Genomic DNA, 115343 nt, shown 5'->3' with positions numbered 1-115343 from the left:
AACGCGGCGCTCATGGAGCTGTACAAGACCGAGAAGGTCAATCCATTCGGCGGCTGTATCCCGATCGTGATTCAGATTCCGGTGTTCATTGCGCTGTATTGGGTGCTGCTCTCGTCGGTGGAAATGCGCGGCGCGCCGTGGCTGGGCTGGATTCATGACCTCTCGACGCAGGATCCGTATTACATCCTGCCGGTGCTGATGGCCGTGTCGATGTTCATCCAGACGAAGCTGAACCCGACGCCGCCGGATCCGATGCAGGCCAAGATGATGATGTTCATGCCGCTGATTTTCTCGGTCATGTTCCTCTTCCTGCCGTCGGGTCTGGTGCTGTACTACGTGGTCAACAACACGTTGTCGATTGCGCAGCAATGGTCCATCAACCGGATGCTCGGTACCAAAAAGAAGGAAAAGGCGGCCTGACGATTCAGGTCCGACCGTCTGACTGACATAGCCGCCCGCGAGTCTCTCGCGGGCGGTTTTGTTTGGTGCATGTCAAAATAAGCCACTGTTTTTCAACGAATCGTTCCATGAGCGCTACCGTCCCCACCGTTCCGATTGCCGCCATTGCCACCGCCCCCGGACGCGGCGGTATCGGCGTGGTGCGCGTCTCCTTCGGCAAGCATCGCGGCGAAGCTGTGCAGCGTGTCATCGCACGTCTGGTCGGTCAGTCGCTCAAGCCGCGTCACGCATCGTATCTGCCGTTTCTGGACGGTGCGGGCGACGCGCTCGATCGCGGTATCGCGCTGTACTTCCCAGGTCCGAATTCGTACACCGGCGAGGACGTCCTGGAGCTGCAGGGCCACGGCGGTCCCATCGTGCTGCAATTGCTGTTGCAGCGTTGTATCGACGAAGGGGCTGAGCTTGGCGTGCGTCTTGCGGAACCGGGGGAATTCACCCATCGCGCGTTCCTGAACGACAAGCTCGATCTGGCGCAAGCCGAGGCGGTGGCCGACCTGATCGAGGCGAGCACCGAGGCGGCGGCACGCTCGGCGAGCCGGTCGCTGGACGGTGCGTTCTCGCGCGAAATTCATTCGCTGGTGGATCTGGTGATTCATCTGCGCATGCTGGTGGAAGCGACGCTCGACTTCCCGGAAGAAGAGATCGATTTTCTGGAGGCTGCCGACGCCTTCGGGCAACTCGAACGCATCCGCGCGCAGTTGGCGCAAGTGCTGTCGCAGGCGAAGCAGGGCGCGTTGCTGCGCGAGGGGATCAACGTCGTGCTGGCAGGTCAGCCGAACGTGGGCAAGTCGTCGTTGCTCAATGCACTGGCCGGCGCTGAGTTGGCCATCGTCACGCCGATTGCCGGGACCACGCGCGACAAAGTGCAGCAGACGATTCAGATCGACGGCATTCCGTTGCACATCATCGACACAGCGGGATTGCGGGAGACGGAGGACGAGGTCGAGCGCATCGGCATCGAGCGCAGCTGGAGCGAAATCGCAAAGGCGGATGCCGTGCTGCACCTGCTCGACACGCGCACCGGCATGACCCCGGAAGACGAAGTCATCGCGACGCAATTGCCGAAGCACGTGCCTATCGTGCGTGTGTACAACAAGACGGATCTGGCAGGCGAACCGGCGACGGTACTGCCGAAGGAAGGCGCCGCGCCGCTGGGTGTTCGCTTGTCGGCGAAGGGCGGGCAGGGGATCGATTTCCTGCGTGCCGAATTACTGAAGATCGCGGGATGGCAGGCGGGCAACGAAGGTGTGTTCTTGGCGCGGGAGCGTCACCTGTCAGCGCTACGCGCGGCACGGGATCACGTCGAGATGGCGGACGCTCATGCGCGTCAGAACGCCGGTGCCCTCGACCTCTTCGCCGAGGAATTGCGTCTCGCCCAGGAACAACTCAGCACGATCACCGGCGAGTTCACCTCGGACGATTTGCTGGGGGTGATTTTCAGTCGGTTTTGTATTGGAAAATAACTGGCGCGCAAGTCGAAGATCGTCACCTCACGCTCGCCTGTCGTCAAAGTCCATTTCGCCCTGCGGGGGCTCCACCACGTTACGCACTGCCGACGCGCCTGCCAGCGAAGCAGAAATAAAGCCATGCTGTGCCAGCGCACGCATGACACCGCGAAGCAGGAAACTGTTGGCAAAGCATGCAACGTAACTCCGTGCCCCAGATGCGACCGGCTCCAGCATATTCCGGTCAACCAGCTTTTTGATTTGGTACGTGCGTTGATTTCCGCTCATGCCTTGGAACAGGTCAGAGAAATCCCCCGCCTTAACCGGCGCGGGACCAAGCGCTCTCGAAAGGATTGCTGCTTCCATCGCCGTGATTTGGTGCCGCTCCTCGGCATATCGAAGTGCTGGTAGCAGGATGCTTTCTCTTAAGAACCTGAAATTAGTGAGCTGATCGACTTTTTTCAGTTCTGCCAGAATCCCTTGAAGCACATAAATGCACCAAGCTTCCAGGCTACCCTCGGTCCCACTGTCTGCTAACGACAGCATCTGATAGTACTTTTCCCGATCGTTACAGAAAACCGCTGCGGGATTCAAGACGCGCCCTCCGTCACGAACATTGAACCCGTACTTGATCAGTAGCGCGTATGTGAGTAGTCGAACAACCCGGCCATTCCCATTGCCAAATGGGTGTATCCAACCAAAGCGATGATGGGCCAGCGCAACTTTCATCAAGCCGTACTTTGGCTGGTCGGGGCGGTTGATGAACTCGACTAATGCCGCCATATACTCCGGCACCCGGATCGCATCAGGTGGCAAGTGAGCGGCACCGTTAATGAGCACTCCCCCAGTTCGATATGCGCCAGGCGTCTTGTCGCCCTCACGCTCCAGGTCTTTCACGGCTAAGGCATGCAACTCTCGAATGAAAATATCCGAGAGCGCATCTCCCGGATTCATCGACTCGTCGATGTAATTCATCGCATGCTCGATGTTCGAGATTTCGCGCAACTGGTCGTTTGCGTCCTGAGCCCCCTCCATCTTGCTTTCGATGTAATCGGCAAGCGTGGTGTGATTTCCCTCGATGCGAGCTGATCCTAGACTCTCCAACGTATGGAAAATGCTCTTGAGCTGAAAGAATATCTGGGGCGGGGTGTCGCCTGCCAACTCCAGACGCCGAAGATGCTCAAGCTCCGTCAGCACATCGACTAGCGGGGAGTCGAACGAAGGATTCAGCAGGCGGAGGTCATGATGGGCAAATTGTGGCTGCATCTTCTTGACTCGCCCGGGCGAGTATATTGAATTTACCTAGCAAAGTTCTTAGATTACAAACACATACAACCGACATCAATAAGTATTATCTTGATATAGCCTTGCACAACATCTTGATGTTGCGATGGCTCGAGCCTGACGGGTCATGTCGGCACGGCTTGCTCGACTGTACACACATACAGGGTGGGTCTCGTCCCCCGTCATTCACATGCGGGCGGCTGGTTCGTGACGCCACGCCGAGGCACGGGGCCGGGATATCGGCCTCCCCCTTGCTCGGCGAGGTCTCCCGAATGATGTGTTGCGTGAAAATGCAAACGACACGTGAGCCGCACTGCCCTGATTAAATCCGAAGTTTCCCGCCCAAATCTCCCTGCCATTGCACGCCACTACCCCGTGATAGCATGGCTTGGCTAATCGTTTGTTATCCAAAGCGATTGGCTCAATCAACAAGAAAATCAAATCGAAAAGGGGATTTATGAGGACGCTTCTAATCGTTGCGCTTGCGCTGGTGTTCGCTGGGGCACCACTCCTTTCGGAGGCTCGCGGCGGTCGTAGCAGCGGAGGCAGCCATGCCAGCCGAGGTGGGCACTACGCGGGCGGCAAGGGATCGTCTCACAAGGGCGGTACTTATAAAAACGCCGGGACGGGCGACCACTATCAGAAGCGCTAGCTCGCCAACATTTACGCTGAGGCAGCGAGCGCTCCAACCGCGCCCGCCGCCTCACGCATCAAATGAAATTCGAATCGTCGTCGTAGTCGCCGGTGTCCGTCAGGCCGTCGTCGATGTTCGAAAAATCCGAGTTCGACGTGTCCATGAAGTTGTCGCTTCCATTGCCATTCACGCCGCCGTTGCCACTACCGTTTCCGTCTTCGTAGATCGTGTTGTTGATGATCGTCTCTGACGGCATCATGCCGCTGCCCAATCCACCCATCGCCGGTTGACCGAAGAAGCCGCCGCCACCGTTGCGGTGGAACAGGCTCTCAATGCCCTGGAAGAGGAAAGCGCCGCCCGCTACGCCAGCGGCGGTCGTCGCAATGCTGCCGAGCGTGCCACGTGCGCCATCGCTCAGCCATCCGGAACGCTGAGCCGGTGCAGCCGGTTGGGGCGACGCCTGAGCCGGTGCCTGCATCTGCGCCGGATACGAAGCCTGCACAGCCGCCGGGCCACCGCTATAGCCACCTACGCCAGCAGAACCCACCGCGCCCGTTGCGCCCGCAGCATTCCCACCGCTCCCCCACGCATTACCCCCGCCAAGGAACGAATCGTGAGCACCGCCCTGAGCGCCCTGAGCAGCCTGCGCTGCTTGCAATTGCGATTGCAACGTTGCAATCTGCGCGCGCGCCGAGACCAGCGCATGGTCGAGCAGCAACGCACGCTGCACGAGGAGGTAAGCGGCATCCGGCTGACGGCGCACGGCGTCGGCGATCAACGCCTCGGCTTGCTCGTCCTTGACGCCTGCCTGCGCTTGCGTGAGTTGGGTCAGAAAGCTCTGAAGGGTCTGCATTTCTTGCGAGTTCATGATGGGCCTCTGTGAGCGGCACTTGCGATGCGAGTGATGTGCGAGTGACGAACCCAGTATGCGAAGCCAAGCTTAAGCGGATCTTAAGACGCTTACCCCCAATCACCGCACGTGTAACCACATGTAGCTGACCGCTTGCGGTACACGCTTCGATACACAGTCAACGCCATCTTCCGCACCCCCGCCAGCCCCCGAAAGGTAATGCTTTGAAACACTTCTAACAGGCATCGTAATTGCTCCGCGGGGGCGTCGGGCCTAGACTCGGAGACGTCAGCTCCAGGGTTCTTCGAGGTCCGTGTCGTGAAACGTCTTCCTGTTGTCCTCGGCTTCGTCGCCGTGGCCGCTGCTATGGCCAGCAGCAGCGCCTTCGCCTGGCATGGCCGCGTAGGCGTCTGGGTCGGTCCCGGCTATTACCCATACCCCTACGCCTATCCGTACGCCGCGCCGTCGCCGTATTACGCACCGCCCCTCGTCGTCGTGCCCAGCCAACCGCAGCAGTACATCGAGCAACCGCAAACCGGTGCGCAATACGATCAGCCCGGCGCGAACAGCGACACCTGGTACTACTGCGACAAGGCGGGTGCCTACTATCCCTACGTGAAAACGTGTCCGGCCGGATGGCGCGAAGTGCCCGCGCAACCGGCATCGAACTGATCGGGAAACACGTGATGTCATTCGACTCGCAACCTCGCCTGAAACGTCTTGCGGCCCCCGTCGCCGCTGTTATCGCAGCAGCAACGCTTGCGGGTTGCGTCGTGGTCCCTAACGGGCCGAGCATGATGGCGCTGCCCGGCACCGGGAAGTCGTTCGATCAGTTCCGGCAAGACGACTTCAACTGCCGCCAATACGCGTCCGGACAAAACGGTGGCGTGGACACCACCACGGCCGCCAACACCAGTGCCATCGGTAGCGCCGTGCTCGGCACCGCGCTGGGCGCGGCAGCGGGTGCAGCCATCGGCGGCGGATCGGGTGCTGCCATCGGGGCCGGGGCCGGCCTGCTCGCGGGCGGCGCCGTCGGCGCGGGCAGTGCGCAGTCGTCTGCATACCTGACGCAAAGCCGTTATGATCAGGCCTACGTTCAGTGCATGTACGCCTCAGGTAATCGCGTTCCCGTGCGCGGCGACATGGTATCGTCGCAACCGATTCAGCGCTATGCACCGCCGCCGCCTCCGCCCCCGGGCTGGAAGCCGCCGCCCGGCAGCTACTGACCCCTATCGACAATAGCGAGGAGACAGCCGTCAGCCGACGTTAGCCCACCTGGGCACAGACGTCGGCCGTCGTACGTGTTCTCGCACGAGACATCCGATGGCCCACGACTCGACGTCCCGCTTTAACTCCCGCACACCGAGCGCATCTGTGCTGCATAAGTCGCTCCGTAAGTCGCTTCATAAAGCGCTATGGCTGACGCTGCCCGCGGCCATCGCCGCAGCCTTGTTCGTCACCCCGCACGCACACGCGCAAAACACGACTGCGCCCGCCAATAGCGCGGCCCCCGCAGGCGGTTCGTCCGTGTTCAATCCGAGCGCCGATATCTCGCGCGCTGTCTCCCGCGACACCACCGACACCGCTATCCAGAACAACTGGAACAGCATCACGCGTCCGCCAGCGCCCAAGGCCGAGGAGAAGCCGCCCGAGACGCCGCGCCGCAATCGCCGGGGCATCACGCCGGGCATCTCCACGAACTGATATCGAACGAATCGCCCGAATCGAACGAAAGGGCCACGTCTCGGGGTGCCGAAACGGGCAGGGCATGCACCTGGCATTCGCCTGAGCGCCCGCCTACTATGAGAATCATCAGTCGGATTCATTCCCTGGTGTTCCCATGCGACTTTTCCTTGCGCTTTGGCCGGGGCCGGGTGTGCGCGCGCAGCTTCACGAGTGGGCCTTGTCGGCGCATTCGGAATGCGGCGGACGCGTGCTCCGCGCCCAGACGTTGCATCTGACGCTTGCCTTCCTCGACGAGGTCGATCCTGCGCGTCTGCCCGTGTTGCTCGCACTCATGCAGCGCACGCCGCTCGAACCGTTCACACTGACCTTCGATCATCTGGGCTATTGGTCTGACAGGAAGATCGTCTGGGCGGGTGCGCCAAGCGTGCCTGACAATCTCGTCGCCACCCGCGACACGCTGCTCTCTCAGTGGCGCGCCACCGGTGCGCGGGTCGTGACGCAGTCCTTTCGTCCCCACGTGTCGCTGCTGCGTCATGCGCGGCGCGCGCCGTCGGACCTCTATCCGCCTCCATTGACCTGGCATTGCGACGGCTACGTCCTCGTGCATTCGGTGCGCACACCGCGCGGGCCGCATTATCGCCTGCTGGCCGAGCACCATAGCGGACAGCCCGGCGGGCAACCCGACGGCTTTTTCGAGACGTCCGCCGAGAAATCGGCAATGCCCGCAACGCAATACGGTATAGTCGGATGACGATGTGCCGGCCGTCCGGTCGGCGTGTCGGTTTCTCGTCATTCGTAGGAGGCTCAAGTGAAAGTCGGAACGATCGTCCAATCCAATCACATCGCAGTGCCGCGTGGTGCCATTGGCATCGTGATCCGTGTGCTGGGTCATATGGCGATGGTTGAGTGGTATGCCGGGCAGCCCGGTTCATCGCGCAAGCTCAACACTGAACCGTTCGATATCGTCGACCTGATCCCTACAGGCGATGTCATGCCTATCGGAGGAAGCCCGATCCTGCACTGAATATCGTGCTGCGCCGCGAGGCGCTTGATAGGCAACACATGAAAAACGCCGACCTGTCTCTCGACGGGTCGGCGTTTTTCATTGATTCAATGGATGTGGCGGGACGTCCGGAAGGCGCGCCTCAGACATGCCCCGCACGCTGACGCATGAGCGCATCGAGCCGCGCGGCCATGCGCTCACGCCGTCTGCGCGACGTGCGATACAGCAGCACCGCCATGCCCAGCAGCACCACGCACGCAATGGCGAACACGCCGTACGGCAGCGTATCGCCCCCGAGTCGCAGGCTGACCTGCGCGCGCGTCTCGGCGGTGCAGATGATCGTCCCGGCGCGCATGCCCGTGTAGTGCATGCCGCACACGGCGACCGCCATCACCAGCGCCGCCAGTGCGCGTTGCAGACTCGTTTCCAGATGGAACGCCAGCCACAGCGCCACGCTCGCCGCCACAATGGCGATCAGCACGGACAGCGCAATGATCGTGGTGTCCCATTCGAAATACGCTTGCGTGCGCATCGCGCTCATGCCGAGATAGTGCATACCGGCCACGCCGAGTCCCGCGCCAACACCCGCAATCGTGCATTGGAGGACGTTGCGATACGATGCACGAGCCACGAACCAGAGCGCAGCCCCGGAGACGACGACGGCAAGCACCAGACTGCCAACGGTCGGCCAGAGGGAATAGGAGACAGGGAACGGCATGCGCTGCGCCGCCATCCCGATGAAATGCATGCCCCAGATGCCGATGCCGCCAAGCGCCAGTGCAGACACCGAGAGATAGCCAAGGCTGATGCGTCCGTCTTCGTCACGAATGCGCGACGCCGCGACCAGCGCGACATAGGCCCCCAGCGCCGATATCACGAAGGAAAGCAGGACAAGGAATTCGCTGTAATAAAGAGGAACGACGCTACCTGGCTGCATGGGCTTATCCTGTGATTTTGCTGTCGCCGGGACGCCGGTAGGCGGTGGACGAGCGTTTCTTATTTGAGCCTGCACGACATCGATAAAGCGACGACAGCGCCCCGGGGACTGCGACGTTGCATCGCTAACGTCGGGCGCTACCGGCGATTCAATCCCGCCGCCCGAACGCCGTCAAGGGGCAAAAACGTCCGACGTTCGGCCGCCACCGGTGAATCGCCGCGCCAGCCCCGAACGCCCCGATCCGCGCCGGTCGCAAACCCTTGCAGGGCGCGTGATTCACGCAAGATGAGCTAAATTGCGAGAGAGTTACGAGCGCAAGCTGACAATTTAGAGACTCACTTCCAAACCTGCGTCGCACAGCGCGCGGGATGTGCGGCACCATCCGGGGAACACTTTCGCCGCGATGTAACGGACGCCGGACGCTACCGGGGCCAACATCGTCCGGCCACCGATACAGGGAGACGTTTTACATGGCAGACGCCGCCACGGCATCCTCCGCCGCCCCGCCGCAAGGCGCACCGCTTACCGGCGCACGACTTGCGATCCTTACCGTGGGCCTCGCATTGGGCACGTTCATGGAGGTGCTCGACACGTCCATCGCCAACGTTGCCGTGCCGACCATCGCCGGGAGCGTCGGTGTGTCGAACAGCCAGGGCACGTGGGTGATCAGTTCGTACGCGGTGGCCGCCGCCATCGCCGTGCCGCTCACAGGATGGCTCGCGCGGCGCGTGGGCGAAGCGAAGCTCTTCGTCATGTCGGTGGCAGCCTTCACCATCGCATCGATGCTGTGCGGCCTCGCCCCGAACATGGAGTCGCTGGTCTTCTTCCGTCTGCTGCAAGGCCTTGTCTCCGGCCCGATGGTGCCGCTCTCGCAAACGATTCTGCTGCGCAGCTTCCCGGAGAAAAAACGCGGTCTTGCGCTGGGCCTGTGGGCCATGACCGTCATCGTCGCCCCGATCTTCGGTCCCGTCGTCGGCGGCTGGATCACCGACAACTACACCTGGCCGTGGATCTTCTACATCAACGTGCCGGTCGGCATTTTCTCCGCCGTAGCGTGTTGGATCCTGCTGCGCGGGCATGAAACGAAGACGCAGAAACTGCCCATCGATCTGATCGGTCTCGCGCTGCTGGCCATCGGCGTCGGCTCGTTGCAGATGATGCTCGACCTCGGCAAGGATCGCGACTGGTTCAACAACAGCCTGATCGTCACCCTCGCGCTCACCGCCGCGATCTGTCTGTCGTTCCTGATCCTGTGGGAGCTGACATCCGACAAACCGATCGTCGACCTCACCCTGTTCAAGGACCGAAACTTTGCACTGGGTGTGGTGGTGATTTCGTTCGGCTTCATGACGTTCTTCGCGTCGGTCGTCATCTTCCCACTGTGGTTGCAAACGGTGATGGACTACACCGCGGGCAAGGCAGGGCTTGCGACAGCGCCGGTGGGCCTGCTAGCGCTCGTTCTCTCGCCCATCATCGGGCAGAACATGAACCGGCTGAATCTGCGCGCCGTGGCGTCGTTTGCGTTCTTCGTGTTCGCGGGGGTGTCGTTCTGGAACTCGCATTTCGCGCTGAATCTGTCGTTCGCGAAGGTCATCGAGCCGCGACTCGTGCAGGGCATCGGCATCGCGTGCTTCTTCGTGCCGGTCACGACGATTACGCTTTCCAGTATTTCCGATGATCGTCTGGCCGCAGCTTCCGGCTTGTCGAACTTCTTCCGCACGCTCTCAGGCGCCATCGGCACGGCGGTCAGTACGACGATGTGGGAGGATCGTGCGATCTACCATCACGCGCGCCTCGTCGAGCACGTCACGCCATACTCCGACGCCACGACGAGCTACCTCGACCAGCTCCGTCAGGGGCTCGGACTCACGAACGGCGCGGACCTTGGGGTGCTGAACGACCTTGTCACGCGGCAATCCTTCATGCTGGCGACGAACGACATCTTCCATCTGTCGGGATATGTCTTTTTAGCGATGGCGGCGCTGGTTTGGCTGACCAAACCGAAAAAAGGGACATCGGCAGCGATGGGTCACTGACGCCCGGTCGGCCAATCGCACCGGGCACTATTGGCGCGATAGGGCCGTGTGTTCCCTGGACATCACGGCCATCGTTCCAGATCCGCAACAATACTTTTCGACTTCACGGCTTCTGAGCGTCACGACACAGCGTTAACATGCGGTATCGCGCCCGATTGGGCGTATTTGCGTTTTGGTTCCCCCCGCAACGTTTCTCTGCCAACAGGTACCCGGCATGTTGTTCGATCTCATCGCCCGCTTCGGGCTCTGGCTCGTCTTTCTGAATATCTTCGGACAGGCGCTGGGGCTGCCGTTGCCCGCCTATCCCACGCTCATCGTGACGGCCTCGACGTCCCTGTTCCCGCCGGTAACGATTGTCGCGCTGGCGGTCTTTGCCGCACTGCTGGGCGACGCGCTCTGGTTCCTCGCCGGACGTCGCTACGGCCACCACATTCTGCGCCTCATGTGCCGACTGTCGATCTCGCCCGACACGTGCGTGAGCCGCACCGAAGGGGCCATCGGACGTCACGGGGTGCGGGTGCTGATGTTCGCGCGCTTTGTGCCGGGCCTCTCGGCATTGTCGGTGCCGATGGCCGGCGCGCTCGGTGTCTCGTGGCGCACGTTTCTGATGTACGACGCCATCGGTGCCGTGCTCTGGTCAGGGCTGGCGGTGGCGCTCGGCGTCGGCTTCGCCTCGCACATCGTCGCGGTGCTCGACGCCTTCGACACGCTTGGTCGCGGTGTGCTCTGGCTGGTAGTGCTGATCTTCGCGCTGTACCTGCTCAACCGCTGGCTGAACCGTTACCGGCTGCTGCGCTCGCTGCGCATGGCCCGCATCGGCGTGCAAACGCTCGAATCGTGGATGAAGGACGACATCACGCCGGTCGTGATCGACGTACGCTCGGCCGCGCGCCGCGCCGTGGACCCATTCACGATTCCGGGCGCACTGGCCATCGAACCGGACGAGATCGCAGCCAAGCTAAAAGACATCCCGCGCGATCGCCGGATCGTGGTGTTCTGCGCATGTCCCAACGAAGTGACGGCGGCGAAGCTGGCGCAAGAACTGCGTCGACAGGGATTTTCGGAGGTGCGTCCGCTGCTCGGTGGGCTCGATGCATGGCGTGACGCGGGCTACACGGTCGAGAAAATCGACGGCATGGAAATGCTCGTGCCTGCGCACTGATATCCGACAGCGGCGCATTCGATTGCGCACAACTGAATGACGCGCGCTTTTCCGCAAGGAGGCGCGCGTTTTGCTTTGATTACGCGTCGTTGAGGGCGTCGCGCAATTGCAGAAGCAGGTTGCGCAATGTCTTTTGCGCGCTGTCGGATTGCCCTGTTGCTGCCTGCACCTGCGCGGGCACCTGACGCGCCTCGCGACGCAGATTCACGCCGCGCGGCGTGAGATCGATGAACACCTGACGCTCATCGAGTTCACCGCGACGACGCGTCAAAAGTCCCATGGTTTCCAGTCTTTTCAGCAAAGGTGTCAGCGTGCCGGAGTCGAGTCCCAGACGTGCACCCAACTGATTGACGGCGATATCGTCCTGCTCCCAGAGCACCACCATCGCGAGATATTGCGAGTACGTCAGACCGAGTCTGTCGAGCATCGGTTTGTGTGCTTTGGTCATCGCCAGCGATGCGGAGTACAACGCGAAGCCCAATTGATCTTCCAGACGCACGGGCGTTTTTTGTGCGGCTTTTTTGCTCACTGCCATTCGGGTATTACGCTTCGGTTCCAATTCAATTGCGCGCCATTCTATTTCACCGCGTGGAATGTGACCAGCACCAAGACCGGTCGGGAGATAAGCACGATGGCATGTTTGGCGCGGCCGGAAACGTTGACGCTGGCGCATCGCATCCGCTGCGCCCGTTGGCAGGGAGGGGCGACGACGGCCTGGTCTTGCTCCCGGTCGACAGGGCCGAGAAGGCATCAGGACCGAAGCCATTGCGGCATCCGTCTGCCCAGGGCCTGGCCGCAAACCAACGCCGGAAAACGTCCGGAAATCGCTCTCCGAATCGCGTTCGAGCCCTGAAAATTACCTTTATCTGAATACGGTTCAGAAATGCCCTGCCTGAGCGGTAGCCATCGGAATGCATCGAGGCAAATACGCTTGGGAGGGGGAAATCGCCGGTCGCGGCGCTGCGCCGCGAAATCACTCGATTCGGCGCAAACGAGGCACGGAAAAATGCCTTATCTGAGCAACCCTCAGTTTTTCATTTAACCGGTGAAATGTCCGCCGGGAAATCGACGTCTCCGGAATCCGTGGGCACCAAATCCATGCGGACGGCGGGGGAGGCAAATCACTCGCCCCGAAATCGCGCCGAACAAAACGAAGCGTCGGAATTCGATTCGAAAAAATCCACTTAGGATTCATTCCATCCAAATCTCGCCCGGTTCGCCCCAGCGAGCCTCGCTGTATCGCGTCCCCGACAAAATTCCGTCCAAAAACTACGTTACCTGAGCAATCCTCAGTTTTTGCGGCAAAAATCACCCGTCGGGCCGTGCGCTTTCAAAAAAAGGCGTCGATCGATACCATGAGGCCCAACTACGACCACAACTGTCTTCTATCCGTGTCAGCAGTGTCCGCCTGGGCCAAATCGCCCGTCGTTGTGTGGGTGCGGCGTCAGTTCGCACCGAACACCCTGCAAATTACGTTGCTGCTCGCTGGCATCGTGGGGCTGCTGGGGGCGTTGGCGACCGTGGCGTTTCGTGAAGCACTCTCCGGTCTGCAATTTCTCCTCGCCGGTCATCACAGCGGCATGGTCGAGCTGGCGCTGAACTTCAACTGGTGGCAGCGCCTGCTGCTGCCCACCGCAGGCGGTCTGATCGCCGGGCTCATCCTTCAGTACGCCACGCTCTGGGTGCCCAAGAAGGGCTCCGACGACTATATGGAAGCCATTGCCATCGGCACGGGCGTCCTGAGTCTGCGTCAGACGCTCGTCAAAAGCCTGTCGTCGCTGTGTTCGGTGGCGTCGGGGGCGTCGATTGGCCGGGAAGGGCCGATGGTGCAGCTCGCCGCGATGTTCGCGTCGCTCGTGGGTCGCATTCTCGCGTTCCCGCCCGAGCGGCTGCGCCTGCTGGTCGCGTGCGGTGCGACGGCCGGTATCACGTCCGCTTACAACGCCCCCATCGCGGGCGCGCTGTTCATCTCGGAAATCGTCTACGGCTCGATTTCGACGGCCACACTCGGGCCGCTGGTCGTGGCGTCGGTCATCGCCAACATCGTGATCCGCCAGTTCCTCGGTTACGACGCGGTCTATCAGATGCCGCGCTTCGACTTCGTCTCCGGCTGGGAAGTCTTTTTCTACGTCGGTCTCGGCGTGCTGGCCGGTGTGCTTGCGCCGCTGTTCCTGCGCCTGCTCGACACCGCGAAACAACGCTTCGGCGCCTTGCCCGTCCCGCTGTTCCTGCGTCTCGCGATTGGCGGCCTGATCGTGGGCGTGCTGTCGTTGCAGGTGCCGCAGGTCTGGGGGAACGGATACAGCGTCGTGAACTCGATTCTGCACACGCACTGGGCGTGGCAGGCGCTCGCGATGGTGCTGGTCTTCAAGGTGCTGGCGACGGCTTCGTCCGCCGGTTCGGGCGCAGTGGGCGGGGTCTTCACGCCGACGCTCTTCGTGGGTGCCGCGCTCGGCAGCCTCTACGGGCTGGCGATGAACGCGCTGGCCCCGTCGACGGCATCGGTCGCGAGCAGCTACGCCGTGGTCGGCATGGGGGCCTTTCTGGCGGCCACGACGTACGCGCCGCTGATGTCGATTCTGATGATCTTCGAGATGACGCTGAGCTATCAGGTCGTCTTGCCGCTCATGCTCGCGTGCGTCACGGCCTATCTGACGGCGCACACGCTGCGCGCCGACTCGGTGTATGCCAAGTCGCTGCGGCGCAATCTGGTCGCGGGCCGCTGGCTCTCGATGACGGGAGAGGGCAGCGAGATGCGGCTGTCGTCGCTGGCGGTGGATAACGACGCCGTGGTGAGCGCCGCCGACAGCTCGGACGCCATCGGCGAGCGCTTCGTCGAGACGGGCTACCGCAACCTCGTCGTACGCGCGGAAGACGGCCGCCTGATCGGCACGCTCGATGCCGCAAGCTGGTGGCGTCGACAGGCCACCGGCAAACCGGAACTGTGGACGGAAACCGTCACGCCGTGCAAGGCGCTCGACGGCGATATGGCGCTGGTCAGCGCGCTTCGCTCCGTCGGCAAGATGCACGCCGACTGGGTGCCGGTGACGGACGTCGAAGGGAAATGGCTGGGCGTGGTCTCGTTGCCCGGGCTGATTGAAATCGTGACCGAAGAGCGGGGCGGGGAATGAGCCACCGTCCGGGCACTGGCCCGCTCGTTCCCGCCCAGGCGTCGACGACCGAAGACGGCACGCCTTACTCGGAAGTGTTCGGGGACGTCTATCACAGCGCCGACGACGCGTTGGGTCAGACCCGCCATGTCTTCCTGGAAGGCAACGGCCTGCCCGGGCGCTGGCGCGAGCGCGATCAGTTCGTCATCGTCGAGACGGGCTTCGGTCTGGGCCTTAACTTTCTGGCGACGTGGGCCGCCTGGCGCGAAGATCCGCAACGTCCCGCGCGGCTGCACTTCGTCTCGATCGAAAAGTTTCCGTTCCGGCCGGTGGATCTGCGACGCATGCTCGAACCCATGCTCGTGCAGCCGGGTATGACCGAACTCGCGCCGCTCGTGCAGCGACTATGCGACGTGTGGCCCGCCCCCGTGGCGGGTTGGCATCGCTTGGAACTGGCCCCGGGAGTCGTGCTGAGCGTGGGCTTCGGCGATGTCGCCGATCTGCTGCCTACGGCGCGCGTCGGGGCGGACGCGTTTTATCTCGACGGGTTCTCCCCGGCGAAGAACCCCGATATCTGGACACTTGAGGTCTTCAAGGCGCTCGGACGTCTTGCGCGCGACGACGCAACGCTGGCGACGTACACCACAGAGGAACAGGTCAGACGCGACCTCGTGGCCGCCGGGTTTCAGGTCGGGCAGCATGACGGCGACGGGCCGAGGCGCTCGATGCCCGCCGGGCCGCTCACCGGACTGTATATGCCGCCGTATCGCATGCGACGCTACGATCCGCCGCCCGCACCCGCGCCACGTGCGCGGGAAGCCATCGTCGTCGGCGCAGGCATGGCGGGCGCTGCGATGGCACGTCGGCTCGTCGCGCGCGGCTGGCGCGTGCGTCTCTTCGAACGAGCGCAGGCCCCAGGTACCGCCGCCTCGGGCAACCCGGCAGGCGTCTTCCATCCGCAATTATCGGCCGACGACAATGTGCTCTCGCGACTGACGCGCGCCGGCTTTCTCTACGCGCTCTCCCAGTGGCGGACGCTGCCCGGTGGTCTGCCCGGACACGCCGACGGTTTGCTTCAGGTCGCCACGTCCGACACGGAAGCGCAATCCTTGCAGCAACTCATGGATGCGCACGCGTATCCGGAGTCGTATGCGAAGTGGGTGGACGTCGAGCAGGCCTCGGCGCTCGCCGGGGAGACGCTCGCGTATGGCGGCGTCTGGTATCCGGAGGGCGGGTGGTTGGCACCGTCGATGCTCTGCCGCGCCGAGCTGGTCGCTGCCGGGCCGTCGCTCGATGCGCGTTACGGTGTGAGCGTCGAGCGGCTGGAACGCCGTGACGATGGCCGCTGGACGGCGCTTGACGACGCGGGTCGTGTGCTGGCCGAAGCGGATGTCGTCATCGTGACGGCGGCCGACGTCTCCCAAACGCTGCTCTCGCCTTTTCTCGCACCCGGGTTCCTCCCCGTACGGCGGGTGCGCGGGCAACTCACCTTTCTGCCGCCCGATGTCTTGCCCGGCCTGCGCGTGCCGGTCTGTGGCGACGGCTATGTCGCGCCGTCTCCTCTGGGCGGTGCTGGCCCCATCACAGGTGCGACCTACGGTTTCGACGATCCGGCTGAGGAAGTGCGTCTGGCTGACCATCAGGCGAACCTGCGACGTCTCGCTGCGATGCTTCCCGCCCATGCCGAGCTTTTTGGCGATACGGGCCTAGCCAATGAAAGCGCCGCCGCCGAACTGGGCGGGCGCACGGCGTTTCGCGCGATGGTCCCCGACCGTCTGCCGATGGCGGGGCAGTTGCCGGACCTGAGCGCCATCGAGCCGATGCGGCGGCGTCTGACCGGCGGGCATCTGCGGGATCTGCCACGTCTCGACGGCCTGTACGCGAGCTTCGCTTTCGGGTCGCGGGGGCTAGTATTCGCGTCGTTGTGTGCGGAGCTGGTCGCCAGCCAGATCGAGGGCGAGCCGTGGCCCATCGGCAGCGATCTGGCAGACGCCATCGATCCGGCGCGATATCTGATGCACGCGCTGCGCAAAGCGTGATGGGAGCGACGGGACGCCCGAATCGTCAGGCAAAACCCAACGCTAGCCGTTATTCGCGCCCTTAGACGCTCACGAATTCGCTGCGTCATGGGCCGGTTCTCTGAAATTGCCGACACCCTCAATAAATCGAATCTGACCCTATAGGGGTTCAACGTCCGCCCCATGCGGGGGCGGCGCGCCGTCGGCGCTTGCCCCCGTACTTTCCTGTCTCAGCGACGATCTCAGGCGTCCGAAGGTCGGTCGGTCTGCCTGAACGCTTGGCAGAAATCCGGTCGTCGTCGATGAAGTGCCCGGACACGCCCGTGCGGCGGGGCAGTGGCCATCGAGACGACCGTTTGAAAGCCTCGGAAACCGTCTGTGGCAAAATGACCCCAACCCTTCGGGTCCGTCGCGCATTTGTCCTTTCATCTGCAACCCCGCGCGCGACTTTCTTTCCTTTTCACCACTTGATGCGCCGTCAAGCGGCGCAAAGCGAGCATTAATGACGTCGGAACTGTCCCTTTTTCCGGGCTGGCCGCCGGCGCCCGATCCCGTTTTCTTCGCAGGGCTGGCATTGGTATTTGCCGGTCTCGCGGGGGAAATCTGTTTCCGGAGATTGCGCCTGCCGCGCATCACCGGTTACGCCGTGGTCGGGCTGGTCGGTGGCACCCTGGGTCTTTCCTCGATGCTGGACGCGCAGCAAAGCGCGGCCATCCGGCTGCTGATCGACCTGGCGCTGGGCCTGCTGCTGTTCGAATTGGGTAGCCGCCTTAACCTGAAATGGATGCGGGCCAATCCCTGGATCATCGTCACCAGCGCGCTCGAAGCTTTGCTCACCTTCATCGCGGTCTACGTGGTGTTGCGCGTGTTCAGCGTTTCGCCACTCACGGCAGTCCTGATCGCATCCATCAGCATGGCGACCTCGCCAGCGGTGGTCATCCAGCTCAAGAACGAGTTGCGGGCCGAGGGGCAGGTGACGGAGCGTCTGCTGGCGCTGGCCGCCCTGAACAGCGTCTACGCGGTCGTGGCGGTCAAGCTCGTCTACGGCTGGATGCACCAGGCCTACCACTCCAGCTTCTGGGTGGTGCTGTTCCATCCGCTGTATCTGCTGATCGGCTCGATCGTGCTGGCGTTCGTGCTTGCGAAGGCCTGCAATCTGGTCTTCCGCAAGTTCGGCAGCCAGGACCATCACGCTTTCGTGATGCTGATCGGTCTGATCATGCTGATGGTCGCGCTGGTGCACATGCTCAAGCTGCCGAACTCGCTCACGTTGCTGCTTGCCGGGATCATTTTCCGGAATCTGGATGAGCGTCCCCAGCTTTGGCCAGCGTACTTCGGCACGGCCGGCTGGTTGCTTGCCGTCGTGCTGTTCGTGCTGACGTCGCTGGCGTTCCAGTGGGAATACGTCGTGCTGGGTGGGGTGGCGGCGCTGGCGATCATCGTCGTGCGCGGTGTCGCCAAGGTCGTAGGCACCGTGGCGGTCGCCCATCAGGCCGGTATCAGTTACAAGCAGGCCGTCGCGCTCGGGATGTCGTTGTGCCCGATGGCCAGTCTAGCGTTCGTACTCGTTGCCGACACGTACGACATCTACCCGCAGTTCGATCCGATGCTCAAGGCCGTGGTGATGTGCACCATTGCGTTGCTGCAACTGGCCGGGCCGCTGGTGGTCTATTGGGCATTGGCCCTTGTCGGTGAACGGAAGGATTAAGCCATGTCATTAGAAGAATTCATTCCCTCGAAGCCTTGCACCTTCGGAGTGGAGCTGGAGATGCAGATCGTCAATCGTCACGATTACGATCTGACCAAGGCCGCGTCCGACGTGATGCGGCTCGTCGCCAAGGAGACGCATCCGGGCGAGATCAAGCCTGAGATGACGGAAAGCATGATCGAGCTGTCGACGGACATATGCCATCACCACAGCGATGCCGTCACCCAGTTGCGTCGTGTGCGCGACGTGCTGGTAGCCGCCAGCGACCAGCTCAACGTCGGCCTGTGCGGCGGCGGCACGCATGCCTTCCAGCGCTGGAGCGAGCGCACGATCTACGACTCGCCGCGCTTTCACTTTCTGTCCGAACTCTATGGTTATCTGGCCAAGCAGTTCACGGTGTTCGGTCAGCACGTCCACATCGGTTGCCCGGATCCGGACAGCGCGTTGTACCTCCTGCACGCCATGTCGCGTTACATCCCCCATTTCATCGCGCTGTCGGCCTCGTCGCCCTATGTGCAGGGGGTGGACACCGGTTTCCATTCGGCCCGTCTGAACTCGGTTTTCGCGTTCCCGCTGTCGGGTCGTGCGCCGTTTGTCCTGAAGTGGTCCGACTTTGAAACCTACTTCGACAAGATGGTGAAGACGGGCGTGGTCGAGAGCATGAAGGACTTCTATTGGGATATTCGTCCTAAACCGGGTTTTGGGACGATTGAGGTCCGGGTGATGGATACCCCCTTGTCGGTGGACCGGGCAGCCGCTATCGCCTGTTATATCCAGTCTCTGGCCCATTATTTGTTAAACGAGCGTCCGTTCGATCTCAGCGAGGACGATTATCTGGTCTACACGTTCAATCGCTTCGAGGCCTGCCGTTTCGGTCTGGAAGGCGCTTACGTGGATCCGCAGACGGGTGAGCGCTCGATGCTGGGCGACCACATCGCGAAGACCCTGGAGCTTATCAAACCGCATGCAGCGGTTCTGGAAGCTGAAGCGGCCTGCGAGGATATCCGTCAGCTCGTGTCGTCAGGAAAGAACGACGCTGTCTGGCTGCGCGAGATCCATGCGGACGCCAAGTCGCTCAACGAGATGGTTCGTCAGCAGTGTCTTCGCTGGGCCGCATGACCTGAAACACTTGTTGCAAGCCCTGTCGGTTGTCTGACGACCGGTTTGACGAAACCCCGCCCTGGCGGGGTTTTTTCTTGCCCGACGGTTTTGCAGGGGGCTTAGCCGCGGCTTTATGTCGTGCTCAGAGGCGAGTCTCTGCGCCTTGCCGCTTTGCAGGACCGAAATCCGTCGAATCACGCATCGCAAGCGCTGCGCTCTCCACTTTTTCCACTGTTTGGGCCAACAGGTTTTTTGCCGTTTTCGCGTGGCTCACAGCAAGGTTTTAAGGTTTTAATAGGTTTACTGTATGTATACATAGTAGTAGTTAACAAAGGCAGCCAACTTCTGTGGATAACCACAGTAAACCTTGAGTAAACAGCAAGTTGCCGGAATGAGAACTGGATGGACAAACAGCGGGTATCCAGAGAACAACTCTGAACAGTTTTCGACCCCTGTGGAAAGATTCGCGACTTATCCCGAACCCATGCACAACTAGTCCGATAACTTATCCATAAAGTTATCCACAGGCGCTTAAATATTGTGCAAAGCACCCCCGAAAACACGGTTTTGTGGATAATTTTGACGTTCTCGCATGGGCTGGTCGGTTCGCGGCTACAATCTCGCCACGCCGAATCCCGGACCTGCCGTACGTGGTGTAAGAAGTGAATGATGTTGGTTTTGCTGGCCGTAACGAGCGACAGCCTACTTTTCGCCAAATTTCTCAATTCGCGTGTTCCGCAGCGTTCGCTTGCCGACACGCCGATCAGTTCTTTCCCTTTTTTTTCGCGCAGCACGACTCTCGGCCACTGACGATCGACGGTTGTGTTTCAAACCATTTGCGTTCTGTCCTAAACGCAGGGGAGTCTGTGCGCGCGCGCCATGACACGAGCAAGACGGCGTTGTCTCGAATATCTAGTGATTTTGGAAGGGGACGTAACAGGGACGCTGCGCACGTGCTGCGCGTCGTTACGGTCTACGAGCCACGTCTGGAGAGGCTTTGCGAGCGGGGGGAGAATTGGTCTGGGGTACGACGTGCTTCGACACGCTGCCGCGCGTTACATCAATTCAGCAAGCGATGTAATTCGCATGGGATGCGAAACGTTTTTTTCGATGCGACGCTTCGCTGCACAAGTGCGCAGGACACCAATATTTTGTAAACATCATGAGTAGGATTTGGGAGATCAGTACAAGAACTGATACGCCAAAATTAAACTCAGAACACACAATGGAATCGTGGTGGGGCGGCAGGTTCAACAGCGACTCGCCGTCGAGTATCGACACGGAAGTGGCTTAGGGTTTCCCCCGGGCGGGGCGCCGAGATATACGAAGCAATAGGCAGAGACGTGTGATGCACCGCCTGTGAGTTCATTTGACAAGCTGTTTTATCGACGTATAGTTTTTAGAAATCCTAACGAAAATCATGGCTACCCCGACCCCACTTGATGAACCGCTTTCCAAGCGCGTCACGGCAAGCTTGCTGCGCATGGGAACTGCGTTACGGAGCCACGCCTGGGAAGGCGCGGCACTGTCTGGATTGACGCCGACGCAGGGTGAGATTCTCACGCTCCTGCTCATGCGTGGCGTGCCGATGCGACTGGGCGAAATTGCGGAGGATGCCGCGCTCACATCGGCCACGGTCAGCGAGGCCGTGAGTACGCTTGAGAGCAAAGGCCTGGTCGAGAAACGTCGCGATGCCAACGACGGTCGCGCGCTGGCTTTGCGCCTGACGACCAAGGGCCGCACGTCCGCCAAACGGGCTTCGCAATGGGCGAGCTTCGTGACGACGGCTGCCGACGTGCTGAGCGAGAAAGACCGGGCACAGCTGTACCGCATGCTCGTCAAGCTCATGTCCACGATGGAGAGCCGCGGGGACATGCCGCAGCAACGCATGTGCCTGACGTGCGAGCACTTCGAAGCTGCGCCGCGCGGCAAGGGCATGTACCACTGCAACTATTTCAATACGACGTACGACGATTCGCGTCTTGCGATCGACTGCAATGCGCACCAGGAAGCCGACCTGGCGACGCGCAACAAGGTCTGGAAGATTTACAGCAAGAGTTGAACGCCGGGCCGGTATTCGCTGCGCTCGGGTGGGATCCCGGCGCTGGGCGAATCAAGGGGGAGAACGTCATCCGCGACCGGGTGACGTTTTTTTTTCGTCGGACGTTGTCACGCACATGACCGTCGCGTGCCTGTACACTGCGCTTTTTTGCATCCACGAAACCTCATCGCATAGAGATGGCAGCCAAGCGCAGAATCGAAGTCAGGAAGTCGGGCGTCCACGGTAAAGGTGTGTATGCGGTCAAGCGCCTCAAGAAGGGGGATCGCGTGATCGAGTACAAGGGCGAGATCATTTCGTGGCGCGAGGCGTTGCGTCGCCATCCGCACGATCCGGATCATCCGACTCATACGTTCTACTTCAGCCTGGAAGACGGTCGCTGCATCGACGGCAAGGTCGATGGGAACAATGCTCGCTGGATCAACCACGCCTGCTCGCCGAACTGCGAAGCGCGCGAGGAAGGCGAGCACGTCTATATTTATGCGATGCGCGATATCGATGCGGGCGAAGAGCTTTTCTACGATTACGGTCTTGTGATCGACGCCCGCTATACCAAGAAACTCAAACGCGAATACGCTTGCCATTGCGGCAGCAAGGCCTGTCGCGGCACGCTGCTCGCGCCGAAGCGCTGAGCGCGTGAAGGAAGGGGACGGTCAGTGCGACGTGCGGTCGCCGGCGAACTGGTCGATGGCCAGCGCCAGGTCGACGTCGCGTTGCGTCAGACCATCGGCGTCGTGCGTCGAGAGCGTGATGTCCACACGGTTGTAGACGTTGAACCACTCCGGGTGATGGTCCATCTTTTCCGCCTTGAGCGCGACTTGCGTCATGAAGCCGAAGGCTTCGTTGAAGTCGTGAAACGTGAAGCTACGCTGGATGGCGTCGCGTCCGACCACCTGGTGCCACTCGGGCAGCACTTCGGCCAGGCTGGCGCGTGCCTCGGATGAGAGTCGTGTTGTCATGGCATTCCTTTCAAAACGTTGCTTGCAACCATGAACGGCTGGTTCGCCGGTTCATTTGGCCTATTGTTTCACAGGCGGGCGGCGCACGTGTGTAAGCGCTGTCTGATAGCGCTCCAAGGGGTTTGGGAGGAAAGCGCCCGGGTCGCCCCGGGCCGTGCCATCATGCCGGCAGCAGAATCTGCGTGTCTTCCGGGCGGCGTGCGTTGGCTTCGAACGACGGCTGTTCGGAGAACGCCTTGAACAACGCCGGGAGGTCCGCGCGCATGGCGTCGAACAGCTGGGCGAAGTCGTCGATGACGAAGTACGTCTGTTGAAACGTATCGATGCGGTATTGCGTGCGCAGTACGCGCTCAAGCGAAAAGCCGATGCGATTCGGCTCACGCGAGGTCAGCGAGAATTCCGTTTCACCACGGCTCGACACGATGCCCGCGCCGTAGATGCGCAGTCCGTCGCCGTCACGCATCAAACCGAATTCAACCGTGTACCAGTACAGACGTGCCAGCAGCGGCAGCGCGCCGAGCGATTGTGCAACCGTGCCTGCCTTCCCGTAGGCCTGCATGAAGTCGGCGAACACGGGATTGGCGAGCAGCGGCACGTGACCGAACACATCGTGAAAGCAATCGGGTTCCTGAAGGTAGTCGAGCTGGTCCGGACGGCGCATCCACCAGGTCGCCGGGAAACGGCGATTGGCGAGGTGGTCGAAGAAGACTTCGTCCGGCACGAGACCGGGCACCGCCACGACCTGCCAGCCGGTGGCTGCCATCAGCTTTTCGTTCAGACGTTCGAACTCCGGCACGCGACGCGCGTCCATGTCGAGAGCACGAATGCCTTCCATGAAGGCATCGCAGACACGACCGGGCAACATCGCCGTCTGACGTTCGTACAGCTGCTGCCACACCGCGTGATCGACCGCGCCGTATTGCTCGACGGGTTGATCGATGGTGAAGTCGGAGCGGGTCGTGAGACCTGCGTCGAATTGCTCCTGGAGCATGGCAGTAAGGGACATGATGCGAACGACTCAATTAAGCAGTGACAATGATTGAAAGTGTATTGCGCATGGCATGCGAAATGGGCGCATAATGCGCCTGTGGTGAAAGTCGTTTGCATAAATTTCGCATAAAAATGTGATTTATTGCGGAGAATCGTCATGCTTGATCTGGATAGCTTCGATTTGGCCCTTTTGGACGCCTTGCAGAAGGAAGGCCGGGCCACCCATCACCAGTTGGCAGAGCATGTGGCGTTGTCAGCGTCGCAGATCGGTCGACGCCTGCAACGGCTCGAAGCCGCGGGCGTGATCGAGGGGTATCGCGTGGTGTTGCGCCCCGAGGCGTTAGGCCTGGCGGTGACGGCGTTCACGACCCTGCGCCTGCAACATCACGGCGATCAGGTCATCGAACGGTTTCAGGCGGAGATCGATTTGCTGCCCGAAGTGCTGGAGTGCCACGCCGTGGTGGGCGAGGCCGATTACCTGCTGAGGATCGTGGTGCCTGATCTGAACGCCTTGTCGGCGTTCGTGATGAAGCGGCTGATGCAGGTGCCGGGCGTGGAGAATGTGCGCTCGAATATCGTGCTGAGCGCTTTCAAGCGCAGCAACGCGTTGCCACTGAGCTATCTGTCGAACAACCGTCCGGCGTCACGCTGATCGCTGGCGATGTCTGCACGATGGTGACGCTGCGCGGCATCGGCCGCCGCGGTGCCTGCGCACGGGGCTCAATCCTCCGGCATTAGCCACGGCTTCACGTAGCGTCCGTAGATCAATGACTGGATAAGCGCAACGGTGGAGCCGATCAACACTTCGATCACGCGCAGCATGGCGAGGCTGAGCTCTTCGTGCAGTCCTTGCCCCTGTCCGCTGAGCGCCGCCGACATCAGAATCACCACCGTGGCCGGTCCAAGTCGCCAGTTCGCCGGATAGTTCTGCACCAGCATGGCCGCAAGCGTCGCGATCGTAATGCCCACTAGCATCGCCGCCAGACCCGGCCCCATCACCAACAGCACGATACACGCCACGACCGCCCCGGTGATCGTGTTGATCGAGCGCGCCTTGAAGTTGCTGCGGGCCTGCAACGGATCGGGCTCGGTCACGATGATGAGCGAGATCATCGCCCAGTACGGTTCGGGAAAGCCTGCGGCGCGCAGGCCGAACCAGACGATCAGCGACCCGCTAAGAATCTTCACGAGATAGACCAGCGCGTTCTTCTTCGGGTGCAGAAAGGCAACGGACATGGGCAGCGCGGGTGACGAATGCGGGAAGCGTCAGTGTGACATAGCCCGCCTTCCTGTTTGCCTATTCGCAAGACTTTCGAAGCGAATTCCGAACGACCGTCCGGACGATTCCGACCCGGTCGGGGATCCCATCCCAAATATCGTTTTCCGTCCAAGTTCTGTTGGGAAACGGTTCGATATGCCAATGACTGCGGGTTAGAATCGCCTCACCAGAACCCGGGAGGAGTCCGGCATGCATAGCCGAACGCAACGCGTCTGGCCGACCGCGCCGTTGGCGTGGGCGGCGCTGAGTCTTGGAATGATCGTGGCGTCGCCGGCACAGGCCGCTCGCGTCGTAAGCGTCAGCCCGCAGGGCGAGGTCGCGAGTGTGAATCAGGTCGTCGTCAAGTTCGACGAAGCGATGGTGCCCGCAGGCGATCCCCGGGCGAGCGCGCCCGCTGCCGTGCGGTGTACGGATACGTCGCTGACCGGTGATGGTCACTGGCTCGAACCCAAGATCTGGGTCTTCGACTTCAAGAGCGATTTGCCGCCGGGCGCGAAGTGTTCCGTCGAGATGCGCAGCGGTCTGTCCGCCGTCTCGGGCACGGCACTCTCCGGCACCACGAAATACGCATTCAACACGGGCGGTCCGGCCGTCTCGTCCATCCGTCCGTCGTACGGTGTTATCGACGAAAACCAGATTTTCATCCTTACGCTCAACGGGGCGGCTGCGCCTGCCAGCGTGCGCCAAAACGCCTGGTGTGAAACCGAGGGCGTTGGCGAGCGTATCGGCGTCAAGTGGATCGAGGGCGACACGCGCACCGCGTTGCTCAAGCGATTCAATCTCGACAAGCAGTCGGCGCGCGTCGTCATGTTGCAATGCAATCGCATGCTTGCGGCCGGTGCGAAGATGCATCTGGTCTGGGGGGCGGGGATTGCCACGCCGTCCGGGGTGCCGACCAAACAGGCACGCCGTTTCGAATACGAAGTACGTGAGCCATTCACTGCGAGCTTCAGTTGCGAGCGCGAGAATGCCAATGCGCCGTGCACACCGTTGCGTCCGCTGCGTCTGTCGTTCAGTTCACATGTAGCGCGAGACATGGCCGCGAAGATTCGCCTGCAGGGGGCAGGGGCCGAACGGTCGCCGAAGGCTAGCGATTCGGACCGCTCGTCGAGCGTGAGCGAGGTTACCTTCGATGCGCCGTTCCCAGAGAAGGCCGAGCTGACGATCACCCTGCCGAAAGGCTTTACGGATGACAGTGGCCGTGCGCTCGAGAACGCCAGCGAATTTCCGTTGAAGACGAAGACGGCAACGATGCCGCCGTTGGCCAAGTTTGCTGCGGCACCTTTCGGCATCGTGGAGCGGTTCGCGGAGCCGGGCATGCCGCCGATGTTGCCGGTGACGTTGCGCAAGGTTGAGCCTGCGCTGCAAATCAACGGTCTCGGCGTGGCTGGCGAAGCGGCGAAAGTGGGTGACGCGGGGCGGACGTTGCAATTGCGTGTCGACGATGATGCCGAAGTGCTTACGTGGATGTCGCGCGTGCGTCGCTTCGACGAGACGACGATGACGCGCAAGCAGATCGCGCAGGAAATGCCATCGATCCTGACGGCACCAGCGGCGAAGGAAGCGTTCGGACCCAACGCAGCGGCCATCGTCGAAGAGAAGGTCACGCGATACGACACTCGCAGTCTGTCCCTGCTCTCGGGGCTGCAAGGCGTTCAGGCGCTGACCCTGCCCGTGCCGAAGGAGAAGGATCCCCGGCCGTTCGAAGTGGTCGGTATTCCGTTCCAGAAGCCCGGTTTCTACGTCGTGGAACTGGCGTCCCCCTCGCTCGGGGCGGCGCTGTTGGGCAAGTCGTTGCCGATGTACGTGCGCACCACGGTGCTGGTGACGAATCTCGGCGTGCACTTCAAGATGGGCCGCGAGAACGCGGTCGCATGGGTGACGACGCTCGACAAGGGGCAGCCGGTCGCCAACGCGAAGGTACGCGTGCTCGACTGTGACGGCAGCGAAGTTGCGACGGCCGTCACCGACAAGACGGGCGTGGCGAAGATCGACAAGGCGCTCGAACGTTACAAGTACTGTCAGAAGACGAGCCGCTCGGGGTACTTCGTGGTGGCCCGCACGCAGGGCAACGATCCCGATATGGCGTTCGTGTCGTCCGATTGGGATCGCGGCATCGAGCCGTGGCGCTTCCATGTGCCGACCGACGGCGGTAACAGCCCGACCGTGCGTGCGCAGACGGTGTTCGATCGCATGCTGTTCCGTGTGGGCGAGACGGTGTCGATGAAGCACTTCATCCGTCAGGAGACGATGCAGGGGCTGGCATTGCCTGCGAGCCTGCCGTCGCAAATGACAATCACGCACGAGGGTTCCGGACAGACGTACACGCAGCCCGTCACGTGGCGCAACGGACGGCTGGCCGAGAACACCTTCCAGATTCCTCAGGGCGCGAAGCTGGGTGAATACGCGGTGACGCTGGACTACACGGACAACGATTCGCGGCCGAAGACCTACCCGCAGTCGCTCGACGCCGGGCACTTCCGCGTGGAGGCCTTCCGCCTGCCGGTGCTGGCCGGATCGATTGGCGTACGCGATGCAGTGAAGTCGCCGCTGATCAACAAGACCGAAGCGCCGGTGAATGTGCAGGTGAACTACGTCGCCGGAGGACCGGCGGGCAACCTGCCGGTGCGCGTGTCGGCCTTGATGCGTGTGCGCGATCTCACGTTCGACGGGTACGACGACTACAGCTTCACGCCTTATCGCCCGCCGTCTGCCCAATCGGGCGGCGACGATGACGATCAGGGTAACGACGAAAGTTCGGGATCGAGCGACCAGAAGCTGGTGGCCGACAAGCAACGTCTCGTGCTCGACCGCAACGGGGCGGGCACGCTGACGCTTAAGGATCTGCCGAAGGTCGACCGTCCGAGCGATCTGGTGCTCGAAGCGAGCTTTGCCGATCCGAACGGCGAGATTCAGACGCTTCGCGGTAATGCCACCTTGTGGCCCGCCAATCTGATTACCGGCGTGCGCAGCGAAAGCTGGGTGTCGGTGACCAACAAGCTGCCGGTCAAGGCACTGGCCCTGGATTTGCAGGGCAAGCCGAAGTCCGGCGTGGCGATGGAGGTGCGCGCGGAGGCGCGTATCACCACGAGCAGCCGCAAGCGGATGGTGGGCGGCTTCTATGCCTACGACAACCGCACTGAAGTCAAGGATCTCGGCAAGGTGTGCAGCGGCAAGACGGATGAGCGTGGCGAGTTGTCGTGCGACGTATCGCTCTCCCAGCCGGGCGAGATCACGCTGGTCGCGCAGGCGAAGGACGACAAGGGCAACCTGAGCACGTCGACGACCGGTGTGTGGGTCACGGGCCGGGGCGAAGTCTGGTTTGGCGGCGACAACACCGACCGGATGGACGTGCTGCCGGAGCGTCGCGCTTACGAGCCGGGCGAGACGGCCAAGTTGCAGGTGCGCATGCCGTTCCGTTCGGCAATGGCGCTGGTGGCCATCGAACGCGAAGGCGTGATAGAGACGCGCACGGTGGAGATTTCGGGCAAGGATCCGAACATCTCCCTGAAGGTCGATCCGACATGGGGACCGAACGTCTATGTCTCGGTGCTCGCGGTACGTGGTCGTATCCACGAAGTGCCGTGGTACTCCTTCTTCCAGTGGGGATGGAAACAGCCCCTGGAGTGGTTCCGTGCGTTCTGGTACGAGGGGCGCGAATATCAGGCCCCGACCGGTCTGGTCGACCTGGGCAAGCCCGCATACCGCTTCGGTCTGACCGAGTTGCGCGTGGGGACGGCGGGTCAGCGCCTCGCTGTGGAAGTGAAGCCTGACGCGGCGACGTATCCCGTGCGCGGCCACGCGAAGGTCCGCATCAAGGTCACACAGCCGGACGGGAAGCCGGTCGCAGCAGGGTCCGAGGTCGCCGTCGCCGCAGTGGACGAGGCCTTGCTTGAACTTGCACCCAACACAAGCTGGAATCTGCTCGATGCCATGTGGCAACGTCGCAGCTACACGGTGACGACGGCGACGGCGCAAATGGAGATCATTGGTCGTCGTCACTACGGGCGCAAGGCGGTGCCTGCCGGTGGCGGCGGGGGCAAGAGTCCGACTCGGGAGCTCTTCGACACGCTATTGCTGTGGCAGCCGCGCGTGGTGCTCGACGACAAGGGCGAAGCGACGGTCGACGTGCCGCTCAACGACTCGCTGTCGAGTTTCCGGATCGTGGCAGTGGCGGATGAGGGCAAGCCCGGTACGCAGGCGCTTGGCTGGTTCGGTACCGGCTCGGCGACGATCCGCTCGACGCAGGACCTGCAACTGATCTCGGGATTGCCGCCGCTGGTTCGCGAAGGTGATAACTACCGTGCGCAGTTCACCGTCCGTAATACAACGCAGCACACCATGCAGGTGCAACTAACCGCGCGTGCGACGCAACTCACGCTCGCACCGCAACGCATTGACGTACCGGCCGGGGAGTCGCGTGAGGTGATGTGGGAAGTCACCGCGCCGACGGGGCTGGCCGACACGCGTGCGCAGCGGGTGCTTTGGGAGGTCAGTGCGCAGGCACCGGCAGCGGGCGGTGCGCCGGCTGCGAGCGCCGCCATCAAGGTCGGGCAGGACATTCAGCCGTCCCTGCCAGCGACGGTGCAGCAGTCGGTGCTCACGCAGGTAGAAGGCAGCCTCACGCTGCCGATGGCGCCGCCCGCAGGGGCGGTGGCGGATAGCACGGGCAAGCTGCGGGGCGGCGTGCGCGTCAACCTGCAGCCCCGTCTGTCGCAGGGGCTGCCGGGGGTGAAGCGCTGGTTTGAGCTGTATCCGTATGCGTGTCTGGAGCAGCAGGCGTCAAAGGCGCTCGGCTTGCGCGACGTTGCGCAGTGGAAGCGCGTGATGGGCACGCTGCCGTCGTATCTCGACGAAGATGGCCTCGCGAGCTACTTCCCGCCGCAGGAGGGCTTCGCCAATCAGGGCAGCGATACGCTGACGGCCTATCTGCTCGCCATGAGCAACGAGGCGAAAGCGTTGGATCCCGCTTACGGTCTGCCGGACGACGCGCTCGCGCGCATGGAGGACGGACTGACGGCGTTCGTGGAAGGCCGTCTCACGCGACGCTTCTGGGCACCGCGCGATGACCTGACGCTGCGCAAGCTCAGTGCGATCGAAGCGCTCTCGCGCTACGGTCGCGCCAACGCCCGCATGCTCGGTTCGTTGACGATTGCGCCGAACGACTGGCCGACGTCCGCCGTGATCGACTGGTACGCGATCTTGCAACGTCTGCCCGATGCGCCGCAACGGGCCGAACGCATGGCGCAGGCCGAGCAGATTCTGCGGGCGCGCCTGTCGTATCAGGGCACGCGGGTGGGGTTCTCGACGCAGGGCACCGACGGACTTTGGTGGCTCATGGTCGGTCCGGAGACCAACGCGGCGCGGCTGGCGTTGCTGATGAACGCGAACCCGGCATGGAAGGACGACATGCCGCGTCTCGTGATCGGCTTGCTGGGCCTTCAGTCGCGCGGTGCATGGTCGACGACGACGGCCAACGTCTGGGGTGGACTGGCGGTAGACCGCTTCTCGGCGCGCTTCGAGCGTGATACGCCGACCGGGCAGACCACGGTCCAGTGGCAGCGCGACAACCAGACGAGTGGCGGGGTGCAGAGCGTCGACTGGGACAAGCTCAAGGCAGGCACCGTGCCGCCGACCGTGTCGCTGCCGTGGCTGAGCAACGCGGCCGCCGGTACCGACAACGCGCGCGATGTGTTGCGCCTTGAGCAGGCCGGTGCGGGCAAACCGTGGGCGACGATTCAAAGTGTCGCGGCGGTGCCGCTAAAAGCGCCGTTTGCGGCGGGCTATCGCGTCACGCGCAGCGTTCAGGTGCAGGATGCGGCGGACAAGTCCGGCGACAGCTTCGTGCGAGGTGCCGTGTTGCGCGTGCGACTCGATATCGATGCACAGGCCGACATGCGCTGGGTCGTGGTGAGCGATCCGCTACCGGGCGGGGCGTCGGTACTGGGTGGAGGACTTGGACGCGACTCGGTCATTGCGACGCAAGGCGAGAAGAGCGAAGGCGCGATGCCCGCGTTTGAAGAGCGCGCGCAGGACGCCTACCGCGCGTACTACGACTATCTGCCGAAGGGGCAGCATCGCATCGAGTACACCGTGCGTCTGAACAACGTCGGCAAGTTCGCCACGCCGCCGACGCGCGTAGAAGCGATGTACGAACCGGCGATGTATGGCGAGACGCCGAACGCGCCGGTGCAGGTTGTGCCAGCCAAGCAATAACGCACGGGAGACCGATTGCAATGACGTCGAACTTCTTTGCGCCAGCGGCGGCGCTGCCGCGCGAGGCTCGCCGCTTCTGGTGGCTCGCCGCAGTGGCGGGGGCCGCCTATGCTGTCTCGTTGCGCGGCACGCCGTATGCGGATCAGGCCATCGCGAAAGTGTTCCTATGCGCGCTGCTGCTGTTTGCGGCGCTGTATCACCGGGTGCCACGCGAGCGGGTCTGGCTCTGTGCGGCGCTCGTCTTCTCGGGGGCGGGCGATGTGCTGCTCGCGCTCCCGGCGCTTGCGCAGGGCTTCGTGTTCGGACTGGGCGCGTTTCTGGTGGCGCACCTCGCGTACTTCATGCTGTTCTGGCGCGTGCGTCGGCCGTGGGCGCAGGTGCCGCGCTGGCATCGCGTCGCCATCGTCCTGGTGTGGATTGCAGCGGCGCTTCTGTACGCGCTGTATTGGCCTGGCATGGGGGAGCTGAAGGCACCGGTCGCGTGCTATGTCGTCGTGCTCGCCATGATGGCCTCGGCGGCGCTACTGGCTGACGTCCGAGGCGAATGGGCGCCTGTCGGTGTGCTGTTGTTCACCGTATCGGATGCGCTCATCGGTACCACCCGCTTCGTTGGCTCGGTGCCCGCGCAGGAGTACGCGATCTGGATTCTGTATGCGCTAGCGCAGTTGCTGCTCGTGGCGGGCATCATGGCCATCCGCACGCCCGGACAGGCGCCGTCGTCGAATGAGAAAGGATGAAGTCAATGTGCGCAGTGCCTGATGGGCGTCGTGGAGGTGTTGCGCGTCGAGTCGTACTGAGCGTCGCGATGGCGCTCGGGTTGCTTCAGGCACCGGTCGTCGCACACGCGGTGCCGTCGTTCGAAGAGGTGCGTCAGGATTGGCGTGCATCCGACTGGATTCTGCTGGACCGTCGTGGCGAGCCGTTGCAGCGCTTGCGCGCCGATATGCAGGCGCAACGCGGCGATTGGGTGACGCTGGCCGATGTGTCGCCCGCGTTCCGTGAGGCGCTGATCGTCTCGGAAGACAAGCGCTTCTACGAGCACAGCGGGGTCGACTGGCGGGGTGTTGCCGCTGCCGCGTGGGGCAATCTCTGGCATTCACGCACGCGTGGCGCGTCCACCCTGACGATGCAGCTGGCGGGCCTGATTGACGACGACCTGCGCCCCAGTGCGCGCAACCGGTCGGTAACGCAGAAGATCGGGCAGGCCGCAACGGCGCTCTGGCTGGAGCAGCGCTGGCGCAAGGACCAGATTCTCGAAGCCTATCTGAATCTCGTGCCGTTTCGCGGCGAACTCGTCGGCATCTCGGCCGTCTCGCAAACGCTGTTCGGCAAGCTGCCCATCGGTCTCGACGCGCGTGAGGCAGCGATTGCCGTCGCGTTGCTGCGCGCCCCCAATGCGCCTGCCGGGCGCGTCTCCCAGCGCGCCTGCGGCATTCTGAAGGACATGGGGCAAGGGGCGGATTGCAGCGGGTTGGAAGGTTATACGCAGTTGGTATTTTCGCGTCCCGCGAGCGTGATGACGACGCGCGACGCCGTGAGTCTCGCACCGCATTTCGCACGACGCGTTTTCAGCGAAAGCCGTCCGCCAGCGGGCACACGCATCACCAGTACGCTGGACGCGAATCTTCAGCGCATGGCGGTGAACACGCTGGGGCAGACGCTGCGCGAGCTGAGCACGCCGGGACGTGCGCGCAACGTCCAGGACGGGGCGATTGTCGTGATCGACAACGCGAGCGGCGACATCCTCGCGTGGGTCGGCTCGTCCGGTGCGCTGTCGTCTGCGGCACAGGTGGATGGCGCGACATCGTTGCGTCAGGCGGGCTCTACGCTCAAGCCATTTCTCTACGCGCAGGCGATTGCCGAGCAGCGTCTGACGGCGGCGTCGCTGCTGGACGATTCGCCCATCGATCTGCCTACGGGCGGTGGTCTGTACATCCCTCAGAACTACGATCGTCACTTCAAGGGATGGGTCAGTGCGCGCACCGCGCTCGGCTCGTCGCTCAACGTGCCCGCCGTGCGCACGCTCGTGATGGTCACACCGCGCCGGTTTGCGCAGACGCTCGTCTCGCTCGGTTTGCCGCTCACGCAAAGCGGTGATTACTACGGCTTCAGCCTGGCGCTCGGCAGTGCCGACGTGACGTTGCTCTCACTCACGAACGCATATCGAGCGCTGGCGAACGGCGGCACGGCGAGCGGCATTCGCGAACGCATGCCTGAGCGTGTCGCATCGACGTCGCGCGCGCGAACGGACGATAAACCGGCGGGTAAGAAGGCTAAGGACGACAACCGCACGCACCCGGCGGCAGGCACGCCGGTCTTCTCGCCGCAGGTGAGCTTCATTGTGTCCGACATGATCGCAGACCGGCAGGCGAGAACGCGCACGTTCGGCCTCGACAGTCCGCTCTCGACACGCTACTGGACCGCCGTGAAGACAGGCACCAGCAAGGATATGCGCGACAACTGGGCCGTCGGGTATTCGCGTCGCTATACCGTGGGTGTCTGGGTCGGCAACGCAGACGGCGCGCCGATGTGGGACGTCTCCGGTGTCTCCGGTGCCGCCCCGATCTGGCATCGCGTGATGGACTATCTGCATCGTAGAACCGCCAGCCTGCCGCCCGTGCCTCCACCCGGTGTAGAGCATGTCGCAGTGCAGTACGCCGAGCACGTCGAACCCGCGCGCGAGGAGTGGTTTTTGCCAGGGACGTCGCAGAGCACGATTGCGTTGTCCGCACTCGCCACGAAGGCCCCGAGCGGCCCGCTCTGGCGCATTGCCGGGCCGACGGACGGGACCATCGTCGCACTCGATCCCGATATCCCGCCCGCCAACCAGCGACTGTGGTTTCAGGTGGCCGCCGCGTGGCCCAAAGGCGCGGCGTGGCGACTCGACGGAAAGCCGTTATCCGGTACGTCGCGTGTGGGGTGGTTGCCGTGGCCGGGACGTCACACGCTTGAGCTGATCGACGCGTCTGGTGCGGTGCGCGACAGTGTTCGCTTCGAGGTACGCGGTGCGACCGTCAACGACGGCAAACGCATGCGCAATGCGAGCCGCTGAGCGCATGTGCGCGATGATGCATTGACATCGCGCACGGTCTGACGCGTCGCGACGACACGAAATGTCACGATTAAATTTTGATGTGGCAGACGCGTTCACGCGATGCGCGCTACACTGAAATCAGACTTGGCAAAGCGTGACGCAATGTGACGACGACGAGTGCGAACTCCGCCGCCCGAAGGCGTACGCCCCGAAGCGGAGACAATCGATGATCACGCTGGATGCGCATCAAACCGCGCAGTTGTTGCCCTATCCTCAATTGGCCGACGGCATCGAGGCCATGCTCATGGAGATGCGCTCGGGCACCGCGCGCGCCCCGGAGCGTCTGCACTTTCCCTTGACCGAACCCGAACGCGGCCGCCGCACCGGCGTGCTGCTGGTGATGCCTGCCGTCAATCGGGATGTCGCGATGACCAAGCACATCACCGTGCATCCCGAGAATTGTCGTGCGGGCAAACCGTCGATCATCGGCGAGGTGATGGTGTTCGACCCGCACACGGGCGAGCGCCAGATGCTGCTCGACGGACCGACCGTCACCGGGCGTCGTACTGCCGCCGTCACGCTCTTTGCTGCGAGAAAGTTTGCGCCACGCCCGAAGGGGCCGGTGCTGATCGTCGGTGCGGGCGTGCAGGCGAGGGCGCATCTGGAGGCCTTCGCGGCAGGCATGGGCACGCGTCATTTCATGATCTTCTCGCGCAGTCCGGAGCGTGCGCATGCGCTGGCCGATCACGCCGCGACGCTCGGTGTGGAAGCGACCGTGGTCGACGCCATCGAACCTGTACTCAATACCGTCAGCATCGTGATCACGGCGACGACCAGCAGCGAACCGGTGCTGCCGGACAGCGACGTGACGCGCTGGCGCGACGACATTTTCGTCGCGGGCGTGGGCGCGTTTCGCCCGGACATGCGCGAGTTGCCGCCGCAGTTATGCCGCGACGCCGCCGTGCGCGGCACGCTGGTGGTCGATACGTGGGAAGTGAAGCACGAGGCGGGCGATCTGCTGCACGCCGCCATCGACTGGGGACGCGCCGCGCCCTTGATGGATGCCATCATCACACCCGACCGTTTTCGATCGAGCGGGCCGGTGCTCTTCAAGAGTGTGGGCTATGCGCTGTGGGATCTCGCGGCGGTGCTGTGCGCGCGCGCGAATCTTGCGAAGGATGGTGTGCCTGCCGCTTGATTGCCTAAGCCATTAAGCGGGCAACGCGAACGGCACACCGGCGGATGTCCCCGTCGGCACCGGGTATCCCGCTGCCGTCTCCGGTGTAATCACATGCACCGGCAGGCCCAGCGTCGTTTCGATCAGATCGGCACGCATCACTCCGCGCGGCGTGCCGGTGGCGAGAATGCGTCCGTCGGCCAGCAACGCCATACGGTCGGCGTGACGCGCCGCGAGATTCACGTCGTGCACGATGGCCATCGCACCGAATCCCCACGACTTTGCCAACGTTCGCGTAAGCGACAGCAGATGATGCTGATGGGCGAGGTCGAGCGCCGCCGTCGGTTCGTCGAGCAGCAGGTAGCGCGGCACCGACGGGGCCGACGCGCTCTCGTTCGGACCGTCGGGCCATAACTGCGCGAGCACCCGCGCGAACTGCACGCGTGCCCATTCCCCGCCTGAGAGCGTCATCACGTCGCGATGCATCAGCGACAGCGCACCGGCCTGTTCGAGGGCGAGTGCGGCAATCTCCGTGTCGCTGCGGCTCGCCTTCGGAAACGGCAGACGCCCCATCGTTACGATCTCCAGCGCACTGAAGGGAAACGACAACTGCGCCGTTTGCGGCAGCACGGCGCGCAGACGTGCGAGCGCCGCCGTCGAGTATTGCGAGAGCAGCGCACCGTTGAGCATGATCGCGCCGCTCATGTGCGTGCGCGGCGGCAACGGCTCGCCCGCCAGCGCCTTGAGCAGGGTGCTTTTACCAGCACCGTTCCGGCCGAGCAACACAAGCAACTCGCCGGGACGGACGTCGAGCGAAAGGCCGTCGAGCACGGGCGAATCCGAGTGGGCGATGGTGAGGTCGTAGGCACTGAGCATGGCGATGTCCTGATGTTGGCTGATGTCGTCGGCGGTCACAGACCGAACTGCCCGCGGCGTCGCCACAGCAGCATGAGGAAGAAGGGGGCGCCGAGCAGCGCCGTCAGAATGCCCAACGGCAATTCGGCAGGCGCGACCCATGTGCGGGCAACGAGGTCGGCGAGCAACGTCAGAATCGCGCCGAAGAGGGCCGCCGCAGGCAGCACCGCGCGCGGGTCAGGGCCGACCACCAGACGCACGATGTGCGGCGCGATCAGACCGATGAAACCGATCATGCCGCTTGACGCCACCAACGCGCCCACGCACAACGCGCACGCCACCATCACGCGCCGCTTGACCGATTGCACCGCCACGCCGAGGTGCAGCGCTTCGGCTTCCCCGAGCAGCAACGCATTGAGCGAGCGGCACTGCGAGGCGAGGGCGACGATGCCCAGCGCGACCGGCCACACGATCACCGCGAGCATCGACCATTGCGCGCCGCCGAGACTGCCCAGCGTCCAGAAGGTGAGCGTGCGCAATTGCGTATCGTTTGCGAGATACGTCAGCAAGCCGATGGCGGCCCCGGAGACAGCATTGATTGCGATACCTGCGAGCAAGAGCAACGGCAGGGCGAGACGGCCGCGTCCGGCGGCCAGACGATAGACGAGTGCCGTAACCCCCAGCGCACCCACGAACGCCGCCAGCGGCAGCATCCACAAGCCGAGCGAGGCTGCGAGCGCGGCAGGCAGCAACACGCCGCCGAGCACGATCACGCCAGCCGCACCGAGCGCCGCGCCGCTCGCCACGCCGATCAGCCCCGGGTCGGCCAGCGGATTGCGAAAGAGCGCCTGCAACGCGGCACCGGCCGCGCCGAAGCCTGCGCCGACAAGAACGCCCAGCACGATGCGCGGCAAACGGATCTGCAACATCACGTTGCGCGCCTGATCCTGCGCAAAGTCGCCCGTCGCGCCGCGGAACAAGGCGGTGATGGCGTCGGCGGGAGCGATACGATATGCGCCGCCACACAACGCGGCCAGCACGGCGGCGGCGAGCAGGCCGACGAGTACCGTCATGACGATCCAGCGCGGCGGACGCCGACGTGCAGCACCGGTGTGGCGCGGCACATCAGGACGGTCGGTCGAGGCATTCGGCGTCGCTGCACGGCTGCGGCTGGACGCACTCGAAGAACTCGACGTGTGTGACGACATGGGCTTCGGAATCGGAGGAGCGGCTGACATGGCAACGATGACTGGCGAGTGGCTGGCGAATGACGGGTTCGGGGCTGGAGGACCGGGATTGGCGTGACGTCACGAAGTCGCTCACAACGTCACGCCACGCTCACGCAGCGGCCCTCAGGCGGTATGCACGCGCCTGGCAAGCTCCGCGACCGCCTGAGGCAGACGCGGGCCAAAGCCGAGCAGATACAGAGCGTCGAAACTGACGACGCGTCTGGCACGACCCGCCGGTGTGTTGGCGAGTCCCGGCTGCGCGAGCAGCGCTGCGGCCGGGTCGGCGGGCGACGGTCCCGTCGTGGTCGTGAGCAGCACGTCGGGCTGCGCCGCGACAGCGGCTTCGGCGGTCAGCGGACGGTAGCCATTGAACCCGCGCAGCGCGTTCTCGGCACCGGCGTAAGCCAGCATCGCATCGGCGGCGGTGTCCTGCCCCGCGACCATGACCTGATTGCCTGTATGACCGAGGATGAACAGCACGCGCGGACGCTTCTGAATGCCGTACATCTCCTCGACCTTGCCCCGCACCTGAATCCAGTCGGACATGAAGCGGCCTGCCACGCGTATGCCTTCGTCGTTCAGTTTCATTGCGCTCGCGACACCGCGAATGTTGTCGCGCACCAGCTCAGCCGTATAACCGTGCTTGAAGTGCTGCACGGTCACGCCTGCGGCCGCAATCTGCGAGAGCACGTTGGGCGGCCCGGCTTCGGCCCCCGCGAGCAACAGATCGGGATGCAGCGAGAGCACACCCTCGGCCGAGAGCGTGCGCAGGTAGCCGATCTTGGGCAGCTTGGTCGCCGCTTCCGGATACAGGCTCGTCAGATCGTTGGCGATCACGCGATTCTGCGCGCCGAGCGCGTAGACGATTTCCGTCAGCGCGCCACCGGCGACGATCACGCGCTTCGGGCCGTCCTTGGCGACGGAGGCATCCGTCGCCGCATGCGCTGCGCCAACGAGGGCATGCGGGAGCAGCGCGCCGAGCCATGCGCCGGCGGCGAGCGTCGCGCCACCGCCGAGCAGGGTGCGACGCGAGAGGCGAAGCGCGCCGCGTGCGTCGTTAGGTTTGTTCACGCCGGGTTTCACGCTGATGCCTCCGCGACCCCTTGCGAACCCTCCACACGCACCAGCGTCGCGCGCCAGTCTTCGCGTTCTGCCTGCCCCGGCTTGCGCTCGCCGAAGAACATGGCGATCACCATGCCCGAGGCGTCGAGCAGTTCGAGCGACGAGACGATGCCGTCCGCCGTCGGCTTGCGCACGATCCACGCGGTGTCGACGAGGTCTTCGCGCAGGTGCAGATTGAAGCCCGGATCGAGGATGTTGACCCACGGGCCCATCATGCGAATGTTCTTCACCGGGCCGGTGTGGATCTGGATCATGCCCGCATTGCCGACGAACACCATGATCGGCAGATCGGTACCGGCGGCATCTTCGAGCAGCGTACGCACGGAGGCGGACGACACGCGCTGTGCATGACCGGCGGGCGCGAGGCGCAATGCCTGCGCGCGCGACACACCGTGGCGCTTGAGCATGTCGAAGAACTGATGCGTGTCGGTCATCGCAAGCCAGTCGCGCTGGAAGGCGTCGGCGTCGATATCGGCGTCGGGGGTCTCGGCCTTCGGGGCGTCGGCAGCGACAACGTGCTGACCCGGCGTCTGATCGTCCGCGCGGAAACGGGCGACGAGCGCTTCGAAGGCGGCGACGTCGCTGTGATCGCGCAGGAACATCTTGTGCACGGCGGTGCCCGACTTGTCGAAGAATTGCAGCGAGCGGCGCGGGCCGTTTTCCGCCGGTGTTTCGACGGCGTAACCGTAGGCCCATTGGTGATAGAAGATGCGCAGGTCGAGGTCTTTGCCCAGACCGAGACCGATGGTGCCCTGATGCGAGAGCTTTTCGTACTGACCGTCCTTCTCGTGGACGGCGGCGTTATTGCGCGTGAGCGCCATGACGCGTCCGAGCGCAGGCAGCGCCTCGACGATCTCGACGAATTCCGGACGCAGGCGCACGACGTGCTCGCCGACGAATGCCGCGACTGTCTCCCCTTCGGACACACCGAGCGCGGCGGCGGCGTCGCGATCGCGCAGGTTCTGTTCCGTCTTCACTCGTTGGAATTCGCTGCGCAGACGGGTGACGTCGGCGAGCGCGGGGAATGCCGGGCGGGCGGTGGAAGTGGCGTTTTGAGCGTTCATCATGGCGATTCCTTGAATGGCGTGTTTGCTGGCGATAGCGGATGGCTGGCATGCGCCGACGGGGTGAAGCTCACACGTTGAGCGACTTGCGTCGGCGCGGTTCTGACGACCGATCCCGAAGGATCAGTACTGAAGCTTCAGGCTCACAGCCACGCTGCGACCCGGTGCCGAATAGGCGTCCTTGACGTTGGAGTTGTCGGCGAGGTTGCGAACGTCCGACCAGTTCCAGTACTTGCGGTCGAACACGTTGTAGATCCCGGCGTACACCGTGGCGTGCTTGTTGATGTGATAGCCGCCGGACAAGTCGAACACGATGGAGGTCGGCGGCGCCCAGCAGTTCTGGTTCTGCTGCGTACCGGCCGTGCACGTCTTCGCGATCTGGCTTTGCGACTTCGCGGCCTGGAACATCAGGTCGGCCTGCGCGAACCACGTGCTGTTCGGCTCGTAGCGCACACCCAGAACCATCGAGAACGGGTTGATGGTGTTGAGCGGCTGGCTCGCCGCGCCGTTGTCTTCCGTCGTGCCGTGCGTGTACGCCATGGCGGTGCGCAACGTAATGCCGCCCTTGAGCGCCCACGTCGCACGGCCTTCCCAACCCTGGATGTTGGCGCGGCTGAAGTTGACGTACTGATAGATGAGCGGATCGTTCGGACGGCCCGAGCCGCTGATGTTCTGCTGCGAGATGAAGTTACGGTATTTACCCGCGAACACGGCGGTGCTGTACGTCACCGGGCCGAGGGTGGTCGCCAGACGGCCGCGCAAACCCAGCTCGATGGTGTCGCTCGTCTCGGGCTTGAGGTTCGGGTTCGCGATCGACATGTAACCGAAGATCGGATTCGAGAAGCCGTTGTTCACCTGATCGGGCGTCGGCGTGCGGAAGCCGCGCGCGTATTGCACGTACGGAATCAGCGATGGCGCGATCTCGTACATCACCGCGATGCGCGGCGAGAAGGCGGAGTCGTTCGACGACGTCGGCTGCACGCGTGCGCCCGATGCCGTCTGCGAGACGTACAGCGGGTCATTCTGCTTGGGCGAGAGCCAGTAGGCGTCGTAACGGATACCCGGCGTGACGGTCAGCGCGCCGTAGCGGATTTCGTCCTGAAGGAACGCGCCGAAGAGCGTGTAGTTCGTGTCCGGGAAGGCCTTGTTCGGGAACGACTCGCCCACGCCAGGCACGGTGCCGTTACGGTAGCTCGTGATGTAGGCCAGGCTCGCATCGGTGCCGTACACCAGCTTGTGCGCGAGCGGGCCGGTGGTGAAGTTGCTTTCCGCTTGCAGCGAGCCGCCCACGGTGCGTTCCTTGTACGTGTTGTCGCGCGTACGGTCGCCCGCCGTGCGTTTTTCGTACGAGTACTGGCTGTTCTTCGCGTCCTGGAAGTACACCAGCGCGTGTGCGTTCTGGACGTATGCCTGCGAGGCGTCGTTGAAGTCGTAATCGAGGCTGACGCGGTTGCGCTCCAGACGATCGCTCGTATGCAGGCCGAGCGTCGTGGGCGGATTGACGGCGGACAGCACGTCCGAATCGGTGCGACGGCGCACGTTTTCGGCGGTGAGCTTGAACGTGGAGAAGGGCGTGGCCTTGAAGACGAGCTTGCCGAGGACGGAGTCGCCGTTGGTGTCCTGCGGATTCGCCGTCGTACGCGCGGTGCTCGCAGAATTGTTCGAGCCCTTGCCGTCGAGTTCGTGGCCCTTGTTGCCGTCCACGATCAACATGCCTTGCCACTGTTCGCCACCCCACGCGGCCTGCGCGGTCGTGCCGAAGCTGCGATCCATCGAGTTGTAGTACGGACGCAGCGAGAAGTAGGTGGACTTGCCGAACACGTCGAGCAGGTCTTGCGGATCCTTGGTGAGGAAGTTGACGACGCCGGTCAGGCCGTCGCTGCCGTACAGCGACGATGCCGGGCCGCGCAGGATTTCGATGCGACGCAGCAGATCCATGCCCATGTAGTCGCCACGACCGGCTTCCAGCGGACCGAACGAGTACGAGGAGGGCATGCGGATGCCGTCTTCGAACAGCGCGACGCGATTACCTTCGAGACCACGGATGTTGATGCTGGAGTTGCCATCGCGACCGCCACCTGCGGCAGCGGAGGCGGGACGGTACGGTGCACGACGCACGGTCACGCCGGGCTCGTAGCGCAGCGCTTCCTTGATGTCCTGCGCCTGCTGTTCCTCGATGTCCTGATCGGTGATGACCGAGATCGAGGCCGGCGTGCGTTCGCTGGCCGTCGGTGTGCGCGTTGCCGTCACGTTCACCTCTCGCAGATTGGCTTCGGCGAGCTGAATCGGTGCGTTGGGCGATGCCTGCGCGAGTTGCATCGTCTGGGCGGACTGGACGGGTTTGGCGGGCTGCGCCGAACCGTCGGCCGGGGCCTGTTGCGCGAAAGCGGCAGGCAGCCAGAACGCGGCAAGCACCGCGCCTGCGAGCGGATGCAGACGCCGACGTGACCCGGACGCCGGTTGGCGTCGCGAGGCTTCGGTTCTTGCGCCACGCATGGCGCTGGTTGAACCGTTGGCGCCGTGTTCCCGGCGCATGGACATGACAAAGGCGCGGCCCCCGCCGCAAGACGACTGCTTCACTGCTGGCTCCCAGTGCAAAAAACCCCGTTGCTGGCTGGCGAGCGCTCGTGGCAATCGGCGTGTGAGCGGCGTCTCTCGACGCTTCACTACACGCTGGCAGGCGCGGCTGGCGAAAAAATCTCACGCCACCCGGCCGCATTGTTCGGCCTTGAGACGAAGAGCTTGGATAAATACTTAAATGAGAATCATTTGCATTTTTAGCGAAGATCCTCCGGTCCGTCAAGAGGGGATGTTGCGCAATGTCAACGTATGGGAAGTTGCGGAAAGCCTACGGAAATTGCCGGACGTCAGATGGGCAGACTTGTGTCGAACTTGATTTCACGCAGTACAACGCTGGTTTTAACGTTAGAAACCGCAGGAAGACGGAAGATGTGCTCATGCAGAAAGGCGTCGTACGCCTTGATGTCCGGTGCCACGATCTTGAGGATGTAATCCGCCTCGCCGGTGGTGCTGTAGCACTCGGTGACTTCGGGGCAGGTGCGGATCTCGCGCTCGAACTGCTCCGTGCCGCCTTCCGTGTGACGCGTGAGTTGCACATGGGCGAGGGCGCACACATGCAGACCGAGCTTTTCCCGGTCGAGCAGCACCGTGTACCGCTGGATCACGCCACTTTGCTCCATGTCCTTGATGCGTCGCCAGCAAGGCGTCGCCGACAGGCCGACGTTTTCAGACAGTTCCTGTGCCGAACGGCGCGAGTCGATCTGTAGCAGACGCAGGATCTGCCGCGCAAAGTTGTCGAGTAATTCCATTTCCCTAAATCGCCTTTTGCGAAATGAACGTTTCTTATTATGCGCCGAAAGGAGTGAAATAGTAAAAATCTTTCTCGGACCTCCCCATACACTGCTTCCATAACCGACGCGTTCACGCGCTATGCGCAAAGGCGTCGAGACGAACAGAACAAATGTCCCCGAAGCACCGCTGGCGAGTCGGTACACCGATGACGTTGCCAGCCGGACGCGGGGATCAGGAGATACCCGATGAATGCCCCCATGCGCGCCGCTCTTGCGACGCCCACGGCCAACCCCCTGGCCCATCCCGATTACCAGCTCTCCGACGCGCTCACCGCGCGTAGCGGTCAGATTTTCCTGACCGGTACGCAGGCGCTGGTGCGCATCCTACTGATGCAACACCAGCTCGACGCCGCACGCGGCCTGAACACGGCTGGCTTTATCAGCGGCTATCGCGGCTCGCCGCTGGGCGGTGTGGACCAGCAACTGTGGAAGGCGAAGAAGCTGCTCGACGCGGCGAGCGTCAAGTTCCTGCCTGCGATCAACGAGGAACTGGGTGGCACGGCCGTGATGGGCACGCAGCGCGTCGAAGCGGACCCCGAGCGCACCGTCGAAGGCGTGTTCGGCATGTGGTACGGCAAGGGCCCCGGCGTGGACCGCGCGGGCGATGCGCTCAAGCACGGCAACGCATACGGCGCATCGCGTCATGGCGGCGTGCTCGTGGTGGCGGGCGACGATCACGGTTGCGTGTCGTCGTCTATGCCGCACCAGAGCGACTTCACGATGATGTCGTGGAGCATGCCGGTGCTCAATCCGGCCGATATCGGCGAACTGGTCGAGTTCGGTCTGTACGGCTACGCGCTGTCGCGATTCTCCGGTGCTTGGGCGGGCCTCAAGGCCATCTCCGAGACGGTCGAGTCGCGTGGCACCGTCGATCTGGACAAGATCCGCACCGACTGGGCCGAGCCGCTCGACTACGTGGCACCGGCGGGCGGTCTGCACAATCGCTGGCCCGATCTGCCGAGTCTGGCGCTCGAAGCGCGTCTTGCGGACAAGCTCGACGCCGTGCGCGCCTTCTCGCGCGTGAACAGCATCGACAAGTGGATTGCTCCGGCACCCGACGCCGACATCGGCATCGTGACCTGCGGCAAGGCGCATCTGGATCTGATGGAGACGCTGCGCCGTCTGGACATCACCGTCGACGACCTCGCGGCGGCCGGTGTGCGCATTTACAAGGTGGGGCTGTCGTTCCCGCTGGACATGTCTCGTCTGGACACCTTCGTCGCCGGACTGAAGGAAATCCTCGTGATCGAGGAGAAGGGCCCGGTCGTCGAGCAGCAGATCAAGCAGTACCTGTACAACCGCACCACGGGCACGCGTCCCGTCGTGCTCGGCAAGACCGACGCCGAAGGCCGTACGCTGCTCTCCGCGCTGGGCGAGCTGCGTCCGTCGCGCGTGCTGCCGGTGTTTGCCGACTGGCTGGCGAAGCATCGTCCGACGCTGGACCGACGCGCGCGCGTGGTCGATCTCGTCGCGCATGACATCCTGTCGAATGCGGCCGACGGCGTGCGTCGCGTGCCGTACTTCTGTTCGGGCTGCCCGCACAACACGTCGACGAAGGTGCCCGAGGGGTCCATCGCGCAGGCGGGCATCGGCTGTCACTTCATGGCGTCGTGGATGGATCGCGACACAACCGGGCTGATCCAGATGGGTGGCGAGGGCGTGGACTGGGCGGCGCATTCGCACTTCACGAAGCGTGCGCACGTCTTCCAGAATCTGGGCGACGGCACGTACTTCCACTCGGGGCTGCTGGCGATTCGTCAGGCGGTCGCGTCGAAGGCGAACATCACCTACAAGATCCTCTACAACGATGCCGTGGCGATGACGGGTGGACAGCCGGTCGACGGCTCCATTTCCGTGCCGCAGATCGCGCGTCAGGTGGAAGCCGAAGGCATTGCCAAGCTGGTCGTGGTGAGCGACGAGCCGGAGAAGTACATCGGCCACGAAGGGCAATTCCCGAAGGGCACGACGTTCCATCACCGCAGCGAACTCGACGCCGTGCAGCGCGAACTGCGTGAGATTCCTGGCGCGACCGTGCTGATCTACGACCAGACGTGTGCGGCCGAGAAGCGTCGCCGTCGCAAGAAAAACGAATTCCCGAATCCGGATCGACGTCTGTTCATCAACGAAGCCGTTTGTGAGGGCTGCGGCGATTGCGGCGTGGCGTCGAACTGCCTGTCGGTCGAACCGGTGGAAACGGCGATGGGGCGCAAGCGTCGCATCGATCAGTCGTCGTGCAACAAGGACTTCTCCTGCGTGAACGGCTTCTGCCCGAGCTTTGTTTCGGTCAAGGGCGCGCAGTTGAAGAAGGCGCTGGCCGCAGCATTCGATCAGGCCGCTTTCGAGGGACGTCTGAACGCGCTGCCGCAGCCGGTGGCGCTCGCGGGCGATGCCCCGTTCGACATCATGGTCACGGGCGTGGGCGGCACGGGCGTGGTGACGATCGGCGCGCTGATCACGATGGCCGCGCATCTGGAAGGCAAGAGCGCGTCGGTGCTCGACTTCATGGGCTTCGCGCAGAAGGGTGGTGCGGTGCTGTCGTTCGTGCGGTTCGCGAACACGCCGCAAGCGCTCAATCAGGTGCGTATCGACACGCAGCAGGCCGACGTGCTGCTCGCGTGCGACATGGTGGTGGGCGCGAGTGCCGATGCGTTGCAGACGGTGCGCCGCGACCGCACGCGCGTGGTCGTCAACACGCACGCCATTCCGAATGCGACCTTCGTGCAGAACCCGGACGCGAATCTACACGCGGGGGCGCTGCTGGAGAAGATGCGTCACGCGGCAGGCAACGACAAGCTCGACGCTTGCGACGCGCAAGCCCTCGCACAGCGCTTCCTCGGCGACACGATGGGTTCGAACATCATCATGCTCGGCTATGCGTGGCAACTGGGTCTGGTGCCGGTCTCGCTGCATGCGCTGCAACGCGCCATCGAACTGAACAACGTGGCTGTGCCGATGAACCATCTGGCGCTGGCGATCGGTCGTCTTGCCGCAGGCGATCCTGCTGCGCTGACGGAAACGACCGCCAAGGCGACGCACGCGCCGATGCATGCACCGGTTGCCGACGACATGACGTTCGACGCGCTCGTCGCACATCGTGTGGACTTGCTGACGCAGTACCAGAGCGCGGCATACGCCTCGCAATTCACGGGGTTCGTGAAGCTGGTGGTCGATGCGGAAACGCGTGTGGCCGGTGCGCCGGGACGTCTGTCGCGTGCCGTGGCTCAGCAGCTCTCGCGTCTCATGGCCTACAAGGACGAGTATGAAGTGGCGCGTCTGTACGCTGCCACGACGTTCACCGATGCGTTGGGTGAGGCGTTCGAAGGCAAGCCGGGCAGCGACTTCCGTCTGGAATTCCACATGGCGCCGCCGCTCATCGCGCGTGGCAAGGACGGCGGTGTACCGAAGAAGGTGACGATCGGACCGTGGCTCTGGCCGGTGCTGCGCGGCATGGCGAAGCTGCGTGGTCTGCGCGGCGGCGCGCTCGACGTCTTCGGCTACACGCTGGAGCGTCGCATGGAGCGTCAGCTGATCGCCGACTATCGCACGACGATGGAGCGCGTGCTGGCCGGTCTCTCGGCCGACACGCTGGCCGACGCGATTGCGCTGGCCGAAGCCCCGGCGAAGATCCGTGGTTACGGGCACGTGAAGCTGGCGAACCTGGCGATGGCCAAGCGCGTGGAAGCGACGATTGCGGGCCGTCTGGGCGTGACGCCGGCCACCGGCGACGCCGTCGAACAGGCCCTCGCTCACGCGCGCAGCAGCGGGAAGTCGCTTAAGGGCATTCCGGTGGTGACGTCGCGGTAAGTAGCAGAATTTTTTTCGCTGTTCGCAGCAGGAATGATTTGGTTTGAGACGAAAACGACGGTGGAGCAAGCGACACGATTCGCTGTTCCATCGTCGTTTTTTTGTTGGTCGCGCCGCTAACTCCAGTGACAATCGGCGAGTTTAGGGAAGCGGCTCAGTGGATCGACGGAGAACGTGAGACCGGGACCATTCGTGCAAATATCCCAAGGCCAATGGCGGTCATGCCTGAGCACAAGAAAACAAACTCAACGCTAGTCACGTTTGATAGAGCGCCCCCGAGCAGAGGCGCGACGATCATCAGAAGCAATTGGAGGCTTCTGCCCGTAGACGTGACCGTTCCCAATACTTCGCGCGGACAATATTGTTGGAACATGAGCATCACCAACATAACCCCCAGTCCATACCCGAATCCGTTGCCGATCCATAACGAGAACATCGCAAAGACGGGCACTTCGGTTTGTGCGAACACCATTGCTGCGGGCGTCAGTACGGTTAAGCCGAAGAGTATCGACGACACAGTTAACAGAGTGGTCGGAGAACATCTCTTGATTGCGCTTTTGAAGGCCAGTGAGCCAATGATGGCACCCGCTGCGGTACATCCCACGATGCTGCCAAAAGTGCCGTCGGGATAACCCCTCGCCTTGAGAAACAGGGCTAGCAAAGCGTCGTAAAAGCCCAAAACGAATGCCTGGCAAAGCGTAATTGTGAATACGCGTCGTAGAAGGGGGTGGTCCCGCAGTACGGTATGGAACACTGCCCACACAGGACGTCCGTGGATGTTGACTCTGACCGGCTTCGTGGACACTTCGCGGCCTGGAAGCAGAACGACACCCGCAAGTCCAAGTGCAGCGGACAGTGCGAATCCTGGCAAATGCCATGCTGCTAGCATCGCCGCAACGAGTGGTGCGAAGAGCTTGGCCATCTGGTCGATCAAGGTAACCTTGCTAGTGTTTCCGGCAAGCGCATCATTGGAAAGCAAGCGGCGAAACAACTGCTGTTCGGCTGGGCCGGGAACCAGATTGGCTAGCCCTTTCATCGCCACGCAAATCAGGAATAGTTGAAGTGTGGGTGCGAGCAAAAGGGCTATCGCGGTGACCGCGCGAACGACATAGCTCCAACGAAGCATGACCCAGGGACAATGACGGTCAACGAAGGCACCGATCCATGGACCGGCGAGAACGCCAGGAACTCCGTAAAACGTCATGGCTAGTCCAATGACTACAGCATCGGCATCCCAGCGAAATGCGAGACTCTCGAAAATCAATGTGAAGTCTATCCATAGGATCGACGCTCCAACCGCGCGGGACGCTAGCAGACGAGAATAGCTCTGTGCGCGAGAGGTGTGTTTCAAGGCTGATCTCTAGGTGTCAATGGCGCATCCTGCTTACGCATGTAAAGGCTTCTTCCGACGACGAAGCCGTCTAACCCGACGTCCAAAGCAAAGCGGGCTAGATCCGACGCTCTGTTGATGAATCCTGTTCCATTGAAATTCAGCGACGTGTTGCAAAGGACGCCAAACCCCGAAAGTTTGCGAAATTCGCAAAGAACTTCATGAAGCGCGGGGTTTTGTTCAATCGATAACGTTTGGACCCGGGCTGAGCCATCAACGTGGGTGACTGCGGGCAGGTGAGTACCCAATACGCGCCGGAAGTGGAGCATATAAGGACTTGGCGTAGCAGGAAGGAAGTGTTCGGAGACCTCTTCCTCGCGGCAAATGGGAGCAATTGGCCGGAATCCTTCACGTCGCTTCAGCCGATTAATTCTTTCGAGCGTCCCCCGATTCGATGGGCTGGCGAGAATTGAGCGATTTCCCAGTGCACGTGGTCCGATTTCCGCGTTTCCGTTTGCCCATCCGAGGATCGCGCCGGCATGAAGATGTTTGGCTATCTCACATGGAGTAGCGGGAGTCAGATGGAAGTCTGCATGCTCTAGTTCATCCAGAACGAAGGCGGGGCCGGAATATACAGACCACTTTATCTTGGCCGAACCAGTCAAATGAAACTGTGCGTCTGCAGCCGTGCCGATGGCGGAACCGCTATCGTTCGCACAAGGAGGAACAAATACGTCCGAGAACATTCCGGAATCTTCCAAAGCAGAATTCCATTCACAGTTCAGGCCGCATCCGCCAGAAATCAGTAAAGGTGCGCGTTGTATTACACAGTCGCGAATTGCAGATTCGAAGTGCTTGTAGATTGCATCGGAAATAAGGCGCGCCAATCGCTTTCCTGCATTCGACGTCACTCCGCAATTGTGCTGCGAGAATTCCTGAAAATCGGCTTTTACAAACTTTGGGATCTCATCGGGGCGCGATAGCAACACATCGACCAACCGTTGCTCTTCCGGGGTCGGGTTGATGTGATCGCAGTAGGCCGCCAGTGCCATTAGTTTTCCTGCGTCGGATAATCTCACTGCACCAGGCTGTAGTTTGAAGGACGGGTCCATAAGGCCGTAAGCGAACGCATATCGAATTCCCGGTCCCCACATGACATCGCGTAGCAACTGAATATTCAGTGCCTCATCCACGTGATAGAAGCGGCCGATATGGCCCTCCCATACCAACGCATAACACGCGGTTCCTTGAGGAAAAGGTGAAAGGGCGTATGCGCACATAATGTGCGACCGCTCGTGCGACGAAGAGAACAGCGTGGTTGACTGATCGAAAATGGTTACTGCTGTAGCGGGGGGCACTTGAAGCCCAATGTATCCGCTGCCAATCGATCTTGAGACACCTCCTCTCTTTTCCTCCCATCCGCTGATAGCGATGACGTCGGGAGCGGAACTCACCTCCTGCAACGCGCCAACCATCGACGATGGATCAAGTGCCGCATATCGGGCCGCAGAGTCTTTTTCAGCTTCGTGCGAGAACTGCAGAACCCCATCTCTGACAAATGCCGAGCAGCCATCGTGTCCCGGTTTGAACGAGAGAATTTTCATTGACTTTTCCTCTCGGAGAAATGTTTCATCGCCTCAATCGCATCGCGCGCGACTGCACCTTCGCCGTAGCCGGCACCCAGAAAAAAGAGGGCCGACTCTTTCACGCCATCGACCGCGAGAAGTGCGTTGACGTCAGTATCGATAAAGTAGCCGGTGACCCATGACTGGATGCCTAGTGCCGTCGATACCAATTGAAATGTTTGCGCTAGGCATCCCACATCCATTAGGGCAACACGGTAAGCGCGTGAGTGGGGGTATTTCCACCAAAGCTTGTCGAAGCGAGAGGTCACGAACACCCCATACGCTAGCTCTTTTGCAACCGTCTGGCCGCAGAGCAATCGGCAAACCGTATCGACACTCGGCGCATCTCCGACGTAGGAGAGCTCGTGGCGGATTGATCGATAGTGGTATACGCCGGGTGAAAGCCCGGAGACGTTGAGCGCGACGAGAAATGGTTCGCTGGGCTGCATGGATCCGCCAGAAGGCGAGGTGCGCCGATAGCCGACAGAGCGCATTCCTAACTGGGACAGGTCCATGCGCGAGCTTCCATGGACGGCACCGAATGTTGCCCACAGCGTATCTGCCACATCCTGAAGCGATACGGGACGGTTAATGAAGGCGCGGCAGGTGTATCGTGCCTTCAATGTTGTATCCAAATCCGCGCCGTCGATGTTGCGCGGGGCTGGGAGCGCCGTAATCGTTCCGCCGCGAAGTACTTCGTTGTCGGGAATCTTGTCGGATACAGAAGTGCAGTGCTCGATGTATCCCAAGTATGGAATTGCTTCCGGGACTTGTTCGCTCCTGGGTACCTGTGTGCCCACGTGGAACATCCTAGACAAGCAGTCCCATCCCCATGCTTTGGGGTCGGATGTGGATAGCAGGCCTGCCTCGGTTATCTCGGTATCGATTGCGTCGTCGCGACGTTCGGAGCCTGTAGCCAATTCGAGAAGTCTCGTCACATGCGCAGTGTCGACCTGATACTGCTTGTGATTTTGGTAGTCCCAGAGAACGAGTCGCCCGTCTAGAATTTTCAAGAACAATGTGGGTGTCATTGGTATATCTGTGCCTGAGACCGGACGCCGGGCCCAGCGTCCGTTGCAAGGTCTAATGCTTAGCTGTTCTTGGCCGGTGCAGTGTGCGGCGTGTTGTAGGCATCATTGGACTGGTTGGACAACGTGGGTTCGATCTGAATGAGTTGCATCTGGTTTTCTCCGTTAAGTGAGTTTTCCCGGTGCAGATGGCACTCGGGAGGCCGAATTCCGATATCCGTCGCCGGACGCCGCTATTCGATTTGAACGCCTCCTTTCTGTACTCGCGAACGTGTCTGGTTAAGCCCATCTGGCGTCGGAAGGGACCAATTTCTTGTTCGTTTTCGGCCTTCGTCCCCCAGCTTTTTATGGGGCCGCCGCTGCTGAGGCAGTCGCCATGTCATTGGGTTGCGGGAAGGGGTTTCTGTACCGTCATCGGGCCGACGCGCTACCATTCGGGAACGACGCTTGATTACGGAGAGGAAAATGAGTGTTTCGAAGGCGCCTGCGGATCGCAAGGTGATCCTCACGGGTGACCGTCCGACGGGCCCGCTGCATCTGGGCCACTACGTCGGTAGTCTCAAGAACCGTGTTGCGTATCAACACGAGTACAAGCAATTCATTCTGGTCGCCGACGCTCAGGCGCTCACCGACAACACCGACGACGAAGGCAAGGGCCGCGACAAGGTCCATCGCAACGTCTCCGAGGTGGCGCTCGACTATCTGGCCGTCGGCATCGACCCGGACGTCACGACCATCTGCGTGCAGACCTGGCTGCCCGAACTGACCGAGCTCACGTTCTACTACCTGAATCTGGTCACGGTCGCGCGTCTGGAGCGCAACCCGACCGTGAAGCAGGAAATCTCCCTGCGCAACTTCGAGCGCGACATTCCGGCCGGTTTCCTAACGTATCCCGTGAGCCAGGCAGCGGACATCACCGCGTTTCGCGCCACGCTCGTCCCCGTGGGCGAAGACCAGTTGCCGATGATCGAGCAGACGAACGAAATCGCACGTCGTCTCAATCGCATGGCCGGTCGCGAGATCCTCACCGAAGCCAAGGCCCTCGTGCCGCCGATCGGGCGTCTGCCGGGCATCGACGGCAAAGCGAAGATGAGCAAGTCGCTCGGCAACGTCATCAACATTTCCTCCTCGCCGGACGAAATCCGCGCGGCCGTGAAGAAGTGCTACACCGACCCGCTGCACCTGAAGGTCGAAGACCCGGGGCATCTGGAAGGCAACGTCGCATTCGCCTATCTCGACGCCTTCGACGAAGACAAGGAAGGCCTGCAAGCGCTCAAGGATCACTACGTGCGCGGCGGTCTGGCCGACTCGAAGGTGAAGGCGCGTCTGGAAGAGCGGCTGCAGGAAATGCTGCGTCCGATGCGCGAGCGTCGCGAGGAATACGCGAAGAATCCCGACTATGTGTGGGACATGCTGCGCGCAGGCACCGAACGCGCCCGCGAGACGGTCTCGCAGACGCTCGACGACGTACGCTCGGTATTCGTCACGCCGGGCTGGAAGAAGTGAGTCACGCGTTGCGCGTCGATAACTGACGTGTGACGCATCGGCCCCCGGAGGATTGGAGATGTCTCCAATGCCCGGGGGCCGTTATTTTTGGTCCATACCTAATGCTGTCTGGCAGCGCTCGATCTCCGCTCGAAAGTCTGCGCGGGATGTCGTGCGCGCGCTTTCTTTGAGTGACGAGTCGCCTCGACTCATCAGGTGCTGAGCCCGTGCTTCGAGTCGGTTAAGTATCTGCAACGCGTAGTCCTGACTCGCAAGAAGCTGCTTGACCTGAGCCATTTGCAGCCGCAGTTGATTGTTGCGGTACGACAGCGTCCCACGTCTGACGATTGAGGCCGCTGTTGGTCCTGCGGTGCCTGGCAGCGAACACGTTGCGTATTGATGAGGAGGCGGGTTCTGGTTGGAAATCTCTGGCATGACGTCGCTTATCCAAAAGGTAAAACGGTGAGTGAAACGGACGGCAGCGTTGCGATCAAACTGACGCGTGTGCCATCGCGTCGTTGAGACGATCGATCTCGCTCATGAGGTCCTTGTGTTTGCCTGCGGCAAGCCCAATCTGGGTGCCGCAATATCTGATCCTTCGATTCATCATTTCCTCTTCGCGCTCGCACACGGCGTCCTGTTGTTCTCTAATTCGCAAGTTCATCGATCCGTAGAGATTCCGCACTTTCACGATGCACGACGACATATCGTCCCAACCTCGATTACGCGGGTAGGCGACAAGGGTGAACACGCTGTTGACGAGACTGAGACCGCTGAGAAGCCCTGACGCGATTTTCAGCGCGACACCGATGATCACGAGTGCCGGAAACATCTGCGGCAGCAATATCGTCGCGACGATGAGCGTGGCCGACAGCACGAAAAGGCCGACAAGAATGGCGATTCTTAGCTTCCATCGACGTCGTTCAGGCGGCATGGCGGCCGAGGCCTGATGCAGCGCGTTGTCGATGATCGGCCGCATCTTGTCCAGCGCGCGTCCTGCCCTTCGAGTGGCAACGGCGAGCCGTTGCGCTTTGATCAGATCCTCGTCTTTTGGCAGATCGCCGGTTGCCGTGTCGTTGCTGTATTGCAGTGACTCGAACGGAATCGGAGCGCTTCGCGCTTCCACACACCGAACGGCGAGTAATGTCGCCAGGATGTCATTCACGGCATGTTCGAAGTGATAGAAGACCGTGAAGGCAGCGGTGGCATTGAGGGTGAGCCCATTGCACGCAGGAAGGGTCTTTTGTGAGCCGATCGTTCGCCATGAGCCCCACGGCACCTGGCGCGAACGGTAGATGCGCGAGATTGCTTTTTCCAGACCTTTGATCAAAGGTTCGATGGCGACGAGACCGTCGCCGTAATGGCGTGAGGCCGCGCTCACGCGCTCGACGAGTGCGTTGATCGGCGCAAATTCCTTCGACAGCGGTACGTCGTCGGCATCGACCTTCACCATGCTCTCGATCTCGTTCCACGCGTTGCTGATCGCGCGTAGCCCGTCGGTAATAGACGTTCGGAGCGTCTCCAGCGAATGCGCTTCACAGGCCTCCTCCAATGACATGACGTTTTGCTGCGTGACGCTGACGATCCAGTCACCGACGAAGGACCGCGAGGCGTTGCTTCTCGTGCTGGACGTCGAAAGCTGGCGCAGGAAGGACGGTGGTATGGGCTGCGGTTTGGGCGTCAGAACGATTGTCATGGGGGGACCTTGTTCTTTACGTTTATGAGATGAGACTAGACCCCCAACTTGCGTGCCGCTTTTACTTTTTGCTCTGGTGTCGGGCTGGCGCGTGCGTCGAAAGCAAAAACGCCGCGACATCATGCCCGTCGCGGCGTTTTTTGTTCCTACGAAGCGGTCATGCGATTACGGTTGCTTCGCGACCTTGCCGTCCTTGAAGACCCAGCGAATGGCCTCGCCCTGACCTGTCAGCACATCGATCGATTCGAGCGGATTCCCATCGACGACCAGCACGTCGGCGAGCGCGCCCGGCGCGATCACGCCCAGCTCACCTGCGCGATTCAGAATTTCCGCGCCGATCACCGTTGCCGAGCGCAGCGTGTCGGCTGCGCCCAGCACGTCGGCGCGAATCGTCAGTTCGTCGGACTGATACTTGTGCATGTCGCCGAGCAGGTCCGAGCCGAAGCCCATTTTCACGCCAGCATCACGGTAGATCGCGAGCGATTCGCGACCGGCGCGTTGCACGCTTTCCACCTTGGCGACGGATTCCGGCGGCAGGCCCAGCGATTCACCGTCTTTGGCGAGGGCGTCGTAGGTGACGAGCGTCGGCACCACGTAAGCGCCTTTCTCGGCCATGAGCTTCGCCGTCTCGGCGTCGCACAGATTGCCGTGCTCGATGGTGCGCACGCCGCAACGCACAGCGCGCGCGATGGCCTTCGGCGTGTACGCGTGCGCCATCACGTAAGTCTGTGCCGCTTCCGCTTCCGCTACGGCCGCGCGGATTTCGTCTTCCGAGTACTGCGTGTTGGCGATGGGATCGACCGGCGAAGCAACGCCACCCGATGCCATCAGCTTGATCTGCGTTGCGCCCTTCTGAATCTCTTCGCGCACAGCGAGACGAATCGGGTCGACGCCGTCGACCACGCGGCCGATGGCGCCCGCACGAAACGCGCACGAGCACGGCTCGAGCACGTCGCTGCGCGGACGGAAGTCGCCGTGGCCGCCGGTCTGCGACAACGCCTTGCCCGACGGGAAAATTCGCGGGCCCGGGATCACGCCTTGTTCAATGGCCTGTTGCAGCGCCCAGTCGGCACCGCCTGCGTCGCGCACGGTGGTGAAGCCGCGGTTGAGCATGCCTTGCATGATCGGCAGGGACTTGAGCACGGTCAGCACGTTCGGCTGGCTCGCGTTGGTGCCGAGGTTCGGATGCGAGGCGAGCACGTGCACGTGGCAGTCGATCATGCCGGGCATGACGGTCTTGCCGGTGACGTCGATCACCGTGGCGTCGGCGATGTCGAGCGGCGTGGCGCTCACCGCCGTAATGCGATTGCCAACGATGGCCACATCGTGTCGTTCGAGCAGGCGGCCAGTGGCTGCGTCGAGCACATTGCCGCCGCGAAGCAAAGTAGCGGTCGTAGAGGACATGGGGGAATTCCTTGGAAAAAGCACAAGGCGCGCCGGGTCAGGGCGCGCCTTGTTTAGGGGAAACTCAGACCTTGCCGGTCTTTGGCAGCGGCTTGACGAAGCACGTGCCGACCAGACTGATGGCGGCAGCCACGATCACATAGATCGCCGGGGCCATGTTGCTGCCCGTGCGGGCAATCAGCCACGTGATGATCAGCGCAGCGAAGCCGCCGAAGATCGTCACCGCGAAGTTGTACGCCACCGACAGGCCGGTCGAGAGCACCTTCGCCGGGAACAGCTCGGAGAACGCGGCGAGAATCGGGCCGGTGTAGCAGGCGATCAGCAGGCCGAACACGATCTGGAACGTGAGCAGCGATTGCAGACCCGGCGACACGTTCAGGTACGTGAACATCGGCCAGGCGAGCACCAAAATCAGAAGTGCCGAACCTGTCAGGAAGGGGCGACGGCCGAGACGGTCCGCCAGACGTCCCACGACCGGAGCGAACACGAGGATCATCGCGCCGCCGACCATGCCGGCGGTGAAGCCGTTCGACGCGGGCAGATGCAGCACGCGCTGGGCATACGTCGGCATGTAGAACAGCAGCACGTAGGTGCAGATCGTCCACAGCACGACCATGGAGAAGCTCGCGAGCGTTTCCTTGGGGTATTGCGAGAAGACGTCGCGCAGCGGCGTGTCGGACTTCTCCGCACTCTGGAACGTCGGCGTTTCTTCGATCTTGTTACGGATGTAGAAACCGACCGGGCCGATCAGCATGCCGACGATGAACGGCACACGCCAGCCCCACGATTCGAGCGACGCCTTGTCGAGTTCGGTCGTCACGAACGTGCCCACGGCCGCACCGAGCAGCACGGCAAAGCCGATGCTCGATTGAATCCATGCCGAGTAGTAAGCGCGTTGATTGGCCGGTGCGTATTCCGTCAGGAATGCCGTTGCACCGCCCATTTCACCGCCAGCGGAGAAGCCTTGCAGCAAACGGGCCAACACGATGATGAGCGGTGCGGCGAGCCCGATCTGGTCGTACGTCGGCGCCAGACCGATCATGGCCGTGCCCGCTGCCATCAACAGGATGGTGAGCGAGAGCGCGGCTTTGCGGCCCACGCGGTCGGAGTAGATGCCGAGCACGATGCCGCCGACCGGGCGCATGAAGAAGCCCACGCCGAAGGTGGCCACGGCCAGCAGGAACGACGAGAGGTCGTCGCCCGTGGGGAAGAACTGCTTCGCGATGATCGCAGCGAAGAAGCTATAGACGGTGAAGTCGAACCATTCAAGCCCGTTGCCGATCACCGTCGCCACGATCGCGTGACGGCGCTGGCGGGCCAGGTTGTCTTGAGGCACTGCGTAGGTCGCCTGCATCTGGGTCTCCCGGAGGATGGGTGGCGTCCGTTGCGTGTCTTGCTGTCACGTCATGCCGGTAATACGCCTGCTTTTTTGTCGGATCACGTTCGTTCGCAGGCAATGGGAATTCCATGCCGCTACCGGACGTGCGCGGATAAGACAGAAAGTAGTTCAGACAAAATGACAGGCAAAACGATAATTCTGCATGTTGCCATGCGTGTAGCGCATGGCAACTTTTCTAAACACGCGTAACCCCTATGATGGGAAACGAGTTTCTGAGTAGATCCAGTTGCGGAAAATTCGTGCTGCGGCATGCTCATGGCGCTCGGCAGGCCATACGAGGTAGTAGCCGCCACCCAGGCTGGCCGATGCGTCGCACGCAGGGACGAGCAGACCGGCGTCGAGACATGGGTCGATCATGTGACGCCAGCCCATCACGAGTCCGCCGCCTTCGATAGCCATCTGCACGAGCAGCGGGTAGTAATTGGCGCTCACCATGCGCGGGAATTTCGGCGCGTTCACGCCTTGCAGCTCGAACCAGTCGGGCCACGACATCCACTTGCGCTGACCGTCTTCGATGAAGAGCAACGTTTCGCTCACGAGATCGGCGGGGGTGAGCTGACGTCCGTCGAGATAGCTGGGGGAGCAGACGGGGAAGACTTCCTCGTCAAAGAGACGGCGTCCGGCGAAATCGGGCGGCAGGTCGTTACGCACGTAGTACACACCGAGATCGAATTCGGACGCGGACAGCGACGTGATGCCGTCCTTCACGATCACGCGAATCTTGACGTCGGGGTGGGCTGCGCGAAAGCGCATGAGTTGCGGCGTCATCCAGAGCACGGCCACGCCGGACGAACACGCGACCGTGAGTTCCAGATCGCCGCGTCGTTTCATGAGGTCGGCCGTGGCTTCGGCGCATTCGCCGAGCAGACGCTGAATCTGCTCGGCGTAGCGTTGTCCGGCCACCGTCAGCCGCAGCGTGCGATGTTCGCGTGTGAACAGCGCGCGCCCGAGAAACTCTTCGAGCTGCGCGATCTGCCGGCTCACGGCGCTTTGCGTGAGGTTGAGTTCCGCAGCGGCCCGGGTGAAGTTCGCATGCCGCACGGCGGCATCGAACGCAATCAGACAGTGCAGCGGCGGCAGGGGCGAAATCGGCATGCGCGGTGACGGTTAATGCTGGGTACGGGTCGGGAGCGGGGAAGGAGGCTTAACGCTTGCCGACCATCTGCTCCGGGCGAACCCAGGCGTCGAACTGCTCGGCCGTGACGTGGCCCAACGCGAGGGCAGATGCCTTGAGCGTCGTGCCTTCCTTGTGTGCCTTCTTCGCGATCTGCGCGGCCTTGTCGTAACCGATGTGCGGGTTGAGCGCGGTCACGAGCATGAGCGACTCTTCGAGCAGCGTGCCGATGCGTTCGCGATTCGGCTCGATCCCGATCGCGCAGTTATCGTTGAAGCTGACCGCACCGTCGGCGAGCACGCGCACGCTTTGCAGGAAGTTGTGGATGAGCATCGGCTTGAACACGTTCAGCTCGAAGTTACCCATCGAACCGCCGATATTGATCGCGACGTCGTTGCCCAGCACCTGACAGCACAGCATCGTCATGGCTTCGCATTGTGTCGGGTTGACCTTGCCCGGCATGATCGAGCTGCCCGGTTCGTTTTCCGGAATCTGCAACTCGCCGATGCCGCAACGCGGGCCGCTGGCCAGCCAGCGCACGTCGTTGGCGATCTTCATGAAGCTGGCGGCCAGCGTCTTGAGCGTGCCGTGGGCGTTGACGATGGCGTCGTTGGCTGCCAGCGCTTCGAACTTGTTCGGTGCGGTGACGAACGGCAGGCCGGTGTCGCGGGCGAGCGCGTCGGCCACTTTCTTCGCGAATTCGGGGTGCGCGTTCAAGCCCGTGCCGACGGCGGTGCCGCCGAGGGCGAGTTCGGCGACGTGGGGCAGCGCGTTGTCGACGTGCTTCAGGCCGTGGTCGATCTGCGCCACCCAGCCGGAGATTTCCTGACCGAGCGTGAGCGGCGTGGCGTCCTGCAAGTGCGTGCGGCCGATCTTGACGATGTCGTCGTAGGCGCGCGCTTTTGCGTGCAGCGTGTCGCGCAGCTGGCCCACGCTGGGCTTGAGGTGGTTCACGAGGGCGTCGAGGGCGGCCACGCTCATGGCGGTCGGGAAGACGTCGTTCGACGACTGGCCCTTGTTCACGTCGTCGTTCGGATGCACGACGCGCTCTTCGCCACGCACGCCGCCGAGCAGTTCGCTGGCGCGGTTCGCGAGCACTTCGTTCATGTTCATGTTCGACTGCGTGCCCGAGCCGGTCTGCCACACGGCGAGCGGGAATTCGTCGTCATGCTTGCCGTCGACGACTTCGTCGGCAGCCTTGATGATTGCGTCGGCCTTCTTTGCGTCCAGCACGCCCAGATCCTTGTTGACCTCGGCTGCCGCGCGCTTCACACGAGCGAGCGCGCGCACGAGTTCACGCGGCATTTTCTCGGTGGAAATCTTGAAGTTTTGCAACGAGCGCTGGGTTTGCGCACCCCACAGACGGTCGGCAGGCACGGCAATTTCGCCGAAGGTATCGCGTTCCATTCGCACATCAGACATGATCGACTCCTCGAAGAGAGAATTAAATTCTAGAGCTTTAGAAAGGATCCGGCATGGCAGGCCGTTGGGGGACGTGCCATGTCGTGGGAATGAATTGCGGGGAGATGGGCCTTTTCGAATGTCTTGAGCGTGAAGGCCTGAGCAGGCATGGATTATGCGCCGGAATTGCGAAGCGAGGGTGTCGCGAGACGGGGTGAAATGCGTGCGTTCTGGCCCCAAAGTCGGCTCAGGCCCACACCGCCGTGACCAGTTGCAGTGCAGCGGCAATGGCGGGCTCCTCGCGCCGCGAGGCGAGGGTGACGAACGTGAGTTCCGTGGGCACCGACACGCTGTCGGCGATCACCAGGCCGTGCGCACGCGCCTCGCGCAGCGCGATCGAGTCGCGCACCAGCGACAGACCGATGCCCGACTTCACCAGATCGAGCATCGATGGCTCCTGATCCACTTCCGCCACTTTGACGGGCGATGCCCCAGCTTCGCCGAAGACCGCCGACAGCAGACGGTTGTGCGCCGATTCGGGCGGTGTCCAGATCCACGGCAGGGCGGCGAGTTCGCGCCAGCCGCGCCGGGACACACGTTCGCGCCAGCCAGCGGGTGCCAGCACCTGATAGGAGAAGGGTGTGAGGGTAATCGCGTGAAAGCGCGTCGGGTCGGGACTGCCGATATAGAAGCCGACGTCCAGCTCGCTGCGCTCAAGCCGTTGCAGCACGTCGCCCGACATGCTGTGGCGCAGGGCCGTCTCGATCTGCGGATACGACTCCACCAGACGTTTGAGAAACGCGCCCAGACGCGTGAATTCGGGATCGAGGATGCTGCCGATGCGCAGGCGTCCGCGCACGGTATCGCGCAGCGCACCGGCGGCCTGTTGAAGGTCGGTCAGCGCCGTCAGCATGCGCTCGGCGAGCGGCAGCAGCGCCTGACCGTCCCGCGTGAGCGCCAGCCCCTGCGCGGTACGCGTGAAGAGGGTGAGTCGCAGCGTCTCTTGCAGGGCCTTCACCTGAAGGCTCACGGCGGGCTGCGTCAGATGCAGACGTTGGGCGGCACGCGTGAGATTGCCCTCACGGGCGATGGCGACAAAGGCGCGAAGATGAGCGAGTTCCATGGAGGGAGGACGAAAGCAGGCATTTCACCGGGGCAATATAAGCGGATCTTATATTGCTTTTGATTTTTTCTCATTGGATTGCCGCCCCTCGCGGCAGTACGCTTGGGGCTACTCGTGGCGCTGAGTAGGTAAACACCAGCGCCGATGCCTTGAAATCCACAGGAAACGAACATGAGCAACGCTGATATTCCGACCGTCCAGCACTTCATCGGTGGCCAACGTGTGGCGGGTGAGGGCGAGCGCTTCGCCGACGTCTTCAATCCGGCCGAGGGGGCGGTGAGCGCCCGCGTGGCGCTGGCCAGCGTGAAGGACGTGAATGCGGCGGTGGCGGCGGCGAAAGCGGCGCTGCCGTCGTGGTCGGAAACGGCACCGCTCAAGCGCGCCCGTGTGCTGTTCAAGTTCAAGGCACTGCTCGACGAGCATCAGGACGAGCTCGCCCGCATCATTACCCGCGAACACGGCAAGGTGTTCTCCGACGCGCGCGGCGAAGTCACGCGCGGCATCGAGATTGTCGAGTACGCCTGCGGCGCGCCGAATTTGCTGATGGGCAAGCACAGCGACAACATCGGCGGCGGCATCGACAACTGGCATCTGCGTCAGCCGGTCGGCGTCTGCGCGGGGATCACGCCGTTCAACTTCCCGGTGATGGTGCCGATGTGGATGTTCCCGATCGCACTCGCCTGCGGCAATACGTTCGTGCTCAAGCCCTCGGAGCGCGATCCGTCGGCGAGTCTGCTGATTGCCGACCTGCTGCGCGAAGCCGGGCTGCCGGACGGCGTGTTCAACGTGGTGCAGGGTGACAAGGTCGCCGTGGACGCGCTGCTCGATCACCCGGACGTCGAAGCCCTGTCGTTCGTCGGGTCGACGCCGATAGCCGAGTACATCTATACGGAAGGCACGCGACGCGGCAAGCGCGTGCAGGCGCTGGGCGGCGCGAAGAACCATCTCGTGGTGATGCCCGACGCGAATCTCGATCAGGCCGTCGATGCGCTGATCGGCGCGGCCTACGGCTCGGCGGGCGAGCGCTGCATGGCGATCTCGGTGGCGGTCGCGGTGGGGCAGGTGGCAGATCGTCTCGTCGACGCGCTGGTGCCGCGCGTGAAGGCGCTGCGCGTCGGGCCGGGCGTGGACGACGCGTCGGAGATGGGCCCGGTCGTGACCGCCGCCCACAAGGCGAAGATCGAGGGCTATATTGCGGAAGGTGTGAGTGCCGGGGCGACGCTGCTGGTTGACGGTCGCGGCCTGCAAGTCCCGGGGCACGCGCAGGGCTTCTTCCTTGGCGGCACGCTGTTCGATCATGTGACGACCGAGATGACGATCTATCGCGACGAAATCTTCGGGCCGGTGCTGGTCGTTGTACGCGTGCCCGATCTGGCCTCGGCCATCGAGCTGATCAACGCCCACGAGTTCGGCAACGGCGTATCGTGTTTCACGAGCGACGGTGGCGTGGCACGCGCGTTCTCGCGTCAGGTGAAGATCGGCATGGTGGGCATCAATGTGCCGATTCCGGTGCCGATGGCGTGGCAGTCGTTCGGCGGATGGAAGCGTTCGCTGTTCGGCGATCATCACGCTTATGGCGAAGAGGGCATTCGCTTCTACACGCGCTTCAAGAGCGTGATGCAGCGCTGGCCCGACAGCATCGGTAAGGGCGCGGAGTTCACGATGCCGGTGGCGAAGTAAATCGCGACGCGGCAAACAACACAACGACAAAAATGAACCCGGTGAGGGTGGCGGCAGTCCACCCCACTCGGGTGCCGCACCAGTGTCGGCACCGCACTACGGCGAGTGCCGCGCCAACGACGGAGACATGCGGGAATGAGCAAGCAGACGGACAAGCATAGCGACAAGCAGGAGCGCTTCGATTACATCATCGTCGGGGCCGGGTCAGCGGGCTGTGTGCTGGCGAACCGTCTCACGCAAGACCCGGACGTCACCGTGCTGCTGCTCGAAGCTGGCGGGAAGGACGACTATCACTGGATTCACATCCCCGTCGGCTATCTCTACTGCATCGGTAACCCGCGCACGGACTGGCTGTATCGCACGCAAGAGGAGGCCGGGCTGAACGGTCGCTCGCTTGCCTATCCACGCGGGCGGGTGCTGGGTGGCAGTTCGTCGATCAACGGCATGATCTACATGCGCGGTCAGCGTGAAGATTACGACGTGTGGGCCGATGCGACCGGCGACGAGGGCTGGCGCTGGGACAACGTGCTGCCGCTGTTCAAGCGCAGCGAAGATCACTACAACGGAAACTCCGAGTTTCACGGTAGCGGTGGCGAATGGCGCGTCGAGAAGCAGCGGCTGTCATGGCGCGTGCTCGATTCGTTCGCCGATGCTGCCGAGCAGATCGGCATTCCCAAAACCGATGACTTCAATCGCGGCGACAACTTCGGCATCGGCTACTTCGAAGTGAATCAGCGGCGCGGTGTGCGCTGGAGTGCGGCGAAGGGGTTTTTGCGACCGGCGTCGCAACGTCCGAATCTGACGGTGATTACCGGCGCGAGCGTGAGCCGTCTGACGTTCGACGGCACGCGCTGCACGGGTGTCGCATATCGCGGTGGCAATGAAGACTTCGTGGCGCTGGCGAACGTCGAGACGATTCTCGCGGCGGGCGCAGTGAATTCGCCGCATCTGCTCGAAGTGTCCGGCATTGGCGACGGTGAACGGTTGCGCAATCTCGGCATCGATGTCGTGTCGCATGTGCCCGCTGTCGGCGAGAACTTGCAGGACCATCTGCAATTGCGCACCGTGTACAAACTGCGCGGCGCGAAGACGCTCAACCTCACCGCGAACAGTCTGCTGGGCAAACTGTCGATCGGCATGCAATACGCGTTCACGCAGCGTGGGCCGATGAGCATGGCGCCGTCGCAGCTCGGTGCGTTTGCGCGCAGTCGCGAAGACGTGACGCGTCCCGATCTGGAGTATCACGTCCAGCCGCTGTCGCTGGAGAAGTTCGGCGAGCCGCTGCACAAGTTCAACGCGTTCACGGCGTCAGTGTGCAATCTGCGACCGACGTCGCGCGGCCACGTGCATCTCACGTCGCCCGATGCGCGCGTGGCACCGAACATCGCGCCGCAATATCTCTCGACGGAAGCGGACTTGCGAGTCGCCGCCGACGCCATCAAGCTCACGCGCCGCATTGTGGGCGCGCCGGCGTTCGCCCGTTACGAGCCGCGGGAGTATCTGCCGGGACCGTCGTACCAGAGCGACGACGACCTGAAGCGCGCCGCGGGCGACATCGGTACGACAATCTTTCATCCGGTCGGCACGTGTCGCATGGGGCGTCACGACGACCCCGACGCAGTCGTCGATCCGCAGTTGCGTGTGCGCGGCGTACAGGGGTTGCGTGTGGTGGATGCGTCCGTCATGCCGACGATCACGTCAGGTAACACCAACTCGCCGACGATCATGATCGCGGAGCGCGCCAGCGACATGATTCGCGCTGCGCGTAAGGTTGGCGTCAGGTAACGGCCTTCCCCTCGGTTTTACAAAACTTACGTAGTAATACCTAATGTCGCGCAATATCGATGAGTGCCCGGTGCGGTATCTCATCGATATTCGCTATCGCCTGCACATTTGCATGTGCCGCAAAAGCCTTGTCGCACAAGGGCGGTGCATCGTCTCGTCCCATGTGACCGAACGTTCTGCAACGCGTGTGAGCATGCGCGTTTCGAGGGGTGCGAAGCTAAGTGCAAATCCCAATGATCGCGTTGCAGCAAACCACACACAATAACGTTTCCCTATGAGTGATCGAACCAAGAATTCGGCGCTTCCTTTGGGACGCGGGGCACTTTGCCGGCGACGCCAACCATAGCGTTACCCGCCTGCCTTGCGGTTGTCACAGACGATGGTGTCTGAAGCGCGTACGACGTTTCGCACCGCCAACCAGGAATGTGGCAGGAGACATGGCGAACAACGATTACATTCTCGAAACCCGCGGGCTCACCAAAGAGTTCCGTGGCTTCACCGCCGTGAACGGGGTCGACCTGCGCGTCGCGCGCGGCACCATTCATGCGCTGATCGGGCCGAACGGTGCAGGCAAGACCACCTGCTTCAACCTGCTCACGAAATTCCTTGTGCCCAGTGCTGGCTCCATCACCTTCAACGGGGAAGACATCACCCGTGAAGCGCCTGCGCAAATCGCACGACGCGGCATCATCCGCTCGTTCCAGATCTCTGCCGTGTTCCCGCACCTCACCGTGCTCGAGAACGTGCGCATCGGTCTGCAACGCAATCTCGGCAGGGCGTTCCACTTCTGGAGCAGCAGTCGTACGCTGCGCCAGCTCGACGCGCGTGCCATGGAGTTGCTCGCGGAAGTCGGCCTCACTGAATTCGCCCATACGCTCACCGTGGAGTTGCCGTACGGCCGCAAACGCGCGCTCGAAATCGCCACCACACTTGCTATGGAACCCGAACTAATGTTGCTCGACGAACCCACGCAAGGCATGGGTCACGAAGACGTCGATCGCGTCACGGCACTCATCAAGAAAGTGTCGGCCGGACGCACGATTCTGATGGTGGAGCACAACATGAACGTGATTGCGGGCATCTCCGACACCATCACCGTGCTTCAGCGCGGCGAGGTGCTCGCCGAAGGGCCGTATCACGAAGTCTCGAAGAATCCGCAGGTGATGGAAGCCTACATGGGCACGGCGGACGGCGAAATGCAGGGAGCCCACGGGTGAGGACGGCTATGTACGGTAACGGCGGCAACAACCAGGGTGGCAAGAGCGGCGGCAACGTGCCCGCACTGGAAGTCGAAGGGCTTCAGGCGTGGTACGGCGAGTCGCACATCCTGCACGGTGTGGACCTGACGGTCGGGCGTGGCGAAGTCGTCACGCTGCTTGGCCGCAACGGGGCCGGGCGCACCACGACGCTGCGCGCAATCATGGGCCTGACCGGTCAGCGTCAGGGATCGATTCGCATTGCCGGTGAAGAAACGATTCATCTGCCGACGTATAAGGTCGCGCATCACGGCGTGGGGTATTGCCCTGAAGAGCGCGGCATTTTCGCGAGCTTGTCGTGTGAGGAAAACCTGCTGCTGCCGCCGTATATCGGCATGAGTGGCAATCGTCGCGACGATGGCGGGCGCGGCATGTCGCTCGACGAGATCTACGACATGTTCCCGAACCTGAAAGAGCGCCGTCACAGTCAGGGCACGCGCCTGTCGGGTGGCGAACAACAGATGCTCGCGGTGGCGCGCATTCTGCGCACGGGTGCGAATCTGTTGTTGCTCGACGAGATTTCCGAAGGCCTCGCGCCGGTGATCGTGCAGACGCTTGCGCGCATGATCACCACGCTCAAAGCGCGTGGCTACACCATCGTGATGGTGGAACAGAATTTCCGTTTTGCGGCTCCGCTGGCCGATCGCTTCTATGTCATGGAGCACGGCAAGATCGTGGAGCGCTTCGGCGCTCCGGAGCTGGAGACGAAGATGCCGGTGCTGCACGAGTTGTTGGGCGTATGAGGTGAGCTACCCGGCGTGTACGCGTGCCGGGCGATGGACCCAGGCGATCAAATCCACGAAGGAGACGAAGATGACGATGCGGATGAAGGCGTTGGCCGTTGCGGCTGCGTTTGGTTTTGCGGCAATGGCCTCGCAGGCCCACGCCGATGGCAACACGGTGAAGATCGGTTTCATTACCGATATGTCGGGTCTGTACACCGACATCGACGGACAGGGCGGCGCGGAAGCCATCAAGATGGCCATCGCCGACTTCGGCGGCAAGGTCCTCGGCAAGCCGGTCGAACTGGTCACGGCCGACCACCAGAACAAGGCGGACGTCGCGGCGTCGAAGGCGCGCGAATGGTTCGACCGTGGTGGCGTGGACATGCTCATCGGCGGCACCAACTCGGGCACCGGCCTGGCGATGAACAAGGTCTCCGCCGAGAAGAAGAAGGTCTACATCAACGTGGGCGCAGGCTCCGATGCACTGACCAACGACCAGTGCCAGCCGTACGGCGTGCACTACGCGTACGACACCGTCGCGCTCGCACGCGGCACGGGTTCGGCCGTGGTGAAGGCGGGCGGCAAGTCGTGGTTCTTCCTGACCGCCGACTATGCCTTCGGCCACGCGCTGGAGAAGTCCACGTCCGACGTGGTGAAGGCCAACGGCGGCACGGTGGTGGGGCAGGTGCGTCACCCGCTGTCCGCTTCGGACTTCTCGTCGTACCTGTTGCAGGCGCAGGCGTCCAAGGCGCAGGTGCTGGGTCTGGCGAACGCCGGTGGCGACACCATCAACGCGATCAAGGCGGCGAAGGAATTCGGTATCAAGGGCAAGATGCAGATCGCCGGTCTGCTCGTGTTCATCAACGATATTCACTCGCTCGGTCTGGATAACACCGAAGGCATGTACCTGACCGACAGCTGGTACTGGGACAAGGACGCCAAGTCGCGTGAATTCGCCAAGCGCTACTTCAGCAAGATGAAGAAGATGCCGTCGAGCCTGCAAGCAGGCGACTACTCGGCCACGATGACGTACCTCAAGGCCGTTCAGGCCGCCGGTACGACGGATGCCGACAAGGTCATGGAGCAGTTGCATAAGATCAAGATCGACGACATGTTCAGCAAGGGCTACATCCGGAAGGACGGCACGATGGTCCATGACATGTACCTGATGCAAGTGAAGTCGAAGAAGGAATCGAAGGAGCCGTGGGACTACTACAAGGTAGTCGCGACGATCCCGGGCGAGAAGGCCTTCACCACCGAAGCCGAATCGACCTGCAAGCTGAAGTAAGCGCAGCACTTCTTTAGTAAGCGATGCACGGATAGCGACGGGACGCGTGTCCCGTCGCGACCTTTCTCCAAGGTTTCTCCCAGAGAATCGATTTCGATGGACTTTCTAGGCATCCCCCTGCCGGCGCTGTTGAGCCAACTGCTGCTGGGACTGGTGAACGGCTCGTTTTACGCCATGCTGAGTCTCGGCCTGGCGGTGATTTTCGGTCTGCTCAACGTGATCAACTTCGCGCACGGCGCGTTGTTCATGCTGGGGGCCATGCTCGCCTGGATGGGCGGCAACTATCTCGGCCTCAATTACTGGGTCATGCTGATCCTCGCCCCCGTCGTGGTGGGCATCATCGGCATCGTGATCGAGCGCACCATGCTGCGCTGGATCTACAAGCTCGATCATCTTTACGGGCTGCTGCTGACGTTCGGCATCACGCTCGTGCTCGAAGGCGTGTTCCGCTCGATATACGGTGTGTCCGGGCAGCCGTTCGATGCGCCCGACGCGCTGTCCGGTGCGACCAACCTCGGCTTCATGTTCATGCCGAACTATCGCGCGTGGGTGGTGGTGGCATCGCTCATCGTCTGCTTCGCGACGTGGTTCATCATCGAGAAGACGAAGATCGGCGCGTATCTGCGCGCGGGTACGGAGAACCCGAAGCTCGTGGAAGCGTTCGGCGTGAACGTGCCCCTCATGATTACGCTGACGTACGGCTTCGGCGTGGCGCTGGCGGCGTTCGCCGGTGTGCTCGCCGCGCCCGTCATTCAGATCTCGCCGCTCATGGGCCAGTCGATGATCATCACCGTGTTCGCGGTGGTGGTGATCGGCGGAATGGGCTCCATCATGGGCTCGATCGTCACCGGGCTGATGCTCGGCGTGATCGAAGGCTTCACCAAGGTGTTCTACCCGGAAGCGTCGGCGACCGTGGTGTTCTTCATCATGGTGATCGTGTTGCTGCTGCGCCCTGCGGGGCTGTTCGGCAAACAAAAGTAAGGGACGAAACCATGCAACAACAGATGCAACAACGCGCGCTGTATTCCCTGCTGCTGTTGGCGCTGATCGTCGCGCCGTTTGTCGGCGCGTATCCGGTCTTCGTCATGAAGGTGCTGTGCTTCGCACTGTTCGCCGCCGCCTTCAACTTGCTGCTCGGCTTCACGGGCCTTCTGTCGTTCGGTCACGCTGCGTTCTTCGGTAGCGCCGGTTATGTGACGGGCTATGCGATTCGCAACCTCGGCTTTACGCCGGAGATCGGCATTCTTGCGGGCGTGGTGGCGGGGGCGGTGCTGGGGCTGGTGATCGGCTTGCTGGCGATCCGGCGTCAGGGCATCTACTTCGCCATGATCACGCTGGCGCTCGCGCAGATGCTTTACTTCTTCTGTCTGCAAGCGCCGTTTACCGGCGGGGAAGACGGCCTGCAAGGCGTGCCGCGCGGTTCGCTCTTCGGTCTGCTGCCGCTCGACTCGGATCTCACGCTGTACTACGTGGTGCTCGCGATCTGCGCGCTGGGTTTCTTGCTGATCATGCGCATCGTGCACTCACCGTTCGGTCAGGTGCTCAAGGCGATCAAGGAGAACGAGCCCCGCGCGATCTCGCTGGGTTACGACGTCGACCGCTTCAAGCTGCTGGCGTTCGTGCTGTCGGCCACACTCGCTGCGCTCGCCGGTTCGACCAAGACGGTGGTGCTGGGCTTCGAGACCCTCACCGACGTTCACTGGACGATGTCGGGCATGGTGATTCTGATGACGCTGGTGGGCGGTCTTGGCACGATGCTCGGGCCGGTGGTGGGGGCGGTAGTGATCATCGTGCTCGAGAACAAGCTCGGCGATATCGGCAACTGGCTCGCGACGGCGACCGGCGTGACGTGGTTTCAGACGCTCGGCGAATCCGTGACCATCGTGATCGGTGCGATCTTCATCATCTGCGTGCTGGCGTTCCGACGCGGTCTCGTGGGCGAGTTTATTGCGCGCAGCCGGTTCTTCCGGTCGATGTCGCAGGCGTCGTGAGTGCGTGGCAGGCGCGTAAATTGAGCGATTCGTAGAAGCTGGAATGTCGGCGGATGCACCTGTGTGGCGCGTCCGCTCGTCACTCTGGCGCACGAATGTCAGAAAAAACCTAATTCGTAGGGGTAAATGCTGACTTGTGGTGCATTGGGTGCTCCTTTATTCTCTCCCTCAGTTCGCGTCACAGCAGGATATAGGGGCGAGGAACGAGGAGACAACAAGCGCGATAACGCGCACCGCCAAAAAAGAAAGCGCTGTCGGAGAAGACTCCGACAGCGCTTTTTATATTGTGCTTCACCTTCCGCATGGCGCCGCATTGCGCTGTGCCAGGCCTTCGTCAGCCATGCCATATTCAACGGTCATGACGCTTTCTCGCGCGGCTCTCGCGCACTGCATTACATCTTTTGCGGGTTTTGCCGCACCCCATCCGCAATTTCAGCCGTCTTTACGCCACATTGCGAGAATTGCACCGATTTCTACCGCAATAAGTACGCGCAATGCGGAATAAAGACGCTATGCTCGGCGTTTTCGTCCGGCTGGCTTCCAGTTGCGCAGCGACTGAGGTGTTGTGTATGGGGAATGTATGTTGATGGGTTGGTCGCTGACCGATTTGCTGATGCTCGCTGGCGGGGCGTTTCTCGCAGGGCTGGTCGATGCCGTGGTCGGTGGCGGCGGCCTCATCTCGGTGCCGACGCTCTTCGCCGTTTTCCCCAATGCTGCACCGCCGCTGCTGTTCGGCACCAACAAGATGGCTGGCATCTGGGGCACGGCCTCGGCGGCAATGCGCTACTCGCGCGGTATCGAGCTGCGCTGGGCCCTTGTGTTGCCTGCCACTGTCGCAGCGTTCGTCTTCTCGTTCTGCGGCGCCTACGCTGTCACCCATGTCCCGGCCGACATTCTGCGCAAGGTGCTGCCGTTCGTGCTGGTTGCCGTGGCGATCTACACCCTGCGCAAGAAGGATTTCGGGACGGTCCACGCGCCTGTGAAGGGCGGGGCAGGGGTGACGCTCATGGCGATCGCCGTGGGCGGCGTCATCGGCTTCTACGACGGTTTCTTCGGCCCCGGTGCGGGCAGCTTTCTGGTGTTTCTGTTTGTGCGGCTGTTCGGGCAGGACTTCGTGAATGCGTCGGCGTCTTCGAAGATCGTGAACGTCGCGACGAATCTGGCCGCGCTGCTGCTGTTCGGCATGAGCGGGCATGTACTGTGGCTGGTCGGCGCGGGCATGGCGATCATGAACGTGGTGGGCAGTCTGGTGGGCAGCCGCCTCGCGCTTAAGCACGGTGTTGGCTTCGTGCGGCGCATGTTTCTGGGCGTGCTTGCGGTGCTGATCGTGAAAACGGGCTACGACGCGTTTTTGCGCGGCTAGTGGCAAAACCGCTGTGGCAGATGCCACAGGTGGGGAAACCGCACTTTACGAAACGGCATCCGTGCCCGTAAGATGGGCGACAATTTCCCGACTGCGCGGTCGGTTAATGTCAAAAAAATGCGTCAAAAATCGAATTCGAAATTTTTGTGAGGAGACCCAAATGAAACTGAAGTTGCTGTGCATGGCATCGGCCATGATGCTCGTCGCGGGCGTGGCGAACGCTCAGGTGAAGATTGGCGTGTCGCTGTCGGCGACCGGTCCGGCGGCTTCGCTGGGCATTCCCGAGAAGAACACGATCGCTCTGATGCCCAAGACGATTGCTGGCCAGACGGTGCAGTACATCGTGCTCGACGATGCGACCGACACCACGACCGCCGTCAAGAATATGCGCAAGCTGATCAGCGAAGACCACGTCGACGCCGTGCTCGGCTCGACTGTCACGCCGAACTCGCTGGCCATGGTCGACGTCGCAGCCGAAACGCAGACTCCGATGATCTCGATGGCCGCCGGTGCTGCCATCGTCGAGCCGGTCGACGCGAAGCGCACGTGGGCCTTCAAGACCCCGCAGAACGACATTCTGATGGCCACCGCTATCGCCAAGCACATGGCCGATCACGGTGTGAAGACCGCAGCGTTTATCGGCTTTGCCGATGCGTACGGCGAAGGCTGGTACAAGGAATTCCAGAAGGCTGCCGATCTGAACAAGATCAAGGTCGTGGCGAACGAGCGCTTTAACCGTGCCGACACGTCGGTGACCGGTCAGGCCCTCAAGGTCATGGGCGCGAACCCGGATGCCGTGCTGATCGCTGGTTCGGGCACGCCGGCAGCACTGCCGCAGCGCACGCTCAAGGAGCGCGGCTACAAGGGCAAGCTGTATCAGACCCACGGTGTGGCGAACAACGACTTCCTGCGCGTTTGCGGCAAGGACTGCGAAGGCACGTATCTGCCAGCCGGTCCGCTGCTCGTCGTCGAGCAACTGCCGAACGACAACCCGGTGAAGAAGTCGGCGGCCGCGTACAAGGCTGCTTATGAAAAGGCGTATGGCGCCGGTTCGATCTCGACCTTCGGCGGTCACGCCTGGGACGGCGGCCTGCTGCTGCAAGCCACGATTCCGGTGGCACTGAAGAAGGCCAAGCCGGGCACGCCGGAGTTCCGCGCAGCCCTGCGCGAGGCGCTGGAGAACGTGAAGGACATGCCGGGCACGGCAGGCATCTTCAACATGAGCAAGAACGACCACAACGGTTTGGATCAGCGCTCGCGTGTGATGGTGCAAATCGTCGATGGCAAGTGGAAATTGGCGAACTGATGCGCATCGGGGCTGCCTATAGCATGCAGGCATGCCCCGCTGTTCCATCGGAAACATCTGCGGTAAAAGTGCCCGGTTTGACCAGCCGGGCCTAAAGAACGGGCGTTCGCGCCCGTTTTTTTTGAGCGTGGTAGTTTCGCGCATCGCAAAGAGACGGCAGGACATGCATTTGCGAGCGGCACATGAGAGGCCGCATTGTCCCAACCTGATCGCCGCAGCCGGGGGGCTGAACGGCCGATCCTTTCGAGCGTAAATCCATGACGGGTGAATTCGAACACCGCAACCTATCCCTGTTGTTGCTGCAATCGCGTGAAGCGGTAATGGGCCTGTTCCGGCCGTTACTCAATTGCTACGACATCACGGAACAACAATGGCGTGTCATACGCGCCGTCAACGATAGCGAATCCGGGGAAATGGAGATCGGGCAGGTGGCGCGCGAGTGCTGCATTCTCAGCCCGAGCCTGTCGGGCATGCTCGAACGCATGGAGGCGTCGGGTCTGATCATGCGCCGTCGCGTGGCGGCGGATCAGCGTCGCGTGATGGTCTCGCTGACGCCATCGAGCCGGGCGCTGTGCAAGAAGCTCGGCCCGCTGGTCGAGGAGCGCTACCGCTATCTGGAAGACAAAGTGGGACGTGACACGCTCGCCGAGATCTACCGGCTGATGGATGTCGTGCGCGAAGCCCTGCCGCCGGAGGTGCTGGCCGACGCGCCGTCGTTGCCGACCAAGCCCCGCCGACGTCGAAAAACGGGTTGAGATGTCGTCATCTCAGTAGTCACCCGGGTTTTACCAATGCATAACGGTTTATACAATTCATAATTCGCTGCGCTGCGACACGGGGATCGTGCGGGGTGCGCCGAAGTTGAAGGGGAACGGGGTGGCAGCGCGCTGCACCGTGCATCACACCGGCTGTCTCGCCAGCCGGTTCAAGAAGTACTCAAACGAAGTGAGAGGAGCATGGATCTTTCGATTGCAGCCATCCTGGCGCAGGACGGCATCACCACGGGTGCGATTTATGCCTTGCTGGCATTGGCGCTCGTGTTGGTGTTCTCCGTCACCCGCGTCATCTTCATTCCGCAGGGCGAGTTCGTGTCGTACGGCGCGCTCACGCTCGCGGCCATCCAGACCCAGAAGTTTCCGCTGACGAGCTGGCTGCTCGTGGCGATGGGCATTTGCACGTTCATCGTGGAGACGGCAAGCGTCTTGCGTCACAGTGAGCGGCGCAAGCTGGCGGGCCGCCTGGTGCCGGTGTTCGCGGGTAAATATCTCGTGTTTCCGATCGCCGTGTTCTTCGTGGTCAAGGCGATCTCGCCGATGACCTTGCCGATGCTCGTGCAGATTGCCGTCACGCTGTTGCTGGTTGTGCCGATGGGGCCGATGCTCTATCGCCTGGCTTATCAGCCGCTGGCGGAGGCGAGCACGCTGTTGCTGCTGATCGTCTCGGTCGGCGTGCACTTTGCGCTCACGGGCCTGGGACTGGTGATGTTCGGTGCCGAGGGTTCGCGCACGCAGGCGTTCTCGGACGCGAGCTTCAACATTGGCTCGGTGATGGTGTCCGGACAGAGTCTGTGGGTGGTGGGCGTGTCGGTCGTGATGATTCTGGCGCTGTACTTCTACTTCGACCGTTCGCTGTCGGGCAAGGCGTTGCGCGCGACGGCCGTGAACCGTCTGGGCGCGCGTCTGGTGGGCATCGGCACGGTGCAGGCTGGCCGACTGGCGTTCACGCTGGCGGCGGTGCTGGGTGTGCTGTGCGGCATTCTGATCGCACCGATCACGACCATCTATTACGAATCGGGCTTCCTGATCGGTTTGAAGGGCTTCGTGGGGGCGATTATCGGCGGTCTGGTGAGTTACCCGGTCGCGGCGCTCGGCGCCATTCTCGTGGGCCTGCTGGAGTCGTATTCGTCGTTCTGGGCGAGTGCGTACAAGGAGGTCATCGTCTTCACGCTGATTCTTCCGGTGCTGCTGTGGCTGTCGCTCACGAGCAAGCACGTTGAAGAAGACGAGGAATAAGCCGGGGCGGACCACAGAATGAAAAACAAATACTTCCTGATTTTCCTGGTGCTGCTGGCGGTGTTGCCGGTACTGCCAGCGCCGGTGCGTTTGCCTGAATACTGGGTGACGCTGCTTAACTACATCGGCTTGTACAGCATTGTCGCCATCGGTCTCGTGTTGCTCACGGGCGTGGCGGGCATGACCTCGTTCGGACAGGCGGCGTTCGTCGGTCTGGGTGCCTACGCGACGGCGTATCTGACGACGGCTTACGGCGCATCGCCGTGGCTCGGTCTGATCGTCGGCGTGGCGATTACGGCGGCTGCGGCGCTGGTCATCGGTGCGATCACGATGCGTCTGTCGGGCCACTTCCTGCCGCTGGGCACGATCGCCTGGGGTCTGGCGCTGTATTACCTGTTCGGCAACCTGGAGTTCTTGGGCAAGTACGACGGCCTGAACGACATTCCGACGATCAACCTGTTCGGCCTGGAGCTGGCGAGCGGGCGTCAGATGTACTACCTGATCTGGATCGTGGTGGTGCTGGCGGTGGTGTCGATCAAGAACCTGCTGGATTCGCGTCCGGGCCGTGCGATTCGCGCGCTCAAGGGCGGTGGCGTGATGGCCGAAGCGATGGGCGTGAACACGGCGTGGATGAAGGTGGTCGTGTTCGTCTACGCGGCGGTACTCGCTGCGATTTCGGGCTGGCTGTACGCGCACTTGCAGCGTGCCGTGAACCCGACGCCGTTCAACCTGAACCACGGCATCGAGTATCTGTTCATGGCGGTGGTCGGCGGCGTGTCCCACGTGTGGGGTGCGGTGCTGGGTGCGGCGATTCTGACGGTGCTCAAGGACTACCTGCAGAACATTCTGCCGGTGCTGCTGGGCGCGAACGGCAACTTCGAAACCATCGTCTTCGGCATCTTGCTGGTGTTGTTGCTGCAATATGCGCGCGATGGCGTGTGGCCGTTCTTCGGGAAGATCTTCCCGGCCCGACGTGTCGCGAAGGCGCCTGAGCAGGCTGAGCCGTTGGGACACCGTCCCAAGCCAGCAGTCGGCGAGGTGGTGCTCAAGCTTGAGAAGGCACGCAAGGAGTTTGGCGGCCTGGTTGCGGTGAACGACGTGTCGTTCGAAGTGAAGGCGGGCGAGATCGTCGGCCTGATCGGTCCGAACGGTGCGGGCAAGTCGACGACGTTCAACCTGGTGACCGGTGTATTGCAGGCAACGCGTGGCGAGATTTCGTTCCTCGGCGAGCGCATCGACCGTCTGCCGTCGCGTGAGATCGTCAAGCGCGGTATCGGCCGGACCTTCCAGCACGTGCGTCTGATGCCGCACATGAGCGTGCTCGAGAACGTCGCTATCGGCGCGTATCTGCGCGACAAGAACGGCCTGCGTCGTCGTCCGCAGGGTGGCGTGTGGTCGAGCGTGCTGCGTCTGGATCGTCACGAAGAAGCGATGCTGCTGCACGAAGCCAAGCAGCAGATCGAGCGTGTGGGTCTTGGTGCGCACATGTACGACGAGGCGGGCAGTCTGGCGCTGGGTCAGCAACGTATTCTGGAAATCGCGCGTGCACTGGCGTGCGATCCGACGCTGCTGTTGCTCGACGAACCGGCTGCGGGCCTGCGCTATAAGGAAAAGCAGGCGCTGGGCGATCTGCTCAAGAAGCTCAAGGACGAGGGCATGAGCGTGTTGCTGGTCGAGCACGACATGGACTTCGTGATGAATCTGACCGATCACCTGGTGGTGATGGAGTTCGGCACCAAGATCGCCGAGGGGCTGCCGGAAGACGTGCAGAAGAACCCGGCGGTGCTCGAAGCGTACCTGGGAGGAGTGGAGTGATGGCCGACGCAATTCTGGAGGTTAAGGACCTCGCCGTCGCATACGGCAAAGTCGAGGCGGTGCATGGTGCGCATCTTCGTGTCGGGGCGGGGCAGATCGTCACCGTGATCGGTCCGAACGGTGCGGGCAAGTCGTCGATGCTCAACGCGATCATGGGCGCACTGCCGCACAACGGGTCGAGCAAGGGCAGCGTGGCCTATCTCGGTCAGGAGATGTCAGCGCTGACGATTGAGGCCCGTGTGTCGCGCGGCATGTGTCTGGTGCCGGAGAAGCGTGAGCTGTTCTCGACGATGACCGTTGAGGACAATCTGCTGCTCGGCGCTTACCGTCGCAAGAAGGCGGGGGAGAAGAACTTCCTCGATCAGATGGACGTGGTCTATGAGCTTTTTCCGCGTCTGAAGGAGCGTCGCGTGCAGCAGGCGGGGACGCTGTCGGGCGGGGAGCGTCAGATGCTTGCGGTGGGCCGTGCGTTGATGGCCAAGCCGCAATTGCTGATGCTGGATGAGCCTAGCCTGGGTCTGGCGCCGCTGATCGTGAAGGAAATCTTTCACATCATCAACGACTTGCGTAAGACGGGCGTTGCCACGCTGCTGATCGAGCAGAACGCACGCGCGGCGTTGCAGGTCGCCGATTACGCCTACGTGATTGAGACGGGCGAGCTGGCCCTTGAAGGACCGGCGCAGGAGCTGGCTACCAATCCCAAGGTGATTGAGACGTATCTGGGGCTGGCTAAGAAGGCTGCCTGACGGTCGTTTGCTGTCGGTATGTAGTTCGACATACGTTGAGAAGGCCCGCCGGTTTAGCGGGCCTTTTTCGTTTCTGGCGCGGGCGATGGGGTGTTCGCTTTAGCCGGAGATGCAATCTGAACGGTCGTTCGATAGCACTATCCGTCCCTAATTTTTTTGGTCGACACCGGGGCTTCGCGTCAAACCATGCTAAGTCACTTATTCACAGTTGCTTGTGGATATGTGTGGGTAACTCAAATCTATGGCGCACTGCCGCAATAAGGGGTTGCGAGATTTTCTCGAAATTCTTGTGGAATTCGCCATTGAGGTTATCCACAGAAAAGCAAATTCCTACGGCGGATTTTTGTGTTTGGCGCCCGGATGTGGATAACGCGGATAAATGATCGCTGCCAAGACGGCGGTGGTGTTTGCTTTCAGCTTTGTTTGGCTATTTTCGGTTCTTGGTTTCACGTGGAACGAGGGTGGGGTTGGGGGGCTTTTCTTAACACCACGTCCCGCTAACACGGTGCCGTTCTCCCTCACTTCCGGGCAGTGGGGATCGACGGTACTCGGCTGTGCTCCACCTGAAAGTCGCTTCGCCAGAGTACCGTCGATCCCCACCTCTCATATTCCCGGAGACTTCGTCTCGGTTCGGCCTTTCGGCTAAATGTGGCGAAGTGGGGTGACGCGTGGAGTTCGCTCCATACAAGTAGGATGCATGCCTTTCTGAAAACCATCGGGTGCTATCGCGGCATTGTTCTTGTTGGCTTCCGGGCAGTGGGGATCGGGGGCACTCGGCTGTGCTCCACTTGAAAGTCGCTTCGCCAGAGCGCCCCCGATCCCCACCCCTCAAATGCCCTGATCATTCTCCGCCTACGTTTGTCACTGGCGCTAGGCCGGTCGACGCAAGCTCTGTGTTTTCGGTCTGGATGTCGTGCGTGCCACCGTTAGACCAACCACCTGGTGCTATGGCCGTGTCGTCCACACAAGCTTCCGGGCAGTGGGGATTGGGGGCACTCGGCTGTGCTCCACTTGAAAGTCGCTTCGCCAGAGTGCCCCCAATCCCCACCCCTCAATTGCCCGATTCCACCCTCAGGTGCTCATGCGAAGCTGGTTTCACGTGGAACGGTGTTGCTTTGGATGAGAGGCGCCAGTTGTCTGGTTTGAATATCACTAGGCAAATGTCATGGGTCAGCTAGCCCTCACGGCGTGTAAAGGAGAAAGGGCAGAGGTGCTGGTTCGCACAGGCCGAGCCGACGCCACGCGTTCGATATGCCATGTTAGAGAAGTGGAATAGGGCGGAGTTATCCAAAGAGCCGCGGCCTCTGCGGAGAAACAAGCTATAGCCCCGTGATCTACCCGGTTAGGTTTCGTGGCGTTTCACGTGAAACATTCCGGTGAACTTGCTGGCAGCCAGCCCCGGCAGTGGTGGCCGATACCCCGATCAGATCCGCGAACGGTTTTCTCGGAACTAGAGGCGGGGGAGGGGAAGTCGTTCGAGGATCGGCGATTTGGTTAACGAGGAACCGTAAGCCCGAGATATGTCGGCAACCAACGCCCTATCGTTTCACGTGAAACCGACATCGCCACTTCCACACCCGCTGCCCCGGGCAATTGAGTGGTGGGGATCGGGGGCACTCTGGCGAAGCGACTTTCAGGTGGAGCACAGCCGAGTGCCTCCGATCCCCACTGCCCGGACGGTTGAGAGGACGGCGCGATGTTGGCACCCAGTGGTTTTAGCATGCCCCACATAGCATTCATACGAGTGAGGACAGGGGCCGAATTGGGAATCCCGGCGGAGCGGTGAATCGTCGGCGCTAGTTCACCGACCGCTTCGATGTTTCACGTGAAACAGTGCCACGATCATCGCGCGGGCGGCTGGCCCCGGGCAATTGAGTGGTGGGGACCGGGGGCACTCTTGGCGAAGCGACTTTCAGGTGGAGCACAGCCGAGTGCCACCGATTCCCACTGCCCGGACGGTTGAGAGGACGGCGCGATGTTGGCACCCAGTGGTTTTAGCATGCCCCACATAGCATTCATACGAGCGAGGGCAGGGGCCGAATTGGGAATCCCGGCGGAGCGGTGAATCGTCGGCGCTAGTTCACCGACCGCTTCGATGTTTCACGTGAAACAGTGCCACGATCATCGCGGGGGCGGCTGGCCCCGGGCAATTGAGTGGTGGGGATCGGGGGCACTCTTGGCGAAGCGACTTTCAGGTGGAGTACAGCCGAGTGCCACCGATTCCCACTGCCCGGATGGTCGAGAGGACGGCGCGATGTTGGCACCCAGTGGTTTTAGCATGCCGCACATAGCATTCATACGAGCGAGGGCAGGGACTGATATTGGAGGTCTGGCGGAGTGCTGAGTAGTCGGCTCGAATCGACCGACCGCTTCGATGTTTCACGTGAAACAGTGCCACGATCATCGCGGGGGCGGCTGGCCCTGGGCAATTGAGTGGTGGAGATCGGGGGCATTCTGGCGAAGCGACTTTTAAGTGGAGCACAGCCGAGTGCCCCCGATCCCCACTGCCCGGAAGCTTGTGGGTGCGACGAGGTGCTCGCACCGCAGGGTTTTTTCTCGCCTGAAGAACGGTCAACTCCCCGTCGAAGCATCAAAAGACATCAACGTTCCACGTGAAACACGAGTGCAGTTACAAATGATGCATCGCAATACCGCTATAATTCCGCAATTACCGAATCCAGAGAGTTTGCCGTCAGCGGCAATATTGCGATGCTTTATCCGACCGAGTTTGACGTGATCGTGGTGGGTGGCGGCCATGCCGGTACCGAGGCTGCGCTCGCCTCGGCCCGCATGGGCTGTAAGACACTTCTACTCACCCACAATATCGAGACGCTCGGCCAGATGAGCTGCAATCCCTCCATCGGTGGGATCGGCAAAGGCCACCTCGTCAAAGAGGTGGATGCGCTCGGCGGCGCGATGGCTGCCGCTACCGACGAGGGCGGGATTCAGTTTCGTATTCTGAATTCGTCCAAAGGGCCCGCCGTTCGTGCGACCCGTGCTCAGGCCGACCGGCTTCTCTACAAGCAAGCCATCCGCCATCGCCTCGAGAATCAGCCGAATTTATGGCTCTTCCAACAAGCCGTGGAAGATCTTATTGTCGAAGGCGACCGCGTTGTCGGGGCGATCACGCAAGTCGGACTGCGCTTCCGCGCCCGTGCTGTGGTGCTCACCGCAGGGACTTTCCTCGACGGCAAGATTCACGTCGGTCTGAACAACTACGTCGGCGGCCGTGCCGGTGATCCCGCTGCCATCAGCCTCTCCGCGCGCCTGAAAGAGTTGAAGTTGCCGCAAGGTCGGTTGAAGACGGGTACGCCGCCGCGTATCGACGGACGTTCCATCGATTTTTCCGTCCTCGAAGCACAACCAGGTGACCTGGATCCGGTGCCGGTTTTCTCGTTCCTCGGACGCCCCGAACAGCACCCGCGCCAAGTGCCGTGCTGGGTCACGCATACCAACGAACGGACGCACGACATCATCCGTGGCGGCCTCGACCGCTCGCCGATGTACACAGGCGTCATCGAGGGCGTCGGGCCGCGCTATTGCCCGTCCATCGAAGATAAGATCCATCGCTTTGCCGATAAGACGTCCCATCAGATCTATCTCGAACCGGAAGGTCTGACGACCAACGAGTACTACCCGAACGGTATCTCCACCAGCCTGCCTTTCGATGTGCAACTGGAACTCGTCCGCTCGATGAAGGGGATGGAGAACGCCTACATTCTGCGTCCCGGCTACGCCATCGAGTACGACTACTTCGATCCGCGCGGTCTGCGCAGTTCGCTGGAAACCCGCGTGATTTCGGGACTGTTCTTTGCCGGACAGATCAACGGCACGACCGGCTACGAAGAAGCCGCCGCACAGGGGCTGCTCGCTGGTATCAACGCCGCACTGCAAGTGCAGGGCCGCGAAGCCTGGTGTCCGCGTCGCGATCAGGCCTACCTTGGTGTGCTGGTCGACGATCTGATCACTCGAGGCGTGTCCGAGCCGTATCGCATGTTCACCAGCCGCGCGGAATATCGCCTGTCGCTGCGTGAAGACAACGCGGATATGCGTCTGACGGAAGTGGGCCGCGAATTAGGCGTTGTCGACGATATTCGGTGGGAAGCGTTCTGTCGCAAGCGCGATGCTGTTTCACGTGAAACAGAACGTCTCAAATCGACGTGGGTGAATCCGAAGACGTTCCCGGCGGAAGATGCGGTGCCGCTGCTCGGTAAAGCCATCGATCATGAGTATTCGCTGGCCGACCTGCTCCGCCGCCCGGAAGTCGGCTACGACGCGCTGATGGCAGTGCAGGGCGGTCGTCTCGCGCCCGAGTCCGCGCTGTCGGACGACGTACTGCAAGCCAACCAGATTCGCGAGCAGATCGAGATTGCGGTCAAGTATCAGGGCTACATTGACCGTCAGGCCGACGAGATCGTGCGCAAGGAAGCGAACGAGAACACGGTGCTGCCCGCCAGCATCGATTACAACGACGTTCGCGGGCTGTCGATCGAGGTGCGTCAGAAGCTGAATGCACAACGACCGGAAACGCTGGGTCAGGCCTCGCGCATTTCCGGCGTTACGCCCGCGGCGATCTCGCTGCTCATGATCCACCTGAAGAAGGGACTCGGACGCCGTCGCGCGTCAGGGGAAGCGACGGCGGACACCGATGTTGCCACTGATGGCGACACCGGCGGTCAGCACGCTGCCTGACGCGGAGACCTCATGACTGCTCCGCGTAATGCCGCACAAGGCGGCAACGAACTCGCTACTTTGTTGGCTGACGGCATCGAACAGCTCGGTCTGACGATCGGTGCCGAGCAACAAGCACGCCTGCTCGACTATCAGATGCTACTGGCGAAGTGGAATGCCTCGCTGCAAATGACCTCGATCCGCGATCCGCGACAGATGGTCGTCAAGCATTTGCTCGATTCGCTCTCGATTCTGCCGCGACTGGATCGCGAGCCGATTTCACGTGTGCTGGATGTCGGTTCGGGCGGTGGCCTGCCCGGTGTGGTGCTGGCGATTGTGCGTCCGGACTGGCAAGTGACGGTGAACGACATCGTTCACAAGAAAACCGCCTTTCTGACGCAAGCCCGTGCCACGTTCAAGCTGACCAATCTGACGGTCGTGACCGGCCGGGTTGAGTCGCTCGTCGTCGGCAAAGAAGTGCCCGCACCGTTCGATGCCATCGTCTCGCGCGCCTTCGCCGAATTGAACGACTTCGTCACGCTCGGCCGTAACTTGCTGGCCCCCGGTGGCAGCTTCTGGGCGATGAAGGGCGTGGCGGCCGAAAGCGAACTGACGTTGCCTGATGGCTACGCGCTGGTCGAACGGCTGGCACTGAACGTGCCATTTCTCGACGCCGAGCGTCATCTGCTCCGCGTGAAGGTGGCGGCATGACCCGCGTGACACGTTGGACCGGCGCTGTGATGGTCGGATTGTCGGTGGTGGCTGCCGTGGCCTGGGCGCAATCCGGGCAGGAATCGCTCACGACGCGCGTGCGTCCCGTGCAAAAGATCGATAAGGCGCGCTATGTCGGCACCTGGTACGAAATAGCACGCTACCCGAATTTCTTCGAGCGAAAATGTGTGTCGGACGTGACCGCAGAATACGTGGCGCGTCCGGACGGCAAGATCGAAGTCACCAACAAGTGTCGTAAGGAAGATGGCACCTGGGTGAGCGATACCGGTCTGGCACGTACGGATGGGCAGGGCACAGGCACCGCACGCTTCAAAGTGACGTTTGCACCGGACTGGTTGCGCTGGATTCCCTGGCTTTGGGCCAACTACTGGGTTATCGTGCTCGACGGTGACTATCAGTATGCCGCTGTCGGAGAGCCAGGGCGGGAGTATCTTTGGATCCTTTCGCGCTCGCCGAAGATCGACGACGACACGCTGAATCAAATGCGTGCCCAGTTGCGCAAGCAAGGCTACGACACCGACAAACTGGTGTTGACGCCGCAAAAGGCCAGTGCACCCTGAGCACCTTCGGCAATAACTGAGCTTTGCTCAGATAATCGAATTAGCGGGATGCATCCGCTACGGGCAGCATGAAGCGTTCGCGCCCGGACTTGCATCCCGGCACCATCTGCATCAATCGCATCAACACGGCAGCAATCGGAGGACTACATCGGCATGGCGAAAATTTTCTGCGTGGCCAATCAGAAGGGCGGCGTCGGCAAGACGACCACCACGGTGAACCTCGCTGCCGGACTGGCGTCGCACGGGCAGCGTGTCTTGTTGGTCGATCTGGACCCCCAGGGCAATGCGACGATGGGTAGTGGCATCGACAAGGCCGCGCTCGAGACGAGTATCTATGAAGTGCTGGTTGACGGCATCGACGTGAGCGCGAGCTGCCAGCGTTCGGAGTCCGGCAACTACGATGTGGTGCCTGCGAACCGCGAACTGGCCGGTGCCGACGTGGAGCTCGTGTCGCTCGAAAATCGCGATACGCGCCTGAAGCAGGCGCTTGAGAAGGTCGACGACGCCTACGATTTCGTCCTCATCGATTGCCCGCCGACGCTCTCGCTGCTTACGCTCAACGGCCTGTGCGCCGCGCACGGCGTGATCATTCCGATGCAGTGCGAATATTTCGCGCTCGAAGGGCTGTCCGATCTCGTCAACACGATCAAGCAGGTGCACGCGAATCTGAACCGCGACCTGAAGGTGATCGGCCTTTTGCGCGTGATGTTCGATCCGCGTATCACGCTTCAGCAACAAGTCTCGGAGCAGCTCAAGGAGCACTTCGGCGACAAGGTTTTCAACGCGATCATCCCGCGCAATGTGCGACTCGCCGAAGCGCCGAGTTACGGCATGCCGGGTGTCGTCTTCGATCCCGCTTCGCGCGGCGCGAAGGCGTATCTGCAATTCGGCGCGGAAATGATCGCGCGCATTCAAACTATGTAAGGCGCATTCGCGCAGGAACGCATTGTCATGGCGACCAAGACCAACGCACTGAAAAAAAAGGGCCTGGGCCGCGGCCTCGAAGCGCTGCTGGGCGCTCACGCCGATAACCACAACGGCGCGACCGAGGCGAGTGCCGAAGGCGCGCCGTCGGTGATGGCGCTCGATCGCCTTCAGGCAGGCAAGTATCAACCGCGTACGCGCATGGACGAAGGCGCGCTGCAGGAACTCGCCGCGAGCATTCGCGCGCAAGGTCTGATGCAGCCGATTCTGGTGCGTCGTGTCGATGGTGAGAAGTACGAAATTATTGCGGGCGAGCGACGTTTTCGCGCTGCACGTCTCGCTGGCCTTTCCGAAGTGCCGGTGCTCGTGCGCGATGTTCCCGATGAAGCCGCCGCCGCGATGGCGCTCATCGAGAACATTCAACGCGAAGATCTGAATCCGCTCGAAGAAGCGCAGGGCATTCAACGTCTGCTCGGCGAATTCAATTACACCCACGAGCAAGCCGCCGAATCGCTGGGACGTTCGCGCAGCGCAGTGTCGAACCTGCTGCGTCTGCTGAACCTCGCGAATCCCGTGCAAACGATGCTGCTCGCTGGCGATCTCGACATGGGCCATGCGCGCGCGCTGCTCGCCGTCGACGCGGCCACGCAGATCACGCTCGCCAACCAGGTGGTGAACAAGCGTCTGTCGGTGCGCGACACGGAACGCATCGTGAACGCATCGCTCAAGCCGCAGGGCGATGGCATTCGTCGCCGCTCGGCAGAAGAGGGCGGTCGCGATGTGACGCGCCTCGAAGAGGAACTCTCGGATCTGCTCGCGTCGAACGTCAAGATCAAGGTCGGCCGCAAAGGGGCCGGACAATTGACGATCGAGTTCGGCAGTCTCGATGCACTCGACGGTATCCTCGCGCGCATTCGTGCCGAGTAATTTCGGTATCCTGACTATACTCTCGTGAGCGATCCGTCCGATGATCCGCTAGCGGCGTCGGAAGGGACGTCGAGTGCGGCACCGCACCCGCACGTCGCATCAGGTGTTGTGCGAGTCAGGCATGTTTTGCATGCGACGTTTGAGCGCGTGCGAAGCGATCGCGTGCTGCTCATCCTGCTGATCGCCTTCGTCGTGCTTCAGATCGCGAAGCCCGCAAGCGTTGGCGAGCTGTTCGCGCGCATCGACCAGCACACGATTCTGACGCTCGCCGGTTTGCTGATGCTCACGCGGGCCATCGATCAGAGCGGGTTTCTCGATTGGCTCGCACAACGATTGCTGCGCGCGTTTCGCACTGAACGTCGTCTTGCATTGTTGATGGTCACCTTCGCTGCGGCACTGTCGACGCTGCTGACCAACGACGTCGCGCTCTTCGCCGTGGTGCCGCTCGCGCAGTCGCTCGCACGGATCGCCCCCGTGCGCATCGAGCGACTGATCATTTTCCTCGCACTGGCCGTCAATGCCGGTTCAAGTCTCACGCCGCTCGGCAACCCGCAGAACCTCTTCCTCTGGCAACACAGCGGTATGGGCTTCGGTGCCTATGTCGTCATGATGACGCCCGTGACGCTCGGGCTCATGGCCTTGTTGCTCGTCGTTTGCGCTTTCGCCTTCGATTCGCGCGCGCTGCACTTTCAGCGACGTGGTCCCGCACACGATGTGCGCTGGCCGTTGCTATGGATCGCGCTCGCTTTGTTCGTCGCTTTCGTGGCGATGGCCGATCATGGGTTCGCCGCGTGGGCATGCGCGGGCGTTGCGGCGGTGCTGCTGATTGCGCGTCGCAATGCAGTGCTGGGCATCGACTGGCTGCTGCTGGCGATCTTCGTGCTGATGTTCGTGGTGTTGCGCGGTGTGGCCGGTTTGCCGGACGTTCGTACGGCGCTCGGGCATTTCGACTTCACTGGCAATGCGATGGCCTACGGCGGGGCTGCGGTGTTGTCACAATTCATCAGTAACGTGCCTGCAGCGATTCTGCTTGCCGAATACACGCAGAACTGGCCTGCGTTGGCGCATGGCGTCGCGGTCGGTGGTTTCGGGCTCGCTGTGGGGTCGCTCGCGAACCTGATTGCATTGCGCATGGCGAAATCGCAGAAGATCTGGTGGCACTTTCATTACCTTTCGATACCGTTTTATCTGGTGGCACTGCTCATCGGCTTTGTTGCTCTGAAATGGGTTTGAACGCGCACGGAACGTAGCCCAGTTGCGGGGAATGTGCGGCCTTTGCGCGTAATACCGCGCTGCACCATGAGGAAAATTGCACTCCGTGAGAGTTGCCGCCAAATCGAAGCATGCACTGTGCAGTTTCGGCGAATTTGTTGCGCGTTTAGATTGACTGGCCTTCGTAATTTCCCGTAAAATCTCGCGGGTTTAACTGCTTGAAGAGCCCATTCGTTTGCACGAGTCGGGCGGGGAGGCTACGAGATGACCGATCAAAACCGGTCGAACTTGGAACCGAAACCGCAAGCGCCGGCGCATGCAACAGAGGCTTGGGACGACGAGCAGGAGCAAGAAACTATCGTTCCGCTCACGCGTGCGCAGGCCGAGCGCCTGTTCGGTCCCGATGTGGGGCGCGCATCCCGTGTGACTCCATTCAGGGTGGTGGGAGCCCAGGTGCTGTTGTCGCTGATAGCGACACTGGCCTGGTGGTTGCTCTCGGCATCGCCACGAGACGCGGCGGTGTCTGCATGGCTGGGCGGAATGATTGGATGGATACCGGGCGCATTGTTTGCGCTGCGGTTAAGAATGTCAGGTGATCGCCTCTCCGTCGGTTCGTTAGTGATGGGAGAAGCGGTCAAGGTAGTTACGACGATCGCGTTGTTGGTGGCAGTAGCGTTCGGTTACCCCGGTGTGCAGTGGGTAGCGTTCCTGGTCACCTTCGTGCTTACGCTCAAGGCCTATTGGCTGGCGATGGCACTGAAGTAGCGGTGAGAAACCGCTCACGCGTCGACACGCTACCGTGTGCGGATTTTCATAATTGGGTGTTTGATCGCTATGTCAGTAGAAGCCGGCCACGCTCCGAACCCGTCGGAGTACATTTCGCACCACCTGCAGAACCTTGCGAGCTCGACTCAGACTAGCATCGTCGATTTCTCGATCATCAACTGGGACACCATGTTCTGGTCGATCGCGATGGGCGTTCTGGGCTGCTTCATTCTGTGGATGGCAGCACGCAAGGCAACCTCGGGCGTGCCGGGCCGTTTCCAGGCTGCGGTCGAAATGCTCGTCGAAATGGTCGAAGACCAGTCGAAGAGCATCGTGCACGGCAATCGTGCCTTCATCGCCCCGCTCGCGCTGACCGTGTTCGTCTGGGTCGCGCTCATGAACTCTCTGGACCTGCTGCCGGTCGATCTGCCGTCGAAGGTGATCGGCTGGGTGGGTCTGGATTCCATCATCACGCATCACCGTATCGTTCCGACGGCCGACCTTAACGGCACGCTCGGTATCGCGGTCGGCGTGCTCATTCTGATGCTGTACTACAGCTTCAAGATCAAGGGCGCCGGCGGCTTCATGCACGAGCTGTTCACCGCACCGTTCGGTAACCACTTCCTCCTGTGGATCCCGAACCTGCTGCTCAACATCATCGAATTCTGTGCCAAGACCGTGTCGCTCGGTATGCGACTGTTCGGCAATATGTACGCCGGCGAACTGGTGTTCCTGCTGATCGCTCTGCTGGGCGGTATCTGGAGCTTTGGCGCAGATGCGTCGGTGCTGGGTTTTGTCGGTCACATCATTGCCGGCACCGCATGGGCGATTTTCCACATCCTGATCGTGTTGCTCCAGGCGTTCATCATGATGATGTTGACGTTGGTGTATATCGGCCAGGCGCACGACCATCACTGATCGGTCGATGCGGTAGTTACGAGTTTTCCAAGTTTAGTTTTTCAAATTTTCAAGTTTTAAGTCTCTATCCATAAGGAGTAATCATGCAAGCTTTCATCGCCAACATCCAGGGTCTGACCGCTATCGGTATCGGTATCATCATCGGTCTGGGTGCTATCGGTGCCTGCCTGGGTATCGCACTGATGGGCGGCAAGTACATCGAAGCATGCGCACGTCAGCCTGAACTGATGAACCCGCTGCAAACGAAGATGTTCCTGCTGGCCGGCCTGATCGACGCTGCATTCCTGATCGGCGTGGGCGTTGCCATGCTGTTCGCCTTCGCGAACCCGCTGCTGTCGAAGCTCGCTTAAGTTACTTTCGGCCGGTCGCGCCATGACCCGCGCGGCCAACTGGACATGAACGGCGCGCCCAAGCCAGCAGGCATAATGGGGCGCGCTGTTTTGCCAATCGATTCGCATCACCGAAAGGAAACACCGTGAACATTAACGCAACTCTGTTCGCGCAAACCGTCGTGTTTCTGATCCTGGCGTGGTTCACGATGAAGTTCGTGTGGCCGCCGCTGATCAAGGCTATCGACGAACGCGCGAAGAAAATCGCTGACGGTCTGGCCGCTGCCGATAAGGGCAAGGCTGAACTGGAAGCCGCCAACAAGCGCTCCACGCAAGCCCTCGCGGAAGCCCGCGACGAAGGCGCGAAGCGTATTGCCGACGCCGAGAAGCGCGCTCAGGCCGTGGCCGAAGAGATCAAGACGCAGGCGCAAGCCGAAGCGGCTCGTATCATCGCCAACGCCAAAGCAGAAGCCGAGAATCAGGCCGTCAAGGTCCGTGAATCGCTGCGCGAAGACGTGGCTGGTCTGGCAGTGAAGGGCGCCGAGCAGATCCTGAAGCGTGAAGTCGACGCCAAGGCACACGCCGACCTGCTGAACCAACTCAAGGCAGAGCTCTGATCATGGCCGAACTCGCAACCATCGCTCGTCCGTATGCCGAAGCGTTGTTCCGCGTGGCCAAGTCCGGCGATCTGAATCGCTGGGCGCAGCTCGTGCGTGAACTGTCGCAAGTGGCAGCGCTGCCCGAAGTGGCCAACCTGGCCGACGATCCGAAAGTGACGCCGTCGCAAGTTGTCGACGTGCTGACCACTGCCGTGAAATCGACCGACGCCGAAGTGCGCAACTTCGTCGCCGCTGTGGTCGAAAACGGTCGTCTGGTTGCCATGCCGGAAATCGCCGAACAGTTCGAAGCGTTGAAGAACGCTGCTGCCGGTTCGGCAGACGCCACGATCGAAAGCGCCTTCCCGCTCGAAGGCGAGCAATTGACCTCGCTGGTCAAGGGCCTCGAGCACAAGTTCGGCTGCAAGCTCAACCCGAGCGTGACGGTAGACCCGTCGCTGATCGGCGGCGTGCGTGTGGTGGTTGGCGACGAGGTGCTGGACACTTCGGTGCGCGCCCGCCTGGCGGCTATGCGGACGTCGCTGACGGCCTGAGGCCGGCGCGAAACGCCTGCGAAGAATTGAATATCAGGAGCACATATGCAACTCAATCCCTCTGAAATCAGCGAACTGATCAAGAGCCGGATTCAAGGTCTCGATAGCGGCGCCGAAGTCCGTAACGAAGGCACCGTGATCTCGGTGACTGACGGCATCTGCCGCATTCACGGCCTGTCGGACGTGATGCAGGGCGAAATGCTGGAATTCCCGGGCAATACGTTCGGTCTGGCACTGAACCTCGAGCGCGACTCCGTCGGCGCCGTGATTTTGGGCGAATACGAGCACATCTCCGAAGGCGACACCGTCAAGTGCACGGGCCGCATTCTGGAAGTGCCGGTCGGCCCGGAACTGAAGGGCCGCGTCGTTGACGCACTGGGCCTGCCGATCGACGGCAAGGGTCCGATCAACGCGAAGGAAACCGACGCAATCGAAAAGATTGCCCCGGGCGTGATCTGGCGTAAGTCGGTCTCGCAGCCGCTGCAAACCGGTACGAAGGCTATCGACGCCATGGTGCCGATCGGCCGCGGCCAGCGTGAGCTGATCATTGGTGACCGTCAGACGGGTAAGACCGCTGTCGCCATCGACACGATCATTTCGCAGAAGGGCAAGGGCGTGACCTGCGTCTACGTCGCGATCGGCCAGAAGGCTTCGTCGATCATGAACGTGGTGCGCAAGCTCGAAGAGCACGGCGCGATGGAATACACGATCATCGTGACCGCCACCGCTTCGGACTCGGCCGCCATGCAGTTCATCGCACCGTACTCCGGTTGCACGATGGGCGAATACTTCCGCGATCGCGGCGAAGACGCGCTGATCATTTATGACGACTTGACCAAGCAAGCCTGGGCCTATCGTCAGATCTCGCTGCTGCTGCGCCGCCCGCCGGGCCGCGAAGCTTACCCGGGTGACGTGTTCTATCTCCACTCGCGTCTGCTTGAGCGTGCTGCCCGCGTCTCGGAAGAGTACGTCGAGAAGTTCACGAACGGCGCAGTCAAGGGCCAAAGCGGCTCGCTGACGGCACTGCCGATCATTGAAACGCAAGCCGGTGACGTGACCGCATTCGTTCCGACGAACGTGATCTCGATTACCGACGGCCAGATCTTCCTGGAAACCGACCTGTTCAACGCCGGTATCCGCCCCGCAATCAACGCCGGTATCTCGGTGTCGCGTGTGGGTGGTGCTGCTCAGACCAAGGTCATCAAGAAGCTGTCGGGCGGTATCCGTACCGACCTCGCACAGTACCGTGAGCTGGCTGCGTTCGCGCAGTTCGCCTCGGACCTGGACGAAGCTACCCGCAAGCAGCTCGAGCGCGGCCGCCGCGTGACGGAACTGCTCAAGCAGCCGCAATACGCGCCGCTGCAAGTGTGGGAACTGGCTGTGTCGCTGTTCGCCGCCAACAACGGCTATCTGGACGATCTCGACATCGCTCAGGTTCTGCCGTTCGAAAAGGGTCTGCGCGAAGTTCTGAAGACGAGCCATGGCGCGCTCATCGGCCGCATCGAAGAGACCAAAGATCTCTCGAAGGACGACGACGCTGCTCTGCACGCTGCGATCAAGGACTTCAAGAAGACCGGCGCTTACTAATCCGGTTGAATCGGCAACTATTCAACGGACCCGGGAAGGCGCGATGTTCAGGCAGCAACGAACGTCGCGCCGAGACAAGGAGTAAGCAATGGCTGGAATGAAGGAAATTCGCGGCAAGATCAAGAGCGTGCAAAACACGCGCAAGATCACCAAGGCCATGGAAATGGTGGCCGCGTCGAAGATGCGCAAGGCGCAGGAACGCATGCGTCATGCCCGGCCGTACGCTGACAAGGTGCGCCAGATCGCCGCGCATATGGGCCAGGCGAATCCGGAATACCACCACCCGTTCATGGTGAAGCATGCGGACGCGAAAGCGGCCGGCATCATCGTGGTGACGACGGACAAGGGCCTGTGCGGCGGCTTGAACACCAACGTGCTGCGTGCCGTGGTGAGCAAGATGAAGCAAATCGAAGCACAGGGCCTGAAGATCGAGGCCACCGCTATCGGCGGTAAGGGCTTCGGCTTCATGAACCGTATCGGCGCGAAGGTGGTATCGCACGTTGTGCAACTGGGCGACACGCCGCATCTGGACAAGCTGATCGGTGCTGTGAAGCTGCAGCTCGACGCGTATGCCGAAGGCAAGCTCGACGCCGTTTATCTGGCTTACAACCGCTTCGTCAACACGATGAAGCAGGAAGCCGTGGTCGAACAGCTGCTGCCGCTGCCCGAGAAGTTCGAAGGCGAGTCGGACGACGCGAGCGCCGTGCCGGCGCAGCACTCGTGGGACTACATCTACGAACCGGACGCGAAGACGGTCGTCGATGCCCTGCTGGTGCGTTACGTCGAAGCTGTCGTGTATCAGGCAGTCGCAGAGAACATGGCGTCGGAACAGTCCGCCCGCATGGTGGCCATGAAGGCCGCGTCGGACAATGCAAAGACCGTGATCGGTGAATTGCAGATGGTCTACAACAAGGGCCGTCAAGCAGCGATTACGAAGGAACTGTCCGAAATCGTGGGTGGCGCCGCCGCAGTTTAAGCGGTGGCACGGGCCGATGCGCCGCAAGGCGAAATGAATTTGAGTATCTAAAGGAAAAGCGATGAGTACTGCTTTGATTGAAGGCAAAATCGTACAGTGCATCGGCGCCGTTATCGACGTGGAATTCCCGCGCGAAAGCATGCCGAAGATCTACGACGCGCTCACCATGGAAGGTTCGGAACTGACGCTCGAAGTCCAGCAACAGCTGGGCGACGGTGTGGTTCGCACCATCTGTCTGGGTTCCTCCGAAGGCCTGCGCCGCGGTATGACGGTGCAAAACTCGGGTAAGCCGATCACGGTGCCGGTCGGTAAGCCGACGCTGGGCCGCATTATGGACGTGCTTGGCCGTCCGATCGACGAAGCCGGTCCGATCGCCCAGGAAAACACCCGTTCGATTCACCAGAAGGCTCCGGCATTCGACGAGCTGTCGCCGTCGACGGAACTGCTCGAAACCGGTATCAAGGTTATCGACTTGATCTGCCCGTTCGCCAAGGGCGGTAAGGTGGGTCTGTTCGGTGGCGCCGGTGTGGGCAAGACCGTGAACATGATGGAACTCATCAATAACATTGCCAAGGAACACGGCGGTTATTCGGTGTTTGCCGGTGTGGGCGAGCGTACCCGTGAAGGGAACGACTTCTACCACGAAATGAAGGACTCGAACGTTCTGGACAAGGTCGCACTGGTCTACGGCCAGATGAACGAGCCGCCGGGCAACCGTCTGCGCGTCGCACTGACCGGTCTGACGATGGCCGAGCACTTCCGTGACGAAGGTCGCGACGTGCTGTTCTTCGTGGACAACATCTACCGTTTCACGCTGGCCGGTACCGAAGTGTCGGCACTGCTCGGCCGTATGCCGTCGGCCGTGGGCTATCAGCCGACGCTGGCTGAAGAAATGGGCAAGCTGCAAGAGCGTATTACGTCGACCAAGACCGGCTCGATCACGTCGGTGCAAGCCGTGTACGTGCCTGCCGATGACTTGACCGACCCGTCGCCGGCAACCACCTTCGGTCACTTGGACGCCACCGTCGTTCTGTCGCGTGACATCGCCTCGCTGGGTATCTACCCGGCAGTCGACCCGCTCGACTCGACCTCGCGTCAGATCGACCCGAACGTGATTGGCGAAGAGCACTACGCGGTCACCCGTGGTGTGCAATCGACGCTGCAGCGTTACAAGGAATTGCGCGACATTATCGCGATTCTGGGTATGGACGAACTGTCGCCGGACGACAAGCTGGCCGTGGCCCGCGCTCGTAAGATCCAGCGTTTCCTGTCGCAGCCGTTCCACGTGGCAGAAGTGTTCACGGGCTCGCCGGGCAAGTACGTTCCGCTCAAGGAAACGATCCGCGGCTTCAAGATGATCGTCGACGGCGAATGTGACCACCTGCCGGAACAAGCGTTCTACATGGTTGGCACGATCGACGAAGCGTTCGAAAAAGCCAAGAAGATGCAGTAAACGGTTGAGTGCCGGGCGACGGCGGTGTCTCGCAAGAGGCGCCACCGCAGCTCGGCAGGTGACTGTTGCGGGGCGGGGTAGCGAGGCGAGGGCGGCAACGTCCGGACTGGCGCGCCTGCCGCTTCATCACACTCAACGGGAGCGATTATGGCAACCATTCACGTAGACGTCGTCAGCGCGGAAGAGCAGATCTTCTCGGGTAAGGCGAAGTTTGTCGCGCTGCCCGGCGAAGCCGGCGAGCTCGGCATTCTGCCGGGCCACACGCCGCTGATCACGCGCATCAAGCCGGGTGCGGTTCGCATCGAGGACGAAGCAGGCAACGAGGACTTCGTCTTCGTCGCAGGCGGCATTCTCGAAGTGCAGCCGGGCACGGTGACTGTGCTCGCCGACACCGCGATTCGCGGCAAGGATCTGGACGAAGCGAAGGCTAACGAAGCCAAGCGTCGTGCAGAAGAAGCAATGTCGAACAAGGATTCGAACATCGAGTACGCAACCGCTCAAGCCGAACTGGCCGAAGCGATCGCCCAACTCGCTGCAATCCAGAAGCTGCGTCGCACGAAGTAACACCGGCGTTGCGCTGGCCTCGCGCCGCGCAATGTCTGCGAAAGCCCCATACATGCGAATGTGTGGGGCTTTTGTTTTGCGTCGAGGTCTTGCGTGCCGTCGTGCTTGCGCCGAATGACGTGCGTCTTACCATTCACTCAGGGCCATCCCCACTCGATCCGTCACTCAAATTACGTTAACGTAAACGTCAACTCAGCGTGACGCGCTATTGTTATATGAAGCCGTTCATCGTCGCGCGACAGCATTCACCACTTCAGCATTGCTTCAGGAGACAAAAGCATGGAAAGCCGGGAAGGTGCGGGCGTTGTACCTCGTAATGGACTGTCGTATGTGAAGGGTGAGACCACCGTACCGCTTTCGACGTTGACGGTATTCGGACTGCTTGCCGAGACGGCGGCGAAGTTTCCCGAACGGCAGGCGGTCGTGTTCCGCGAGCAGGGCGTGGACTGGACGTGGCGTGAGTTCATCGCGCATGTCGACACCTTTGCCGCCGGCCTTATTGCGCTCGGGTTGAAGAAGGGCGACCGGGTGGGCATCTGGTCGCCCAATCGCGTCGAATGGCTGGTCACGCAGTTCGCCACCGCGCGCGCGGGCCTGATTCTCGTGAACATCAACCCGGCTTATCGGCTGGCCGAGCTGGAGTACGCGCTCAACAAGGTCGGTTGCAAGGTGCTGGTCGCGGCCGAGTCGTTCAAGTCGTCGCGCTATCTCGACATGCTCAACGTGCTGGCTCCCGAGTTGGTCGCGTGCGCCCCCGGCCAGCTGAAGTCGGAGAAACTTCCGACGCTGCGCACCATCATTCGCATGGGTATGGAGCACACGCCCGGCATGATGAACTTCAGCGACGTGGTGACGCTCGGTGCAGACGCCGACCTCGCCACGCTGCGCAAGATCTCCGACGCGCTCGACTGCTTCGACCCCATCAATATCCAGTTCACGAGCGGCACGACCGGCAACCCGAAGGGTGCCACGCTCACGCACCACAACATCGTCAACAACGGTCGTTACATCGCCATGGCGATGCGCTTCTCGGAGCACGACAGCCTGTGCATTCCGGTGCCGTTCTATCACTGCTTCGGCATGGTGCTGGCGGTGCTCGCCTGTGTGTCGACGGGCGCGACTATGGTCTTCCCCGGCGAAGCGTTCGATCCGAAGGCGACGATGGCCGCCGTCTCGGAGGAAAGCTGCACCGCGTTGCACGGCGTGCCGACGATGTTCATCGCGCAGCTCGATCATCCGGACTTCGGCAACTATCACTTCGACACGCTGCGCACCGGCATCATGGCTGGCTCGCCATGCCCCATCGAGACGATGAAGCGCGTGATCGACCAGATGCACATGAGCGAAGTGACGATCGCTTACGGCATGACGGAAACGAGCCCGGTGTCGTTCCAGACCACTACGACCGACCCGCTGGACAAGCGCGTGACGACCGTCGGCCGCGTGCAGCCGCACCTGGAAGTAAAGCTGGTCGATGTCGCGGGCGAGATCGTGCCGGTCGGCGAGAAGGGCGAGCTGTGCACGAAGGGCTACTCGGTGATGCAGGGCTACTGGGACGATGAACCACGCACGCGCGAAGCGATTCGCGACGGCTGGATGCACACGGGCGACCTAGCGACGCTCGACGAGGACGGCTATTGCAACATCGTCGGCCGCGTGAAGGACATGCTCATTCGTGGCGGCGAAAACATCTACCCGCGCGAAATCGAGGAGTTTCTGTTCCGTCACCCGAAGGTGCAGGCGGTGCAGGTGTTCGGTGTGCCCGACGCGAAGTACGGTGAGGAAGTCTGCGCCTGGATCGTGCTCAAACCGGGGCAGAGCGCGACGGAGGACGACATCCGCACCTTCTGCAAAGATCAGATCGCGCACTACAAAATCCCGCGTTACATCCGTTTTGTCGACGAAATGCCGATGACGGTGACGGGCAAAGTGCAGAAGTTCATCATGCGCGAGAAGATGGTCGAATCGCTTGGGTTGCACGAAGAGAAGACGGCCTGACGGCATCGCTGCCGAATGAAGGCATCAGGGCAGGGGATCGATCGGACGATATCCCTGCCCAATTTTTAAGCGAACTCGGGGCGAATGCCGTATCATTCGGGATTACCCTAGGCCTCGCCCAATGTCCGCTGCCACGGCGTCCGCGCCCTCCCACACCTTCCGTACCGTTTTCATCCTCGGCATTCTGTCGGCCATCGGCTCGCTGTCGATCGACATGTATCTGCCTGCGCTGCCGAGCATCGCGCGCGAACTGAACACGACGGATGCAGCGGCGCAATTCTCCCTCGCATCGTTCTTCATCGGGCTCGGCCTCGGCCAGTTGCTGCACGGCCCGCTCGCCGACCGGTACGGACGCAAGCGTCCGCTCTACGCCGGACTGGCGCTCTACACGCTCGCGTCTGCCGGATGCGCGCTCGCCCCCAACATCGAAACGCTGATCGTCAGCCGCTTCATCCAGGCGGTTGGCGGATGTGCCTGTTTCGTGATCGCCCGGGCCATGGCGCGCGACCTGTTCGATACGTCGACGGTGGCGCGTGTGCTGTCGCGCATGACGCTCATCATGGGTGCCGCGCCTATCCTCGCCCCGTTGATCGGCGGGCAGGTGCTGATGTTCGTGGGCTGGCGCTGGATCTTCTGGGGGCTGACGGTCTTCGGTGCGATGTGCTTCGGCATGGCGGCCTACTGGCTGCCGGAGACGCGTCAGGCCGCGAAGCAGGCGCGCAACTGGCTGATGACGGCGTGGCACAACTACGGCACTTTGCTGCGCGACCGCGAATTCATGGGCAATGCGCTGGCCGGCGGCGTGTCGCAGGCGGGCATGTTCGCGTACATCACGGGCTCGCCGTTCGTCTTCATCAATCTGTACGGCGTTGATCCGGCCCATTACGGCTGGCTGTTCGGGCTGAACGCCTGCGGGATCATCGGCGGTTCGCAGATCAACGCGTATCTGTTACGTACGCGGCGTCCGGCCGACGTGTTGCGTCGTACCAACAATCTGGTCGCGATTCTCGGTCTGCTGATGCTTGCCGTGGCGGCGCTCAGGCTTGGCGGGCTGATCGGATTGATGGTGCCGTTGTTCGCTTTCGTCACGAGCCTCGGCTTCTCGCAGCCGAACGCTATCGCCGAGGCACTCAACCGGCAGCACCAGCGTGCCGGTGCGGCGTCTGCCTTGTTGGGCGCGCTGCAATTCCTCGCGGCCGCCAGCGCCGGTGCGGCGGTTGGCCTGCTGCACGCCCGCTCGGCGGTGCCGATGGCGGCCGTCATGGCGATATGCGGTGTGCTGTCGTGGGGCTTCCACACGGTGCTGATCCGACGCGCTAAACCCGCACTGCCGCCCGCAGCAGGCGCGGCCTGAGCGACAGGCGCCAAAGACATCCCGAACACCCTCTGAACGCCGTCCAAACGCATCACGCGTAACATTTCTCGCGGTGTCGGGAACGTTGCGCGGTTTCTGACGTCTGTTTGAGATTGGCTGTCGAAACGACGGAATTGGGGATAACGGGACAGTCCCGTCGGGAAGGATTTGTAAGATGTCGCTTCCCGATTCCGGCGAGACGACGGGAACCGGCAGCAGAACAATGCTTCCAAACCTGAGATTCGGCGAGCGGCACTACATCTGTAACACTTTGTAATTGCTCTGTTCCGGTGCCCGCTCGATAGGCAAAGTACGATCCAGACATCCCTTGCATAAGTCCCCTGAAATTTTTTGCAAGGATGCCTAAAGTTCGGCAAAAGTCCGCCGAAATACAGTCAAGTAGTAGAGCGCAGCTTCGTGACATCTTCATGAAGCCGTCACACTCTGTCATCGAACGTTCCCCCCGAGCGCGTCGTAGGATCCCTGCGCGCCGCTCATGTAGGAAAAATTCCTACAATAAACTTCCGCTTTTCTCGCCCCTTTCTGTAGTTTTTCTCCGATTTCTTTATCTTTCGCCCTTGTCCACAATGCGAGGGAATAGACAGTAGTACCGCCAGATTCATCCATTGCGCCGGGGGGCCGCATGCGAAACAGCGAAACACTGAACGAGATTCGTGAGTTGAATCTCTCCTACCTAGTCCTGGCTCAGCGCCTGATCCGTGAGGATCGCGCGGCGGCAATGTTCCGCCTGGGCATCAGCGACCAGCTTGCCGACGTGCTCGGCAGTCTCACACTGGCTCAGCTCGTAAAGTTCGCGGGGTCGAACCAGCTTCTGTGCCGATTTCGATTCGACGACCACGTGATTCTTTCGACCCTTACGCACGGTGCGAAAGACGTGGGTATGCAGCAGTCACACGCTTCGATTTTGCTCGCGGGTCAGCCCGTCGAGCAGATCGGCTGAGCGTACGACATACGCGACGCACGCCTCGCGCAGCCTGATGTCATCGGGGCCGCGCTTGGCGTGATTTGCCAGGAAGCCTGTATATGCGTACCAAAAGCGTCGTCCTCGAGGCCCGCGAAATTCAGCTGGCCATCGAGCTGATCGAACTCGGCGCCCGCCTCCAGTTGCTGGAAGCGGAGACGAGCCTGAGCCGTGATCGACTCATCAAACTCTACAAAGAGCTCAAAGGCGCTTCGCCGCCCAAGGGCATGCTGCCGTTCTCGACCGACTGGTTCGTGACGTGGCTGCCGAACATCCACTCGTCGCTTTTCCACAACATCTACCGCCACCTCGTGCAATACGGCGGATGCCAGGGCATCGAAGCCATCGTCAAGGCTTACCGCCTGTACCTGGAGCATGTGGAGTTGCACGGTTGGGAAGCGGTGCTCGGATTCACGCGCGCGTGGACGCTCGTTCGCTTCTTCGACAGCAAGATGCTGCAGATGACGCCGTGCACCCGCTGCGGCGGCCACTTCGTCACGCACGCGCACGAGCCGCATGGCCAGTACGTTTGCGGACTGTGCGCGCCGCCGTCGCGCGCCGGAAAGACCCGGAAAGCGAAGCACGCACATGCCGCCGATCTCGCGCCCGCCGTGGCGTCGGGTGAGCCGGATGCCGCGATTTCGCCGTTAGCCGCCTGATCGGAGCCTTCCTCACCGAGCGTATCGAGGTAATCCCGCCCCTACAGTTTCCCTGCGTGTCTGCCGTTAAGCCCTCTGAACAGGAAGGACAATTTTCCGTAGACGTATTTTTGCGAGAGGTATCCGGCAGTGCTTGTCGTCATTGGTTACATCATCGTTCTGGCATCGGTCTTTGGCGGCTTCGTCATTGGCGGGGGCCACTTGGGCGCGCTGTTTCAGCCGACCGAGCTGCTGATCATCGGTGGCGCGGGCGTCGGCTCGTTCGTGGTGGGCAACAACAGCAAGGCGATCAAAGCGACGATGAAAGCGCTGCCGATGCTGTTCAAGGGCTCGAAATACACCAAAGAGCTGTACATGGAGCTGATGGCGCTCCTGTACGTGCTGCTCGCGAAAGCGCGTAAGGACGGCATGCTTGCCATCGAGGGAGACGTCGAAGATCCGGCATCGAGCCCGGTGTTCTCGCAATACCCGCGCATTCTCGGCGAGCCGCGCATCATGGAATTCCTCACTGACTATCTGCGACTGATGGTCAGCGGCAACATGAATGCATTCGAGATCGAGAACCTGATGGATCACGAAATCGAAACGTACCGTCACGAGGGCGAAGTGCCCGCGCACTGTCTGCAAAAAACGGGTGACGCCATGCCGGCCTTCGGTATCGTGGCGGCCGTGATGGGCGTGGTGCACACGATGGCTTCGGCCGACCAGCCGCCGGCCGTGCTCGGTGCCCTGATCGCACAGGCCCTCGTAGGGACCTTCCTCGGCATTCTGCTCGCCTACGGTTTTATCTCGCCGCTGGCGCAGCTCATCGAACACCGGATCAACGAATCGGTGAAGCTCTACGAGTGCATCAAGGTCACGCTGCTCGCCAGCCTGAACGGTTACGCACCGGCCCTGTCGGTCGAGTTCGGCCGCAAGGTGCTTTATTCCACCGTACGTCCGTCGTTCGCCGAGCTCGAAGAGCACGTGCGACAGGTCAAGGCACGTTGACGGGCGCGAGAAATGAGCGAGAAAGACGAGCGGCCCATTATCGTCAAGCGCCGCAAAGCCGGCGGGCACGGCCACCACGGCGGTGCGTGGAAGATTGCCTATGCCGACTTCATGACGGCCATGATGGCGTTCTTCCTGCTGATGTGGTTGCTGAGTTCGGTGACCAGCAAGGAACTGACGGGGATCGCCGAATACTTCCGCACGCCGCTCAAGGTGGCGCTCACGGGGGGGCGTAACGCCGCCGACAACAGCGGCGTGATTCCCGGCGGCGGCACCGACACCACACGTACCGACGGTCAGAAGTCGCGCGGCGACCAGACGCGCTCGCGTCAGGCGACCACCGCCGAAATGGCTGAGCGTGCCGATGCACAACGTTTGCGCGATCTCAAAGCGCGCATCGAGAAAGCGATCGAAAGTAACCCCACGCTCAAACAGTTCCGCAAGCAACTGCTGATCGACGTGACGACCGAGGGGCTGCGCATCCAGATCGTGGACGATCAGAACCGGCCGATGTTCGCCAATGCGAGTGCGCAGGTGCAGCCGTATATGCGCGACATCCTGCGTGAAATCGGCAAGTCGCTCAACGGTGTACCCAACAGCATCAGCTTGTCCGGCCACACCGACGCTACGGCGTACGCGCAGGGCGACAAGAGCTACAGCAACTGGGAACTGTCGGCGGACCGCGCGAACGCGTCGCGTCGCGAACTGATCGCAGGCGGGCTCGATGGCGAGAAGGTGCTGCGCGTGGTGGGCCTGGCCTCCACGGTGCCGCTCGATCGCGACGACGCCTACAACCCGATCAACCGTCGCATCAGCATCGTCGTGCTCAACCGCCGCGCAGAGCAGTCGGTCAAGCACGAGGTGGATCAGCCGACGATCGACGCCGCAAACGCGCGCGGCGCAGGCAGCAACGCGGTGAGTGCCGCCATGAGTGGCGAGATGTCTGGCGGGCCGGCCATGCCGGGATTGCCCCCGCTGCCAGCACCTCCGGCGGCCCCGACGGCGCCCGGCGCGTCGCGATAACCGACAAGAGGAGACGCATGCAGGCCCTTCGCAACACGATTCTCGCCGTCGACGATTCCGCGTCGATGCGTCAGATCCTGGCGGCCACGCTCGATGAAGCAGGCTACGCCGTGACGACCGCCCGCGACGGGCAGGAAGCGCTGACGCTCGCCACGAACGCGGTCTTCGATCTGGTGCTGACCGATCAGCACATGCCCGGCATGGACGGCTTGTCGCTCATTCGCGCGCTGCGCGAGCTCGACGCGTTTGCCGAGACCCCCATTCTGGTGCTGACGACGGAAGTCGACGGCGCATACAAGACGGCGGCCCGCGAAGCGGGCGCCAGCGGCTGGCTGATCAAGCCGGTCGACCCCGAAGCACTGGTCGACGTGGTCGCATCGCTCGTCGGCGAAGGCGCATGACGATGAAGTCGATGGCGTCGATGGCACAACCAAGTTAGGACGAGGAAACCGGTGGATATCACCCAGTTCTACCAGACCTTTTTCGATGAAGCGGAAGAGTTGCTCGCAGAGATGGAGCACCTCCTGCTTGCGCTCGATGTAAGCGCGCCCGATAACGAGCAACTCAACGCGATCTTCCGGGCCGCACATTCGATCAAGGGCGGCGCCGCGACGTTCGGCTTCACCGCGCTCACCGAGACCACGCACCTGCTGGAGAACCTGCTCGACCGCGCCCGTCGCGGCGAATTGCAGTTGCGCACCGAGATGGTCGACACCTTCCTGGAAACCAAAGACGTGTTGCATCAACAGTTGAATGCCTACCGCGCCTCCAGTGAACCCGATGCCGAGGCCATGAAGCGCATCTGCGCCGTGCTCCAGCAACTCGCCGCCGAAGGCGACGGTGCGCCGGTGTCCGCCGCGCCGACCTCGCCCTTCGCACCGCCCCCGGCGGCGGCGCCTGCGCCCGCACCTGCGGCGCCGACAGCGGAAGCGGCCCCGGCCGTCGACGCCAGCGGTGCGCCGACCAGCGACATCCCGCCGGGTCAGAAGCGCTTGAAAGTCACGCTCTCCGGTGTGGGCGAAAAAGATCAGGCGTTGCTCGCGGAAGAACTGGGCAACCTCGGCGCCGTTGCCGGTCGCAATACCGTGGGCGACGCACTGCACCTGTGGCTCGACACCACCTGCGACGCCGACGACATCCTCGCCGTGTGCTGCTTCGTGATCGAACCGTCGCAGATCGACGTGCAGGACGCGTCCGCCGTTGCTGCCGCACCCGCCGCACCAGCTGCGCCAGCGGTTGCACCGGCTGCTCCGGCCGCGCCAGTTCAAACCGTCGAAATCTTCGAACCGGCACCCGCTCCGGCCCCGGCGGCTTCGGCACCCATCGAAGTCCCGGCCGCAGCCGCACCGGCAGCACCGCAAGCCGTCGTGCCGCCGGCCGCCGCCGAACCGATCGTCGTTCCGCCTGCTGTCCCGCAAGCCGCCTCGGGCGGTGGTGGTGCGCAGCATCCGCCGGAGAAGCGTGCCGCAGCACCCGCCGCAGGCGGCGCTGCCGGTCACGAGAACAGCTCGATTCGCGTGGGCGTGGAGAAGGTCGACCAGCTCATCAACCTCGTGGGCGAACTGGTGATTACGCAGGCCATGCTCGCGCAGACCGCAAGCAGCCTCGACCCGATGCTCCACGACCGCCTGTTCAACGGCATGGGTCAGCTGGAGCGCAACGCGCGCGACCTGCAAGAAGCGGTGATGTCCATCCGCATGATGCCGATGGACTACGTGTTCTCGCGCTTCCCGCGTCTGGTGCGCGATCTCGCGACCAAGCTCGGCAAGCAGATCGAACTCGTGACGTTCGGTCAGGCGACCGAACTCGACAAGAGCCTGATCGAGCGCATCATCGATCCGCTCACGCACCTGGTGCGTAACAGTCTCGATCACGGCATCGAAACGACGGAACAGCGTCTGGCTTCGGGCAAAGACCCGGTCGGTCAGCTGGTGCTGTCGGCTGCGCATCAGGGCGGCAACATCGTGATCGAAGTGAGCGACGACGGCGCAGGCCTGCGCCGCGAGAAGATTCTCGCCAAGGCGCAGCAGCAAGGCATGAACGTGTCCGAGTCGATGGCGGACGAGGAAGTGTGGCAACTGATCTTTGCGCCGGGCTTCTCTACCGCCGAAGCCGTGACCGACGTGTCGGGCCGTGGCGTGGGCATGGACGTCGTGAAGCGAAACATCCAGCAGATGGGCGGCCACGTGGAGATTCTGTCCACGCGCGGCAAGGGCACCACGATCCGCATCGTGCTGCCGCTCACGCTCGCGATTCTCGACGGCATGTCCGTCAAGGTCGGCCCGGAGATCTTCATCCTGCCGCTGAACTTTGTGATGGAGTCGCTGCAACCGCGTCGCGACGATATCCGCGCGGTGACGGGCGAAGGCCAGGTCGTGCTGGTGCGCGGCGAGTATCTGCCGCTCGTCGAGCTGTACCGCGCGTTCGAAGTGCCCGAGGCGCGCCTCGATCCGACGCAGGGCATCATCGTGATCCTCCAGGCCGAAGGCCGCCGCTTCGCGCTGCTCGTCGACGAGTTGGTCGGTCAGCAGCAAGTCGTGGTGAAGAACCTCGAAACCAATTACCGCCGTATTCACGGTATTTCCGCCGCCACCATCATGGGTGACGGCAGTGTGGCATTGATCGTCGATGTGGCGGCGCTCCAGCGCGGCCAGCGCTCGGCCGCTGCCACCATCTTCAACTGAAGTCGGAGACGCGTTAGATGGACAACCTTTCGCAAGAGCAGGCCGTGTCGCGCCACGCAGGCGCCATGCAGACCGATGGCGACGGTCAGGAATTTCTCGTCTTCACGCTGGGTGAAGAGGAATACGGCATCGACATCCTGAAGGTGCAGGAAATTCGCGGCTACGACGCCGTCACCCGCATCGCGAACGCGCCCGAGTTCATCAAGGGCGTGATCAACCTGCGCGGCATCATCGTGCCGATCGTGGACATGCGCATCAAGTTCCGTCTGGGCCGCGTCGAGTACGACACGCAGACGGTCGTGATCATTCTGAACGTAGCGGGCCGCGTGGTCGGCATGGTGGTCGACGGCGTGTCGGACGTGCTTACGCTCGCACGCGGCGAGATCAAGCCCGCACCGGAGTTCGGCGCACAACTGGCGACCGAATACATCACGGGTCTGGGCACGGTCGAAGGCCGCATGCTGATCCTGATGGACATCGAAAAGCTGATGACCAGCGACGACATGGCACTCATCGAGCGTCTGGGGAGCTAAGCCCGGCTGCGACATTGCCGACGTCGCCCATGTCGGCAGAGTTGCTCATGTACTAACCGCAGGCGGGGCCGAGACACCCGCCGCGTCACCCTTACAGACATAACCCACTCACCCAGTCCACGGAGACCGAGCACGTGCGCGATAACCAGCCCGTCACCCAAAACGAATTCGTCATCGGCGAGCATCAGTATCTGATCTCTCGGACGGATCTCAAGGGGCGGATCACGTATGCCAATCCCGCCTTCGTGGAGGTGAGTGGCTATTCGCGTGATGAACTGCTGGGGGCGCCGCACAACATCGTTCGACATCCCGACATGCCCTCCGAGGCGTTCGGCGATCTGTGGGAGACGATCAAGCGCGGCGACACGTGGACCGGGCTGGTCAAGAACCGCCGCAAGAACGGCGACTTCTACTGGGTGCTGGCCACCGTCACGCCGACGCTCGAAAACAACGCCGTCGTCGGCTACACGTCCGTGCGCGTGCGCCCGGCTGCGGGTGCTACGGCACAGGCCGAAGCGATCTACGCCCGCTTCCGTAACGGACAGGCGGGCAATCTGCGCATTCGCGGCGGTCAGGTCGAGCGCGGCGGCATTGCAGCGCTCGCGCGCCGTGTGCGTCTCGACACGCTGCGCGCACGCCTGACCGGCATCATCGTGCTCGGTGCGATCCTGCTCGCCATCGTCGGTGGCCTGGGGCTGTGGGGCGTGTCGAGCAGCAACGACAAGCTGTTGAAGGTGTACCGCAACGGCATGGTGCCGGTGAGCACGCTCGGCGTCATCGGTCAGAAGCTCGACCGCGACGTGTTGCTGGTCGCCGAAGCCGTCGGCAGTCCGAATCTCGACGCGATGAAGCGCGCCGGTGACGAAATCGCGGGCAGCCTCGACGAAATCAACCGCCAGTGGGCGGAGTACATGAAGACGGTCGACGACAGCACGCGTGCGCAAGCCGAGCGCTTCGATGTGATTCGTCAGCGCTTTACGTCCGACGGCTTGTTGCAGACGGTCGAGATGCTGCGCGTCGGTTCGGCCGAAGGCGCACAACAGACGTACCTCGAAAAAGTGAAACCGGCCTACGGGCCGATGCGCGACGAGCTGAACGCGCTGACGCGTCTTGAACTCACGCAGGCGACCGATCTGTATCAGCAGTCGCAGAAAGAACACACGATCGTGCGTGCGGCGACGGTCGTCGCAGTGCTGGGCGGCATCGTCGTGCTGTTCTTGCTGGGCAGCATCCTGCGTCGTGCGATCAACCATCCGCTGCGCGTCGCCCTCGGTATGTCGAAGCAGATCGCGGCGGGCGACCTCACCGGCAAGGCCGAAGGCGTGGGCCGCGACGAAATCGGCCAGTTGCTGTTCGGCCTGTCGGTCATGAAGAACAGCCTGCTGTCCATCGTCTCCGATGTGCGCGAAGGCATCGAATCGATCAACATCGCCTCGCGTGAAATCGCCGCAGGCAACACGGATCTGTCGGCGCGTACCGAACAACAGGCGGCGTCGCTGGAGCAGACGGCGTCGTCGATGGAGCAGCTGACGGCCACCGTCAAGCAGAACGCCGACAACGCCCGTCAGGCCAGCGCGATGGCCGTGAACGCCTCGGAGATCGCTGCACGTGGCGGTCAGGTGGTGGGCAACGTCGTCGACACGATGCAAGGCATCTCGACGAGCTCGCACAAGATCGTCGACATCATCAGCGTGATCGAAGGCATTGCGTTCCAGACGAACATTTTGGCGCTGAACGCCGCCGTGGAAGCGGCGCGTGCGGGCGAGCAGGGACGTGGCTTCGCTGTGGTCGCAGGCGAAGTGCGCACGCTGGCACAGCGTAGCGCGGCCGCCGCGAAGGAAATCAAAGTGCTCATCGAAGATTCGGTGGGACGCGTGGAAAACGGCTCGTCCCTCGTGGCGCAAGCTGGTCAGACGATGAACGAGATCGTGCAGGCCGTGCAGCGCGTCACCGACATCATGGGCGAGATCTCGGCGGCGTCTGCCGAGCAGTCGAGCGGCATCGAACAGGTCAACCGCGCCGTGACGCAGATGGACGAAGTGACGCAGCAGAACGCGGCGCTCGTGGAAGAAGCGGCGGCAGCGGCGGGATCGCTGGAAGATCAGGCGCATCGTCTGCGCGACGCCGTGTCCGTCTTCCGGGTGGGCGACGCGCTTCAGGCCGCTGGCGCACCGACGGTGCGCCGCGTGGCTAACGGTGCAGGGCAGCAAGTTCAGCAAACGCAAGCCACGGCCGCTGTGCGTCAGGCGGTCGCGAAGCCGGTGGCAGCAGCGTCAGCGGCACCGGTAGCCGCACAGAACAACGCCTGCGCCGCGCCTGCTCGCGCAAGCGCTGGCGGCGCTGCCACGCGAACGGCTACGCGCCGTCCGCAGGCCAGCGCACCCGCAGCCAACGCACAAGAAGATGCGCAGGTGCTGCAACTGGCGGCGCGCCGGGGCAAGGCACAGCCCGACGGCGCGACGGGGTCGTCTTCGAATACGAAGTCGAGCAACGCGGCGAGCGACCCGGGCGACTGGGAAGAGTTTTGACGGTTTGTTGGTGCAAAGAGACGAGATTGTTGTGATGGATCAACCGGCTACGGGCCGGTCTTCACGGGGTAGAGGTCGTTATGTTTAAGAATGTCACCATCCGGGCGCGGCTTACGCTGGCGCTGGGACTCTTCATGGTGCTGCTGGTCGTGGGCGCTGCGGTGGGTCTCGTCTCGCTGCGACAGAGCAATGCGTCGCTGCAAGAGATCTACACGAACGACATGGCATCGGCGCGATCGCTGGCACAGACCACGATCTCGACGTTGGGCGCACGCGTGACGCTCTCGCGCATCGAGTTCATCGCCGATCCGACTGAGATCAAGTCGGCGATCGACAGTGTGCGCAACAACCTCAAGAAGGCCGACGATTCGTGGGCAAGCTACGCCGCTTTGCCGATGAACGACGGCGAGAAGGCACTCGCCGACGCCGTCATCGCGGCACGCGGCAAGGTCAACAACGACGGCATCCTCCCCGCGCTTAAGGCCATCGAATCGGGCGACATCCCCGACTTCCATGCCAAGACGGTGATGGACGTGCCGCGCCTGTTCGCCGACTACACGAAGGCGATGACCGCGCTGGCCGACTTGCAGGTCAAGAACGCCGAAGACCGTTATCTGGCCGCACAGGCCCGCTACACGATGGTGATGTGGATGGTCGGCATCGGTCTGGGCCTCGGCCTGATCGTCGGCATCATCACGCAGATCACGCTCACGCGCGCCATCGTCGGCCCGATCGACGACGCGATCCGTCACTTCGAGAAGATCGCCGGTGGTGACCTCACGCAACGCATCGACGTGTGGAACGAGACCGAGACGGGACGCCTGTTCAAGGGCGTGAAGCACATGCAGGACAGTCTTGTGCGCACCGTGGCGGAAGTTCGCTCGGGCACCGAGTCGATTACGTCGGCGGCACAGCAGATTGCCGCAGGCAACACCGATCTGTCGGCGCGTACCGAACAGCAGGCGGCATCGCTGGAAGAAACCGCGTCGTCGATGGAGCAACTCACGGCGACCGTGCGCCAGAACGCGGATAACGCGCGTCAGGCCAGCCAACTGGCGGTGAATGCTTCGGAAATCGCCACGCGTGGCGGTCAGGTCTCCGGCCAGGTCGGCGAGACGATGGACGGCATTTCGACCAGCTCGAACAAGATTGTCGACATCATCAGCGTGATCGACGGCATCGCGTTCCAGACGAACATCCTCGCGCTGAACGCTGCGGTGGAAGCGGCGCGTGCAGGCGAACAAGGTCGCGGCTTCGCCGTGGTCGCGGGCGAAGTGCGCACGCTGGCACAGCGCAGCGCGGCCGCCGCGAAGGAAATCAAGGCGCTGATCGAAGATTCGTCGCGTCGCGTGCAGGACGGCACGGCGCTCGTCGCACAGCAAGGCCACACGATGAACGAGATCGTGCAGGCCGTGAAGCGCGTGACGGACATCATGGGCGAGATCTCGGCAGCGTCTGCCGAGCAGTCGAGCGGCATCGAGCAGGTCAACCGCGCGATCACGCAGATGGACGAAGTGACGCAGCAGAACGCTGCGTTGGTGGAAGAAGCGGCAGCGGCCGCCGGTTCGCTGGAAGAGCAGGCCAATCGTCTGAAGACGACGGTCTCGGTGTTCCGTGTGGACGCCAGCCAGGTCGCGACGGGCTACGCAGCCCCGGCGCTGGCGGCGCTCCCGTCGGCAGCCCCTGCCGCGCGCCCGACGCCGGTGAAGAAGAAGGCCGCAGCCCCCGCCGCATCGGCAGCACCGGCGTCGGCCGCTGCACCGAAGGCGGCGCCCGCACCGGCACCGCTGCGCAAGCCTGCACCGGCTGCTGCTGCACCGGCCGCTTCCCGCACGGGCACGGACGACGCAAACGGCGATTGGGAAACCTTCTGATCGTATGACGAGACGGTTGCCGTCGTGCCTCAATGCACGCGGCAACAAAGCAGTACCTATAGGAACGGTGCACGCACCTCGCCCGGCGACTCAGTACCGCCGGGCACCCCGAGGGGCGTGTCGGCAAGTGGCAACAATCGGTAAGACAAAGCCGTCGTGCGCACTGCATCTCATGCAGCGCCACGGCAGGCGGGTAGTGGAGGTCACATCATGATGCAGTTGAGTCTCAAGGCAAAACTCTGGTCGGCGCTCGCGCTTATGTGGCTGGGGCTTTTGATTCTCGGTGGCTGGGCTGCCTTTCACGAGCGCAGCACGATGATGTCGGAGCGGCGCGCGGCAGTGGAAAACGTCGTCACGAGTGCCGATGGCATTCTGCGCGACTACGCCGCGCAGGCAGCGGCCGGGAAGATCACCGTCGACGAGGCGAAACAACAGGCCATGGCGCGACTGAAAGTCATGCGCTACGGCGAAGGCGGCAACGGCTATGTGGTGATCTTCAACACCAAGCCGGTCGTCCTCATGCATCCGACACTCGCGGATCTGGTGAACAGAGACGTCTCCAACTACAAGGATACGAACGGCAAGCTGCTCTTCGTCGAAATGGCCCGTGTGGCCAAGGATAAGGGCACCGGCTTCGTCGACTACTACGGCCGTATCGCGGGCAGCGACAAGCGCATGGCCAAAGTCTCGTTCGTGAAATACTTCGCGCCCTGGGACTGGGGTCTGATGAGCGGCGTGTACGTGCAGGACGTCGATGAGGCGTTCTACGCCACGCTCATTCGCTTCGGCATTGCACTTCTGCTGATCGGCGGCATTGTGACGGCGGCGATGCTCGTGATCATCCGCAACGTACAGCGCAGCCTCGGTGGCGAGCCGGAGTACGCGGCGGGCATCGCGCATCGCATCGCCAGCGGCGATCTCCACAGCCACGTGAACGTGGCCCCGGGCGACACGCACAGCCTGCTTTACGCCATGCAACGCATGCAGCACACGTTGGCCGAGACCATCTCGCAGATCCGTCAGGGGACCGAGTCGATCACCACGGCGGCGCACGAGATCGCGGCAGGCAACACCGATTTGTCGGCCCGTACCGAACAGCAGGCCGCGTCGCTGGAAGAAACCGCTTCGTCGATGGAGCAGCTCACGGCAACCGTGCGTCAGAACGCCGACAACGCGCGTCAGGCCAGCCAGTTGGCGGTGAATGCATCGGAAATCGCCACGCGTGGCGGCGAAGTCTCGGGGCAGGTCGGGGCGACGATGGACGGCATCTCCACTAGCTCGAACAAGATCGTCGACATCATCGCCGTGATTGACGGCATCGCTTTCCAGACGAACATCCTCGCGCTCAACGCCGCAGTGGAAGCGGCGCGTGCGGGCGAACAGGGTCGTGGCTTCGCCGTGGTCGCAGGCGAAGTGCGCACGCTGGCGCAGCGCAGCGCGTCGGCCGCCAAGGAAATCAAGGCGCTGATCGAAGACTCGTCGCGCCGCGTGCAGGACGGCACGGCGCTCGTGACGCGTCAGCGTCAGACCATGGAAGAGATCGTGCAGGCGGTCAAACGCGTGACGGACATCATGGGCGAGATCTCGGCGGCATCTGCCGAGCAGTCGAGCGGCATCGAACAGGTCAATCGCGCGGTGACGCAGATGGATGAGGTGACGCAGCAGAACGCGGCGCTCGTGGAAGAAGCGGCGGCTGCCGCCGGCGCGATGGAGTCGCAGGCGCAGGAGCTGCGCGCGGCCGTGTCCGTCTTCCAGACGAGCGCAGGGGCAGGTGCGGGGAGCGTGCATGCGATTGGCACGTCCCGGCGCGAGCCGGCGGCACAGCCGCTGGCCCGTGCGGCATAAGGCGGCATAAGACATAACCGCTGTCCGACGTAATTCGACGCAACCGAGACATCATGACCGATTCGCGCAACACCTCGCATCTGACGCGTCGCGGCGGCTCCGGCCCCGATGGCGACGCGGGTTCGCGCAGCGCGGATTTCGCGCGCGCCAGTGGCGCCGCCCTGTCGGGCGAGCGCGACTTTGCGTTCTCGCTGGCCGACTTCAGCCGTATTCGCAATCTGATCTACCAGCGCGCCGGGATTGCGCTGGCGGAGCACAAGCGCGAAATGGTCTATAGCCGCATCGCGCGACGTCTGCGTGCGCTGGGCATGACGAGCTTTACCGAATACCTCGACATGCTCGAAGCCGACACCGGCGACAGCGAGTGGGAGTCGTTCACCAACGCGCTGACGACGAACCTCACGTCGTTCTTTCGCGAGTCGCACCATTTCCCGCTGCTCGCCGATTTCGTGCGCAATCGCCCCAAGCCGATCTCGGTGTGGTGCTGCGCGGCGTCGACCGGCGAAGAGCCGTATTCGATCGCGATGACGCTGGTCGACACGCTCGGCTCGCGCCCCAACGCCACGGTGCTGGCCACCGACGTCGACACGCAGGTCCTGGCCCGCGCGTCGGCCGCCGTCTACAACGGCGAGCAGACCGGCAAGATCTCGCAGGAACAGCTGCGCAAGCATTTCCTGCGCGGCACAGGTGCGAACTCGGGGAAGATCAAGGTGCGTCCCGAATTGCAGCAACTGGTGACGTTCGAGCCGCTCAACCTGCTCGCGCCGTCGTGGCAGATCGGCGGGCCGTTCGACGTGATCTTCTGCCGCAACGTGATGATCTATTTCGACAAGGCCACGCAGGCGCGCATTCTCGAGCGCTTCGTCCCCTTGCTCAAACCGGACGGCCTGCTGTTCGCCGGGCATTCGGAGAACTTCACTTATGTAAGCCGGGCGTTCCGTCTGCGTGGTCAGACGGTGTACGAACTGGCAGGCGCTGGAGCACGGGGAGCCTGACATGGCAGCACAGCCATTGGCCGAAGCACTCGCGACCAACCACTACTTCGACAATGCGTTCAATACGCAGGCGGTGAAGCTGCTGCCGTCGGAGTATTTCGTCACGACCGAAGACATCATGCTCGTGACGGTGCTCGGTTCGTGCGTGGCCGCCTGCGTGCGTGACAGCGTCACCGGCATCGGCGGCATGAACCACTTCATGCTGCCGGACGATGGCGAGAGCGAGCGCGATCGGCTACTCTCTGCGTCCATGCGCTACGGCGCATACGCGATGGAAATGCTCATCAATGAGCTGATCAAGCTCGGCGCACGGCGCGAGCGTCTGGAGGCGAAGGTCTTCGGCGGCGGCGCGGTGCTCGCGGGCATGACCACCCTAAATATCGGCGATCGCAACGCGAACTTCGTGTTGCGCTATCTCGAGATGGAGCAGATTCGCGTGACGGCGCAGGATCTGCTCGGGCCGCATCCGCGCAAGGTGTGCTTTTTGCCGCGCACCGGGCGGGTGATGGTCAAGAAGCTGGGCGACCGGGGCGATCCGGCCATCGCCCAGCGGGAACAGGCGTACGCGCAGCGTCTGCGCGCACGCGAAGTACGGGGCTCCGTAGAACTCTTTGCGCCACCGGCCAGAAATGCCAAGCCTCGGCCGGGGCCTGACAACCGAAAAATGGAGGAGGCTTGAGCGAACCAATCAAAGTCCTGTGCGTGGACGATTCCGCACTTGTGCGCAGCCTGATGACCGAGATCATCAATGCGCATCCGGACATGACCGTAGTGGCGACCGCACCCGACCCGCTTGTGGCGCGCGATCTGATCAAGCAGCACAACCCGGACGTGCTCACGCTCGACGTCGAAATGCCGCGCATGGACGGGCTGGACTTCCTTGAGAAGCTCATGCGCCTGCGCCCGATGCCGGTGCTCATGGTGTCGTCGCTGACCGAGCGTGGCTCGGAAGTCACGATGCGTGCGCTCGAACTCGGCGCGGTCGATTTCGTGACGAAGCCGCGACTGGGTATTCGTGACGGCATGCTCGAATACGGCGAGATGATCGCCGACAAAATTCGTGCGGCCGCCCGTGCCCGTGTGCGCAGCGCCCCGCCCAAGAGCGCGGCTCCGGTGGCGGTGGAAGCCGCGCCGATGCTGCGCAATCCGCTCGTGTCGACGGAAAAGCTGATCATCATCGGCGCGTCGACGGGTGGCACGGAAGCGATTCGCGAAGTGCTCGTGCCGATGCCGCCGGACGCACCGGCGATTCTCATCACGCAGCACATGCCGGCGGGCTTCACCAAGTCGTTTGCGCAACGCCTGAACGGGCTGTGCCGCATTACGGTGAAGGAAGCCGAGCACGGTGAGCGTGTGTTGCCGGGCCACGCCTACATTGCACCGGGCGGCGACACCCACCTGCAACTCTCGCGCAGCGGCGCGAACTACGTGGCACTGCTCGATCCGGCACCGCCGGTGAATCGACATCGTCCGTCGGTCGATGTATTGTTTCGCTCCGCGGCCGTGCATGCCGGACGTAACGCCATCGGCGTGATTCTCACGGGCATGGGCCGCGACGGTGCGGCCGGTCTGGTCGAGATGCGCCGTGCCGGTGCGCACACGTTCGCGCAGGACGAAGCGAGCTGCATCGTGTTCGGCATGCCGCGCGAAGCCATTGCCATGGGCGGCGCGGAAGAAGTGGTGCCGCTGCACGAGATGGCCCGAAAAGTGCTTCATCAGGTCGCGAAATTCGGCGAACGCACGCAACGGGTATAGTTCGGCTTTTGGCGTTGTTTTTGGCTTGTTTTCGCCGTATGGTCCGCAACGATTTGCGTTCACACTCAGGGCACTGAGTGATGGCGGAACTTGCCCCTGAATATTGTCGGCCCCCCAAAGGGGGACCGGCAGAATTGGAGTGATGATGGTAGACAAGAACATGAAATTCCTGGTCGTCGACGATTTTCCGACGATGCGCCGCATTGTGCGAAACCTGCTCAAGGAGCTGGGTTTCTCCAATGTCGACGAAGCGGAAGACGGTGTGGCGGCGCTGGCCAAGCTGCGCGGCGGTAGCTTTGAATTCGTAGTGTCCGACTGGAACATGCCGAACATGGACGGCCTGACGATGCTCCAGACGATCCGTGCCGACCCGAACCTGGCCAAGCTGCCGGTGCTGATGGTCACGGCCGAAGCCAAGAAGGAAAACATCATCGCCGCTGCCCAGGCCGGTGCGAGCGGGTATGTGGTCAAGCCGTTCACGGCTGCGACCCTCGATGAGAAGCTGGGCAAGATCTTCGAAAAAATGGAAAAAACGGGGGCCTGAACGTGACCCACGAGTCGAGCACTGAATGGCCGGCTGAGCCGGGCGGCGCTTACGTGACCGGCGAGGCCGATCCGGCGGAGCGCATGCTGATGCGCATCGGGCAGTTGACGCGCATGCTGCGCGACAATCTGCGCGAACTCGGTCTGGACAAGCAACTGGAGCAGGCGGCGGAGGCGATTCCCGATGCCCGCGACCGTCTGAACTACGTCGCGACCATGACGGAACAGGCGGCCGTGCGGGCGCTGACGGCCATCGAACTGGCCAAGCCCATTCAGGACCGTCTCGAAGCGGACGCCAATGCGCTCGACGCGCGCTGGGCCAAGTGGTTCGACCAGCCGCTGGAACTCGAAGACGCGCGTCAGCTCGTCACCGAGACCCGCACCTACCTGCGTCGCGTGCCGGACGACACCCGCGCGACCAACAACCATCTGATGGAAATCATGATGGCGCAGGACTTCCAGGATCTGACCGGGCAGGTCATTAAGAAGATCATGGAAGTGGTGCAGGAGATCGAGAGCCATCTGCTCCAGACGCTGCTCGAGAACATGCCGCCCGAGAAGCGCAAGGAAGCCGAAGACTCGCTGCTCAACGGGCCGCAGGTCAAAAAGGAAGGCCGCACCGACATCGTGGCCGATCAGGGACAGGTCGACGACCTGCTCGCCAGCCTCGGTTTCTGACCCCGCCGCCAGCCGCGCCCCGGCTGGCGGAATCGCGCTTGCGCGAAATACCGCCCAATCCCGCCTCTATTCCCCCCTTTGTGACTTGACGGTTACGGCCATAATCGGTCGCGATAGGGTGGGTTCGTCCGCCCGCTGTGGATAGGGCATGGCTGAGGAAAGCGATCTCGAAAAGTCGGAATCACCCACTCCCCGGCGTCTGGAGAAGGCGCGCGAGGAAGGGCAGGTCGCGCGTTCGCGCGAGCTTTCGACGTTCGCCCTGCTGGCCGCCGGTGTCGCCGGGATGTGGATGACGGCCGACCGTATCTCGCAGGGATTCGCCCAGTTGATGCGCCACGGCATGCAGTTCGAGCCGGGCACGGCGATGGACACGCGCCGCATGCTGTCGTACGCAGCGCACTCGGGCGCGGACGCCCTCATGGTCATCGCACCGCTCTTCGTCGCCCTCGTGATCGCGGCCATCGTCGCACCGATGGCGCTGGGCGGCTGGCTGTTCACCACCAAATCGCTCGCCCCCAACTTCGGCCGCCTGAACCCGCTCAAGGGGCTGGGCCGCATGTTCTCGACGCAGGGGCTGGTCGAGCTGGTCAAGGCCGTGGCCAAGACCGTGCTCGTGGGCGGCGTGGCGTACTGGGCTATCGCCCGCGACAAAGAAGCCGTGATGGGCCTCATGACGCAGTCGCCGCGCGTGGCGCTGCCGTACGTCGGCGAGATGATCGTGGTGTGCTGCGCGTTTATCGTGGCGTCGCTGCTGCTGGTGGCGGCCATCGATATCCCGTTCCAGCTGTGGCAGCACTACAAGAAGCTGCGCATGACCAAAGAGGAAGTGCGTCAGGAAAACAAGGAAACCGAGGGCGATCCACACGTCAAGGCACAGATCCGTCAGTTGCAGCGTCAGGCTGCACGCCGTCGCATGATGCAGGACGTGCCCAAGGCCGACGTGATCGTGACGAACCCGACGCACTTTGCAGTCGCCCTCGAATACAAGGACAACATGCGCGCGCCGCGTGTGCTCGCCAAGGGCACCGATCTGGTCGCGCAGCGTATCCGTGAGATGGGGGCAGAGCACCGCATCCCGATCCTCGAAGCCCCGCCGCTGGCCCGTGCGCTGCATCGTCACGTGGAAATCGGTCACGAAATCCCGGCCACGCTGTACACGGCCGTGGCCGAAGTGCTGGCGTGGGTCTTCCAGCTTCGCCGCTGGCGTACCGAGGGGGGCATCGAGCCGCTGACCCCGTCGGATCTGCCCGTGCCGACTGAGCTCGACGCGCCCCGGCGCCTCGGGTCGAAACGAGTGTAACGAATGAACCTCAACCCTCGCGCGAACCAGCTATTGCGTGCGTCGCAACTGCTCCTCGGCGGCAACTTGAAGTCGCTCGCCGCGCCGGTGCTGATCATCATGATTCTGGGCATGATGATCCTCCCGCTGCCGCCGTTCATCCTGGATCTGTTGTTCACGTTCAACATCGCCCTCGCGGTGATGGTGCTGCTGGTGTCCATGTACACGCAGAAGCCGCTCGACTTCGCGGCATTCCCGAGCGTGCTGCTGTTCTCCACGCTGCTGCGTCTGTCGCTGAACGTGGCGTCCACGCGTGTGGTGCTGCTCGAAGGCCACACTGGCCCGGACGCTGCCGGTAAGGTGATCGAGGCGTTCGGTCACTTCCTGGTGGGTGGCAACTACGCCGTCGGTATCGTGGTGTTCATCATCCTCGTGGTCATCAACTTCATGGTGATTACGAAGGGCGCGGGGCGTATCGCGGAAGTGGGCGCACGCTTTACCCTGGACGCCATGCCGGGTAAGCAGATGGCCATCGACGCCGACCTGAACGCCGGTCTGATCGGGGAAGAGGAAGCGCGCACCCGTCGTAAGGTGATTGCGCAGGAAGCCGACTTCTACGGCTCGATGGACGGTGCGTCCAAGTTCGTGCGCGGCGACGCGGTCGCTGGCCTGTTGATCATGCTGATCAACA

The 115343-nt window shown here is 62.3% G+C and carries 93 protein-coding genes (2 of these 93 cut by a window edge); 70 read left to right on the top strand and 23 right to left on the bottom strand.

The features are described 5' to 3' along the window. Both yidC and mnmE read left to right on the top strand, forming a co-directional pair. Nucleotides 1–420, top strand: the end of a protein-coding gene (gene yidC, locus NTU39_RS26855) for a membrane protein insertase YidC (protein WP_150663742.1). It extends 1236 nt beyond the left edge of the window; 420 of the gene's 1656 nt are visible here — the last part of the coding sequence; the start codon falls outside the window, past its left edge; its stop codon occupies nt 418–420. Between the two features lie 107 nt (nt 421–527). Then, nucleotides 528–1922, top strand: a complete 1395-nt coding sequence (mnmE, locus tag NTU39_RS26850) for a tRNA uridine-5-carboxymethylaminomethyl(34) synthesis GTPase MnmE (protein ID WP_257958933.1) — start codon at nt 528–530, stop codon at nt 1920–1922. A 27-nt stretch (nt 1923–1949) separates the two neighbouring features. On the opposite strand, the gene NTU39_RS26845 is transcribed toward mnmE, so the two are convergent. Further along, nucleotides 1950–3170 carry a Fic family protein gene (locus tag NTU39_RS26845; protein ID WP_150663740.1) on the bottom strand — a complete coding sequence of 407 codons (1221 nt, stop codon included), beginning with the start codon at nt 3168–3170 and terminating at the stop codon, nt 1950–1952. Between the two features lie 728 nt (nt 3171–3898). After that, entirely contained in the window at nt 3899–4690 is a 792-nt protein-coding gene (locus NTU39_RS26840) for a DUF2076 domain-containing protein (RefSeq protein ID WP_257958932.1), read from the bottom strand. 300 nt (nt 4691–4990) lie between these two features. Here NTU39_RS26840 and NTU39_RS26835 point away from each other — a divergent pair, with 300 nt between their 5' ends. The 5 genes from NTU39_RS26835 (at nt 4991) to NTU39_RS26815 (ending at nt 7382) form a co-directional block, all read left to right on the top strand. Further along, nucleotides 4991–5344 (top strand): hypothetical protein, encoded by a 354-nt coding sequence (locus tag NTU39_RS26835; RefSeq protein ID WP_150663738.1) that lies wholly within the window; start codon nt 4991–4993, stop codon nt 5342–5344. 14 nt (nt 5345–5358) lie between these two features. Beyond that, nucleotides 5359–5898: a hypothetical protein gene (locus tag NTU39_RS26830; RefSeq protein ID WP_150663737.1), complete on the top strand. Its 540-nt coding sequence runs from the start codon at nt 5359–5361 to the stop codon at nt 5896–5898. Between the two features lie 97 nt (nt 5899–5995). Then, the gene (locus tag NTU39_RS26825; protein ID WP_257958931.1) at nt 5996–6376 is read left to right on the top strand and encodes a hypothetical protein; all 381 of its coding nucleotides are present in this window, start codon (nt 5996–5998) and stop codon (nt 6374–6376) included. Nucleotides 6377–6512: 136 nt separating this feature from the next. Beyond that, nucleotides 6513–7109 (top strand): RNA 2',3'-cyclic phosphodiesterase, encoded by a 597-nt coding sequence (gene thpR / locus NTU39_RS26820; RefSeq protein ID WP_150663735.1) that lies wholly within the window; start codon nt 6513–6515, stop codon nt 7107–7109. 57 nt (nt 7110–7166) lie between these two features. After that, nucleotides 7167–7382 carry a hypothetical protein gene (locus tag NTU39_RS26815; RefSeq protein WP_150663734.1) on the top strand — a complete coding sequence of 72 codons (216 nt, stop codon included), beginning with the start codon at nt 7167–7169 and terminating at the stop codon, nt 7380–7382. Between the two features lie 121 nt (nt 7383–7503). On the opposite strand, the gene NTU39_RS26810 is transcribed toward NTU39_RS26815, so the two are convergent. After that, nucleotides 7504–8298 carry an MHYT domain-containing protein gene (locus tag NTU39_RS26810; protein WP_150663733.1) on the bottom strand — a complete coding sequence of 265 codons (795 nt, stop codon included), beginning with the start codon at nt 8296–8298 and terminating at the stop codon, nt 7504–7506. Nucleotides 8299–8768: 470 nt separating this feature from the next. Between NTU39_RS26810 and NTU39_RS26805 the strand changes: the two genes are divergently transcribed. Then, nucleotides 8769–10334, top strand: a complete 1566-nt coding sequence (locus NTU39_RS26805; RefSeq protein WP_150663732.1) for a DHA2 family efflux MFS transporter permease subunit — start codon at nt 8769–8771, stop codon at nt 10332–10334. 214 nt (nt 10335–10548) lie between these two features. Next, nucleotides 10549–11496, top strand: a complete 948-nt coding sequence (locus NTU39_RS26800) for a DedA family protein/thiosulfate sulfurtransferase GlpE (RefSeq protein ID WP_257958930.1) — start codon at nt 10549–10551, stop codon at nt 11494–11496. A gap of 79 nt (nt 11497–11575) precedes the next feature. Here NTU39_RS26800 and NTU39_RS26795 read toward each other — a convergent pair whose 3' ends face one another. Then, the gene (locus tag NTU39_RS26795) at nt 11576–12031 is read right to left on the bottom strand and encodes a MarR family winged helix-turn-helix transcriptional regulator (RefSeq protein ID WP_150663730.1); all 456 of its coding nucleotides are present in this window, start codon (nt 12029–12031) and stop codon (nt 11576–11578) included. A gap of 895 nt (nt 12032–12926) precedes the next feature. Here NTU39_RS26795 and NTU39_RS26790 point away from each other — a divergent pair. The 6 genes from NTU39_RS26790 to NTU39_RS26765 all read left to right on the top strand — a co-directional run bounded on the left by NTU39_RS26790 (nt 12927) and on the right by NTU39_RS26765 (nt 22124). Next, the gene (locus NTU39_RS26790) at nt 12927–14627 is read left to right on the top strand and encodes a ClcB-like voltage-gated chloride channel protein (protein WP_150664178.1); all 1701 of its coding nucleotides are present in this window, start codon (nt 12927–12929) and stop codon (nt 14625–14627) included. Further along, nucleotides 14624–16645 (top strand): bifunctional tRNA (5-methylaminomethyl-2-thiouridine)(34)-methyltransferase MnmC2/FAD-dependent 5-carboxymethylaminomethyl-2-thiouridine(34) oxidoreductase MnmC1, encoded by a 2022-nt coding sequence (gene mnmC, locus NTU39_RS26785; protein WP_257958929.1) that lies wholly within the window; start codon nt 14624–14626, stop codon nt 16643–16645. The genes NTU39_RS26790 and mnmC overlap by 4 nt, the downstream gene beginning before the upstream one ends. 481 nt (nt 16646–17126) lie before the next feature. After that, on the top strand, nt 17127–18332 hold the full coding sequence (locus NTU39_RS26780) for a cation:proton antiporter (RefSeq protein WP_257958928.1): 1206 nt from the start codon (nt 17127–17129) through the stop codon (nt 18330–18332). Nucleotides 18333–18335: 3 nt separating this feature from the next. Beyond that, nucleotides 18336–19451, top strand: a complete 1116-nt coding sequence (locus NTU39_RS26775; protein ID WP_150663727.1) for a YbdK family carboxylate-amine ligase — start codon at nt 18336–18338, stop codon at nt 19449–19451. 1402 nt (nt 19452–20853) lie between these two features. After that, a complete protein-coding gene (locus NTU39_RS26770; RefSeq protein WP_174984482.1) occupies nt 20854–21495 on the top strand; it encodes a MarR family winged helix-turn-helix transcriptional regulator in 642 nt (213 codons plus the stop codon). A 176-nt stretch (nt 21496–21671) separates the two neighbouring features. Continuing rightward, complete coding sequence (locus tag NTU39_RS26765) at nt 21672–22124, top strand: SET domain-containing protein (protein WP_046290246.1); 453 nt, start codon at nt 21672–21674, stop codon at nt 22122–22124. Between the two features lie 21 nt (nt 22125–22145). Here the strand turns inward: NTU39_RS26765 and NTU39_RS26760 are convergent, their stop codons facing one another. Further along, complete coding sequence (locus NTU39_RS26760) at nt 22146–22451, bottom strand: 4a-hydroxytetrahydrobiopterin dehydratase (protein ID WP_150663726.1); 306 nt, start codon at nt 22449–22451, stop codon at nt 22146–22148. Nucleotides 22452–22611: 160 nt separating this feature from the next. Next, nucleotides 22612–23457: a phenylalanine 4-monooxygenase gene (phhA, locus tag NTU39_RS26755; RefSeq protein WP_150663725.1), complete on the bottom strand. Its 846-nt coding sequence runs from the start codon at nt 23455–23457 to the stop codon at nt 22612–22614. 141 nt (nt 23458–23598) lie between these two features. On the opposite strand from phhA, the gene NTU39_RS26750 reads away from it, so the two are divergent. Further along, a complete protein-coding gene (locus NTU39_RS26750; RefSeq protein ID WP_039394205.1) occupies nt 23599–24093 on the top strand; it encodes an Lrp/AsnC family transcriptional regulator in 495 nt (164 codons plus the stop codon). A gap of 68 nt (nt 24094–24161) precedes the next feature. Here NTU39_RS26750 and NTU39_RS26745 read toward each other — a convergent pair whose 3' ends face one another. Beyond that, nucleotides 24162–24677, bottom strand: coding sequence for an FUSC family protein (locus NTU39_RS26745; protein WP_150663724.1), 516 nt, complete (start codon nt 24675–24677; stop codon nt 24162–24164). Between the two features lie 232 nt (nt 24678–24909). Between NTU39_RS26745 and NTU39_RS26740 the strand changes: the two genes are divergently transcribed. The 4 genes from NTU39_RS26740 to NTU39_RS26725 all read left to right on the top strand — a co-directional run bounded on the left by NTU39_RS26740 (nt 24910) and on the right by NTU39_RS26725 (nt 35168). Beyond that, nucleotides 24910–30936 carry an Ig-like domain-containing alpha-2-macroglobulin family protein gene (locus tag NTU39_RS26740; RefSeq protein WP_257958925.1) on the top strand — a complete coding sequence of 2009 codons (6027 nt, stop codon included), beginning with the start codon at nt 24910–24912 and terminating at the stop codon, nt 30934–30936. Between the two features lie 20 nt (nt 30937–30956). Next, on the top strand, nt 30957–31673 hold the full coding sequence (locus NTU39_RS26735; RefSeq protein ID WP_257958924.1) for a lysoplasmalogenase: 717 nt from the start codon (nt 30957–30959) through the stop codon (nt 31671–31673). Nucleotides 31674–31678: 5 nt separating this feature from the next. After that, complete coding sequence (gene pbpC / locus NTU39_RS26730; protein ID WP_150663721.1) at nt 31679–33988, top strand: penicillin-binding protein 1C; 2310 nt, start codon at nt 31679–31681, stop codon at nt 33986–33988. 208 nt (nt 33989–34196) lie between these two features. Beyond that, nucleotides 34197–35168, top strand: a complete 972-nt coding sequence (locus NTU39_RS26725) for a delta(1)-pyrroline-2-carboxylate reductase family protein (protein WP_039394193.1) — start codon at nt 34197–34199, stop codon at nt 35166–35168. 12 nt (nt 35169–35180) lie between these two features. Here the strand turns inward: NTU39_RS26725 and NTU39_RS26720 are convergent, their stop codons facing one another. Together NTU39_RS26720 and NTU39_RS26715 are read right to left on the bottom strand one after the other, a co-directional pair. Beyond that, nucleotides 35181–36164, bottom strand: coding sequence for a heme ABC transporter ATP-binding protein (locus NTU39_RS26720; protein ID WP_373275342.1), 984 nt, complete (start codon nt 36162–36164; stop codon nt 35181–35183). Beyond that, complete coding sequence (locus NTU39_RS26715) at nt 36059–37075, bottom strand: FecCD family ABC transporter permease (RefSeq protein ID WP_150663720.1); 1017 nt, start codon at nt 37073–37075, stop codon at nt 36059–36061. Before NTU39_RS26715 ends, NTU39_RS26720 begins: the two co-directional genes overlap by 106 nt. Here NTU39_RS26715 and NTU39_RS26710 point away from each other — a divergent pair. Continuing rightward, nucleotides 37074–37307, top strand: a complete 234-nt coding sequence (locus NTU39_RS26710; protein ID WP_257960153.1) for a hypothetical protein — start codon at nt 37074–37076, stop codon at nt 37305–37307. The two genes, NTU39_RS26715 and NTU39_RS26710, sit on opposite strands and share 2 nt — an antisense overlap. Nucleotides 37308–37354: 47 nt before the next feature. Here the strand turns inward: NTU39_RS26710 and NTU39_RS26705 are convergent, their stop codons facing one another. The 4 genes from NTU39_RS26705 to NTU39_RS26690 all read right to left on the bottom strand — a co-directional run bounded on the left by NTU39_RS26705 (nt 37355) and on the right by NTU39_RS26690 (nt 42746). After that, nucleotides 37355–38302 carry a heme/hemin ABC transporter substrate-binding protein gene (locus NTU39_RS26705; protein WP_150663718.1) on the bottom strand — a complete coding sequence of 316 codons (948 nt, stop codon included), beginning with the start codon at nt 38300–38302 and terminating at the stop codon, nt 37355–37357. 8 nt (nt 38303–38310) lie between these two features. Further along, nucleotides 38311–39420, bottom strand: a complete 1110-nt coding sequence (locus NTU39_RS26700; RefSeq protein ID WP_257958923.1) for a hemin-degrading factor — start codon at nt 39418–39420, stop codon at nt 38311–38313. A gap of 120 nt (nt 39421–39540) precedes the next feature. Further along, the gene (locus NTU39_RS26695; RefSeq protein WP_257958922.1) at nt 39541–41958 is read right to left on the bottom strand and encodes a TonB-dependent hemoglobin/transferrin/lactoferrin family receptor; all 2418 of its coding nucleotides are present in this window, start codon (nt 41956–41958) and stop codon (nt 39541–39543) included. A gap of 326 nt (nt 41959–42284) precedes the next feature. Next, entirely contained in the window at nt 42285–42746 is a 462-nt protein-coding gene (locus tag NTU39_RS26690; RefSeq protein ID WP_039394177.1) for an Lrp/AsnC family transcriptional regulator, read from the bottom strand. Nucleotides 42747–42974: 228 nt separating this feature from the next. On the opposite strand from NTU39_RS26690, the gene NTU39_RS26685 reads away from it, so the two are divergent. After that, the gene (locus tag NTU39_RS26685) at nt 42975–46592 is read left to right on the top strand and encodes an indolepyruvate ferredoxin oxidoreductase family protein (RefSeq protein WP_257958920.1); all 3618 of its coding nucleotides are present in this window, start codon (nt 42975–42977) and stop codon (nt 46590–46592) included. A 154-nt stretch (nt 46593–46746) separates the two neighbouring features. On the opposite strand, the gene NTU39_RS26680 is transcribed toward NTU39_RS26685, so the two are convergent. From NTU39_RS26680 to NTU39_RS26670, 3 genes are all read right to left on the bottom strand, one after another. After that, nucleotides 46747–47856: an MFS transporter gene (locus tag NTU39_RS26680; protein WP_246184534.1), complete on the bottom strand. Its 1110-nt coding sequence runs from the start codon at nt 47854–47856 to the stop codon at nt 46747–46749. 83 nt (nt 47857–47939) lie between these two features. Next, on the bottom strand, nt 47940–49526 hold the full coding sequence (locus NTU39_RS26675) for a carbamoyltransferase C-terminal domain-containing protein (RefSeq protein WP_257958919.1): 1587 nt from the start codon (nt 49524–49526) through the stop codon (nt 47940–47942). Further along, on the bottom strand, nt 49523–50578 hold the full coding sequence (locus NTU39_RS26670) for a SagB/ThcOx family dehydrogenase (RefSeq protein WP_150663713.1): 1056 nt from the start codon (nt 50576–50578) through the stop codon (nt 49523–49525). The genes NTU39_RS26675 and NTU39_RS26670 overlap by 4 nt, the downstream gene beginning before the upstream one ends. A 462-nt stretch (nt 50579–51040) precedes the next feature. Between NTU39_RS26670 and trpS the strand changes: the two genes are divergently transcribed. Beyond that, entirely contained in the window at nt 51041–52081 is a 1041-nt protein-coding gene (gene trpS / locus NTU39_RS26665; protein ID WP_039394173.1) for a tryptophan--tRNA ligase, read from the top strand. An 81-nt stretch (nt 52082–52162) separates the two neighbouring features. On the opposite strand, the gene NTU39_RS26660 is transcribed toward trpS, so the two are convergent. From NTU39_RS26660 to NTU39_RS26630, 7 genes are all read right to left on the bottom strand, one after another. After that, nucleotides 52163–52495 carry a hypothetical protein gene (locus tag NTU39_RS26660; protein WP_257958917.1) on the bottom strand — a complete coding sequence of 111 codons (333 nt, stop codon included), beginning with the start codon at nt 52493–52495 and terminating at the stop codon, nt 52163–52165. A 55-nt stretch (nt 52496–52550) separates the two neighbouring features. Further along, entirely contained in the window at nt 52551–53879 is a 1329-nt protein-coding gene (locus NTU39_RS26655) for a hypothetical protein (protein WP_257958916.1), read from the bottom strand. 42 nt (nt 53880–53921) lie between these two features. Further along, the gene (locus NTU39_RS26650; protein WP_257958914.1) at nt 53922–55160 is read right to left on the bottom strand and encodes a metal-dependent hydrolase family protein; all 1239 of its coding nucleotides are present in this window, start codon (nt 55158–55160) and stop codon (nt 53922–53924) included. 64 nt (nt 55161–55224) lie between these two features. Continuing rightward, nucleotides 55225–56514, bottom strand: coding sequence for an MFS transporter (locus NTU39_RS26645; RefSeq protein WP_150663710.1), 1290 nt, complete (start codon nt 56512–56514; stop codon nt 55225–55227). Nucleotides 56515–56751: 237 nt separating this feature from the next. Next, nucleotides 56752–57654 (bottom strand): LysR substrate-binding domain-containing protein, encoded by a 903-nt coding sequence (locus NTU39_RS26640; protein WP_039394163.1) that lies wholly within the window; start codon nt 57652–57654, stop codon nt 56752–56754. Between the two features lie 49 nt (nt 57655–57703). Beyond that, the gene (gene fumC / locus NTU39_RS26635) at nt 57704–59098 is read right to left on the bottom strand and encodes a class II fumarate hydratase (protein WP_150664174.1); all 1395 of its coding nucleotides are present in this window, start codon (nt 59096–59098) and stop codon (nt 57704–57706) included. Between the two features lie 223 nt (nt 59099–59321). Beyond that, nucleotides 59322–60197 (bottom strand): LysR family transcriptional regulator, encoded by an 876-nt coding sequence (locus NTU39_RS26630; RefSeq protein ID WP_257958912.1) that lies wholly within the window; start codon nt 60195–60197, stop codon nt 59322–59324. Between the two features lie 171 nt (nt 60198–60368). Between NTU39_RS26630 and NTU39_RS26625 the strand changes: the two genes are divergently transcribed. The 47 genes from NTU39_RS26625 to flhA all read left to right on the top strand — a co-directional run. Further along, nucleotides 60369–61877, top strand: a complete 1509-nt coding sequence (locus NTU39_RS26625) for a CoA-acylating methylmalonate-semialdehyde dehydrogenase (protein ID WP_257958911.1) — start codon at nt 60369–60371, stop codon at nt 61875–61877. Nucleotides 61878–62012: 135 nt separating this feature from the next. Beyond that, complete coding sequence (locus NTU39_RS26620) at nt 62013–63662, top strand: GMC family oxidoreductase (RefSeq protein ID WP_150663707.1); 1650 nt, start codon at nt 62013–62015, stop codon at nt 63660–63662. Nucleotides 63663–64099: 437 nt separating this feature from the next. Then, nucleotides 64100–64879 (top strand): ABC transporter ATP-binding protein, encoded by a 780-nt coding sequence (locus NTU39_RS26615; protein ID WP_257958910.1) that lies wholly within the window; start codon nt 64100–64102, stop codon nt 64877–64879. Between the two features lie 8 nt (nt 64880–64887). Then, nucleotides 64888–65661: an ABC transporter ATP-binding protein gene (locus NTU39_RS26610; RefSeq protein ID WP_150663706.1), complete on the top strand. Its 774-nt coding sequence runs from the start codon at nt 64888–64890 to the stop codon at nt 65659–65661. A gap of 76 nt (nt 65662–65737) precedes the next feature. Beyond that, nucleotides 65738–66931 (top strand): ABC transporter substrate-binding protein, encoded by a 1194-nt coding sequence (locus tag NTU39_RS26605; protein WP_150664173.1) that lies wholly within the window; start codon nt 65738–65740, stop codon nt 66929–66931. 96 nt (nt 66932–67027) lie between these two features. Further along, entirely contained in the window at nt 67028–67912 is an 885-nt protein-coding gene (locus NTU39_RS26600) for a branched-chain amino acid ABC transporter permease (protein ID WP_039394146.1), read from the top strand. Between the two features lie 23 nt (nt 67913–67935). Continuing rightward, complete coding sequence (locus NTU39_RS26595) at nt 67936–68922, top strand: branched-chain amino acid ABC transporter permease (RefSeq protein WP_257960143.1); 987 nt, start codon at nt 67936–67938, stop codon at nt 68920–68922. A gap of 580 nt (nt 68923–69502) precedes the next feature. Beyond that, nucleotides 69503–70285: a sulfite exporter TauE/SafE family protein gene (locus tag NTU39_RS26590; protein WP_150663704.1), complete on the top strand. Its 783-nt coding sequence runs from the start codon at nt 69503–69505 to the stop codon at nt 70283–70285. Between the two features lie 160 nt (nt 70286–70445). Further along, the gene (locus tag NTU39_RS26585) at nt 70446–71591 is read left to right on the top strand and encodes an ABC transporter substrate-binding protein (protein ID WP_150663703.1); all 1146 of its coding nucleotides are present in this window, start codon (nt 70446–70448) and stop codon (nt 71589–71591) included. 257 nt (nt 71592–71848) lie between these two features. Next, nucleotides 71849–72346 (top strand): homoprotocatechuate degradation operon regulator HpaR, encoded by a 498-nt coding sequence (gene hpaR / locus NTU39_RS26580; protein WP_039394138.1) that lies wholly within the window; start codon nt 71849–71851, stop codon nt 72344–72346. Between the two features lie 201 nt (nt 72347–72547). Then, on the top strand, nt 72548–73603 hold the full coding sequence (locus NTU39_RS26575) for a branched-chain amino acid ABC transporter permease (protein ID WP_150663702.1): 1056 nt from the start codon (nt 72548–72550) through the stop codon (nt 73601–73603). 18 nt (nt 73604–73621) lie between these two features. Beyond that, complete coding sequence (locus NTU39_RS26570) at nt 73622–75418, top strand: branched-chain amino acid ABC transporter ATP-binding protein/permease (RefSeq protein ID WP_150663701.1); 1797 nt, start codon at nt 73622–73624, stop codon at nt 75416–75418. After that, nucleotides 75418–76164 carry an ABC transporter ATP-binding protein gene (locus NTU39_RS26565; protein WP_039394132.1) on the top strand — a complete coding sequence of 249 codons (747 nt, stop codon included), beginning with the start codon at nt 75418–75420 and terminating at the stop codon, nt 76162–76164. The genes NTU39_RS26570 and NTU39_RS26565 overlap by 1 nt, the downstream gene beginning before the upstream one ends. Before the next feature lie 2709 nt (nt 76165–78873). After that, a complete protein-coding gene (gene mnmG, locus NTU39_RS26560) occupies nt 78874–80856 on the top strand; it encodes a tRNA uridine-5-carboxymethylaminomethyl(34) synthesis enzyme MnmG (protein ID WP_257958908.1) in 1983 nt (660 codons plus the stop codon). 12 nt (nt 80857–80868) lie between these two features. Next, nucleotides 80869–81546, top strand: a complete 678-nt coding sequence (rsmG, locus tag NTU39_RS26555; protein ID WP_257958907.1) for a 16S rRNA (guanine(527)-N(7))-methyltransferase RsmG — start codon at nt 80869–80871, stop codon at nt 81544–81546. After that, nucleotides 81543–82127 (top strand): lipocalin family protein, encoded by a 585-nt coding sequence (locus tag NTU39_RS26550; RefSeq protein ID WP_150663698.1) that lies wholly within the window; start codon nt 81543–81545, stop codon nt 82125–82127. The genes rsmG and NTU39_RS26550 overlap by 4 nt, the downstream gene beginning before the upstream one ends. A 153-nt stretch (nt 82128–82280) precedes the next feature. Beyond that, a complete protein-coding gene (locus tag NTU39_RS26545; RefSeq protein ID WP_150663697.1) occupies nt 82281–83051 on the top strand; it encodes a ParA family protein in 771 nt (256 codons plus the stop codon). Between the two features lie 27 nt (nt 83052–83078). Then, nucleotides 83079–83978 carry a ParB/RepB/Spo0J family partition protein gene (locus NTU39_RS26540; RefSeq protein WP_150663696.1) on the top strand — a complete coding sequence of 300 codons (900 nt, stop codon included), beginning with the start codon at nt 83079–83081 and terminating at the stop codon, nt 83976–83978. 147 nt (nt 83979–84125) lie between these two features. After that, entirely contained in the window at nt 84126–85211 is a 1086-nt protein-coding gene (locus NTU39_RS26535; protein WP_246184498.1) for an SLC13 family permease, read from the top strand. A 243-nt stretch (nt 85212–85454) separates the two neighbouring features. Then, entirely contained in the window at nt 85455–85955 is a 501-nt protein-coding gene (locus tag NTU39_RS26530) for an ATP synthase subunit I (protein ID WP_150663694.1), read from the top strand. 69 nt (nt 85956–86024) lie between these two features. Continuing rightward, the gene (atpB, locus tag NTU39_RS26525; RefSeq protein ID WP_150663693.1) at nt 86025–86873 is read left to right on the top strand and encodes a F0F1 ATP synthase subunit A; all 849 of its coding nucleotides are present in this window, start codon (nt 86025–86027) and stop codon (nt 86871–86873) included. An 83-nt stretch (nt 86874–86956) separates the two neighbouring features. Beyond that, nucleotides 86957–87223: a F0F1 ATP synthase subunit C gene (gene atpE / locus NTU39_RS26520; RefSeq protein WP_010807762.1), complete on the top strand. Its 267-nt coding sequence runs from the start codon at nt 86957–86959 to the stop codon at nt 87221–87223. A gap of 125 nt (nt 87224–87348) precedes the next feature. Beyond that, nucleotides 87349–87819, top strand: coding sequence for a F0F1 ATP synthase subunit B (locus NTU39_RS26515; RefSeq protein WP_039394107.1), 471 nt, complete (start codon nt 87349–87351; stop codon nt 87817–87819). Between the two features lie 2 nt (nt 87820–87821). After that, nucleotides 87822–88352, top strand: a complete 531-nt coding sequence (locus tag NTU39_RS26510; protein WP_150578084.1) for a F0F1 ATP synthase subunit delta — start codon at nt 87822–87824, stop codon at nt 88350–88352. 45 nt (nt 88353–88397) lie between these two features. Then, nucleotides 88398–89939 carry a F0F1 ATP synthase subunit alpha gene (gene atpA, locus NTU39_RS26505; RefSeq protein ID WP_150578083.1) on the top strand — a complete coding sequence of 514 codons (1542 nt, stop codon included), beginning with the start codon at nt 88398–88400 and terminating at the stop codon, nt 89937–89939. 88 nt (nt 89940–90027) lie between these two features. Next, complete coding sequence (atpG, locus tag NTU39_RS26500) at nt 90028–90915, top strand: F0F1 ATP synthase subunit gamma (RefSeq protein WP_150663692.1); 888 nt, start codon at nt 90028–90030, stop codon at nt 90913–90915. Nucleotides 90916–90976: 61 nt separating this feature from the next. Beyond that, a complete protein-coding gene (gene atpD, locus NTU39_RS26495; protein WP_150663691.1) occupies nt 90977–92368 on the top strand; it encodes a F0F1 ATP synthase subunit beta in 1392 nt (463 codons plus the stop codon). A gap of 147 nt (nt 92369–92515) precedes the next feature. Further along, nucleotides 92516–92932, top strand: a complete 417-nt coding sequence (locus NTU39_RS26490) for a F0F1 ATP synthase subunit epsilon (RefSeq protein WP_039394093.1) — start codon at nt 92516–92518, stop codon at nt 92930–92932. Nucleotides 92933–93211: 279 nt separating this feature from the next. Next, the gene (locus tag NTU39_RS26485; protein WP_257958904.1) at nt 93212–94930 is read left to right on the top strand and encodes an AMP-binding protein; all 1719 of its coding nucleotides are present in this window, start codon (nt 93212–93214) and stop codon (nt 94928–94930) included. 121 nt (nt 94931–95051) lie between these two features. After that, nucleotides 95052–96284 carry a Bcr/CflA family multidrug efflux MFS transporter gene (locus NTU39_RS26480; RefSeq protein ID WP_257958903.1) on the top strand — a complete coding sequence of 411 codons (1233 nt, stop codon included), beginning with the start codon at nt 95052–95054 and terminating at the stop codon, nt 96282–96284. A 643-nt stretch (nt 96285–96927) separates the two neighbouring features. Beyond that, nucleotides 96928–97245, top strand: coding sequence for a flagellar transcriptional regulator FlhD (gene flhD, locus NTU39_RS26475; protein WP_010807753.1), 318 nt, complete (start codon nt 96928–96930; stop codon nt 97243–97245). Nucleotides 97246–97328: 83 nt separating this feature from the next. Then, nucleotides 97329–97925: a flagellar transcriptional regulator FlhC gene (gene flhC, locus NTU39_RS26470; protein ID WP_150663688.1), complete on the top strand. Its 597-nt coding sequence runs from the start codon at nt 97329–97331 to the stop codon at nt 97923–97925. A 129-nt stretch (nt 97926–98054) separates the two neighbouring features. Next, nucleotides 98055–98915 carry a flagellar motor stator protein MotA gene (gene motA / locus NTU39_RS26465; protein WP_023598342.1) on the top strand — a complete coding sequence of 287 codons (861 nt, stop codon included), beginning with the start codon at nt 98055–98057 and terminating at the stop codon, nt 98913–98915. 12 nt (nt 98916–98927) lie between these two features. Then, complete coding sequence (gene motB, locus NTU39_RS26460) at nt 98928–99938, top strand: flagellar motor protein MotB (RefSeq protein ID WP_150663687.1); 1011 nt, start codon at nt 98928–98930, stop codon at nt 99936–99938. 17 nt (nt 99939–99955) lie between these two features. Further along, the gene (locus NTU39_RS26455) at nt 99956–100339 is read left to right on the top strand and encodes a response regulator (RefSeq protein WP_039394084.1); all 384 of its coding nucleotides are present in this window, start codon (nt 99956–99958) and stop codon (nt 100337–100339) included. 111 nt (nt 100340–100450) lie between these two features. Continuing rightward, complete coding sequence (cheA, locus tag NTU39_RS26450) at nt 100451–102622, top strand: chemotaxis protein CheA (protein ID WP_246184533.1); 2172 nt, start codon at nt 100451–100453, stop codon at nt 102620–102622. A gap of 17 nt (nt 102623–102639) precedes the next feature. Continuing rightward, nucleotides 102640–103155, top strand: coding sequence for a chemotaxis protein CheW (locus NTU39_RS26445; RefSeq protein WP_039394078.1), 516 nt, complete (start codon nt 102640–102642; stop codon nt 103153–103155). Nucleotides 103156–103289: 134 nt separating this feature from the next. Beyond that, nucleotides 103290–105683, top strand: coding sequence for a methyl-accepting chemotaxis protein (locus NTU39_RS26955; RefSeq protein ID WP_150663685.1), 2394 nt, complete (start codon nt 103290–103292; stop codon nt 105681–105683). 80 nt (nt 105684–105763) lie between these two features. Beyond that, nucleotides 105764–107557, top strand: a complete 1794-nt coding sequence (locus NTU39_RS26425; RefSeq protein WP_150663684.1) for a methyl-accepting chemotaxis protein — start codon at nt 105764–105766, stop codon at nt 107555–107557. A gap of 210 nt (nt 107558–107767) precedes the next feature. Further along, the gene (locus tag NTU39_RS26420; protein WP_257958902.1) at nt 107768–109402 is read left to right on the top strand and encodes a methyl-accepting chemotaxis protein; all 1635 of its coding nucleotides are present in this window, start codon (nt 107768–107770) and stop codon (nt 109400–109402) included. Nucleotides 109403–109455: 53 nt separating this feature from the next. After that, nucleotides 109456–110397, top strand: coding sequence for a CheR family methyltransferase (locus NTU39_RS26415; protein WP_150663682.1), 942 nt, complete (start codon nt 109456–109458; stop codon nt 110395–110397). A 1-nt stretch (nt 110398) separates the two neighbouring features. Beyond that, a complete protein-coding gene (gene cheD, locus NTU39_RS26410) occupies nt 110399–111076 on the top strand; it encodes a chemoreceptor glutamine deamidase CheD (protein ID WP_150663681.1) in 678 nt (225 codons plus the stop codon). Between the two features lie 53 nt (nt 111077–111129). Further along, nucleotides 111130–112152: a protein-glutamate methylesterase/protein-glutamine glutaminase gene (locus tag NTU39_RS26405; protein WP_052253143.1), complete on the top strand. Its 1023-nt coding sequence runs from the start codon at nt 111130–111132 to the stop codon at nt 112150–112152. Between the two features lie 145 nt (nt 112153–112297). Continuing rightward, nucleotides 112298–112696 (top strand): chemotaxis response regulator CheY, encoded by a 399-nt coding sequence (gene cheY, locus NTU39_RS26400; RefSeq protein ID WP_039401766.1) that lies wholly within the window; start codon nt 112298–112300, stop codon nt 112694–112696. Between the two features lie 83 nt (nt 112697–112779). After that, entirely contained in the window at nt 112780–113373 is a 594-nt protein-coding gene (cheZ, locus tag NTU39_RS26395) for a protein phosphatase CheZ (protein WP_246179756.1), read from the top strand. Between the two features lie 148 nt (nt 113374–113521). Continuing rightward, entirely contained in the window at nt 113522–114673 is a 1152-nt protein-coding gene (gene flhB / locus NTU39_RS26390) for a flagellar biosynthesis protein FlhB (protein WP_150663680.1), read from the top strand. Between the two features lie 3 nt (nt 114674–114676). Next, nucleotides 114677–115343, top strand: the 5' portion of a protein-coding gene (gene flhA / locus NTU39_RS26385; protein ID WP_150578067.1) for a flagellar biosynthesis protein FlhA. 1439 nt of this gene lie beyond the right edge of the window; 667 of the gene's 2106 nt are visible here — the first part of the coding sequence; its start codon is at nt 114677–114679; its stop codon lies off the right edge, out of view.

This window comes from Pandoraea commovens (assembly GCF_024704525.1).
In the GTDB taxonomy this organism is placed as follows: domain Bacteria; phylum Pseudomonadota; class Gammaproteobacteria; order Burkholderiales; family Burkholderiaceae; genus Pandoraea; species Pandoraea commovens.
This window is presented reverse-complemented; position numbering and strand designations above follow the sequence as displayed.

Bases quoted from the DNA above. Each gene is read 5' to 3' on its own strand.
- atpB (WP_150663693.1), top strand. From the start codon at position 86,025: ATGTCAGTAGAAGCCGGCCACGCTCCGAACCCGTCGGAGTACATTTCG.
- NTU39_RS26675 (WP_257958919.1), bottom strand. From the start codon at position 49,526: ATGAAAATTCTCTCGTTCAAACCGGGACACGATGGCTGCTCGGCATTT.
- rsmG (WP_257958907.1), top strand. From the start codon at position 80,869: ATGACTGCTCCGCGTAATGCCGCACAAGGCGGCAACGAACTCGCTACT.
- NTU39_RS26660 (WP_257958917.1), bottom strand. From the start codon at position 52,495: ATGCCAGAGATTTCCAACCAGAACCCGCCTCCTCATCAATACGCAACG.
- NTU39_RS26585 (WP_150663703.1), top strand. From the start codon at position 70,446: ATGAAACTGAAGTTGCTGTGCATGGCATCGGCCATGATGCTCGTCGCG.
- NTU39_RS26615 (WP_257958910.1), top strand. From the start codon at position 64,100: ATGGCGAACAACGATTACATTCTCGAAACCCGCGGGCTCACCAAAGAG.
- atpA (WP_150578083.1), top strand. From the start codon at position 88,398: ATGCAACTCAATCCCTCTGAAATCAGCGAACTGATCAAGAGCCGGATT.
- NTU39_RS26695 (WP_257958922.1), bottom strand. From the start codon at position 41,958: ATGTCCATGCGCCGGGAACACGGCGCCAACGGTTCAACCAGCGCCATG.
- NTU39_RS26540 (WP_150663696.1), top strand. From the start codon at position 83,079: ATGGCGACCAAGACCAACGCACTGAAAAAAAAGGGCCTGGGCCGCGGC.
- NTU39_RS26795 (WP_150663730.1), bottom strand. From the start codon at position 12,031: ATGGCAGTGAGCAAAAAAGCCGCACAAAAAACGCCCGTGCGTCTGGAA.
- NTU39_RS26740 (WP_257958925.1), top strand. From the start codon at position 24,910: ATGCATAGCCGAACGCAACGCGTCTGGCCGACCGCGCCGTTGGCGTGG.
- NTU39_RS26840 (WP_257958932.1), bottom strand. From the start codon at position 4,690: ATGAACTCGCAAGAAATGCAGACCCTTCAGAGCTTTCTGACCCAACTC.
- flhD (WP_010807753.1), top strand. From the start codon at position 96,928: ATGCGAAACAGCGAAACACTGAACGAGATTCGTGAGTTGAATCTCTCC.
- NTU39_RS26490 (WP_039394093.1), top strand. From the start codon at position 92,516: ATGGCAACCATTCACGTAGACGTCGTCAGCGCGGAAGAGCAGATCTTC.
- cheY (WP_039401766.1), top strand. From the start codon at position 112,298: ATGGTAGACAAGAACATGAAATTCCTGGTCGTCGACGATTTTCCGACG.
- NTU39_RS26670 (WP_150663713.1), bottom strand. From the start codon at position 50,578: ATGACACCCACATTGTTCTTGAAAATTCTAGACGGGCGACTCGTTCTC.
- cheA (WP_246184533.1), top strand. From the start codon at position 100,451: ATGGAGCACCTCCTGCTTGCGCTCGATGTAAGCGCGCCCGATAACGAG.
- NTU39_RS26770 (WP_174984482.1), top strand. From the start codon at position 20,854: ATGGCTACCCCGACCCCACTTGATGAACCGCTTTCCAAGCGCGTCACG.
- NTU39_RS26830 (WP_150663737.1), top strand. From the start codon at position 5,359: ATGTCATTCGACTCGCAACCTCGCCTGAAACGTCTTGCGGCCCCCGTC.
- NTU39_RS26760 (WP_150663726.1), bottom strand. From the start codon at position 22,451: ATGACAACACGACTCTCATCCGAGGCACGCGCCAGCCTGGCCGAAGTG.
- mnmC (WP_257958929.1), top strand. From the start codon at position 14,624: ATGAGCCACCGTCCGGGCACTGGCCCGCTCGTTCCCGCCCAGGCGTCG.
- NTU39_RS26650 (WP_257958914.1), bottom strand. From the start codon at position 55,160: ATGTCCTCTACGACCGCTACTTTGCTTCGCGGCGGCAATGTGCTCGAC.
- NTU39_RS26735 (WP_257958924.1), top strand. From the start codon at position 30,957: ATGACGTCGAACTTCTTTGCGCCAGCGGCGGCGCTGCCGCGCGAGGCT.
- NTU39_RS26545 (WP_150663697.1), top strand. From the start codon at position 82,281: ATGGCGAAAATTTTCTGCGTGGCCAATCAGAAGGGCGGCGTCGGCAAG.
- NTU39_RS26480 (WP_257958903.1), top strand. From the start codon at position 95,052: ATGTCCGCTGCCACGGCGTCCGCGCCCTCCCACACCTTCCGTACCGTT.
- NTU39_RS26530 (WP_150663694.1), top strand. From the start codon at position 85,455: ATGACCGATCAAAACCGGTCGAACTTGGAACCGAAACCGCAAGCGCCG.
- NTU39_RS26720 (WP_373275342.1), bottom strand. From the start codon at position 36,164: ATGGGTCGCGCCTGCCGAATTGCCGTTGGGCATTCTGACGGCGCTGCT.
- NTU39_RS26455 (WP_039394084.1), top strand. From the start codon at position 99,956: ATGCAGGCCCTTCGCAACACGATTCTCGCCGTCGACGATTCCGCGTCG.
- NTU39_RS26550 (WP_150663698.1), top strand. From the start codon at position 81,543: ATGACCCGCGTGACACGTTGGACCGGCGCTGTGATGGTCGGATTGTCG.
- NTU39_RS26645 (WP_150663710.1), bottom strand. From the start codon at position 56,514: ATGCAGGCGACCTACGCAGTGCCTCAAGACAACCTGGCCCGCCAGCGC.
- NTU39_RS26725 (WP_039394193.1), top strand. From the start codon at position 34,197: ATGATCACGCTGGATGCGCATCAAACCGCGCAGTTGTTGCCCTATCCT.
- NTU39_RS26425 (WP_150663684.1), top strand. From the start codon at position 105,764: ATGTTTAAGAATGTCACCATCCGGGCGCGGCTTACGCTGGCGCTGGGA.
- pbpC (WP_150663721.1), top strand. From the start codon at position 31,679: ATGTGCGCAGTGCCTGATGGGCGTCGTGGAGGTGTTGCGCGTCGAGTC.
- thpR (WP_150663735.1), top strand. From the start codon at position 6,513: ATGCGACTTTTCCTTGCGCTTTGGCCGGGGCCGGGTGTGCGCGCGCAG.
- NTU39_RS26445 (WP_039394078.1), top strand. From the start codon at position 102,640: ATGGACAACCTTTCGCAAGAGCAGGCCGTGTCGCGCCACGCAGGCGCC.
- NTU39_RS26590 (WP_150663704.1), top strand. From the start codon at position 69,503: ATGTTGATGGGTTGGTCGCTGACCGATTTGCTGATGCTCGCTGGCGGG.
- cheD (WP_150663681.1), top strand. From the start codon at position 110,399: ATGGCAGCACAGCCATTGGCCGAAGCACTCGCGACCAACCACTACTTC.
- NTU39_RS26600 (WP_039394146.1), top strand. From the start codon at position 67,028: ATGGACTTTCTAGGCATCCCCCTGCCGGCGCTGTTGAGCCAACTGCTG.
- NTU39_RS26485 (WP_257958904.1), top strand. From the start codon at position 93,212: ATGGAAAGCCGGGAAGGTGCGGGCGTTGTACCTCGTAATGGACTGTCG.
- NTU39_RS26685 (WP_257958920.1), top strand. From the start codon at position 42,975: ATGAATGCCCCCATGCGCGCCGCTCTTGCGACGCCCACGGCCAACCCC.
- atpE (WP_010807762.1), top strand. From the start codon at position 86,957: ATGCAAGCTTTCATCGCCAACATCCAGGGTCTGACCGCTATCGGTATC.
- NTU39_RS26610 (WP_150663706.1), top strand. From the start codon at position 64,888: ATGTACGGTAACGGCGGCAACAACCAGGGTGGCAAGAGCGGCGGCAAC.
- NTU39_RS26575 (WP_150663702.1), top strand. From the start codon at position 72,548: ATGGATCTTTCGATTGCAGCCATCCTGGCGCAGGACGGCATCACCACG.
- NTU39_RS26765 (WP_046290246.1), top strand. From the start codon at position 21,672: ATGGCAGCCAAGCGCAGAATCGAAGTCAGGAAGTCGGGCGTCCACGGT.
- NTU39_RS26640 (WP_039394163.1), bottom strand. From the start codon at position 57,654: ATGCCGATTTCGCCCCTGCCGCCGCTGCACTGTCTGATTGCGTTCGAT.
- NTU39_RS26655 (WP_257958916.1), bottom strand. From the start codon at position 53,879: ATGATGTCGCGGCGTTTTTGCTTTCGACGCACGCGCCAGCCCGACACC.
- NTU39_RS26570 (WP_150663701.1), top strand. From the start codon at position 73,622: ATGAAAAACAAATACTTCCTGATTTTCCTGGTGCTGCTGGCGGTGTTG.
- NTU39_RS26625 (WP_257958911.1), top strand. From the start codon at position 60,369: ATGAGCAACGCTGATATTCCGACCGTCCAGCACTTCATCGGTGGCCAA.
- NTU39_RS26810 (WP_150663733.1), bottom strand. From the start codon at position 8,298: ATGCAGCCAGGTAGCGTCGTTCCTCTTTATTACAGCGAATTCCTTGTC.
- atpG (WP_150663692.1), top strand. From the start codon at position 90,028: ATGGCTGGAATGAAGGAAATTCGCGGCAAGATCAAGAGCGTGCAAAAC.
- NTU39_RS26775 (WP_150663727.1), top strand. From the start codon at position 18,336: ATGTCATTAGAAGAATTCATTCCCTCGAAGCCTTGCACCTTCGGAGTG.
- flhC (WP_150663688.1), top strand. From the start codon at position 97,329: ATGCGTACCAAAAGCGTCGTCCTCGAGGCCCGCGAAATTCAGCTGGCC.
- NTU39_RS26420 (WP_257958902.1), top strand. From the start codon at position 107,768: ATGATGCAGTTGAGTCTCAAGGCAAAACTCTGGTCGGCGCTCGCGCTT.
- NTU39_RS26750 (WP_039394205.1), top strand. From the start codon at position 23,599: ATGCTTGATCTGGATAGCTTCGATTTGGCCCTTTTGGACGCCTTGCAG.
- NTU39_RS26690 (WP_039394177.1), bottom strand. From the start codon at position 42,746: ATGGAATTACTCGACAACTTTGCGCGGCAGATCCTGCGTCTGCTACAG.
- mnmE (WP_257958933.1), top strand. From the start codon at position 528: ATGAGCGCTACCGTCCCCACCGTTCCGATTGCCGCCATTGCCACCGCC.
- atpD (WP_150663691.1), top strand. From the start codon at position 90,977: ATGAGTACTGCTTTGATTGAAGGCAAAATCGTACAGTGCATCGGCGCC.
- NTU39_RS26620 (WP_150663707.1), top strand. From the start codon at position 62,013: ATGAGCAAGCAGACGGACAAGCATAGCGACAAGCAGGAGCGCTTCGAT.
- NTU39_RS26700 (WP_257958923.1), bottom strand. From the start codon at position 39,420: ATGATGAACGCTCAAAACGCCACTTCCACCGCCCGCCCGGCATTCCCC.
- flhB (WP_150663680.1), top strand. From the start codon at position 113,522: ATGGCTGAGGAAAGCGATCTCGAAAAGTCGGAATCACCCACTCCCCGG.
- NTU39_RS26825 (WP_257958931.1), top strand. From the start codon at position 5,996: ATGGCCCACGACTCGACGTCCCGCTTTAACTCCCGCACACCGAGCGCA.
- NTU39_RS26595 (WP_257960143.1), top strand. From the start codon at position 67,936: ATGCAACAACGCGCGCTGTATTCCCTGCTGCTGTTGGCGCTGATCGTC.
- NTU39_RS26800 (WP_257958930.1), top strand. From the start codon at position 10,549: ATGTTGTTCGATCTCATCGCCCGCTTCGGGCTCTGGCTCGTCTTTCTG.
- NTU39_RS26715 (WP_150663720.1), bottom strand. From the start codon at position 37,075: ATGACGGTACTCGTCGGCCTGCTCGCCGCCGCCGTGCTGGCCGCGTTG.
- NTU39_RS26805 (WP_150663732.1), top strand. From the start codon at position 8,769: ATGGCAGACGCCGCCACGGCATCCTCCGCCGCCCCGCCGCAAGGCGCA.
- NTU39_RS26565 (WP_039394132.1), top strand. From the start codon at position 75,418: ATGGCCGACGCAATTCTGGAGGTTAAGGACCTCGCCGTCGCATACGGC.
- NTU39_RS26415 (WP_150663682.1), top strand. From the start codon at position 109,456: ATGACCGATTCGCGCAACACCTCGCATCTGACGCGTCGCGGCGGCTCC.
- NTU39_RS26510 (WP_150578084.1), top strand. From the start codon at position 87,822: ATGGCCGAACTCGCAACCATCGCTCGTCCGTATGCCGAAGCGTTGTTC.
- motB (WP_150663687.1), top strand. From the start codon at position 98,928: ATGAGCGAGAAAGACGAGCGGCCCATTATCGTCAAGCGCCGCAAAGCC.
- NTU39_RS26780 (WP_257958928.1), top strand. From the start codon at position 17,127: ATGACGTCGGAACTGTCCCTTTTTCCGGGCTGGCCGCCGGCGCCCGAT.
- hpaR (WP_039394138.1), top strand. From the start codon at position 71,849: ATGACGGGTGAATTCGAACACCGCAACCTATCCCTGTTGTTGCTGCAA.
- NTU39_RS26710 (WP_257960153.1), top strand. From the start codon at position 37,074: ATGACGATCCAGCGCGGCGGACGCCGACGTGCAGCACCGGTGTGGCGC.
- mnmG (WP_257958908.1), top strand. From the start codon at position 78,874: ATGCTTTATCCGACCGAGTTTGACGTGATCGTGGTGGGTGGCGGCCAT.
- NTU39_RS26630 (WP_257958912.1), bottom strand. From the start codon at position 60,197: ATGGAACTCGCTCATCTTCGCGCCTTTGTCGCCATCGCCCGTGAGGGC.
- NTU39_RS26745 (WP_150663724.1), bottom strand. From the start codon at position 24,677: ATGTCCGTTGCCTTTCTGCACCCGAAGAAGAACGCGCTGGTCTATCTC.
- NTU39_RS26605 (WP_150664173.1), top strand. From the start codon at position 65,738: ATGCGGATGAAGGCGTTGGCCGTTGCGGCTGCGTTTGGTTTTGCGGCA.
- phhA (WP_150663725.1), bottom strand. From the start codon at position 23,457: ATGTCCCTTACTGCCATGCTCCAGGAGCAATTCGACGCAGGTCTCACG.
- cheZ (WP_246179756.1), top strand. From the start codon at position 112,780: ATGCTGATGCGCATCGGGCAGTTGACGCGCATGCTGCGCGACAATCTG.
- NTU39_RS26405 (WP_052253143.1), top strand. From the start codon at position 111,130: ATGACCGAGATCATCAATGCGCATCCGGACATGACCGTAGTGGCGACC.
- NTU39_RS26845 (WP_150663740.1), bottom strand. From the start codon at position 3,170: ATGCAGCCACAATTTGCCCATCATGACCTCCGCCTGCTGAATCCTTCG.
- trpS (WP_039394173.1), top strand. From the start codon at position 51,041: ATGAGTGTTTCGAAGGCGCCTGCGGATCGCAAGGTGATCCTCACGGGT.